This window comes from Candidatus Puniceispirillum marinum IMCC1322 (assembly GCF_000024465.1).
Classification (GTDB): domain Bacteria; phylum Pseudomonadota; class Alphaproteobacteria; order Puniceispirillales; family Puniceispirillaceae; genus Puniceispirillum; species Puniceispirillum marinum.
Window position 1 is genome coordinate 115,343 of record NC_014010.1, and the last position, 115,343, is coordinate 230,685.

115 protein-coding genes, 5 tRNA genes and 1 pseudogene (1 of these 121 cut by a window edge) are annotated in these 115,343 nt (G+C 47.4%); 90 read left to right on the forward strand and 31 right to left on the reverse strand.

Translation table 11 applies throughout. From position 1 onward, the window contains the following. Window positions 1–195: 195 nt before the first annotated feature. The 3 genes from glnA to SAR116_RS00530 form a co-directional block, all read right to left on the reverse strand. On the reverse strand, window positions 196–1,605 hold the full coding sequence (gene glnA / locus SAR116_RS00520; protein ID WP_013044979.1) for a type I glutamate--ammonia ligase: 1,410 nt from the start codon (window positions 1,603–1,605) through the stop codon (window positions 196–198). Window positions 1,606–1,702: 97 nt separating this feature from the next. Further along, window positions 1,703–2,041 (reverse strand): P-II family nitrogen regulator, encoded by a 339-nt coding sequence (locus SAR116_RS00525; protein ID WP_013044980.1) that lies wholly within the window; start codon window positions 2,039–2,041, stop codon window positions 1,703–1,705. Window positions 2,042–2,307: 266 nt separating this feature from the next. Beyond that, the gene (locus SAR116_RS00530; RefSeq protein WP_013044981.1) at window positions 2,308–3,180 is read right to left on the reverse strand and encodes a MurR/RpiR family transcriptional regulator; all 873 of its coding nucleotides are present in this window, start codon (window positions 3,178–3,180) and stop codon (window positions 2,308–2,310) included. Window positions 3,181–3,295: 115 nt separating this feature from the next. Here SAR116_RS00530 and SAR116_RS00535 point away from each other — a divergent pair, with 115 nt between their 5' ends. The 7 genes from SAR116_RS00535 (at window position 3,296) to SAR116_RS00565 (ending at window position 11,167) form a co-directional block, all read left to right on the forward strand. After that, window positions 3,296–4,081 carry an N-formylglutamate amidohydrolase gene (locus tag SAR116_RS00535; RefSeq protein WP_013044982.1) on the forward strand — a complete coding sequence of 262 codons (786 nt, stop codon included), beginning with the start codon at window positions 3,296–3,298 and terminating at the stop codon, window positions 4,079–4,081. A gap of 128 nt (window positions 4,082–4,209) precedes the next feature. After that, window positions 4,210–5,256 carry a twin-arginine translocation signal domain-containing protein gene (locus SAR116_RS00540; protein ID WP_013044983.1) on the forward strand — a complete coding sequence of 349 codons (1,047 nt, stop codon included), beginning with the start codon at window positions 4,210–4,212 and terminating at the stop codon, window positions 5,254–5,256. A gap of 72 nt (window positions 5,257–5,328) precedes the next feature. Further along, window positions 5,329–5,874: a TRAP transporter small permease subunit gene (locus SAR116_RS00545; protein ID WP_013044984.1), complete on the forward strand. Its 546-nt coding sequence runs from the start codon at window positions 5,329–5,331 to the stop codon at window positions 5,872–5,874. Further along, the gene (locus tag SAR116_RS00550) at window positions 5,874–7,196 is read left to right on the forward strand and encodes a TRAP transporter large permease (protein ID WP_041860992.1); all 1,323 of its coding nucleotides are present in this window, start codon (window positions 5,874–5,876) and stop codon (window positions 7,194–7,196) included. The genes SAR116_RS00545 and SAR116_RS00550 overlap by 1 nt, the downstream gene beginning before the upstream one ends. Before the next feature lie 74 nt (window positions 7,197–7,270). Next, window positions 7,271–8,638 (forward strand): glutamine synthetase family protein, encoded by a 1,368-nt coding sequence (locus SAR116_RS00555; protein ID WP_013044986.1) that lies wholly within the window; start codon window positions 7,271–7,273, stop codon window positions 8,636–8,638. Beyond that, window positions 8,607–10,022 (forward strand): aldehyde dehydrogenase family protein, encoded by a 1,416-nt coding sequence (locus SAR116_RS00560; RefSeq protein ID WP_013044987.1) that lies wholly within the window; start codon window positions 8,607–8,609, stop codon window positions 10,020–10,022. Before SAR116_RS00555 ends, SAR116_RS00560 begins: the two co-directional genes overlap by 32 nt. Continuing rightward, window positions 10,022–11,167: an iron-containing alcohol dehydrogenase gene (locus tag SAR116_RS00565; RefSeq protein ID WP_013044988.1), complete on the forward strand. Its 1,146-nt coding sequence runs from the start codon at window positions 10,022–10,024 to the stop codon at window positions 11,165–11,167. The genes SAR116_RS00560 and SAR116_RS00565 overlap by 1 nt, the downstream gene beginning before the upstream one ends. 18 nt (window positions 11,168–11,185) lie before the next feature. Here the strand turns inward: SAR116_RS00565 and SAR116_RS00570 are convergent, their stop codons facing one another. Next, on the reverse strand, window positions 11,186–12,112 hold the full coding sequence (locus tag SAR116_RS00570) for a DMT family transporter (protein WP_041860680.1): 927 nt from the start codon (window positions 12,110–12,112) through the stop codon (window positions 11,186–11,188). A 91-nt stretch (window positions 12,113–12,203) separates the two neighbouring features. Next, on the reverse strand, window positions 12,204–12,515 hold the full coding sequence (locus SAR116_RS00575; protein WP_049757462.1) for a hypothetical protein: 312 nt from the start codon (window positions 12,513–12,515) through the stop codon (window positions 12,204–12,206). 217 nt (window positions 12,516–12,732) lie between these two features. Between SAR116_RS00575 and SAR116_RS00580 the strand changes: the two genes are divergently transcribed. Then, window positions 12,733–14,925, forward strand: a complete 2,193-nt coding sequence (locus SAR116_RS00580; protein ID WP_013044991.1) for a DUF294 nucleotidyltransferase-like domain-containing protein — start codon at window positions 12,733–12,735, stop codon at window positions 14,923–14,925. A 70-nt stretch (window positions 14,926–14,995) separates the two neighbouring features. Here SAR116_RS00580 and SAR116_RS00585 read toward each other — a convergent pair whose 3' ends face one another. After that, window positions 14,996–15,769: a universal stress protein gene (locus tag SAR116_RS00585; protein WP_013044992.1), complete on the reverse strand. Its 774-nt coding sequence runs from the start codon at window positions 15,767–15,769 to the stop codon at window positions 14,996–14,998. Between the two features lie 132 nt (window positions 15,770–15,901). Here SAR116_RS00585 and SAR116_RS13655 point away from each other — a divergent pair, with 132 nt between their 5' ends. The 11 genes from SAR116_RS13655 (at window position 15,902) to SAR116_RS00635 (ending at window position 24,505) form a co-directional block, all read left to right on the forward strand. Continuing rightward, complete coding sequence (locus SAR116_RS13655; RefSeq protein ID WP_013044993.1) at window positions 15,902–16,063, forward strand: hypothetical protein; 162 nt, start codon at window positions 15,902–15,904, stop codon at window positions 16,061–16,063. A gap of 275 nt (window positions 16,064–16,338) precedes the next feature. Continuing rightward, window positions 16,339–16,415, forward strand: a tRNA-His gene (locus SAR116_RS00590). A gap of 118 nt (window positions 16,416–16,533) precedes the next feature. Beyond that, window positions 16,534–16,618, forward strand: a tRNA-Leu gene (locus tag SAR116_RS00595). 153 nt (window positions 16,619–16,771) lie between these two features. Beyond that, entirely contained in the window at window positions 16,772–18,268 is a 1,497-nt protein-coding gene (tig, locus tag SAR116_RS00600; RefSeq protein ID WP_013044994.1) for a trigger factor, read from the forward strand. 184 nt (window positions 18,269–18,452) lie between these two features. Then, a complete protein-coding gene (gene clpP / locus SAR116_RS00605) occupies window positions 18,453–19,103 on the forward strand; it encodes an ATP-dependent Clp endopeptidase proteolytic subunit ClpP (RefSeq protein ID WP_013044995.1) in 651 nt (216 codons plus the stop codon). A gap of 190 nt (window positions 19,104–19,293) precedes the next feature. Next, on the forward strand, window positions 19,294–20,556 hold the full coding sequence (gene clpX / locus SAR116_RS00610) for an ATP-dependent Clp protease ATP-binding subunit ClpX (RefSeq protein ID WP_013044996.1): 1,263 nt from the start codon (window positions 19,294–19,296) through the stop codon (window positions 20,554–20,556). A 107-nt stretch (window positions 20,557–20,663) separates the two neighbouring features. Continuing rightward, window positions 20,664–23,084, forward strand: a complete 2,421-nt coding sequence (gene lon, locus SAR116_RS00615; protein WP_013044997.1) for an endopeptidase La — start codon at window positions 20,664–20,666, stop codon at window positions 23,082–23,084. 146 nt (window positions 23,085–23,230) lie between these two features. Further along, a complete protein-coding gene (locus SAR116_RS00620; protein WP_013044998.1) occupies window positions 23,231–23,506 on the forward strand; it encodes an HU family DNA-binding protein in 276 nt (91 codons plus the stop codon). 134 nt (window positions 23,507–23,640) lie between these two features. Further along, window positions 23,641–23,716 (forward strand) — tRNA-Val (locus tag SAR116_RS00625). A 106-nt stretch (window positions 23,717–23,822) separates the two neighbouring features. Further along, window positions 23,823–24,104, forward strand: coding sequence for a hypothetical protein (locus SAR116_RS00630; RefSeq protein WP_013044999.1), 282 nt, complete (start codon window positions 23,823–23,825; stop codon window positions 24,102–24,104). Between the two features lie 86 nt (window positions 24,105–24,190). Further along, window positions 24,191–24,505, forward strand: a complete 315-nt coding sequence (locus tag SAR116_RS00635) for a transcriptional regulator (RefSeq protein WP_013045000.1) — start codon at window positions 24,191–24,193, stop codon at window positions 24,503–24,505. Between the two features lie 2 nt (window positions 24,506–24,507). On the opposite strand, the gene SAR116_RS00640 is transcribed toward SAR116_RS00635, so the two are convergent. Next, window positions 24,508–24,837 (reverse strand): hypothetical protein, encoded by a 330-nt coding sequence (locus tag SAR116_RS00640; RefSeq protein ID WP_148212222.1) that lies wholly within the window; start codon window positions 24,835–24,837, stop codon window positions 24,508–24,510. 191 nt (window positions 24,838–25,028) lie between these two features. Between SAR116_RS00640 and SAR116_RS00645 the strand changes: the two genes are divergently transcribed. The 5 genes from SAR116_RS00645 to yczE all read left to right on the forward strand — a co-directional run bounded on the left by SAR116_RS00645 (window position 25,029) and on the right by yczE (window position 28,443). Then, window positions 25,029–25,105, forward strand: a tRNA-Asp gene (locus SAR116_RS00645). 273 nt (window positions 25,106–25,378) lie between these two features. Continuing rightward, complete coding sequence (locus SAR116_RS00650) at window positions 25,379–25,831, forward strand: Hsp20/alpha crystallin family protein (RefSeq protein WP_013045002.1); 453 nt, start codon at window positions 25,379–25,381, stop codon at window positions 25,829–25,831. Between the two features lie 34 nt (window positions 25,832–25,865). Then, a complete protein-coding gene (locus SAR116_RS00655; protein WP_190275456.1) occupies window positions 25,866–26,684 on the forward strand; it encodes an NAD(P)H-hydrate dehydratase in 819 nt (272 codons plus the stop codon). 133 nt (window positions 26,685–26,817) lie between these two features. After that, complete coding sequence (locus SAR116_RS00660; RefSeq protein WP_083775240.1) at window positions 26,818–27,738, forward strand: DMT family transporter; 921 nt, start codon at window positions 26,818–26,820, stop codon at window positions 27,736–27,738. A gap of 21 nt (window positions 27,739–27,759) precedes the next feature. Then, entirely contained in the window at window positions 27,760–28,443 is a 684-nt protein-coding gene (gene yczE / locus SAR116_RS00665; protein ID WP_013045005.1) for a membrane protein YczE, read from the forward strand. Between the two features lie 71 nt (window positions 28,444–28,514). On the opposite strand, the gene SAR116_RS00670 is transcribed toward yczE, so the two are convergent. Together SAR116_RS00670 and SAR116_RS00675 are read right to left on the reverse strand one after the other, a co-directional pair. Then, window positions 28,515–29,354, reverse strand: coding sequence for a hypothetical protein (locus SAR116_RS00670; protein WP_013045006.1), 840 nt, complete (start codon window positions 29,352–29,354; stop codon window positions 28,515–28,517). Between the two features lies 1 nt (window position 29,355). Continuing rightward, window positions 29,356–30,345 carry an inverse autotransporter beta domain-containing protein gene (locus tag SAR116_RS00675; RefSeq protein ID WP_013045007.1) on the reverse strand — a complete coding sequence of 330 codons (990 nt, stop codon included), beginning with the start codon at window positions 30,343–30,345 and terminating at the stop codon, window positions 29,356–29,358. A 135-nt stretch (window positions 30,346–30,480) separates the two neighbouring features. Here SAR116_RS00675 and SAR116_RS00680 point away from each other — a divergent pair, with 135 nt between their 5' ends. From SAR116_RS00680 to SAR116_RS00695, 4 genes are all read left to right on the forward strand, one after another. Further along, entirely contained in the window at window positions 30,481–30,834 is a 354-nt protein-coding gene (locus SAR116_RS00680) for an arsenate reductase family protein (protein WP_238531160.1), read from the forward strand. Window positions 30,835–31,001: 167 nt separating this feature from the next. Beyond that, window positions 31,002–31,382, forward strand: a complete 381-nt coding sequence (locus tag SAR116_RS00685; protein ID WP_013045009.1) for a Lin0512 family protein — start codon at window positions 31,002–31,004, stop codon at window positions 31,380–31,382. Further along, window positions 31,379–31,753, forward strand: coding sequence for a Lin0512 family protein (locus tag SAR116_RS00690; protein ID WP_013045010.1), 375 nt, complete (start codon window positions 31,379–31,381; stop codon window positions 31,751–31,753). Before SAR116_RS00685 ends, SAR116_RS00690 begins: the two co-directional genes overlap by 4 nt. 6 nt (window positions 31,754–31,759) lie before the next feature. After that, window positions 31,760–32,629 (forward strand): DMT family transporter, encoded by an 870-nt coding sequence (locus tag SAR116_RS00695; RefSeq protein WP_013045011.1) that lies wholly within the window; start codon window positions 31,760–31,762, stop codon window positions 32,627–32,629. A 6-nt stretch (window positions 32,630–32,635) separates the two neighbouring features. Here SAR116_RS00695 and SAR116_RS00700 read toward each other — a convergent pair whose 3' ends face one another. Both SAR116_RS00700 and SAR116_RS00705 read right to left on the reverse strand, forming a co-directional pair. After that, the gene (locus SAR116_RS00700; RefSeq protein ID WP_013045012.1) at window positions 32,636–33,073 is read right to left on the reverse strand and encodes a DUF3429 domain-containing protein; all 438 of its coding nucleotides are present in this window, start codon (window positions 33,071–33,073) and stop codon (window positions 32,636–32,638) included. 31 nt (window positions 33,074–33,104) lie between these two features. Then, entirely contained in the window at window positions 33,105–33,986 is an 882-nt protein-coding gene (locus SAR116_RS00705; RefSeq protein WP_041860682.1) for a DMT family transporter, read from the reverse strand. Between the two features lie 281 nt (window positions 33,987–34,267). Here SAR116_RS00705 and SAR116_RS00710 point away from each other — a divergent pair, with 281 nt between their 5' ends. The 27 genes from SAR116_RS00710 to SAR116_RS00840 all read left to right on the forward strand — a co-directional run bounded on the left by SAR116_RS00710 (window position 34,268) and on the right by SAR116_RS00840 (window position 59,030). Further along, complete coding sequence (locus SAR116_RS00710) at window positions 34,268–34,633, forward strand: NADH-quinone oxidoreductase subunit A (protein ID WP_013045014.1); 366 nt, start codon at window positions 34,268–34,270, stop codon at window positions 34,631–34,633. Then, window positions 34,624–35,172, forward strand: coding sequence for a NuoB/complex I 20 kDa subunit family protein (locus SAR116_RS00715; RefSeq protein WP_013045015.1), 549 nt, complete (start codon window positions 34,624–34,626; stop codon window positions 35,170–35,172). The genes SAR116_RS00710 and SAR116_RS00715 overlap by 10 nt, the downstream gene beginning before the upstream one ends. Window positions 35,173–35,183: 11 nt before the next feature. Continuing rightward, window positions 35,184–35,843 carry an NADH-quinone oxidoreductase subunit C gene (locus SAR116_RS00720; protein ID WP_013045016.1) on the forward strand — a complete coding sequence of 220 codons (660 nt, stop codon included), beginning with the start codon at window positions 35,184–35,186 and terminating at the stop codon, window positions 35,841–35,843. A gap of 9 nt (window positions 35,844–35,852) precedes the next feature. Next, window positions 35,853–37,031: an NADH-quinone oxidoreductase subunit D gene (locus SAR116_RS00725; RefSeq protein WP_013045017.1), complete on the forward strand. Its 1,179-nt coding sequence runs from the start codon at window positions 35,853–35,855 to the stop codon at window positions 37,029–37,031. After that, window positions 37,028–37,675: an NADH-quinone oxidoreductase subunit NuoE gene (nuoE, locus tag SAR116_RS00730; protein WP_013045018.1), complete on the forward strand. Its 648-nt coding sequence runs from the start codon at window positions 37,028–37,030 to the stop codon at window positions 37,673–37,675. The genes SAR116_RS00725 and nuoE overlap by 4 nt, the downstream gene beginning before the upstream one ends. Continuing rightward, window positions 37,668–38,960 carry an NADH-quinone oxidoreductase subunit NuoF gene (gene nuoF / locus SAR116_RS00735; RefSeq protein WP_013045019.1) on the forward strand — a complete coding sequence of 431 codons (1,293 nt, stop codon included), beginning with the start codon at window positions 37,668–37,670 and terminating at the stop codon, window positions 38,958–38,960. Before nuoE ends, nuoF begins: the two co-directional genes overlap by 8 nt. 12 nt (window positions 38,961–38,972) lie before the next feature. Continuing rightward, window positions 38,973–41,051: an NADH-quinone oxidoreductase subunit NuoG gene (gene nuoG, locus SAR116_RS00740; protein ID WP_013045020.1), complete on the forward strand. Its 2,079-nt coding sequence runs from the start codon at window positions 38,973–38,975 to the stop codon at window positions 41,049–41,051. A 4-nt stretch (window positions 41,052–41,055) separates the two neighbouring features. Continuing rightward, window positions 41,056–42,084, forward strand: coding sequence for an NADH-quinone oxidoreductase subunit NuoH (gene nuoH / locus SAR116_RS00745; protein ID WP_013045021.1), 1,029 nt, complete (start codon window positions 41,056–41,058; stop codon window positions 42,082–42,084). A gap of 20 nt (window positions 42,085–42,104) precedes the next feature. After that, window positions 42,105–42,593, forward strand: coding sequence for an NADH-quinone oxidoreductase subunit NuoI (gene nuoI, locus SAR116_RS00750; RefSeq protein WP_013045022.1), 489 nt, complete (start codon window positions 42,105–42,107; stop codon window positions 42,591–42,593). 22 nt (window positions 42,594–42,615) lie between these two features. Beyond that, window positions 42,616–43,221: an NADH-quinone oxidoreductase subunit J gene (locus SAR116_RS00755; RefSeq protein WP_013045023.1), complete on the forward strand. Its 606-nt coding sequence runs from the start codon at window positions 42,616–42,618 to the stop codon at window positions 43,219–43,221. A 7-nt stretch (window positions 43,222–43,228) separates the two neighbouring features. Beyond that, entirely contained in the window at window positions 43,229–43,537 is a 309-nt protein-coding gene (nuoK, locus tag SAR116_RS00760) for an NADH-quinone oxidoreductase subunit NuoK (protein ID WP_041861003.1), read from the forward strand. Between the two features lie 6 nt (window positions 43,538–43,543). Next, window positions 43,544–45,478, forward strand: a complete 1,935-nt coding sequence (nuoL, locus tag SAR116_RS00765) for an NADH-quinone oxidoreductase subunit L (RefSeq protein WP_013045025.1) — start codon at window positions 43,544–43,546, stop codon at window positions 45,476–45,478. A 3-nt stretch (window positions 45,479–45,481) separates the two neighbouring features. Continuing rightward, entirely contained in the window at window positions 45,482–46,987 is a 1,506-nt protein-coding gene (locus SAR116_RS00770) for an NADH-quinone oxidoreductase subunit M (RefSeq protein ID WP_013045026.1), read from the forward strand. A 32-nt stretch (window positions 46,988–47,019) separates the two neighbouring features. Then, complete coding sequence (gene nuoN / locus SAR116_RS00775; RefSeq protein ID WP_013045027.1) at window positions 47,020–48,471, forward strand: NADH-quinone oxidoreductase subunit NuoN; 1,452 nt, start codon at window positions 47,020–47,022, stop codon at window positions 48,469–48,471. An 11-nt stretch (window positions 48,472–48,482) separates the two neighbouring features. Next, on the forward strand, window positions 48,483–49,223 hold the full coding sequence (locus SAR116_RS00780; RefSeq protein ID WP_013045028.1) for a biotin--[acetyl-CoA-carboxylase] ligase: 741 nt from the start codon (window positions 48,483–48,485) through the stop codon (window positions 49,221–49,223). Continuing rightward, window positions 49,223–50,056, forward strand: a complete 834-nt coding sequence (locus tag SAR116_RS00785) for a type III pantothenate kinase (RefSeq protein ID WP_013045029.1) — start codon at window positions 49,223–49,225, stop codon at window positions 50,054–50,056. The genes SAR116_RS00780 and SAR116_RS00785 overlap by 1 nt, the downstream gene beginning before the upstream one ends. 2 nt (window positions 50,057–50,058) lie before the next feature. Then, entirely contained in the window at window positions 50,059–51,738 is a 1,680-nt protein-coding gene (locus SAR116_RS00790; RefSeq protein WP_013045030.1) for a ribonuclease J, read from the forward strand. After that, complete coding sequence (gene mce, locus SAR116_RS00795) at window positions 51,735–52,142, forward strand: methylmalonyl-CoA epimerase (protein ID WP_013045031.1); 408 nt, start codon at window positions 51,735–51,737, stop codon at window positions 52,140–52,142. Before SAR116_RS00790 ends, mce begins: the two co-directional genes overlap by 4 nt. 8 nt (window positions 52,143–52,150) lie before the next feature. Continuing rightward, window positions 52,151–52,387 (forward strand): DUF1467 family protein, encoded by a 237-nt coding sequence (locus SAR116_RS00800; protein ID WP_013045032.1) that lies wholly within the window; start codon window positions 52,151–52,153, stop codon window positions 52,385–52,387. Between the two features lie 442 nt (window positions 52,388–52,829). Then, window positions 52,830–53,279 (forward strand): ribose 5-phosphate isomerase B, encoded by a 450-nt coding sequence (rpiB, locus tag SAR116_RS00805; protein ID WP_013045033.1) that lies wholly within the window; start codon window positions 52,830–52,832, stop codon window positions 53,277–53,279. 152 nt (window positions 53,280–53,431) lie between these two features. Continuing rightward, window positions 53,432–54,700, forward strand: a complete 1,269-nt coding sequence (gene glyA / locus SAR116_RS00810; RefSeq protein WP_041861007.1) for a serine hydroxymethyltransferase — start codon at window positions 53,432–53,434, stop codon at window positions 54,698–54,700. A 45-nt stretch (window positions 54,701–54,745) separates the two neighbouring features. Then, entirely contained in the window at window positions 54,746–55,198 is a 453-nt protein-coding gene (gene nrdR / locus SAR116_RS00815; protein ID WP_013045035.1) for a transcriptional regulator NrdR, read from the forward strand. Beyond that, a complete protein-coding gene (gene ribD, locus SAR116_RS00820) occupies window positions 55,191–56,330 on the forward strand; it encodes a bifunctional diaminohydroxyphosphoribosylaminopyrimidine deaminase/5-amino-6-(5-phosphoribosylamino)uracil reductase RibD (RefSeq protein WP_274378517.1) in 1,140 nt (379 codons plus the stop codon). The genes nrdR and ribD overlap by 8 nt, the downstream gene beginning before the upstream one ends. Before the next feature lie 31 nt (window positions 56,331–56,361). Then, window positions 56,362–56,958 (forward strand): riboflavin synthase, encoded by a 597-nt coding sequence (locus tag SAR116_RS00825; protein WP_013045037.1) that lies wholly within the window; start codon window positions 56,362–56,364, stop codon window positions 56,956–56,958. A 2-nt stretch (window positions 56,959–56,960) separates the two neighbouring features. After that, window positions 56,961–58,112: a 3,4-dihydroxy-2-butanone-4-phosphate synthase gene (gene ribB / locus SAR116_RS00830; RefSeq protein WP_013045038.1), complete on the forward strand. Its 1,152-nt coding sequence runs from the start codon at window positions 56,961–56,963 to the stop codon at window positions 58,110–58,112. Continuing rightward, the gene (locus SAR116_RS00835) at window positions 58,112–58,543 is read left to right on the forward strand and encodes a 6,7-dimethyl-8-ribityllumazine synthase (RefSeq protein ID WP_013045039.1); all 432 of its coding nucleotides are present in this window, start codon (window positions 58,112–58,114) and stop codon (window positions 58,541–58,543) included. Before ribB ends, SAR116_RS00835 begins: the two co-directional genes overlap by 1 nt. 4 nt (window positions 58,544–58,547) lie before the next feature. Next, entirely contained in the window at window positions 58,548–59,030 is a 483-nt protein-coding gene (locus SAR116_RS00840; RefSeq protein WP_013045040.1) for a transcription antitermination protein NusB, read from the forward strand. Between the two features lie 11 nt (window positions 59,031–59,041). Here SAR116_RS00840 and bamE read toward each other — a convergent pair whose 3' ends face one another. Continuing rightward, complete coding sequence (gene bamE / locus SAR116_RS13420) at window positions 59,042–59,515, reverse strand: outer membrane protein assembly factor BamE domain-containing protein (protein WP_190275457.1); 474 nt, start codon at window positions 59,513–59,515, stop codon at window positions 59,042–59,044. Between the two features lie 67 nt (window positions 59,516–59,582). On the opposite strand from bamE, the gene SAR116_RS00850 reads away from it, so the two are divergent. The 11 genes and pseudogenes from SAR116_RS00850 (at window position 59,583) to SAR116_RS00900 (ending at window position 67,875) form a co-directional block, all read left to right on the forward strand. Then, the gene (locus SAR116_RS00850) at window positions 59,583–60,137 is read left to right on the forward strand and encodes a ubiquinol-cytochrome C chaperone family protein (protein WP_013045042.1); all 555 of its coding nucleotides are present in this window, start codon (window positions 59,583–59,585) and stop codon (window positions 60,135–60,137) included. A gap of 107 nt (window positions 60,138–60,244) precedes the next feature. Further along, on the forward strand, window positions 60,245–60,757 hold the full coding sequence (locus tag SAR116_RS00855) for a DUF177 domain-containing protein (RefSeq protein ID WP_190275458.1): 513 nt from the start codon (window positions 60,245–60,247) through the stop codon (window positions 60,755–60,757). Between the two features lie 21 nt (window positions 60,758–60,778). Continuing rightward, window positions 60,779–61,825, forward strand: a complete 1,047-nt coding sequence (gene plsX / locus SAR116_RS00860; protein WP_083775242.1) for a phosphate acyltransferase PlsX — start codon at window positions 60,779–60,781, stop codon at window positions 61,823–61,825. Beyond that, window positions 61,815–62,798, forward strand: coding sequence for a beta-ketoacyl-ACP synthase III (locus SAR116_RS00865; protein ID WP_013045045.1), 984 nt, complete (start codon window positions 61,815–61,817; stop codon window positions 62,796–62,798). The genes plsX and SAR116_RS00865 overlap by 11 nt, the downstream gene beginning before the upstream one ends. A 129-nt stretch (window positions 62,799–62,927) precedes the next feature. Then, complete coding sequence (locus SAR116_RS00870; RefSeq protein ID WP_013045046.1) at window positions 62,928–63,221, forward strand: integration host factor subunit alpha; 294 nt, start codon at window positions 62,928–62,930, stop codon at window positions 63,219–63,221. Further along, window positions 63,218–63,440 (forward strand): annotated as a pseudogene (locus SAR116_RS13780) (MerR family transcriptional regulator); the annotation flags it as partial. The gene SAR116_RS00870 and the pseudogene SAR116_RS13780, both read left to right, overlap by 4 nt. A 251-nt stretch (window positions 63,441–63,691) precedes the next feature. Further along, a tRNA-Pro gene (locus SAR116_RS00880) sits at window positions 63,692–63,768 on the forward strand. Between the two features lie 169 nt (window positions 63,769–63,937). Next, window positions 63,938–65,095 (forward strand): tyrosine-type recombinase/integrase, encoded by a 1,158-nt coding sequence (locus SAR116_RS00885; protein ID WP_013045048.1) that lies wholly within the window; start codon window positions 63,938–63,940, stop codon window positions 65,093–65,095. Then, window positions 65,088–65,717, forward strand: a complete 630-nt coding sequence (locus SAR116_RS00890) for a hypothetical protein (RefSeq protein ID WP_148212223.1) — start codon at window positions 65,088–65,090, stop codon at window positions 65,715–65,717. Before SAR116_RS00885 ends, SAR116_RS00890 begins: the two co-directional genes overlap by 8 nt. A 74-nt stretch (window positions 65,718–65,791) precedes the next feature. Beyond that, window positions 65,792–66,028 carry a hypothetical protein gene (locus tag SAR116_RS00895; RefSeq protein WP_049757463.1) on the forward strand — a complete coding sequence of 79 codons (237 nt, stop codon included), beginning with the start codon at window positions 65,792–65,794 and terminating at the stop codon, window positions 66,026–66,028. Further along, the gene (locus SAR116_RS00900; protein WP_013045049.1) at window positions 66,028–67,875 is read left to right on the forward strand and encodes an AAA family ATPase; all 1,848 of its coding nucleotides are present in this window, start codon (window positions 66,028–66,030) and stop codon (window positions 67,873–67,875) included. Before SAR116_RS00895 ends, SAR116_RS00900 begins: the two co-directional genes overlap by 1 nt. Before the next feature lie 800 nt (window positions 67,876–68,675). On the opposite strand, the gene SAR116_RS00910 is transcribed toward SAR116_RS00900, so the two are convergent. Next, entirely contained in the window at window positions 68,676–69,278 is a 603-nt protein-coding gene (locus SAR116_RS00910; RefSeq protein WP_013045050.1) for an alternative oxidase, read from the reverse strand. A gap of 353 nt (window positions 69,279–69,631) precedes the next feature. After that, window positions 69,632–69,826, reverse strand: coding sequence for a 3'-5' exonuclease family protein (locus SAR116_RS00915; RefSeq protein WP_041860687.1), 195 nt, complete (start codon window positions 69,824–69,826; stop codon window positions 69,632–69,634). An 82-nt stretch (window positions 69,827–69,908) separates the two neighbouring features. Here SAR116_RS00915 and zorA point away from each other — a divergent pair, with 82 nt between their 5' ends. From zorA to SAR116_RS00935, 4 genes are read left to right on the forward strand one after another with little or no spacing between them, the layout of a single operon-like run. Beyond that, complete coding sequence (gene zorA / locus SAR116_RS00920; RefSeq protein ID WP_013045051.1) at window positions 69,909–71,879, forward strand: anti-phage ZorAB system protein ZorA; 1,971 nt, start codon at window positions 69,909–69,911, stop codon at window positions 71,877–71,879. A 6-nt stretch (window positions 71,880–71,885) separates the two neighbouring features. Further along, a complete protein-coding gene (locus tag SAR116_RS00925) occupies window positions 71,886–72,698 on the forward strand; it encodes an OmpA/MotB family protein (protein WP_013045052.1) in 813 nt (270 codons plus the stop codon). Continuing rightward, window positions 72,685–74,073, forward strand: coding sequence for an EH signature domain-containing protein (locus SAR116_RS00930; RefSeq protein ID WP_013045053.1), 1,389 nt, complete (start codon window positions 72,685–72,687; stop codon window positions 74,071–74,073). Before SAR116_RS00925 ends, SAR116_RS00930 begins: the two co-directional genes overlap by 14 nt. Then, window positions 74,070–77,462, forward strand: coding sequence for an SNF2-related protein (locus SAR116_RS00935; protein WP_013045054.1), 3,393 nt, complete (start codon window positions 74,070–74,072; stop codon window positions 77,460–77,462). The genes SAR116_RS00930 and SAR116_RS00935 overlap by 4 nt, the downstream gene beginning before the upstream one ends. Before the next feature lie 87 nt (window positions 77,463–77,549). On the opposite strand, the gene SAR116_RS00940 is transcribed toward SAR116_RS00935, so the two are convergent. The 8 genes from SAR116_RS00940 to SAR116_RS00975 all read right to left on the reverse strand — a co-directional run bounded on the left by SAR116_RS00940 (window position 77,550) and on the right by SAR116_RS00975 (window position 82,887). Continuing rightward, window positions 77,550–77,924 (reverse strand): hypothetical protein, encoded by a 375-nt coding sequence (locus SAR116_RS00940; protein WP_041860689.1) that lies wholly within the window; start codon window positions 77,922–77,924, stop codon window positions 77,550–77,552. After that, complete coding sequence (locus SAR116_RS00945; RefSeq protein WP_013045055.1) at window positions 77,924–78,427, reverse strand: hypothetical protein; 504 nt, start codon at window positions 78,425–78,427, stop codon at window positions 77,924–77,926. Before SAR116_RS00945 ends, SAR116_RS00940 begins: the two co-directional genes overlap by 1 nt. Window positions 78,428–78,463: 36 nt before the next feature. Next, on the reverse strand, window positions 78,464–79,345 hold the full coding sequence (locus SAR116_RS00950) for a hypothetical protein (protein ID WP_013045056.1): 882 nt from the start codon (window positions 79,343–79,345) through the stop codon (window positions 78,464–78,466). 508 nt (window positions 79,346–79,853) lie between these two features. Further along, window positions 79,854–81,125, reverse strand: a complete 1,272-nt coding sequence (locus SAR116_RS00955) for a S1C family serine protease (RefSeq protein WP_013045057.1) — start codon at window positions 81,123–81,125, stop codon at window positions 79,854–79,856. Between the two features lie 240 nt (window positions 81,126–81,365). After that, on the reverse strand, window positions 81,366–81,851 hold the full coding sequence (locus tag SAR116_RS00960; RefSeq protein WP_013045058.1) for a hypothetical protein: 486 nt from the start codon (window positions 81,849–81,851) through the stop codon (window positions 81,366–81,368). A gap of 7 nt (window positions 81,852–81,858) precedes the next feature. Beyond that, window positions 81,859–82,251, reverse strand: coding sequence for a hypothetical protein (locus SAR116_RS13660; protein ID WP_041860690.1), 393 nt, complete (start codon window positions 82,249–82,251; stop codon window positions 81,859–81,861). 16 nt (window positions 82,252–82,267) lie between these two features. After that, on the reverse strand, window positions 82,268–82,615 hold the full coding sequence (locus SAR116_RS00970; protein WP_041860691.1) for a hypothetical protein: 348 nt from the start codon (window positions 82,613–82,615) through the stop codon (window positions 82,268–82,270). Beyond that, window positions 82,615–82,887 carry a hypothetical protein gene (locus SAR116_RS00975; RefSeq protein WP_041860692.1) on the reverse strand — a complete coding sequence of 91 codons (273 nt, stop codon included), beginning with the start codon at window positions 82,885–82,887 and terminating at the stop codon, window positions 82,615–82,617. Before SAR116_RS00975 ends, SAR116_RS00970 begins: the two co-directional genes overlap by 1 nt. Before the next feature lie 406 nt (window positions 82,888–83,293). Here SAR116_RS00975 and SAR116_RS00985 point away from each other — a divergent pair, with 406 nt between their 5' ends. Further along, window positions 83,294–84,007: a hypothetical protein gene (locus SAR116_RS00985; RefSeq protein ID WP_013045059.1), complete on the forward strand. Its 714-nt coding sequence runs from the start codon at window positions 83,294–83,296 to the stop codon at window positions 84,005–84,007. Between the two features lie 376 nt (window positions 84,008–84,383). On the opposite strand, the gene SAR116_RS00990 is transcribed toward SAR116_RS00985, so the two are convergent. After that, window positions 84,384–84,875 carry a hypothetical protein gene (locus SAR116_RS00990; RefSeq protein WP_013045061.1) on the reverse strand — a complete coding sequence of 164 codons (492 nt, stop codon included), beginning with the start codon at window positions 84,873–84,875 and terminating at the stop codon, window positions 84,384–84,386. Window positions 84,876–84,929: 54 nt separating this feature from the next. Here SAR116_RS00990 and SAR116_RS00995 point away from each other — a divergent pair, with 54 nt between their 5' ends. From SAR116_RS00995 to SAR116_RS01005, 3 genes are all read left to right on the forward strand, one after another. Continuing rightward, a complete protein-coding gene (locus tag SAR116_RS00995; RefSeq protein ID WP_013045062.1) occupies window positions 84,930–85,247 on the forward strand; it encodes a DUF5681 domain-containing protein in 318 nt (105 codons plus the stop codon). A gap of 685 nt (window positions 85,248–85,932) precedes the next feature. Further along, window positions 85,933–86,940: a sulfite exporter TauE/SafE family protein gene (locus SAR116_RS01000; RefSeq protein ID WP_013045063.1), complete on the forward strand. Its 1,008-nt coding sequence runs from the start codon at window positions 85,933–85,935 to the stop codon at window positions 86,938–86,940. Window positions 86,941–86,955: 15 nt separating this feature from the next. Then, window positions 86,956–87,390, forward strand: a complete 435-nt coding sequence (locus SAR116_RS01005) for a hypothetical protein (protein ID WP_013045064.1) — start codon at window positions 86,956–86,958, stop codon at window positions 87,388–87,390. Window positions 87,391–87,420: 30 nt separating this feature from the next. Here SAR116_RS01005 and SAR116_RS01010 read toward each other — a convergent pair whose 3' ends face one another. The 5 genes from SAR116_RS01010 to SAR116_RS01030 all read right to left on the reverse strand — a co-directional run bounded on the left by SAR116_RS01010 (window position 87,421) and on the right by SAR116_RS01030 (window position 95,047). Next, window positions 87,421–88,386, reverse strand: coding sequence for a DMT family transporter (locus tag SAR116_RS01010; protein ID WP_013045065.1), 966 nt, complete (start codon window positions 88,384–88,386; stop codon window positions 87,421–87,423). Between the two features lie 49 nt (window positions 88,387–88,435). Then, entirely contained in the window at window positions 88,436–90,211 is a 1,776-nt protein-coding gene (locus tag SAR116_RS01015; protein ID WP_013045066.1) for an AMP-dependent synthetase/ligase, read from the reverse strand. Between the two features lie 136 nt (window positions 90,212–90,347). Next, the gene (locus SAR116_RS01020; protein WP_013045067.1) at window positions 90,348–91,523 is read right to left on the reverse strand and encodes a hypothetical protein; all 1,176 of its coding nucleotides are present in this window, start codon (window positions 91,521–91,523) and stop codon (window positions 90,348–90,350) included. Between the two features lie 165 nt (window positions 91,524–91,688). After that, on the reverse strand, window positions 91,689–93,185 hold the full coding sequence (trpE, locus tag SAR116_RS01025; protein WP_013045068.1) for an anthranilate synthase component I: 1,497 nt from the start codon (window positions 93,183–93,185) through the stop codon (window positions 91,689–91,691). Continuing rightward, the gene (locus tag SAR116_RS01030; protein WP_013045069.1) at window positions 93,185–95,047 is read right to left on the reverse strand and encodes a peptidylprolyl isomerase; all 1,863 of its coding nucleotides are present in this window, start codon (window positions 95,045–95,047) and stop codon (window positions 93,185–93,187) included. Before SAR116_RS01030 ends, trpE begins: the two co-directional genes overlap by 1 nt. A gap of 259 nt (window positions 95,048–95,306) precedes the next feature. Here SAR116_RS01030 and tpiA point away from each other — a divergent pair, with 259 nt between their 5' ends. The 12 genes from tpiA to SAR116_RS01090 all read left to right on the forward strand — a co-directional run bounded on the left by tpiA (window position 95,307) and on the right by SAR116_RS01090 (window position 107,735). Further along, the gene (tpiA, locus tag SAR116_RS01035; RefSeq protein ID WP_013045071.1) at window positions 95,307–96,050 is read left to right on the forward strand and encodes a triose-phosphate isomerase; all 744 of its coding nucleotides are present in this window, start codon (window positions 95,307–95,309) and stop codon (window positions 96,048–96,050) included. 79 nt (window positions 96,051–96,129) lie between these two features. Beyond that, a complete protein-coding gene (gene secG / locus SAR116_RS01040; RefSeq protein WP_013045073.1) occupies window positions 96,130–96,441 on the forward strand; it encodes a preprotein translocase subunit SecG in 312 nt (103 codons plus the stop codon). A gap of 137 nt (window positions 96,442–96,578) precedes the next feature. Then, window positions 96,579–98,207 (forward strand): CTP synthase, encoded by a 1,629-nt coding sequence (locus SAR116_RS01045; RefSeq protein ID WP_013045074.1) that lies wholly within the window; start codon window positions 96,579–96,581, stop codon window positions 98,205–98,207. Between the two features lie 9 nt (window positions 98,208–98,216). Beyond that, window positions 98,217–99,032 (forward strand): 3-deoxy-8-phosphooctulonate synthase, encoded by an 816-nt coding sequence (gene kdsA, locus SAR116_RS01050; RefSeq protein ID WP_013045075.1) that lies wholly within the window; start codon window positions 98,217–98,219, stop codon window positions 99,030–99,032. Between the two features lie 52 nt (window positions 99,033–99,084). Next, window positions 99,085–100,362, forward strand: a complete 1,278-nt coding sequence (gene eno / locus SAR116_RS01055; protein ID WP_013045076.1) for a phosphopyruvate hydratase — start codon at window positions 99,085–99,087, stop codon at window positions 100,360–100,362. 168 nt (window positions 100,363–100,530) lie between these two features. Then, window positions 100,531–100,851, forward strand: coding sequence for an FtsB family cell division protein (locus tag SAR116_RS01060; protein WP_013045077.1), 321 nt, complete (start codon window positions 100,531–100,533; stop codon window positions 100,849–100,851). A 191-nt stretch (window positions 100,852–101,042) separates the two neighbouring features. Beyond that, complete coding sequence (gene pdhA / locus SAR116_RS01065; protein WP_013045078.1) at window positions 101,043–102,113, forward strand: pyruvate dehydrogenase (acetyl-transferring) E1 component subunit alpha; 1,071 nt, start codon at window positions 101,043–101,045, stop codon at window positions 102,111–102,113. 2 nt (window positions 102,114–102,115) lie between these two features. After that, window positions 102,116–103,516, forward strand: coding sequence for a pyruvate dehydrogenase complex E1 component subunit beta (locus SAR116_RS01070; RefSeq protein ID WP_013045079.1), 1,401 nt, complete (start codon window positions 102,116–102,118; stop codon window positions 103,514–103,516). A gap of 2 nt (window positions 103,517–103,518) precedes the next feature. Beyond that, window positions 103,519–104,832 (forward strand): pyruvate dehydrogenase complex dihydrolipoamide acetyltransferase, encoded by a 1,314-nt coding sequence (locus tag SAR116_RS01075; RefSeq protein ID WP_013045080.1) that lies wholly within the window; start codon window positions 103,519–103,521, stop codon window positions 104,830–104,832. A 34-nt stretch (window positions 104,833–104,866) separates the two neighbouring features. Next, on the forward strand, window positions 104,867–106,279 hold the full coding sequence (gene lpdA / locus SAR116_RS01080) for a dihydrolipoyl dehydrogenase (RefSeq protein ID WP_013045081.1): 1,413 nt from the start codon (window positions 104,867–104,869) through the stop codon (window positions 106,277–106,279). Between the two features lie 53 nt (window positions 106,280–106,332). Next, window positions 106,333–107,286 (forward strand): lipoyl synthase, encoded by a 954-nt coding sequence (lipA, locus tag SAR116_RS01085; protein WP_013045082.1) that lies wholly within the window; start codon window positions 106,333–106,335, stop codon window positions 107,284–107,286. Continuing rightward, the gene (locus SAR116_RS01090) at window positions 107,286–107,735 is read left to right on the forward strand and encodes a type II toxin-antitoxin system RatA family toxin (RefSeq protein ID WP_013045083.1); all 450 of its coding nucleotides are present in this window, start codon (window positions 107,286–107,288) and stop codon (window positions 107,733–107,735) included. Before lipA ends, SAR116_RS01090 begins: the two co-directional genes overlap by 1 nt. A 16-nt stretch (window positions 107,736–107,751) precedes the next feature. On the opposite strand, the gene SAR116_RS01095 is transcribed toward SAR116_RS01090, so the two are convergent. From SAR116_RS01095 to ispF, 3 genes are read right to left on the reverse strand one after another with little or no spacing between them, the layout of a single operon-like run. After that, window positions 107,752–108,249 carry a CinA family protein gene (locus SAR116_RS01095; protein ID WP_013045084.1) on the reverse strand — a complete coding sequence of 166 codons (498 nt, stop codon included), beginning with the start codon at window positions 108,247–108,249 and terminating at the stop codon, window positions 107,752–107,754. Beyond that, window positions 108,246–108,731, reverse strand: a complete 486-nt coding sequence (locus SAR116_RS01100; protein WP_013045085.1) for a phosphatidylglycerophosphatase A family protein — start codon at window positions 108,729–108,731, stop codon at window positions 108,246–108,248. Before SAR116_RS01100 ends, SAR116_RS01095 begins: the two co-directional genes overlap by 4 nt. After that, window positions 108,728–110,002 carry a 2-C-methyl-D-erythritol 2,4-cyclodiphosphate synthase gene (gene ispF, locus SAR116_RS01105; protein WP_013045086.1) on the reverse strand — a complete coding sequence of 425 codons (1,275 nt, stop codon included), beginning with the start codon at window positions 110,000–110,002 and terminating at the stop codon, window positions 108,728–108,730. The genes SAR116_RS01100 and ispF overlap by 4 nt, the downstream gene beginning before the upstream one ends. A gap of 275 nt (window positions 110,003–110,277) precedes the next feature. On the opposite strand from ispF, the gene dusB reads away from it, so the two are divergent. From dusB to SAR116_RS01125, 4 genes are all read left to right on the forward strand, one after another. Then, the gene (gene dusB / locus SAR116_RS01110) at window positions 110,278–111,264 is read left to right on the forward strand and encodes a tRNA dihydrouridine synthase DusB (RefSeq protein WP_013045087.1); all 987 of its coding nucleotides are present in this window, start codon (window positions 110,278–110,280) and stop codon (window positions 111,262–111,264) included. Between the two features lie 5 nt (window positions 111,265–111,269). Further along, entirely contained in the window at window positions 111,270–112,442 is a 1,173-nt protein-coding gene (locus SAR116_RS01115; protein ID WP_013045088.1) for a two-component system sensor histidine kinase NtrB, read from the forward strand. Beyond that, window positions 112,442–113,881 carry a nitrogen regulation protein NR(I) gene (ntrC, locus tag SAR116_RS01120; RefSeq protein WP_013045089.1) on the forward strand — a complete coding sequence of 480 codons (1,440 nt, stop codon included), beginning with the start codon at window positions 112,442–112,444 and terminating at the stop codon, window positions 113,879–113,881. Before SAR116_RS01115 ends, ntrC begins: the two co-directional genes overlap by 1 nt. A 65-nt stretch (window positions 113,882–113,946) precedes the next feature. After that, on the forward strand, window positions 113,947–115,343 hold the 5' portion of the coding sequence (locus tag SAR116_RS01125) for a sensor histidine kinase NtrY-like (protein WP_013045090.1). It continues 793 nt past the right edge of the window; only the first 1,397 of its 2,190 coding nucleotides appear in the window; the start codon lies at window positions 113,947–113,949; its stop codon lies beyond the right edge, outside the window.

Consider the following 115,343-nt stretch of genomic DNA (forward strand, 5'->3'; position numbering starts at 1 on the left):
AAGGTCACATGATGTTTTCAGTCGGCTATGCAAAGCTTGTCGCTCATCATTGGTCAGATTTTTTAATCGTAGTGACATGAATAAGTTTTAAATTGTTTAACAGTTTATCCAAATAAAACCCCCGAACCGCAAAGGCGATCCGGGGGTTTCGTTCAGGCTGTTTATTCGGCGTAATGCAGAATTAAGTAATGCCTATTAGTATGAGTAATACATCTGGAATTCGACTGGATGCGGTGTGTGCTCGAGTGCGATGACTTCTTCCATCTTGAGCTCGATATAGGCATCGATCTGTTCGTCGGTAAATACGTTACCTGCGGTCAGATAGGCACGATCAGCGTCAAGTGACTCAAGCGCTTCACGCAAAGATGCACATACTGTCGGGATCTGCTTTAGCTCTTCGGCAGGCAGATCATACAAGTCTTTGTCCATGGCATCGCCCGGGTGGATCTTGTTCTGGATACCGTCAAGGCCAGCCATCAGCATGGCCGAGAAGGCCAGATATGGGTTCGCGGTTGCATCCGGGAAGCGGACTTCGACACGCTTGCCATTTGGCGAATTCACATGCGGAATACGACATGATGCAGACCGGTTCTTTGACGAATAGGCCAGCAACACAGGGGCTTCATAACCCGGGATCAGACGCTTGTAGCTGTTGGTTGATGCGTTGGTGAAAGCGTTCAATGACTTGGCATGCTTGATGATGCCGCCAATGTAGTAAAGCGCACTTTCAGACAGGTCAGCATAGCCATTGCCCGCAAACAGAGGCTTGCCATCTGTCCAGAGTGACTGGTGCACATGCATGCCTGAGCCGTTATCGCCAGCGATCGGCTTTGGCAGGAAGGTTGCCGTCACGCCATAGGCATGGGCAACCTGATGCACGGCATATTTATATAGCTGCATATTGTCAGCCGTTTCAAGCAAGGTGCCGAACTTCACACCCAACTCATGCTGTGACGGCGCCACTTCATGGTGATGCTTTTCAACGCTAACACCCATACCAGCCATGACAGTCAGCATTTCGCCACGGATATCCTGGCCGCTATCAAGCGGGGGAACCGGAAAATAGCCGCCTTTGACGCCCGGACGGTGACCCATATTGCCTTCGGGATAGTCGGTGGCGCCGTTATAAGGGCCTTCGACTGAATCGACCTGATACATGGCACGATTCATTGAGACGTCGATTTTGACATCTTCAAAGATAAAGAATTCGGCTTCTGGTCCAAAGAAAGCAGTATCGGCAATGCCGAGACCTTCCATATGGGTCAAAGCGGCCTTTGCTGTTCCGCGTGGGTCGCGCGAATAGGCGGCACCTGAACCTGGTTCCAGCACGTCACAGAACAATGCCAAAGTCGGCTGGGCAAAGAACGGGTCGATATAGGCGCGATACAGGTCAGGCATCAAGGTCATATCGGACTCATTGATGGCTTTCCAGCCTGCGATTGACGAACCGTCAAACATGAAGCCTTCGGCCAATGTTTCTTCATCGATTGTGTCGATATGCTGGGTTACATGCTGCATCTTGCCGCGCGGGTCGGTAAAGCGCAGATCAACATAGGTAATATCATTTTCACGGATCATTTCCATGATAGCTTTTGCGTCAGACATACTGGAATCCTTTCATGTCTTTGGTCATTTGCCTGTGGTTTGATATAGGCAAAATAAGGTCATATCCGGCAAGATATCCCGCCGGGGTTTACATAGATTAAACGGCGTCTCCGCCACGTTCGCCGGTGCGGATTCGGATCGCTTCGTCGATTGTTGAAATAAAGATTTTGCCGTCACCAATACGTCCGGTCTGGGCGGCCTGCTGGATGGCGTCAACAACACGCTCAAGCATGCTGTCTTCAATCACCACTTCGATTTTTACCTTGGGCAGAAAATCCACGACATATTCAGCGCCGCGGTATAATTCTGTATGTCCTTTTTGGCGGCCAAATCCTTTGGCTTCAAGCACTGTTATGCCCTGAATACCAACCTCATGTAGCGCTTCTTTAACCTCGTCCAGCTTGAACGGTTTAATAATCGCTTCGATTTTTTTCATAATGCTGCTTTCAGTTTCCCATCTGCCATTACGATTGGCAGAATGGTTTGTGTGTCACATATAAAGCGTCTGATTTGGATTGCATTTCCCATAATAGCGTCAGATCACTTATTTAACTGACACATAGTCTTGTGTTATGCGTGTCTAAACAAGACGGGCTTGGTTCTAGACTTATGGGTGATGACTGATTTTCAAGAAATTGACTATAGATTAAGCAGGTTGCTTAAATTTTGTGCAAAGTTGGCTCTGGCTGATTTCATTCAGCTTTAGGTGAATTTGCGGAAAAAACGGGTGCGATCAAACATATCTTCAAGGTTTTCCATGCGTGTGCGGGTGTTTGGCCAGATTCGCTCCTGAATTTCGGCAATCATAATCTCAAGCAAGAGCAGGTTGGTCACTGACGAATCCCATGCCGATGGCACAGCAATCTGGTTGGTAAAGCTATAGGTGGCAAATTTACTGACAGGTGAGCCCCATTGATCGGTAAATAAGATAATTTTTGCACCCTTTTCAGACGCAATTTCGGCAAGTTTCAAAGTGCTGGTCTCATAACGTCTGATGTCAAAAACAATCACAATATCGTTCTCTTTGACATCAAGCAGGTAATGCGGCCATGCGTTTGAAATAGACTGAATATGCGTCACATCAGGACGTATTACCTGCAAATGCAGGAACATATATTCAGCCAAAGCGCGAGTGATTCGTCCACCAACGACAAAAACACGCTGATCGATATTGGCGACCAGCGCGCATGTCCGATCAAATGTTTCGGTATCAAGCTGGCCAAGTGACTGGCTGATATTGCTGATGACGGCATCGGTAAAGCGGTTCAGAATATGTCCGGTTGGTGCCTTTTCGGACCATGTTTCACGCTTGGTGATCGGGTCGGATATTTTGGCTTCAATTTCCAAACGAAGCGCGGCCTGAAAATCAGGGAAACCCGAAAAATCAAGCTTTTGCACCATGCGGGCAACAGTGGGTGTCGATACGTCGGCGCGTTTGCCAAGCGTGGTGATGGTACCAAGTCCCGAAGCTGGATAATTTTCCAGAATACAGGCGGCAAGCTGGCGCTCAGCCCGCGTCAGATTGTCAAACTGGCTTTTCAGCCGTTCAGCTACAGTCAGGTTTTTATCGGTCACGTAACACCTCTCCATTGTAAATTACTACACATTAAAGCCAGAGATGAAGAATTTTTTTCAGTAAATTTCTTGACAGGGCGTTTAAAGATGAAGAATTATCTTCATAAGGAGTTGCATGATGACTGTTATCGATGATGATTATGCAGAAAATACCAAGCAGGTTGCCACATTGGTCAATCCGCAAGCGACTTCGCCTATTCTGCTTGTCTGTGAACATGCCTCAAATTTCATTCCGTCTGAATATAAGGCGCTGGGTCTATCCGATGATGATCAGGCCAGTCACATTGCCTGGGATCCGGGCGCGCTGGGGCTATCCCATCATTTGGCAGATATGCTTGATGCGCGTCTTGTCCATAGTAATGTGTCGCGGCTAATTTATGATTGTAACCGTCCTCCCGAAGCGCTTGACGCGATGCCTGCGTCAAGCGAAGGCAGGGCGATTCCTGGCAATCAGGTGATTGATGAAGATGAGCGTGCGCGACGGGTTGCGCGGTTTTATGATCCATTCAAAAGCCTGTTGTCAGATGTGCTGGCGTCAATGTCGGATAAACCGGTTCTGGTGACGATTCACAGCTTTACGCCCATTTATCGGGGCCAGGCACGAGATGTCGAATTTGGCATCCTACATGATAGTGATCAGCGTCTTGCCGACCTCATGCTTGAACATGCATCAAGGCATACGACGCTAAAGGTCATGCGGAATGAACCTTACGGTCCCCAGCATGGGGTTACCCACACGCTCAGGCAGCATGGTTTGGAAAATGGCTATCTGAATGTGATGTTAGAATTTAGCAATGCGCTTTTACATACTGATATTGCTCAAAAAGAGATAGCTGAGATGATTGCAGCATTATTACGTGATGTGCTTGGGAAGTTGCATAAAGGTGAGGTGGCGGCATGATGGTGGCGCAATGGCGTTGGCAAGATAAGCCGAGGCATTTGTTATTATTGATGAGTCGTTGGGCGGCTGAATAAAATCTGTTGATTAAGTGCGTTTGAGAATAATTAACAACCAAAGAGGAGACGAAAATGAAAAAACTTACTAAAAGACAATTCTTAGGTGGCTCGGCCGTTGTTGGCGCGGCGGCGACATTAGGTGCGCCGGCGATACATGCACAACAAGCCATTAAGTGGCGCTTCCAGACTTATGCAGGTGCGGCACTTGGTGAGCATGTAACAAAGCCGGTGATTGACAAGATCAATGAAGCCGCCAAAGGCGAGCTTGAAATCGAGCTTTATTATGCTGATCAGCTAGTGCCAACTGGCGAGTTGTTCCGGGCTTTGCAGACAGGTACCATCGATGCCGTTCATTCGGATGATGATTCAATGGCATCACCAGCTGAAGTACGTGTGTTCGGTGGCTATTTCCCAATGGCAACACGTCATGCGCTGGATGTGCCAGTTCTGTTTCACCAATATGGTTTGGCTGATATCTGGACCAAGGCCTATGAAAAGGTTGGCGGCGTAAAATGGCTGTCAGCAGCAGGTCAGGATCCGTGTAACTTTAACACCAAGAAAGAGATCACCAGCTTGGCCGATCTTGATGGTTTGAAGCTATACACATTCCCGACAGCTGGGCGTTTCCTGAGCCAATTTGGCGTTGTGCCGGTTTCGATCCCTTATGAAGATACCGAAGTGGCGGTTCAGACAGGTGAACTGGATGGCATGTCATGGTCGGGTATTACCGAGGATTATACTGTTGGGTGGGCGGATGTTACTGACTACTTCCTGACCAATAATATTTCTGGTGCCTGGATTGGTTCATTCTTTGTCAATGAAAAGCGCTGGGCTGATCTACCTGAGCATCTGCAAAGTGTGGTCATGTCGGCTATTGAAAGCGGGCATCATTACCGTAACCAGTGGTATTGGGGTGGTGAGGCCAAGCTACGGGCAACAGGAACCAAGCTTCAGCTTCGCTCAATTCCGCAGAATGAATGGCGTGAAGTCGAAGATGCTGCCGATAAATTCTGGCAGGAAATCTCAGAAACTGGGGAAACCGCCGAGAAGATTGTGAATATTTTCCGTGATTACCGGAAAGTTATTAATTCGGCCGGGATTCCATATTCGTTCTCGTAAAATATCTGCTACGCTCACTAGGCCTGTTTCGGCAGGCTTAGTGAGTTTTTCTTCATATTAAGGTCAGAACCCTTGCATTTACTTCATTCCTATGTTGCGACAATAGACAAGCTGAATTATCGGTTTGGCCGCTTTGCGATGTATTTGCTGCTGGTTATGCTGGCTATTTTATTTTGGTCATCTATTTCAAAAGTATTTTTCCGCCCGTCTTTATGGACGCTTGAATTAGCGCAGTTTGTCATGGTCGGTTATTATATGATTGGTGGTCCATATTCGATTCAGATGGGTAGCAATGTGCGCATGGACCTGCTTTATGGCCGCAAAAGTGATTATGAAAAGGCATGTATTGACGCGGTCACGGTGATTTGTCTTTTCGTGTTTTTATGTTTTCTTTTATATGGTGGCATTAACAGCCTGTCCTATTCATTACAATTTAGCGAACGAAGCTATTCAGCGTGGCAACCCTATATGTGGCCGGTCAAACTGGTCATGGTCGTAGGGATTGTTTTGATGTTACTTCAATCTGTTGCAGAGTTTTTCCGTGACATTATCAAAATCAAATCATTAAAAAATGACGCATCAAAGCATGATTCATCAGATCATGTGGGAGACGCATGATGTCTTACGAAGCGATTGCAATATTAATGTTCTCGTCGATGATGTTGTTGCTGATGACCGGGCAACGGGTGTTTGCCGCGATTGGCTTTGTGGCTGTAATTTCAGCTTTTTTTCTATATGGCACTGGCGGATCGGAGCTTGGCTTTACCGCGTCGATGAAGCTGATGAAATGGTACCCGTTGCTGACATTGCCGATGTTTGTTTTTATGGGTTATGTGATGTCGGAAAGCCGCATCGCTGATGATCTATATCGCATGTTTCATGTCTGGATGGGGCCGATAAATGGTGGTCTTGCGATTGGTACGATCGCGCTAATGGTGCTGATTTCGGCCATGAATGGTCTGTCGGTGGCGGGAATGGCTATTGGCGCGACGATTGCCTTGCCAGAATTGCTCAAGCGCAACTATGACAAGATCATGATTACCGGTGTCATTCAGGCTGGATCGTCTCTTGGCATTCTGGTGCCGCCATCTGTGGTGCTGGTGCTATATGCGATGATTGCACGCCAGCCTGTGGGGCAATTATGGCTTGCGGGTGTGTTTCCGGGATTGATGATGGCGTTTCTGTTTATCGTCTATGTAGCAGTTAGATGCCGGTTACAACCGCATCTAGGACCTGCACTTAAAGACGAAGAACTGAATATACCGATGCAGGAAAAAATGCGTCTTTTGCGGGCAGGTTTGTTGCCGGTATTCATCTTTGTCACGATGATGGTGCCGTTTGTGAATGGCTGGACCAGTCTGGTTGAAAGCTCGGCTTTGGGTGCGGTATCGGCCTTTGTTGTGGCGTGCCTAAGGGGGCGGATGTCGCGCGAGGTCTTTGAAAATTCAATGCGCAAGACATTGGGTATTTCATGTATGTTCATGTGGATCATTCTGGCGGCATTGGCCTTTGGCGCGGTCTTTGACGGGCTGGGTGCCGGACGTGCGTTGGAAAATCTATTTGTCGGGCAATTGGGTCTGAACCCCTGGGTGATCATTATTCTGATGCAATTGTCATTTTTGCTGATGGGTACATTTCTGGATGATACGGCGATGTTGGTGATCGTGGCACCGCTTTATGTACCGTTGGTCAAGGCATTGGGTTTTGATCTTGTCTGGTACGGGGTGCTTTATACAATCACCTGTCAGATTGCCTATATGACGCCGCCATTTGGCTATAATCTGTTTTTGATGAAAGCTATGGCACCACCTAATATCAGCATCATCGATATTTACCGGTCGGTCATTCCGTTCGTATTTGTGATGGTGTTGGCTTTGGTCATGGTCATGGTATTCCCGGAAATTGCGCTGTGGTTGCCAGACTATGTCTATAATAAATAATGTTGATCGCTTTACCTGTCTGATTGATGGGGCCCGTTAGATTGCAGGGCATTTGAAAATGAGGATAACAGCTTATGAAACCTAATCTTTCTTTTGATGAACTAAAGACGCAGGTTGCCGACGGACGCATTGATACGGTTATTGCCGCCTTTCCTGATATGCAGGGTCGTTTGATGGGTAAGCGCTTTCATGCTCAGTATTTTGTTGATAGCGCATGGGAAGAAACGCATTGCTGTAATTACCTGATTGCAACTGATCTGGAAATGGAAACGGTAGAGGGCTATGCCTCGACCAGCTGGGAATCCGGTTATGGTGATTACATCATGCGGCCTGATATGGACACGTTGCGGGTAACGCCCTGGCTGGAAGGAACGGCAATGGTGCTATGTGATCTGCTCGATCATCACACGCATGATCTGGTGCCACATGCCCCGCGTACAGTGTTGAAAAAGCAGTTGGCGCGACTAGCTGATTATGGTTTGAAAACGGCCAGCGCGACCGAACTAGAATTTTTTGTGTTTCGCGAGAGTTTTGACGCGATGCGTGATAAAGGCTATCGCGATATGACCCCGATCAGCGCCTATAACGAGGATTATCATATCTTCCAGACCACCAAGGAAGAAGGATTGATGCGCCAGATCCGTAACGGGTTGTTTGGTGCCGGTGTCGCGGTTGAAAACACCAAAGGCGAGGCCGATGCCGGTCAGGCGGAAATCAACATCCATTATGCAGATGCGCTATCAATGGCGGATACGCATGTGCTGGTCAAAAATGCGGTAAAGGAAATCGCCTTTTTAAATGACCGCGCTGTAACCTTTCTGGCAAAATGGCATCATGACGCGGCTGGCTCGTCTAGCCATATACATCAGTCATTATGGACAGAAGATGGCAAACCTGCCTTTTTTGATGACTCTGCCCCCCATGGCATGTCCGAATTGATGCAGCATTATCTGGCTGGACTGCTAGCACATGCCAGTGAAGTTACCTATTTTCTGGCGCCCTATATCAATTCATATAAGCGCTTTGCCAAAGGCACCTTTGCCCCGACAAAGGCAATCTGGTCAGTCGATAACCGCACCGCCGGTTACCGTGTGGTGGCCCCCGATACGAAAGGCGTGCGCGTTGAATGCCGCGTTGGTGGATCGGATCTGAATCCGTATCTGGCGTTGGCGGCGCAACTGGCTGCCGGGCTGGCAGGAATTGACGCCAAGCAAAAGCTGGAGCCGGAATTTAGCGGTGATGCCTATAATGCAGAAGCTGCACGGTCGATCCCCGAAACGCTACGTGAAGCCACGGTGGCACTGGATGAGTCACGTATGCTACGCGATGCAATGGGCGATGACGTGATTGATCATTATGTCCGTGCCGCACGCTGGGAGCAGGAAGATTTTGACCGCAAGGTGACAGATTATGAAGTCGCCCGCGGATTTGAGCGAGGCTAGCATGTCATCATATCTGAAATGTATTTCGCCGATTGATGGATCGATCTATGCCGAGCGTCCGTTGATGGACAAGGCGGCGGCTTTTGACGCGGTCAAACATGCTGGCGATGCGCAGGCCGCCTGGGCGATGCGTCCGCTTGACGAACGTGTGGCAATTGTCCGTGATGCGGTGGCGCGTATAGGTGACATGAATGACCAGATTGTCCCCGAACTAGCGTGGCAAATGGGACGGCCGGTGCGCTATGGTGGTGAATTTGGCGGCTTTACCGAGCGAGCCAGCTATATGGCTGATATTGCCGATGCGGCATTAGCCCCGATCATGATTGAAGATAGTGATAGCTTCACACGTTATATAAAGCGCGTGCCGCATGGCGTTGTTCTGGTCATTGCGCCGTGGAATTATCCTTATATGACAGCGATCAATACGGTTGCGCCCGCGTTAATAGCTGGCAATGCGGTAATGCTGAAACATGCCTCGCAAACGCCGCTGGTTGGTGAAAGGTTAGCACAGGCATTTCAGGCTGCTGGCATGCCCGAAGGCGTGTTTCAGAATGTGTTTATGGGGCATGATGTGACAGCTGATCTGATTGCGGCAAAGTCATTCGGTTTTGTCAATTTCACCGGGTCGGTTGATGGTGGCAGGCATATCGAGACAGCGGCGGCAGGCACCTTTACCAATCTCGGACTGGAGCTTGGCGGTAAAGACCCGGGTTATGTCATGGAAGATGCCGATCTGGATGCGGCGGTCGATACATTGATTGATGGCGCGATGTTCAATTCGGGGCAATGCTGTTGCGGGATCGAACGGATATATGTCACGGCAAGCCTGTATGATGATTTTGTTGCCAAGGCGGTCGCGATTGTCAGCGGCTATAAGCTGGGCAACCCGCTGGATAGCGATACCACATTGGGGCCAATGGCGCAGGCGCGCTTTGCCAATGAGGTGCGGGCGCAAACAGCCGAGGCCATTGAAGCTGGTGCCACCGCCTTGATCGATCCGGCCTTGTTTCCAGAAGATGATGGCGCCTATCTGATGCCGCAAATTCTGGTTGATGTGGATCATTCGATGCGGGTGATGCGCGAAGAATCCTTTGGTCCGGTTGTAGGAATCATGAAAGTGGCTGATGATAATGAGGCTGTGCGGCTGATGAATGATAGTGATTTTGGCCTGACCGCGTCACTATGGACAAAAGACATGGCACGGGCGACTGCGATTGCCGACCAGATCGAAACTGGCACCGTTTTTGTCAATCGCTGTGACTATCTTGACCCGGCTTTGTGCTGGACAGGGTGCAAGGATACCGGTCGTGGCGGCGGGCTTTCCGAAATCGGCTATCACAATGTGACACGGCCAAAATCTTTCCATTTTAAAAAGGCACTATAATGACATTAACTGCTAATTGGTCTTATCCCACCGCAATCCGTTTTGGCGCTGGCCGCATTGGTGAAATTGCCGATGCCTGCGCTGTAGCTGGCATGAAGAAGCCGCTTCTGGTGACGGATAAAATGCTGGCCAGCCTGCCGATTACAACGGCAACACTCGATTTGATGGAAGCGGCTGGTCTGGGCAGGGGGCTGTTTAGCGAGGTTGATCCAAACCCGACGGAAGGTAATGTCAATGATGGTATTGCCGCCTATCGTGCAGGCGGGCATGACGGGGTGATCGCCTTTGGCGGTGGCTCGGGACTGGATCTTGGCAAGGTGATCGCCTTTATGGTGGGGCAAACGCGCCCGCTATGGGATTTTGAGGATGTTGGCGACTGGTGGACGCGCGCCGATGCCGATGCGATTGCGCCGATTATTGCGGTGCCAACAACCGCCGGAACCGGGTCCGAAGTGGGGCGCGCCTCGGTCATCACCAATAGCCAAACGCATGAAAAGAAAATCATTTTTCACCCGAAAATTCTGCCAACCGTGGTTATTGCCGATCCCGAACTGACCGTTGGCATGCCCGGTTTTGTAACGGCTGGCACCGGCATGGACGCGCTATCGCATTGCCTTGAGGCATATTGTTCACCGCATTACCACCCGATGAGTCAGGGCATTGCGCTCGAAGGCATGCGACTGGTCAAGGACAATCTGCTCGTCGCCTTTCAGGATGGCAGCAATCTGGCCGCGCGCGGCGAGATGATGAGCGCCGCGATGATGGGCGCGACAGCCTTTCAAAAGGGGCTGGGGGCGATGCATGCGCTGGCGCACCCGCTAGGCGCGGTGCATAATACGCATCATGGCACAACCAATGCCGTGGTCATGCAGGCGGTACTGCGCTTTAACCGCCCAGCTATTGAAGACAAGATCGGGATGGCCGCCCGATATATGGGTATTGAAGGCGGCTTTGACGGGTTTCATGATTTTGTCGGCATGATGAACAGCACGCTGGGTATTCCCGAAAACCTGACCGCGCTGGGCGTGCAAGACCCCGATATTGACAGTCTGGTTGCCTCGGCGCTGGCTGACCCAAGCGTAGGTGGCAATCCGGTTGAGATGACAGCGGATAACACCCGCGCCTTGCTGGAGAGCTGTCTATAGGGGGTTAGGCGGTTAAGCTTAGGGTTTTTCGGTTTTCAGATGCTCCACATTAACAAGTGCGACGGCAATTATGGTCATGCCGGTGCCTATTAATTGCAACATTGTCAGTGTTTCATTCAGAAACAGAACAGCACCGGTAAGACCGAATACCGGAATCAAATTCAGGAAACTGCCCGAAATATTTGCCCCAATATGGCGAAGCGCCACCATGTACAGCGAAAACGCCAAGGCATATTGCACGACACCGGAAAAACCTGCATAGAGCCAAGCCTGCCAGTTGGCATTAACATCGTTCAAAGTCGAAAAATCATCAAGCCCCATAGGCAATAGCATAAGCGCAAAAATCAACGCGACAGTTTGCTGGCATGCTACGATAAAGGCAGGGTCGTATTTGGCCGCATATTTACCCGAAATAACGACATAGAGTGCGGCGGCGGCAGTGCCCAGAAAAATAAGAAGATAGCCAAAATTCACCGCCTGACTTGGCGTTACGCCAGATGGGCTTTTCAAGGCAAGATAAAGGCCGATAAACGAAATGACGAGCAGGAAAACAAACCTCATTCGGGGAATGATGCCGTATATTACGATGGATAAAAGCACGATCATCATTGATTCAGATGCCTGAATTATGACCGCGTCACTGGCATCAACATGAACCAGGCCAATAAGCCCCAGCAAATAGGCCATGCCTGGTTCAAGTATGCCCAGCGAAGCAAAGGCCGCGATTTCACGGATTGATAAGGGCATTAATCTAAGAGGGTGTGTTTGTAGCCTGATGATAACAAAAACCCATAATAGAACGACGCTACAGAAAATCTGCACGACAAGAAGCAATGTCGGCGGAAATATGTCCAAGATGTCTTTAGACATGAGCGTGCCTGACCCCCAGCAGAGCGTCGCCCCCAATGCGGATGCTATGCCTATGATTTTTGAATGATCAGTCATTGGCCTATCCTAGTGTGGGTGGTAATCCGGTTGAGATGACAGTGGAGAACACCCGCGCGCTATTGGAAAGCTGTCTGTAGGGGGTTTAAGATTATTTTGGATACTGTTTGGTTGTGGCCGAACCATCACTGTATACTTCAGTGATGGTTACATGGGTTTTACTCTCTGAAAAGGTAATCTTGGAATCCAGATTATGGGTTCGCCATCGACCATCAATTGCTCCCCATATCACTCTGTCACCTTCAACTTTACATTTGTTTACCCATACTGTGCCGTCATCAGGCCTTTTATAGGTAACTACATATATTTCTGGATTATCAGATTGTGGTTCTGTGGTCATAATTTCTATAGGCTGGCCAAATACTGTTGCGATTGTGGCACTACAGATCATAACGGTATTCATCAGATCACCTTTTCCAATTTTATTTGTAAAGGAAACCGTAACGCAATAAATAAACAAATAAAATCAATAGTTTATATTAAAAATATCTAATATTCAGGTTTCATGTGAAACATTGCGTTCTTCGTCAATAGATATCTGGCAGCACCCCTTAACCTGATTGCGTTCGGCGAGACACCTGCGTTAGGATGAATGGTCTGATCGTCATGTCTGGAGGGGGATGCAACCAGCCAAAATGCAACCAGCCACGATACCACTTTCGAAGATACCACTGGCCACAATGCCACTTGCTACGATGCCACTGTCCGAGGTGCCGCTTGTGTCGCTTGATCTGGAAACGACCGGACTTAAACCGCAGACTGACCGGATTGTGCAAATTGGTGCGATCGGTGTTGATGTAGCTGTTGCGGCTGATCGTGCTGAGGACGATCATATTGAAATGCTGGTTGATCCGGGGATAGCGGTGCCTGCCGCAAGTACCGCGGTGCATGGCATTAATGATGCGATGCTGGCCGATGCCAAGCCCATTGCTGTCGCCCTGCCAGCTTTGCGCAGCTTTATCAATAAGCGGATCATTTTGGGCTATAATATCGGCTTTGATCTGGCCTTCCTGACCAATGAAGCCAAGCGTCAGGGGCTTGAGTGGAAATGGAGTGGTGCGTTATGTCTGCGCCAGCTGGCAACGGTTCTGCTAGGGCCGGAAGCGATGCTTATGATTGCCGATCTTGATGCGCTGGCGGCGCATTATGGGGTGCCGGTTATTGGCCGCCATACGGCACTAGGCGATGCTACCATCACTGCACAGGTTTATCACAAAATGGTGCCGCATCTGGCCGATAAATCGATTGTTACGATGGCCGATGCGTGGCGCGTGGTTGCCGATCTGGACGATATCCGCCAAGCGACTGCAAGGGCAGGGTGGATAGATGTTGCCGGTGTTCATAGCCAGCCAGGCAGTGACAAGGCCGTATCATGGATTGATCCCTATCCATATCAGCACCGGATCAGCGAAATCATGCTGACCGATCCGGTTATTATAAGTGGTGACGCCTGTGTTGGTGACGCCGCCCGCCTGATGAAACAGGGCGGGCAGGAATGTGTTTTCATCGGCAGTGACAAGGCGCATATAACGGGCATCGTTACCGAGCGCGATATTGTTCATGCCATGGCGGTTCCGATTGATGAGGTCACGCGTGCGCGATCAATCCCGCTGGCTGAAATTATGTCGGCGCCATTATTGACCGTATCGGGATCGGATTACCTGCATGTCGGGCTAGGGCGGATGAGCCGCCATGACATAAGGTTTCTGGGTGTGATCGATGAATATGGTGATCTGGCAGGGTGGATTTCGGCACGTCAACTTCTGCGGCAGCGTGTGACCAAGGCCTTGACCATAGGTGATCAGCTGGAAACCGCCCAGAATGGTGATGATCTGGCGTCAGCCTTGCAAGGCTTGCCGGCATTGGCAACGTCTTTGATTGCCGAAACAGTGCCCGGATATCAGATAACAGCGGTGATTAGCGGTCAGTATCGGGCGGCACTTGCCCGTGCTAGCCACCTGGCCGCGCGCATGATGATGGAGACTGGCAAAGGCACCCCGCCAGTAGATTATGTGGTTCTGGTATTAGGATCGGCTGGGCGTGATGAAAGCTTGCTTGCCGCCGATCAGGATCATGCGATCATTTATGCCGATAGTGAATCGGCATCCAAGAAAGAGACGCAGGCATGGTTTGAACAGCTTGGTAGCCATATATCGGATTTGCTGGATAGGGGCGGGATTCCCTATTGCAAAGGCGGGGTGATGTCGCGCCATGCGCGATGGTGCCGATCATTGTCGGGATGGCGCAAGGCGGTGCGACGGTGGGTCAAACATGCCCGTCCGGAAGATATTCTGAATGTTGATATTTTCTTTGATTTTGTTGCCGTTCACGGTAATGCAACGTTGGCACGGGATCTTGATCAGGTGATTTCCAGCCGTCTGACGCGGGACAGTGAATTTTTGAAATCATTGGCGCGCAATACAGCCGGACAGGCCAGCGGGCGCACGATCTTTGGCGGGCTGAAAACAGAAAATGGACGCTTTAATGTCAAAGCCAATGTGCTGTTACCGATGGTTGAAACCATTCGTGTGCTGGCCATTTCCCGCGGTATTACAGCGCGCACCAGCACCGCCCGAGCAAAAGCGCTGGTTCAGCTTGATGATATTCCCAATGAAGTACAACAATTATCCGAAGATATTCATATCGGGCTTGGTCTGGTTTTGCGCCAGCAAAGCAAGGATATGGCTGAAGGTTTGCCGCCTGTAAATACGATAGACCTGCGGCTGTTGACGAAGGTGGAACTTAACATTCTAAAAGCCATAGTCGGGCGGGTGGGGCGTTTGCAAACGCTGATTCAGGACGTGTTGTTCTAAATTGTGTTAATACCCACCCTAGTGCCGTCTTTGGACATGCACCCCACCCATAGTACATAGAACTGACGCATCAATGCGCAAACAGAATAGGTGCCTTGCATTCGGTGCGCATGGTTTCGGTAACGCCCCCGAACAATTTTTCCAAAGTCATTGAAAAGCCATACGCACCCATAATCACAAGATCGCAATTCTGCGCTTCCTTGAGGATCATCTGGGCGGTGTTTCGATCACGGCTGGACTCGATATTGATATTGGCGCTGATGTCATGCGCGGCAAGATAATTGGCGATATCACGAGACAGATTGGGTGTATCAGGATCTGCCAGTAGCACATCAACCTCGGTAAACCGGCTCAACATAGGCATGGCCGCCCGAAGCGCCCGTCCCGCCTGTGCCGAACCATCCCAAGCAATCAGGCAACGTCCTGACAAATCGACGATCTTGGTCTTTTCAGATAGTTGTATCGTCGCGCTGATCCCTGCTGATGCCAATCGCGGTGCCGATAATGGTGGCGCAACGATGGCGATATCAATATAGGGCGAGAGTTTTGGCCATTCATTCAGGATAAAACCATGGACGCCAAACCATTCATGCGCAACATCATGTTCATTGCATATCGCCTTAAAAGCATCACCACAACGTTTGAGGTTTCTTTCGGCATTATCAATCGATACCGTGACCAAGCTTACGTAACTTGCACCACCTCCAGAGTAATATTCCATAGTGTCTTCGGTGGCCGCAATACCAACAAGAGGCACATCAAGTTTTTTGGCGATTTGACAGGCAAGACTGATTTGCTTTTTGGGCATATCAACCGCCGTCGTCATTACAAAAGCGAGTTTCATTTCATATCCTCCGTTGCTAGGCGTCTGTCTCAAAAGAACACAAAACAACAAGCCAGAAATTGATTTCGATCAATGTTTGAACCCATAACCCCGATTAATCTCGCATCGGTAACATTAATAAGGAGATGCGTTATGCGAGGGGATATTCTGTATCTGTTGTTGGTGATCAGCGCGTTTAGCGTGTTTTTTGCCGTTATATTGTGGTTGCAGGTGACCGATGCCCGCCATCGTAGCGATCAGGCCAGCGTTAATGTACAAGCCGATCCAATGGGAAATCGCACAGATAAAACATAAAAATCATAGCTTTATTATATGTCAACGTGACCTAGGTGATATGTTGCTTTGGTGGTGATATTTTGCTTTGGTCACAAAGCCACGACATTCCCCAGAGGGTGCGTGCCACAAAAACACCCCGAAATGATGCTGATGAGGGGATTTTGGATAGCAAGCTTTGTCTAATTCAACAAAATTTGTAAATTCTGGTTAAATTCTGCGCGGCAACGATTGACGCCAGCTTTGAAGGTGGTTAAACATCCGACCGGTGTTGCATTTATTGCAAACCGCCGATGGCGGGTGTAGCTCAGTCGGTTAGAGCGCCAGTTTGTGGCACTGGAGGTCGCCGGTTCAATCCCGGTCACTCGCCCCACTCCCACTTTGTTTGGGTTGGGGTGCCTCGGAAACTAACGTTCCGGCTTGCCGGGACATGACGATAATAGACTACCGTGCTATTTACCAGTAGCCGGACATTAATCAGCTTGTGTTATGCGGGCGTGGCGGAATTGGTAGACGCGCTGGTTTTAGGTACCAGTGGCGAAAGTCGTGGGGGTTCAAGTCCCTCCGCCCGTACCACAAGGCTGAAAAGACATAAATTGAGCATCATCCGCCTGCCGTTGAACATCCGTGAGACAGGGCCTATAGGATGATCAGGTAACAAATAAAGAGCAAACATCCGTATTCATTTAGGGCGGATTTTGATCTAATTGAGAGGGAAGCACCTGTTCGATGAATATTGCCGAAACCAAAAGTGAAGGTCTGGTGCGCGAATTCGCCATTACGATTACCGCCGCCGATATCGAAACCGAAACGCAGGCCAAACTTGCCGAAATTGCCAAAACCGCAAATATGCCGGGTTTTCGCCCAGGCAAGGTGCCGATGGCTGTTGTAAAAACGCGCTTTGGTGCGCAGGTACAAGGCGATGCAATCAAAGCTGCGCTTGACGAAGGTGCGCGCAAAGCTGTTGATGATAATGGCCTTAATCTGGCTAGCCAGCCATCAGTAGATATTAAATCTTATGAAGAAGGCAAGGATCTAGAAGCGGTCTTTACCTGCGAGATTATGCCTGAGATCAAAATTCCTGATCTGTCTAAATTGTCTATCGAAAAACCAGTTTTGCCTGTTGATGAAGCGCAGATCGATGAGGCGCTGACCACGATTGCTACAGAGAACCGCCCAAGTGTCGAGGTGGCCAAGCCACGCGCCGCAAAAAAGGGTGATATTGTCGTCATTGATTTTGTTGGCAAGATTGACGGTGAACCGTTTGATGGTGGCGCTGCCGAGGGTCATTCGCTGGAACTGGGTTCAAATAGCTTCATTCCAGGCTTTGAAGACGGTTTGATTGGCGTCAAGCCAGGTGAAAGCCGCGATGTGAATGTGTCCTTCCCTGATGATTATCAGGCCCCGCATCTGGCTGGTAAAGCCGCCGTATTTGAAACCAAAGTTACGGCAATGCGTGAGCTTGGTGACGCAAAGGTTGATGAAGATCTGGCAACACGCCTTGGCTTTGAAACGATCGATGCGCTTAAAGAAGCTGTGCGTGAGCAACTGGGTGCACAGCATGCAACCGCTTTGCGTCAGGCTGTGAAAAAGAACGTTCTTGATGGTCTTGCCGATGGTGAAGCCTTTGACGTGCCGCCATCATTGTTCAAGCAAGAATATGAATCAGTGGCCCGGGCGATGAATCCGGCTGCGTCTGAACATAATCACGATCACGATCACGATCACGATCATGATCACGACCACGCTCATCCAGCTGCGGATGAAGGCATGGATGATGATGCGAAAGCCGAAGCCACGTCAGTAGCTGAACGCCGTGTTCGTCTTGGTCTGCTACTGACCGAAATTGGCCGTGACAGTAAAATCGAAGTGACCGAAGCCGATACCCAGCGTGCGGTTATCGAAGAAGCGCGACGTTATCCGGGACAAGAGCAGATGGTCATGGAATATTTCCAGAAAAACCAACAAGCTCTGCAACAACTGGCTGGCCCCATCTTTGAAGATAAGGTTATCGATTATATTCTTGAACTGGCGAAAGTGACCGAAGTAACAACCGACGTCGATACGCTGTATAAAGCACCTGAAGAGGTTGCCCCAGCTAAGAAAGCGTCCAAAAAGTCTGCCAAGACATCAGCAGCCAAGAAACCAGCTACCAAAACGGCGGTAGCGAAGAAAACAGCCGCTAAAAAGGCACCTGCCAAAAAAGCCGCAAAGAAGAAGTCATAATTATATAAAGTATGCCGCCTATATAGCGGTTGATTTGGCCATATAAATGCAAGCGGGTTCAATATAATCTTGAACCCGCTTCTTTATTTCCCATATAGTCTTAGTCAATATCGGTGCCTACCAATCTGAATTATCTTATTAGCTTGACGAGCTGCAAGCGACTCATCCAATGCAGGAGACTATAATGCGTGATTATGAAGTAGCTAAATCGAACTTTGATCCGATGGCTAATCTGGTGCCAATGGTGGTCGAACAGACTAACCGTGGCGAGCGCTCTTATGATATTTTTTCGCGGCTTCTTAAAGAACGTATCATTTTCCTGAATGGTCCGGTTGATGATACCACTGCCTCGCTTGTATGTTCGCAGTTGTTGTTTTTGGAGTCCGAAAACCCGACCAAAGATATTTCGATGTATATCAATTCGCCAGGTGGCATTGTGACCTCTGGTCTGGCGATATATGACACGATGGAATATATCCGCCCCGACGTATCAACCGTATGTATGGGGCAGGCGGCGTCAATGGGCTCGCTATTATTGATGGCTGGTGCCGCTGGCAAGCGCTATTCATTGCCTAATGCACGGATTATGACACATCAGCCATCAGGTGGCTTCTCGGGTCAGGCAAGTGATATTGAAATTCACGCCAGGGAGATTCTTGATTTGCGAAAGCGTCTTAATGGCATGTATGTCAAGCATACAGGCAAGACCCTGAAAGATGTCGAGAAAATCATGGAGCGCGACACCTTCATGACTGCCGAGGATGCCCAGAAATTCGGCCTGATTGATGAAGTTGTCGAGAAGCGCCCAGCTGGAAAAGATGAAAAGGCATCATAGACTGAATATGCGTAAATGTGGCTTTTTGGCAACAAACTGCTTAATTTTGAATTATAGGCACGGTTTTTGCGGGTGATAGCCAGATTTAAATTGTAACTGTATATAAGGCAGTTTTAGACTAACGTTTGTAATAGCTGGAAAAGGGCGACATTGGCCGTTCCAGCACTGGAAAATCGTCAGGAGCCGTCAGATGGCAAAATCAGAAGATAGTGATAAAAGCACGCTTTTCTGTTCTTTTTGCGGGAAAAGCCAGCATGAAGTTCGTAAACTCATCGCTGGACCAACAGTATTTATTTGCGATGAATGCGTCGAATTATGCATGGATATCATCCGTGAAGAGCATAAAACCGCATTATCCAAAAGTCATGACGGTGTTCCAACACCAGCTGATATCCTGGCCGTGCTTGATGGCTATGTCATTGGTCAGTCGCGGGCTAAGCGCGTTTTGTCAGTCGCTGTGCATAATCATTATAAACGTCTGGCAAATGCTGGCCGCACAGGCGACGTGGAAATTTCAAAGTCAAACATTCTGCTGGTTGGCCCGACAGGCTGTGGCAAGACTCTATTAGCGCAAACTTTGGCGCGGATGCTTGACGTGCCATTTACCATGGCTGATGCCACAACATTAACCGAAGCTGGCTATGTTGGTGAAGACGTTGAAAATATCATTCTCAAACTTCTACAGGCCGCCGATTATAACGTTGAACGCGCCCAGCGTGGTATTGTCTATATCGATGAGGTCGATAAGATTTCACGTAAAGCAGATAACCCGTCAATCACCCGCGACGTATCAGGAGAAGGTGTGCAGCAGGCGTTATTGAAGATTATGGAAGGCACGGTTGCGTCGGTACCGCCACAAGGCGGCCGAAAGCATCCACAGCAGGAATTCCTGCAGGTTGATACAACCAACATCCTATTTATCTGCGGTGGTGCTTTTGCCGGACTAGATAAATTGATTGCAGGCCGTGATACAGGTGCCGGTATTGGCTTTGGTGCTGATGTACGTGATCCTGACGATCGCAAGATTGGCGAACTTTTAGGGTCGCTGGAACCAGAAGATCTGATCAAATTTGGCCTTATCCCTGAATTTGTCGGACGTTTGCCGGTGATTGCGACGCTTGAGGATCTCGATGAAGAAGCTCTTGTCCGTATTCTGACCGAACCAAAAAATGCGCTTGTAAAGCAATATGAAAAACTGTTCGAGATGGATGATGTCCGGCTTGAATTCCGTGATGATGCCTTGCGGGCTGTGGCACAAAAAGCGATTGCGCGTAAGACTGGCGCGCGTGGCTTGCGTTCGATCATGGAAAACATTCTTATGGAACCGATGTTTGATATCCCGACGAGTGGCGATATTGAAGAGGTGGTCATCAACGGTGACGTTGTTGAGGGTGGGGCGCAGCCGTTGGTTGTTCATGCTAAAAAGTCCAAAGAGGCTGATAGCAGCGCCTAAGGCCGCATTTCCGTCGTCAAAACCTTGAAATAAACGCTGTACTGCCCATATGGAATTGGCAGGCAATGCGTCTGTGTGAACAAATTGATCGCCGAGGAATTTAGCTAATGTCAGACAAAGCTTCAATTGCGCTACCTATATTGCCGTTACGTGATATTGTTGTGTTTCCGCACATGATTGTGCCGCTGTTTGTCGGTCGTGAAAAATCTATCAAGGCTCTTGAAGCCGTGATGGCCGAAGAAAAGCAAATCATTCTGGTAACGCAGACTGAAGCTGATATTGAAGATCCAGATGCCGATGGATTGCATCGTGTTGGTACCGTTGGATCAATTCTGCAACTTTTGAAATTACCAGATGGTGCTGTTAAGGTGCTGGTTGAAGGCGGTGAGCGCGTTGAACTGAACCTTGATAGTTTGCGCGCGCAGGATGGTTTTCTGACTGTCGAAGCCATGCCTATGGAGCAGACTGGCGATCTTGGTGCAGATACCGAAGCGCTGGCCGCTACAACGGTTCAACAGTTTGAACAGTATCTTAAGCTGAATAAGAAAATAGCGTCAGAAGTGTTGAATGCGATCGAACAGGTCGACGAAGCTGACAAGATCGCAGATATGATCGCGTCACATCTATCCGTCAAGATCGACGAAAAGCAGGAATTGCTGGAAATTCTGGACGTTCACGAACGGCTAGAAAAAGTGTTTGGTGCGATGGAAACCGAAATTGGCGCCTTGCAGGTCGAAAAACGCGTGCGCAACCGAGTTAAGCGCCAGATGGAAAAGACCCAGCGCGAATATTATCTCAATGAGCAGATGAAAGCCATCCAGAAGGAATTGGGTGATGGCGAAGATGGTGGCAATGAGCTAGATGAGCTTGAATCCCAGCTTTCCGATTTGAAAATGCCGAAAGCTGCGCGCGAAAAGGCAGATGCCGAGTTGAAAAAGCTGCGCAATATGGGCCCCATGAGCGCCGAAGCAACCGTTGTGCGCAATTATCTGGATTGGATGCTGGCATTGCCCTGGAAAAAGGCAACGCGTCTTAAAAAGGATATTATCAAGGCGCGCGAAATTCTTGATGCAGATCATTATGGTCTGGACAAGGTTAAGGATCGCATCGTCGAATTTCTGGCTGTTCAGCAACGTACGCGGAGCATGAAAGGCCCTATTCTGTGCCTTGTTGGCCCGCCGGGTGTTGGTAAAACGTCGCTAGGCAAATCGATTGCCCGTGCCACAGGACGTAAATATGTTCGTATGGCATTGGGTGGTGTTCGTGATGAAGCTGAAATCCGTGGTCATCGGCGCACCTATATCGGGTCAATGCCTGGCAAGATCGTTCAGGGCATGAAGAAGGCGGAATCAAATAACCCGCTGTTTCTGCTAGATGAAATTGATAAATTAGGCGCTGACTGGCGCGGTGATCCAACATCGGCATTGCTTGAAGTTCTGGATCCAGCACAAAATAACAGTTTCGCTGACCATTATATGGAAGTCGAATTCGATCTATCGAATGTGATGTTCGTTACAACAGCCAATACGCTGAATATGCCACAGCCGCTGATGGATCGGATGGAGATTATCCGTCTGTCTGGGTACACTGAAGATGAGAAGTTGGAAATTGCCAAGCGGCATTTGATCAACCGTCAGCTTGAAGATCATGGTTTAAAAGATGGTGAGTTGTCGATTTCTGACGATGCGATACGCATGATGGTTCAACGATATACACGGGAAGCTGGTGTTCGTAACCTTGAACGTGAAATCGCCAAAGTCGCGCGTAAAGCCGTGACCTCAATCGTAAGTGGTAAGTCTGTATCGGCGGCTGTGACAGCGGCGAATTTGGAAGATTATCTTGGAGTGCCTAAATTCCGCCATGGTGAAATTGAGGCCGAGAATCAGGTTGGTGTCACCACTGGTCTGGCCTGGACAGAAGTTGGTGGCGAATTGCTGCAAATTGAGGCGGTTCGTGTTCCCGGCAAGGGCAAGGTTAGTGCGACAGGTAAATTAGGCGATGTGATGAAGGAGTCGATTCAGGCGGCTGAATTTTTCATCAAGTCACGTGCAGAATCATATGGTATTGATCTTGCGGACCTAGCCAAGCATGACCTGCATGTGCATGTGCCCGAAGGGGCAACGCCCAAGGATGGCCCCTCGGCTGGTGTTGCTATGGCAACGTCAATTATTTCCGCGGTTACAGGCATAGCTGTGCGCCGGAATGTTGCGATGACAGGTGAGATCACATTGCGCGGGCGTGTACTTCCCATTGGCGGGCTTAAGGAAAAGTTACTGGCCGCCCTTCGCGGGGGTCTGACGACGGTTCTGATTCCCAAGGAAAATGAAAAAGACCTTGTTGAAATTCCTGATAATGTCAAAGAAGGTCTGACAATCATTCCTGTTGCCATGGTTGATGAGGCCTTGTCAGCGGCGCTTGTCGAAGAACCATTGCCCAAATCCATTGGTGCCGGATCCGATTCAGACGCCCAAGCGGCTGTGAAATTACCTGAAGCAGGCGATACGGGTGATGATTTTGTCGCCCATTAAGCCTGATTTTGGCCTGTAACAGGCCATTTAACTGAAATTTTTCTATATTTTGGCTGATATGCGCGTTTTTGTTTGGTGTTTAAGTGAATAAGTGTGTTAATTTCTGCATATATAAAAACAACTAACACCACCAAAGAGAGGTTCCCATGAACAAAAATGATCTTGTTTCTGAGGTTGCAGAGTCATCTGGTTTGACAAAAGCTGACGCGGGTCGCGCAGTTGATGCTGTTTTTGAAAGCATCCAAGGCGCATTGAAATCAGGTGGCGACGTAAGAATTGTTGGATTTGGTACTTTTTCTGTCGCGCATCGCGCTGCCACAACTGGCCGTAACCCAAGAACGGGTGAGACCATCCAAATTAAAGCATCAAAGCAACCCAAGTTTAAAGCGGGTGCTCCTTTGAAAGAAGCCGTTAACAGCTAATTTTGTGTATCTTTTTCAACGCCGACCTTGTATAAGGGTCGGCGTTGTCATTGGCGGTTTACCTGATTAAACCGTCATTCATGATTTCTTGAAATATTACTGATAGAAACCAGATTGATCTGGGGTCTTCAAATGGGTGCTTAGCTCAGCTGGGAGAGCAATTCGTTTACACCGAATAGGTCGGGGGTTCGAGCCCCTCAGCACCCACCATTATCCCATGAAACTTTTGCAGTTTCCGCTTTTATTCCCTTCAGCATTGACCATCCATTATGTTTCGTTAGTCTAATGATGTGAATTTTGCGTCAGGTCTGTGTTTATGCGTATTTTTATTCCGTTATTCATCTTTTTTGTTAGTCTGTTACCGTCATTAGCTTCTGCCCATCAATGCAAGCTGGAGAATGGATCAACCGAGGCTATCCTGGTTTACAATAGTTGCAAGGCTGACCTTGCGGCAGGAATGTCCCAGCACCAATCAGATGCCAGAAAACCACGAAGCGATCGCGAATTGGCACTTGAAGATGAGAATCTTCAGTTACGGCAAAAGCTGGGCGCAATAAGGAACGATTTGTTGGATATTCTTAGAGATCTGCCTAATTAGGCTGGGTATCAGCCATGAGATATAGTTAAAAACATATATGTAAATTACCGCTACACTGTGATCTGTATTATGTCAGGGAGCCCCCCATGTTTATGAAGGTTTTTATCCGCACATTTCCATCAGCTGAAGAATGCGAACTTTTCGAGTCCATTCTGCAAACAAAATGGCCTGATTTGTTAAAACAGGTTCCAGGTGTGAGGTTTCGGGCATTGAGTAATAAGCAGGCACCGCATGTCAGTATCGTGGTCTGGGAATTCCCTGATGAGAATAGTCAGCGTCTTATAGAAAAAATGATCGATAACAATATTAGTCGTTTTGCCAAAACACTGGCACCAAAGACGATGACAGTCAGTGGTCAGGTAATGATGGATTTTGGCGATCTATATGCAGGCAAAGCCTAGCTTTAATTGGCTATATTTTTCCGTCGGTTGCGGATTCTATTGCGGATCCAGATGACCAGAATAATTGTTGAAATAATACCTGCCGATACCCCAAGACCTAAAATCAGCTTTACTGATCCCATATCTGCCAGCGTTTCTTTAACGCATAATGCAACATCAGCCGCGTTCGCGCATTTGGCCTCGGCTTGTGGGCGATATTGTGCGTAATTTGTTGTTTCAGCTGTGTAGATCCCATGTGTGGCTAGCATACCAATGATAATAAAGCCAAGCAGAAGAACGGCCAGAAACGCCTGAAAGACACGCATGAAAAATGTAAAAACCGTCGTCAGCATTAGGCCACCATCCTCAAAAGCAATTGAATTTATGATATAGCGCGCAATCCCAATAAAAAGAATGGAAAAGTAATAAAAAACACAGGTTCCGTTGCGCTTCGTCTTGACAGTTGTCATGCACTGATTTAGACCAAGCACACCTTAAGCGAATGGTGCAGGTTTTGACAAAGCACCGCGTTTATATTGCGCTTGGGGGTGTAGCTCAGTTGGTTAGAGCGCTGGCCTGTCACGCCAGAGGCCGCGGGTTCGAGTCCCGTCACTCCCGCCATTTCCCACAATATAAGTAAAGATAAATGGTTCGTCGCACCGACCATGCTGTCTTGATATGTATATCTTCGAATAGTGATCTGATATAGCCCAATAGCCTATTTAGGGGGGGTTTGGACAATCTCGAAGCCATAAGCCTGCTATCGCTTCACATCATCAAATTTTAACAAAAATTTTACGATTCTTGATCCAGATCAAAGTGTCTAAATACGGATGTTTGTTAGTCTTTGTTTTGGCTAATCATGGTCAAGACAACCGAGGAAAGGAGGCCTTCATGCCTATAAAACATTTACCATCAATTTTTGGAATGCGTCCGCTGGATATTAATCGTGTCTTTCATGAATTAGATAGTCTTGCGCCGTTAATGTCACACCGGAATAGCGGTGGTAGCATCTATCCGAAGCTCGATATTCGTGCCACAGAAGATGATGTGGAAATTTCCGTTGAGTTGCCAGGCGTTAAAAGTGATGATGTTACTATTTCAGTGTCTGATAATACGCTGATTATTAGCGGTGAAAAAGCCACCGAAGACGAGCGTGACGAAAAGGATTTTTACCTTGTTGAGCGATCCTATGGGGCTTTTGAACGAAGCATTCCATTGAACTTCAAGCCTGATCCAGAAAAGGTGAAAGCTACGTTTGATAATGGTGTTCTAGTGATTAAAATTGAACAATCACAGGACGATATTACCAAAACCCACGACATAAAAATCACCTCATCCGCATGATGGATGTTGTGGCTGTTACATCTGGAATATGGTGATGGTGTGGCAGACCAATAAAGTTGAACTCTGGCTAGATGATTTGCCAGTGCCATCACCATTTGGTAATAAATATGATCGTGGTCATGCGGTCATTATTGGCGCGCCTGAGCTAACGGGTGCCACTAGGCTTGCCGCTTCATCATGTGCACGCGTTGGTGCCGGGCTTGTGACAGTGGTGGCGCAAGAGGCCAACACCATCTACCGATCGTCATTACCGCCTGAAATCATGGTGAGAGACAATAATTATACAGCGCTGACAACACCTGCAGTCATTCTGGCGGGGTGCGGTGGCGTTGCCCCACAAATATTTCAGACGCTTCGAACAAGATTTACAGATTGCTTGTGGGTGCTTGATGCAGACGCCATTATAAAGACCTTATCACAAGGCAAACGGCCAGAGAAAATGGTAATAACACCACATCAAGGCGAGTTTGATCGTTCATTCCCCAAAACATCTGGAAGCCGAGTGGAACAAGCCCATAAGGTAGCAAAATTTTACAATAGCATGGTTATTTTAAAGGGTCCCCGCACGGTTATTGCCAGTCCAGACGGTCGGATAGTGGTGAATGTTCATGCTAGCCCCTATCTGGCAAGCGCTGGAACAGGCGATGTTCTGGCTGGTGTGGTCGCTGGTTTGATTGCACAAGCGATGCCCCCCTTTGAAGCCTGTTGTGCGGCTGTCTGGATACATGGTGACGCGGCGCGACGATTTGGCCCTGGCATGGTCGCAGGTGATATCCCGAATTTAGTGCCAAGCATTCTTGGCGATATACTTAAATTGCGTCATGAGACCACCGCAGACACAGTACCAACATAGACATAATGATCCTGATACGCGCTGTTTTGTCATGGCGTAACTATTTTGCATTGTTAAAATATTAGGTGTTCCTCGGGTTTTGCATTACAGATGGACTGTGCGTTTGTGATCGTCGGTTCTACAGGTGCAATTTATGCTTGTCGTTAGGGGAAATTGGTTAGTTATGTTGCAAGCAACAGGCATCTGGTTCAGGACAAGATTTACCCCGCGTCAGATCAGCTTCATGCTGATGCTGGTATCGATGATATGCTTGCCGGGTATGGATGCCATCGTTAAATATATGTCGCAAAGTCTGCCTGTCATGGAAATTATCTGGGCGCGCTATACGGGGCATTTCGTGGTTATACTGCTAGTATTTGCACCCCAATTGTCAAAAGTGCTCAAAACATCCAATATTAAAATTCAACTGGCTCGCTCTGTTGCTTTGTTTTGTACGACGATGCTGTTTTTTCAGGCTTTGCAATTTATCGAGCAGGGTCAGGCAACGGCCATCTTTCAGATTGCCCCCATGATCATGACGGTGCTGGCTGTCATATTTCTCAAAGAACGTTTAGGACCACGCCGAATCATTAGTCTGATTGCCGGATTTGTCGGTGCGATGATCATCATCCAGCCACAGGCAGAACAATTTACCCTTGCCAGTTGTCTGCCGCTTGCCGCAGCTGCTAGCTATGCTGTCTATTCGATTCTGACACGCTATCTGGGGGCGGCGGAATCTGCCTATACGACATTGATCTACACGGCAGGGTTTGGCGCGATTGTCAGCTCGATCATACTTCCCTTTATATGGGTGCCACCTGAAACAGCTTTCGATATATTTTTGTTGCTGTTGATACCTATGATTGGTGGTATTGGGCATTTAACGCTGATTCAGGCACTGCAATTGACCGAAGCCAGCGATCTGGCGCCGATGAATTATCTGACGCTGGTCTTTGCCATGGTGTGGGGCGGCTTGATCTTTGCCGAGGTGCCAACGCCATCTACGCTGGCAGGTGGCTGTCTCATTGTTGTGTCTGGCTTATATCTCATTCGTCGATCACGTGGCCGTTCATGATGGATCTGAAAGTCAAAAATAATGGCGGGTAAGTTTGCATTTCTCTCGATCAAGACAATCCCAACGCTGTTCTGGAGCGCGCCTAAGCCGTTGACCATGCGTCCACCATTACGGTCCTTTGTGATTTTATGTTTTGGATTGGCTTTGTTTGGTCTTGGTGAGGCACTGTTGATTGCTTCAGCTGCAGGTGTCAGCCCATGGACTGTGTTTGCCGAGGGCGTGACCAATGTGACAGGCTGGAGCATTGGGCTGGCAACCTTCATCATCAGCGTTTGTGTTCTGCTGACATGGATTCCTTTGCGCCAGATTCCCGGCATTGGGACAATTGCAAATGCGATTATCATCGCGTTGATGCTGGATTTTTCATTGCCCTATCTGCCCAAACCGGACGGTTTTATGCTTCAATCGCTACAAGCGCTCATCGGGGTTCTGGTAACCGGTCTTGGTGGCGGCATCTATCTTATTGCCAATCTGGGGCCAGGGCCGCGTGATGGTCTGATGACGGGGCTTCAACAGCTTACCAATTTGCCTATCGCATGGGTGCGTAGCGGTATTGAAATATCGGTTGTGATTATTGGCTGGTATCTGGGCGGTACAGTTGGTCTGGGCACCATATTATTTGCGTTCCTGATTGGCCCATCGGTAGCCGCCAGCCTGTATGGTTTGCAGGCTTTGTTTGGAAAAAAGCCCGTATCCCAGAGATAAATTTCAGACATAAAAGCGCGCCCCTCAGCGCGCTTTGTTATATGTGTTTTGGATCGTTAGTAATGAAGTGGTTATCTATTTGTAACCACAAACGAGCCTGAAAAGGGGCCACTTCCTACATCATTAGGGACGGTATCGCCATCTTCATTGAAGAACTGCACACCATAATTCGTGATGTTGAAGTTAAACTGCATATTGATGGTATCCGCCGATATGGTGAAAGGGTTGGTCAAATTGATAAGCCCAACCAACCGATCAGCATTTGTACATAGCACCTTATTGCCGCGGCCTGTCACAACAGTTTCTTTGTCCAATGCACCAGGTTTATCGAGAGAAGCGCTGGTGATATAGGCGCTGATTGTTCCTACATCTACAGGCGCATCAAGATATTCTGGATCACATGCATTAGAGCCACTGCTTGGATCATCTTCGCCAAAATTTTTCAAAGACTCTGAAAAATTGACCGATGGGCCAGTAGTATTCAGGTCCTGATCAGCTTCGCTGTAATAGGTATTGGTGCCATCATTAAAAGACGCCCGTAACCCAAACGTAGTACCCATAACCATATATGGGTATTTATAGGTGCCATTGGCTGGTCTGGTAGATACACCGTCAAGCTCTGTATTGCCACCAATTACCGATACGAAATCATAGGTAAAACCAGCGGTATTTACAAAAGTCGTCGAACATACGTCACGGTTAAAGCTTGTTCCTGTCATCGGGTTTGCCGTGCAAACACCCATCTCATAGATCACGACTTCATAGCGCTCAGGCGTTGTCCGGCATACTGAACCAGTTTCAAATACACCTTCACATACGGGTGTGTAGCCACTATCGGTAACAGCATAGCTAAGATGTGCACATGACAGAGCCATAAAAAGGGCGGTTAAATATATAGTAATCTGTTTCATCTTAGACGCCTCCCGCGCTAGATGAGAAGCCGCTTTCGACGACGATTTGGTTTTTACGGCGCACTTTATCAAGCAAGTGGGCTTTCATTGATGTTGAAGCAAAAGCTTCGTCGGCAATGAAAGGGGCGTCATTGATGACCTTGTCAATTTCACCTAACTTGAATTTATAGGTCACATTGACGAAATCGATATCTTTGGCGTTATCCAAATCTTTGCGGCCGGCCTCAAGCATCATATTTGGCATAATAGGTGCGGCAAGTTGAAGGCTGTATGTCTTGCCTTTTGTGTCGGCCCCCTTCTTGCCATCCCAATTCCACGATTTTGCAAATATACGGGCTGTCGGAATGTAAGGCACCTGACCACCAATTTCGATTTCATAACCGCCTAATGCATGTTCCTGAGTGCCGTTTAACCCCTTTTCCCAGCCGGAAATAGCGACATATTTATTGGCGGTGATTTCAAATGCGGCATTTTTCATCTCGCCGCCAATGCTGGCACGTTGATGACCAAATTTAATTTCATGATCATAGAAAACATTGATGCCATACATCCAGCTTTCGTCATCACTCAAGAACCGGCGGCCAACGCCCAAATTCACCGTGTCGCGGTTTTTCTTGGCCAAGAATGATCCTTGGAAGAAATCGAGCTTTCCATTGGATAAACCGCCGCCGAGTGCACGCACCGTCGAGATTGTAAAGCTGGGTTTGCTGCTATCGGCACCTTCAATCGTCAACTCATTATTGGCATCAGCATTATCAAACATATTGCTGAAACCTGTTTCCAAAGAACGGAAGGTTTTTTGTAATACTTCGTTTTTCAGAAAACTGACAGTTGATGATTCTGGATTTGCAGAGTTTTCTGCAGCGTTTTTGGCAACTTCGGCTGACAGTTTTTTCAGATAATCCGTATCTTGCATAATGCCTGACGCGGATGTCGCACTTGCGCATGCAAGTGACCCTGCAAGCACTAGCGCTGTATAATGGTGTTTCATGGATTTCTCCTTAAATTAGCAATAAATAATTTATAGATAGTTGATTATAATGTCAAAGCTTGAACCTGTAGAGCAGGGCCTTGTTATCAGCGCTGGATTTGCATTAGGGTAAAGATCATAAAAAGAAATATGAGTATGGCCGCTACAATGAAAAACAACCTGACAATTTATGCCCTAAAGACCTGTGATAGTTCTAAAAAGGCAATTTCGTCATTACGCGTGGCTGGACATGAGGTTTTGGTTGTGGATGTGCGCGCCGATGGTGTTTCTGATGATCTGTTGGCCAGTTGGCTGGCGCTACATGGTGCCGATGTCATGATTAATCGAAAATCAACAACATGGCGCAATTTTGATGAGGCCACCAAGGCTGAATCCCCGCTTGCCTTATTACGCGCTCATCCGACACTGATGAAACGTCCGGTGATTGTTGATGGCGATCATGTTCATGTCGGCTGGGGCAAAGATGTGCAAACAGCATTTAGCATATAATGCCTGACAATCTTGATTTTCTAGTACTATCATACCCTGAAATGCGGACTGACTCAAAGTAATGCCCGAGCTGTTATTTGGGCTAGTATGTGCCGCCCTAATCGTGCATATCTGAAAACGTAACGGCGTTGAAGATTTATTCAATCCAGACATAGTGAGGAGTTTCTATGGCCAAAACACGTGTTGCTATGGAGCTTGGGATGGGAACATCGCTACGCGCCGAAGATTATACAAAAGCGGCTGTGCGTGCCTTGAAAGATGCGCTTTGGCATAATTCGCTTTCAGTGGCTGATGCTTTTGGGTTTCCGCGTGATGCCATGATTGTCGATATCGAAATAGCGGTGCAAAAACCGGATGCAGTTGATACCAATGCGGTTAAAGCCGTTCTGCCCTATGGTAAGGGGGCAGTTACGGTCGTGAAAGGTGGGTTAGATGTGCCCAAGCCCGATGGTGCCGGTAAAACGATTATAGCCAATGCCGCGGTGCTGGTTTCGTTCGACATGGAACGTCGCCATCATGCTGTTATTCAGCCGGAGGCAGGCCGATGAAACGTATCATTCTTGAAATGGGGATGGGCAACGATCTTTATGGTGAGGATTATACCAAGGCCGCATGTCGTGCTGTGCAGGATGCTTTGCATCATAGTTCTTTGATCTTGTTTCGCTCGCTAGGGTTCGATCATGCCGATATGAGTGTCAAGGTTACGATTGGTGTGCAAAAACCAGACAATGTTGATTGCGATGCCGTTGCGGCAACCTTGCCACGCGGACATGCACAGGTCATAGCGGTCAAGGGCGGTCAGAATGTGACTGATCCAGAGCATGATACGGTTTCGGTGATTGCGACGGCGGCTGTCGAGGCTTATCTTGACATTGATGCGAATGACTGGGCGTTATCGACGTCTTCCAATACACGATAATCGCTTATGAAGCTGTTTGATTATTTCCTTTATGCCGTTGTTGTTTTTGGTTGGTCCACAAGCTGGTTCCCGCTGAAAATGCAACTTGGCGTCGTGGCACCTGAAGTGTCGCTATTCTGGCGATTTCTGATTGCAAGCTTCTTGATGTTTGTCATCAGCTTTGCCTCCAAACAAACATTGCGTTTTGGATGGCGAACGCATCTGCGGATTGCCGCGCTTGGTCTATGTCTGTTTTCCGGTAATTTTACACTGTTCTATTATGCCGGACTTCAAACGACATCTGGCTTGCTGGCCGTGATGTTTTCAATAGCGTCACTGATTAATGTACTGATGGTGGCAGCCTTAACCCGTTCAGCGCCAAAGCCAGCGCATATCATTGCTGCGCTGGTTGGGATTGGCGGCGTGTGCCTGTTATTCTGGCCAGAGCTTCAGATTTCTGAAACGGCGGTTACAACGATCCTGTTATGCTTTATGGGCACTATGTTTTTCTGTACAGGCAATATGGTGTCGGCGTCGGCACAGAAAGCCGGTTTTCCCGTCATTGGCACGGCGAGCTGGGGTATGCTGTATGGGGCTTGCTATCTGGGTATTTTTTCGGCAATCCGCGGGCAGGCCTTTATCATTGAGGCAACGCCTGTCTATGTGGGTAGTCTGATCTGGCTGGCGCTGATTTCGTCGGTATTTACTTTTACGGCCTTTTTGATGTTGATTGGTCGTATCGGGGCAGGGCGCACCGGCTATGCAACGGTCATTTTTCCGGTTTTTGCTTTGTTGATATCGACGTTTCTTGAGTCTTACATATGGACGTGGTTTTCATTAAGCGGTCTGGCTTTAGTGGTGCTTGGCAATGTCATCATGGTGCGTGCACGCGATTAGGGATGTTTAGGCCAGAAGCATAGATGACAGGCAAATAACAGCACCAGCCGTTAATCCATGGCGCAGACGCATATACCAAGCCGGAATCAAGCCCTTTAAAAACGCCTGCCGGTCAACCGACCAGGCCAATCCATAAAGTGGAATCAGGCCAAGAAGCCTGAACTCAACATCAAAAACCAACAAGGTCGGCCATGCCAGCAAAGCCGGTGTAATCGACCAGACATACCATGCTGGATGACGGTCATCCTGCATCGCCAGTCCCCAGTGGACAGCACCCAGAAATGACAGAATGATTGCCGCATAGGTGGTGCCACCCAGCAAGCCATATAAGACTAGAACCGAAATGCCGCTATGCGCGCCAATTGCGGCTATGCCAAAAGGAATCACGCCAGCCCAGCCAAGCAATAAAGGCATTTGCGGCATAATTTCAGATTTATCATTCATCAGATGATGGCTCCGGTTAGAGATTGTTCTGTCATTGAGGTGATCTGCTGGATAGTGTCTTACGGGTAAAAATTGTCATCATGACAACGGCAAGCATGACTGTCACACCACCAATGATTTCCATTAAGCTTAGCGCTTCACCAAGAAAAAGCCATGGCCAGATTGGACCAAGAACGCTCTCAATAAGAACTAGTAAGCTGACCTCTGCGGCGGGAACATAGCTGGCGCCCCAAGTTACAAAGGCAATGCCGATTCCAATAGTGAAGGCGCCCATAAACAATATGATGCCAAGATCACGAGGGGTAACCTCCAGGCCAATGCCGGTTACACCATTTGCAACCAAGCCTATAAGAAAGGCAAATATCCCGCCAAGAAATGTCCCGCCAAGAACATCTTGCTTGCGACTGCGTCGAGCCAGAACCAGCATCACGGCAAAGCACAGGGCTGAAACAAGTGCCAGTAGATTGCCAAACGTGCGTCCCATCTCAATGCCATCACCAATCATCAAGCCGACGCCAAATATGGCCCCAATCATGGCAAACCATGTAACTGGATGCGGTTTTTCGCCAATCCAGACCCAGCCAATAATTGCCGCCATAAAGGGTGCAATGGTCAAAATGAACAAAGTTGAGGCAACCGAAGTGTACAGCATTGAAAAGACATAGGTTGAAAATGCGATTGATAGCATCGTTCCCATGGCAACATCATGTCGATCAAGTCCGCGCAGAAAACTAACCAAGCCGACACGACGACGCAGACAACAGACCAAAGCAACCATGGCGCACAGACTTATCGATCTATACATCAAAATCTGAAAGCCATCGGCAGTTTCGATCAGGCGCATACATAGACCGACAAAGCTCATGCAGGTGCCACCAAGAAGAACTAATAACATAGCGGACTGTTTTTGCATGGACGCTCTCTTAACTTTACTAACATCTGCTTATCATCGGACAGCCGCTTTTCCAATGGAAATACAAAAACAACTATACTTAATATATTAAGTTTTAGATGTAAGTATGTGGGCATATTGATGCGAACTTATCTGCATAACTGCGAATGCAAATCGTTATTATTTGCAGAATGCTTTAATGCACTGCCTATTTGTAAAAAAAGCCAGATGTTGCTTGCTTTTACGCGGGCGCTGACTTATTTCAAAGGCAACAGTTTCGTGGTTTTTTGCGGGAGAAAAAAGTGCCAGGATTTCTTTCCGAGTATCTGCCTATAGCCGTATTCTTTGCTATTGCTGTAGGTTTGTCTGCGGCCTTTGTTTTAACAGCATTCGTTTTCGGAACGCAGCGTCCCGATGAAGAAAAAATGACAGCCTATGAATGTGGGTTTGACGCATTCGATGACTCGCGCCGTCAGTTTGATGTGCGCTTCTATCTTGTGGCTATTCTATTCATCATTTTCGATCTTGAAGTCGCATTTCTGTTTCCGTGGGCGGTATCGCTTGGCGGCATCGGCATGTTCGGTTTCTGGTCAATGATGATTTTCCTTGGCGTTTTGACAATTGGATTTATCTACGAATGGAAAAAAGGAGCGTTAGAATGGGAGTAATCGATCCGTATAATGCGCCACCGATTCCACCCGGGGCTGATCAGGACGCCATTCTCAAAGCCGTTGGCGATGAAATTACCAATCGCGGCTTTGTGATTGCGAAAGCTGATAAACTATTCAATTGGGCGCGCTCAGGTTCGCTTTGGCCGATGACCTTTGGTCTGGCCTGCTGTGCTGTCGAAATGATGCATTCAGCGGCTAGCCGGTATGACATGGATCGCTATGGCATGTTGTTCCGTCCAAGCCCACGGCAATCAGATGTGATGATTGTTGCAGGTACGCTGACCAATAAAATGGCACCGGCCTTGCGCCGCGTTTATGATCAGATGCCGGAGCCTCGCTGGGTTCTTTCAATGGGCTCATGCGCCAATGGCGGCGGCTATTATCACTATTCGTATGCCGTTGTCCGTGGATGTGACCGCATTGTTCCGGTAGATGTATATGTCCCGGGATGTCCGCCAACTGCCGAAGCATTAATTTACGGGCTTTTGCAATTACAAAAGAAAATTCGCCGTACAGCTACAATTGCTAGAACTTAGGGCCATTCAGAATGAACGACATTGAACAGACTGACGATGCTACTGGCGACGTTTTTGCTGAAACGCCATTATCGACGATGGCAAATTATGTGCGTGAAATTCTGGCAGATATTTATGAAAGCGTGGTCGCAACCAATGATGAAGTGCTGGTGCGGGTCAACTCGCAGGATATCACGTCGGTTTTAACAAAATTACGTGACGATAATCATGCGGCTTTCACCCAGCTGTCCGATCTGACAGCGGTTGATTATCCCGAGCGTCCGGTGCGTTTTGAAATGGTTTATCAACTCCTTTCGATCAGCAACAATATGCGCTTGCGTATTCTGGCAGGCGTTGCCGAAGGCCAGTCCGTCCCCTCTGTATCAGGTGTTTTTTCGGCAGCTAACTGGGCCGAGCGCGAAGCGTGGGACATGTTCGGCATTTTCTTTGCGGGGCACCCTGATCTGCGGCGTCTGTTGACTGATTATGGTTTTGAAGGCCATCCATTGCGCAAGGATTTTCCGCTGACTGGTCATGTCGAGGTTCGTTATGACGATACCCAGCGCCGCGTGGTTAACGAGCCTGTTCATCTGGTGCAGGAATTCCGCGACTTTGATTTTCTGAGTCCGTGGGAAGGTATGCAGCATGCCATTGATGCTGCTGATTCTGACAAAAACAGCGATTCGAATTAGGGGTTCGTTATGGCAGAAATGCAAATTAAGCCAATCACAATGAATTTCGGGCCGCAGCATCCAGCGGCGCATGGCGTGTTACGGCTTGTGCTTGAAATGGATGGCGAGGTAATTGAACGCGCTGATCCGCATATCGGCTTGCTTCATCGTGGTACTGAAAAACTGATCGAGCATAAGACCTATTTACAGGCTCTGCCTTATTTTGACAGGCTTGATTATGTGTCGCCCATGAATCAGGAACATGCCTGGGCATTGTCGATTGAAAAAGCTTTGGCTATCGACGTGCCGCGCCGTGCCCAGTTTATCCGCGTTTTATATTGCGAAATTGGCCGTATTCTGAATCATCTTTTGAATCTGACGACCTTTGCCATTGATGTGGGGGCGATGACGCCGCTTTTATGGGGCTTTGAAGAACGCGAACAATTGATGGGCTTTTATGAGCGTGCCTGTGGTGCACGTTTGCATGCGGCCTATTTCCGCCCGGGTGGTGTGCATCAGGATCTGCCAACCGGTTTGCTGGACGAGATTGGTGACTGGGCACATAAATTCCCGTCATTTATTGATGATATGGAAACACTACTGACTGAAAACCGTATTTTCAAGCAGCGCACTGTTGATATCGGCGTGATGAGTGAAAAAGAGGCACTTGACCTTGGCATGACAGGCCCTTGTTTGCGCGCGTCTGGCCTGCCGTGGGATCTGCGCAAAAGTCAGCCTTATGATGTTTACGCTGAAATGGATTTCGACGTGCCAATGGGAAAAACGGGGGACTGTTACGCACGTTATCTGGTGCGTATTGAAGAAATGCGCCAGTCTTTGCGTATCATTCACCAATGTATTGCCGAGATGCCCGAAGGTCCCGTTCTGGCCGAAAATAATAAGGTCACACCTCCACATCGCAGCGATATGAAGAATTCGATGGAAGCCCTGATCCATCATTTCAAGCTTTATACTGAGGGGTTTCACGTACCCGAGGGTGAGAGCTATACGGCTGTTGAAGCACCGAAAGGTGAATTTGGTGTCTATCTTGTTGCGGATGGGTCGAACAGACCCTATCGGTGCAAAATTCGGGCACCAGGATTTTATTTCATGGCAGCGGTAGATTACCTGTCACGTGGCCACATGCTGGCAGATTCAGTGGCAATCATTGGATCTTTGGATGTTGTTTTTGGTGAGATTGACAGATGAGTATTGAAGCCCGTATTGCTGAAGACCAACCCAACTCGTTTGCTTTTACGGCTGAGAATGAGGCGGAAATCAAGCGTATTATCGCCAAATATCCAAAAGGCCGGCAAGCCAGCGCAGTGATGCCGTTGCTTGATATGGCGCAACGCCAGCATGAAAACTGGATTCCGATGAAAGCTATCGAGCTGATTGCCGATAAGCTAGATATGGCAAAAATCCGTGTGCTAGAGGTTGCCACCTTTTATACGATGTTCAATCTCAAACCGGTTGGTAAGTATTTTCTGCAAGCCTGCACAACGACACCATGCTGGCTTCGTGGCTCTGACGAGATGATGCGGTGCATCAAGGATCGATACGGTATCACGTCTGGCCAGACATCGGATTGTGGGCGTTTCTCTCTGCTTGAGGTCGAATGCCTGGGCGCGTGCGTGAATGCACCGATTTTACAGGTAAATGATGATTTTTATGAAGATCTGAATTACCAGTCCACCGGTGCCTTGCTTGACTCGCTTGAGAAAGACGCGCCGCTTGCCGTCGGGTCGGTTTTGGGCCGGTCTGGGTCTGAAGCCAGTGGTGGTGCCACAAGCCTGAATGCAATAAAACCAAAGAAAACAGCCAAAGCAAAGTCGGGAGCAGCCAATGCTTAAAGACGCTGATCGTATTTTTACCAATATCTATGGCTGGAATGATGCCATGCTTGCGGGTGCCAAAAAACGCGGTGATTGGGACAATACTGCGGCTATTTTAAAACTTGGTCATGGTGAGATTGTTGAACGTATGAAGGCGTCTGGCTTGCGCGGTCGTGGTGGCGCTGGTTTCCCGACTGGTCTTAAATGGTCATTTATGCCGCAAGAGGTTAGAGATCGCCCTCATTATTTAGTGGTCAATGCCGATGAGTCTGAGCCCGGCACATGTAAAGACCGTGATATTATCCGCCATGAGCCGCATAAATTGCTGGAAGGCTGTGTTGTTGCTGGTTTTGCCATGCGTGCTCATGTTGCCTATATCTATATTCGTGGTGAATTCGTCAATGAAGCCCGCCGTTTGCAGGCGGCCATTGATGAAGCCTATGATGCCGGGTTGCTGGGTAAAAATGCTGCCAAATCAGGCTGGGATTTTGACATTTATCTGCATCGCGGGGCGGGGGCTTATATTTGTGGTGAAGAAACCGCCTTGCTTGAGTCACTGGAAGGCAAAAAAGGCCAGCCACGCTTGAAGCCGCCATTTCCTGCAGGTGTCGGGCTATATGGTTGTCCGACAACCGTCAATAATGTTGAATCCATTGCCGTTGCGCCGACCATTTTGCGCCGAGGCAGTGACTGGTTCGCGGGTCTTGGTAAAGAAAACAACACTGGCACAAAACTATTTTGTATTTCCGGCCATGTAAATAAGCCATGTAATGTCGAAGAAGAAATGGGCATTCCACTGAAAGAGTTGCTTGAAAAGCATGCAGGTGGTGTACGTGGTGGCTGGGATAATTTGCTAGCTGTTATTCCAGGTGGGTCGTCAACGCCGATGATGCCCAAAGATACTTGTGAAACCATGACAATGGATTTTGACGCGCTCCGCGAGGCTGGAACAGGCCTTGGAACTGCTGGCGTCATTGTCATGGACAAAAGTACCGATGTGGTGAAGGCCATTTCACGTTTATCTTATTTCTATAAGCATGAATCATGTGGCCAATGTACGCCATGCCGTGAAGGCACTGGCTGGATGTGGCGGATGATGGAACGACTTGTACGCGGTGAAGCTGAACCGCATGAGATCGACACATTGTACGAAGTCACCAAGCAGGTTGAAGGCCATACTATTTGCGCATTAGGCGATGCGGCGGCATGGCCTATCCAAGGTCTGATAAAGCACTTCAGACCAGAGATTGAGCGCCGTATTGCGGCGCGTCATGCTGGGGACGCCGTAGCGGCAGCTGAATAGAGGATTATCACGATGCCAAAACTGACCGTTAATGATGTTGAAGTCGAAGTAGAAGACGGATCAACAGTGTTACATGCCTGTGAAGCTGCTGGTGTTGAAGTGCCACGTTTTTGCTATCATGACCGTTTATCGATTGCCGGTAACTGCCGCATGTGTCTGGTCGATATGGAACGCGCACCAAAACCGGTTGCGTCCTGTGCGATGCCCGCTGGCGATGGAATGGTCATTCGTACCGATACTGACCGTGTTAAAAAGGCGCGCGAAGGCGTCATGGAATTCCTGTTGATCAATCATCCGCTTGATTGCCCAATTTGTGATCAGGGCGGTGAATGTGATTTGCAGGATCAGGCAATGGGCTATGGCCATGATGGATCACGCTTTGAAGAAAACAAACGTGCGGTTGAAAACAAGCATATGGGTCCGCTGATTAGTACGGTTATGACGCGCTGTATTCATTGTACGCGCTGTGTCCGTTTCGCAACCGAAGTGGCGGGTGTGCCAGAGCTGGGTGCCATTGGTCGCGGTGAAAATGTTGAAATCACCACCTATCTTGAAAAAAACCTAGCATCAGAGCTTTCGGCTAATGTGATTGATCTGTGCCCCGTTGGCGCGTTAACGTCGCGCCCTTATGCTTTTACCGCCCGTCCATGGGAACTTAACAAAACTGAATCCATCGATGTGATGGATGCGGTAGGTAGCAACATTCGCGTTGATGCACGCGGATCACAGGTCATGCGTGTCTTGCCGCGTTTGCATGAAGATGTGAATGAAGAATGGATTTCCGATAAGACCCGCTATGCGATTGACGGTTTGCGCCGCCAACGCCTTGATCAGCCATATTTGCGCGGTGCCAATGGCAGCCTGCATCCGGCAAGCTGGGATGAGGCGTTCAAAGCCATGGCCACTAAGATCAAGAAAGCCAAATCATCGACAATTGCCGCGATTGCGGGTGATCAGGCTGATGCTGAAAGCATGTTTGCTTTGAAAGCGATGATGCAACGGCTTGGCGTGGCAAATATTGATTGTCGTCAAGATGGTGCCAAAATTGGTGGATCACGTGCTGGTTACCTGTTCAACTCGACAATTGCCGGTATTGATGACGCTGATGCACTGTTGATTATTGGAAGTAACCCCCGTGAAGAAGCGGCTGTTCTGAATGCCCGTATCCGCCGTAACTGGCTGGCCTCAGGTATGCCGGTTGGTGTCGTAGGGGTGGATAGCGATCTGACTTATGACACAAAGCATCTTGGTGATGATACGGCGGTATTGGCAGCTATCCTTAATGGTTCCAACAAATTTTCTAACGTTCTGAAACGTGCTAAACGGCCAATGATCATCATTGGCATGGGGGCGCTTAGCCGTGACGATGGTGCCGCGGTGCTGGCCACAGCGCGCCAGATCGCCGAAACTTATGGCGTTGTTGCAAAGGGGTGGAACGGCTTTAATGTTCTGCATAACGCGGCGGCACGTGTGGGTGGCCTTGATATGGACTTTATCCCGGGCAAGGGTGGTCTTGATATTGAAGCTATGTATAAGGCCGCTGAAAGTAAAAAGCTTGATTTTGTCTGGTTGCTAGGTGCTGACGAAGTTGATATGGATCGTCTTGGTAATGCGTTTATAGTCTATCAGGGGCATCATGGTGATAAGGGCGCGCATGGCGCTGATGTGGTGTTGCCAGGTGCCGCCTATACTGAAAAAGACGGAATTTATGTCAATACCGAAGGGCGTGTGCAATATGCTAATCGCGCCGCGTTCCCTCCAGGTGAAGCCAAGGAAGACTGGACGATCATTCGTGCCTTTTCCGGACATATAAATAAATCAATCGGTATGGATAATCTGACAGAGGTGCGCAACGCCTTGTATGAAGCCTATCCCCATTTTGCTGACAGCGACGCTATCGAAAGCGCTAAATGGTCAAAATTTGGTGGTCGTGGCAAGATGGATGCGTCACCGATTACCAATAGCATCGATAATTTTCATATGACGTGTGCGATTAGTCGTGCATCTGAAACCATGGCCGAATGTCGCAAGGCATTGCTGGATGACAATGTTGATGATGTGGCCATGTCATCTACAGTAGCGGCGGAGTAGTCAAATGATTATGGATTTGATCAATAACGCCGACATTCGCGCTGTTGCGTGGATTGTTGCCCAGATCATGATCGTGGTCGGGCCTTTGCTGATCGCTGTGGCCTATCTGACCCTTGCCGAGCGCCGTGTTATCGGTTTCATGCAGTTGCGAAAAGGCCCTAATGTTGTTGGCCCGTTTGGCCTGTTCCAGCCGTTTGCCGATGCGCTGAAATTGATGGCTAAGGAAACAATCCTGCCAGCTGGTGCCAATAAGGTTGTTTTCATTATTGCCCCGATGCTGACTTTTGTTTTGTCGTTGGTGGCATGGGCGGTGATACCTTTTGGTGAAGGGCTTGTGATCGCCGATATCAATGTCGGTATCCTCTATCTGTTTGCGGTTTCCTCGCTGGGCGTCTATGGCGTGATCATGGCGGGATGGGCCAGTAATTCAAAATATGCCTTTCTTGGTGCCTTGCGGTCTGCCGCGCAGATGGTGTCGTATGAAGTGTCGATGGGATTGGTTATCATCAATGTGTTGCTTTGTGCAGGTTCACTGAATTTGAGTGCGATTATCGAAGCACAACAGGGCATGTGGTTTGCCTTGCCTTTATTCCCGATGTTTATTGTCTTTTTCATTTCGACGCTGGCCGAGACCAATCGTGCGCCGTTTGATCTGCCTGAAGGCGAGTCCGAGCTGGTCGCTGGCTATTTTGTTGAATATTCTTCCATGAGTTTTGCGCTCTTTTTCCTTGGTGAATATGCCAATATGATCCTGATGAGCAGCATGACAGTTATTTTGTTCCTTGGGGGATGGTTGCCACCATTTGATATCTGGCCATTAAACATCATTCCGGGCCCTTTATGGTTCATTTTGAAAATCATGATGGTATTGTTTGTGTTCCTGTGGGTGCGCGCGACAACGCCGCGCTATCGCTATGATCAGCTGATGCGCCTTGGTTGGAAAATATTTTTGCCATTTTCATTGTTGTATGTGGTGGCAACAGCCGGCTTTTTGCTGGCAACTGATCGCCTGCCAGCGGTTATCGTCGGTTAGGTATAGGAGAAGATAAAGTCATGCGAATGTTGATGGATTCAATCAAATCATTCCTGCTTCTTGAGCTTGCCAAAGGCATGTTCCTGACGTTGAAGTATTTCTTCAAACCGAAAGTTACGATCAACTATCCTTATGAAAAGGGTAGCCTTTCTCCCCGTTTTCGTGGCGAGCACGCTTTGCGCCGTTATCCTAACGGCGAGGAACGCTGTATCGCGTGTAAATTGTGTGAGGCGGTCTGTCCTGCACAGGCTATCACTATCGAAGCTGAACCGCGGGATGATGGAAGCCGCCGAACAACGCGCTATGATATTGATATGACAAAATGTATCTATTGTGGATTTTGTCAGGAAGCCTGTCCGGTTGATGCGATTGTCGAAGGGCCCAATTTCGAATTCGCGACCGAGACACGTGAAGAACTGTATTATGATAAAAACAAATTGCTTGCGAATGGGGATCGTTGGGAAACCGAGATCGCCAGAAATCTTGCAGCTGACGCCGAATGGCGCTGATCTAGATTGGAAATGACAGACAATGTTTGAAGCGCTTTTCTTTTATCTGTTTGCAGGCATCATGCTGGCTAGCGCCTTTATGGTTGTGATATCGAAAAACCCTGTATATTCAGTGCTTTTCCTTATTCTTTCTTTCTTTAATGCGGCTGGATTATTTGTCCTGATCGGTGCGGAATTTCTCGCCATGCTTCTGGTCGTTGTCTATGTTGGTGCCGTTGCCGTGCTATTCCTGTTTGTCGTGATGATGCTGGATATTAATTTTGCCGAAATGCGCGCTGGCTTTCAGAAATATTTGCCACTAGGTCTGATTGTCGGTGGTATTCTGGTATTTGAACTTGTGGCAGCGATGTATGGCGATGCCTTCAAAGGGGCGACATTGCCAGAAGCCTCCGAGATCCCCAATACCACTCGACTTGGAGGTGTTCTCTACACCAAATATATCTACCTGTTTCAGGTTGCAGGTTTGATCCTGCTTGTTGCCATGATTGGTGCCATTTCACTCACCATGCGGCATCGTCCAGGTGTACGTCGTCAGGTTGTTGCCAACCAGAATATGCGGCGCCGTGATGAAACGGTCGAGGTGGTTAGTGTGCCTGTTGGCAAAGCGCCACCACGGCAGGAAAGTTAGAGCTATGATGGAATTAACATTGAATCATTACCTTGCCTGTTCGGCGATCCTTTTTGCGATGGGTATATTTGGTATCTTTTTGAACCGGAAAAACGTGATCACGATCCTGATGTCGATTGAACTGATGTTGCTGGCTGTGAATATAAATATGGTGGCGTTCTCAGCTTATAACGGTGATCTGGAAGGACAGATATTTTCGCTGTTTATTCTGACCGTAGCGGCAGCCGAGGCGGCCATTGGACTTGCTATTCTGGTGGTGTTTTTCCGAAATCGCGGTTCGATCGCGGTTGAAGACGTAAATATGATGAAGGGCTAGGGCGACATGTACGCATCTATAGTATTTTTGCCGCTTGTTGGTTCCATAATTGCAGGCATTCTTAGCCTCGGACATCATGATAGAGCCGCCGAACGGATAACAATCATCGGTTTGTTACTGTCACTTTTATTTTCGATTTTTGCCTTTGCCGAAGTTGCTATTGGTGGACAGCCTATCACAGTCGATCTATCACGCTGGATTGTGTCAGGTGATTTTGAAGCGCATTGGCGGCTCCGTTTTGATACACTCACCGCTGTTATGCTGATTGTCGTGACCGGCGTATCATCGATGGTGCATATCTATTCGGTTGGCTATATGTCGCATGACAAAGGGCGCGCGCGCTTTATGTCTTATCTTAGCTTATTTACCTTTGCCATGTTGATGTTGGTCACTGCCGATAATCTTGTCCAGTTGTTCTTTGGCTGGGAAGGTGTTGGTGTCGCGTCTTATTTGCTGATTGGCTTCTGGTATCATAAAGAGTCAGCCCATGCGGCAGCGATGAAAGCCTTTGTGGTCAACCGAGTTGGTGATTTTGGTTTCGCACTTGGTATCTTGGCTGTCTATGCCTTGTTTGGGTCTGTTCAGTTTGACGATATATTTTCCAAGGCCGCGCTCTATGTCGATGTGAACATCAACTTCCTAGGCATGAGCTTGCCAGCATTGGAAGTGGCAGGCATCTTGCTGTTTATCGGTGCGATGGGCAAATCTGCCCAACTGGGTCTGCATACATGGTTGCCAGATGCGATGGAGGGCCCAACGCCCGTTTCAGCACTTATTCACGCTGCAACAATGGTGACGGCGGGTGTGTTTATGGTATGCCGACTTTCACCGGTGCTTGAATATGCGCCATTTACGCTTGATGTTATCACTGTCATTGGCGGCATGACGGCCATTTTTGCGGCCACGGTTGGCATGACACAGTTTGATATCAAGCGCGTGATTGCCTATTCAACCTGTTCGCAGCTTGGCTATATGTTTTTTGCGGCAGGTGTTTCGGCCTATCCAGCCGCGATGTTCCATCTGACAACACATGCCTTTTTCAAGGCTTTGCTATTTCTTGGAGCAGGTTCGGTCATCCATGCGATGTCTGATGAGCAGGATCTGCGAAATATGGGTGGTATCTGGAAAAAAATTCCAGTCACCTATGTGATGATGTGGGTCGGGTCGCTTGCCTTGGCTGGCTTCCCGTTTTTTGCCGGTTTCTATTCAAAGGATATGATCCTGGAAGCTGCATTTGGGGCGCATACATCGGTTGGCAATTTTGCATTTTGGATGGGGTGTGCTGCGGCGTTCCTGACAGCGTTCTATAGCTGGCGTCTATTGATCATGGCGTTCCATGGCAAGCCGCGGGCATCAGCCGAGGTGATGGCGCATGTGCATGAGTCACCGTCGGTTATGACCTTACCGCTTTTTGTTCTGGCTCTGGGTGCAATTTTCTCTGGCTGGCTGGGTTATGAGCTATTTGTTGGCCATGATATGGCAGCATTCTGGGGTGACTCGATTTTCATTCTGCCAACACATATGGCCATGGAAAATGCGCATCATGTGCCAAGTTGGGTTAAGCTATTGCCGATTGTACTTGCCTCCAGCGGGGTTCTGCTAGCGGTATTGTTCTATGCGGTGTTTACCGATATGCCAGCGCGTATGGCAAAAGCCTTTTCGCCTCTTTATGCCTTATTCTTCAATAAATGGTATTTTGACGAAATCTATGATGCGCTGTTGGTCAAGCCTGCTGTGCGGATAGGGGCAATCCTGTGGCAACGCGGTGATCGCGATACGATTGATGGTTTCGGTCCGGATGGTATGTCGGGGCTGGTGCTTCGGATTTCGGGTTTTTGCTCACGGATACAGTCTGGATTTGTTTTCCACTATGCTTTTGCCATGCTGATCGGCGTTGTTGTGCTGGTGAGCTGGTATTATTTTCGCCTTAAGGGAATATAAGTGATGATCGATAATTGGCCTTTACTGACAATCATCACCTTCCTGCCATTGGCTGGTGTGATTTTCCTGCTGATGATAAGGGGTGACGATGAAATTGTTGCCAATAATGCACGGAGCGTAACCCTGTGGATTACCGGTTTTAACTTTATCGTGTCCTTGTCGCTTTTGCTTGGTTTTGATAGCAATGTAGCTGGTTACCAGTTTGAAGAATTTGCCGAATGGCTGCCAAATACAGGTATTAATTATCACATGGGTGTTGATGGTATTTCGATGCCATTTGTCCTGCTTTCAACATTTTTGACACCACTTGCCGTACTGGCTAGTTGGCGCGCCATCTCGCATCGAGTGCGTGAATATATGATCGCCTTTCTGGTGCTGGAAACAATGATGATCGGCATGTTTGTTTCGCTCGATATGCTGATGTTCTATCTGTTTTTCGAAGCGGTGTTGATACCGATGTTTCTGATCATCGGTATCTGGGGTGGTGCAAGACGGGTTTATGCGGCGTTTAAATTCTTCCTGTTTACCTTGCTGGGTTCAGTGCTGATGCTGGTCTGTATGCTGGCCATGTATGTGCAAACCGGCACAACCGACATCCCCATGCTGACCGCGCATAGTTTCGGCACAGGCATGCAATTCTGGCTGTTCCTTGGCTTTTTTGCCTCATTTGCGGTAAAGGTACCGATGTGGCCTGTACACACATGGTTGCCTGACGCGCATGTTGAAGCCCCAACAGCAGGGTCGATGATATTAGCTGGTGTTCTTTTGAAGATGGGTGGTTATGGTTTTCTGCGGTTCTCGCTACCAATGTTTCCACATGCGTCTGAATTGTTTGCACCCGTCATCTTTGCCTTGTCTGTAATTGCGGTAATCTACACGTCACTTGTGGCATTGGCGCAATCAGATATGAAAAAGATGATCGCCTATTCATCTGTTGCCCATATGGGATTCGTTACGATTGGCATCTTTACCTTCACCGAGCAGGGCATTGCCGGTGCTATGTTCCAGATGATCAGTCATGGTCTGGTATCAGCGGCCTTATTCTTTTGTGTGGGTGTTGTTTATGACCGGCTTCACACGCGCGAAATCGATGCTTATGGTGGCGTTGCCAAGGTTATGCCGCGTTATGCCGTATTTTTCATGTTTATGATGCTGGCATCGGTTGGTCTGCCAGGAACAAGCGGTTTTGTTGGTGAAATGCTGGTTCTTGTAGGGGCGTGGAAAGCCAGCACATGGGTGGCCTTTTTCACCGCTACAGGTCTTGTGCTTGGGGCGACTTATATGTTGTGGCTATATCGCCGGGTTATGTTTGGCAAGGTCACCAAAGCCGAAGTCCAATCAATGGAGCCAATGCAACTACGCGAATTAGGCATTTTTGTTCCGATCAGCATTCTGGTTTTGGTGTTTGGCATCTATCCGGCGTTTTTGCTGGATGTGATGGCTGTTTCGATTCAAATAATTATTGATGAATTGTCGGTAAGTGGCGTTGCGCTCGTCGCATCTAATTAGACTCATATTTGTTCTCAAGGGGAACGGCACTCATGTTTGAAATAAATGATATCCTGCCTGCTCTTCCGGAAATGTTTCTGGCATGTGTTGCGCTATTGCTTGTGCTGGTAGCTGCCTATGGTGGTGATGGTGCTGTAAATGCAAAACGTGTCTGTTCAATAGCTCTGGGTGCCATTGTGATTGCGGCGGTGATGTTGTGGCAGGGTGGTGATATCGCAACAACAGCCTTTTCAGGCATGTTCAGCGCCGACTCATTCAGTGCCTATATGAAACTGTTGGTTCTAATGGGTTCATTTGCGGCTTTATATATGTCTATCAGTCCATTGGAACAGGATGATATCAACAAACCTGAATTCAGTTTGCTTGTTCTGCTGGCTGTTGTTGGCATGATGCTTATGATTTCGGCAAATGACCTGATGTCGCTTTATATGGCGGTTGAATTACAATCCTTGCCACTCTATGTGGTTGCCGCTATGCGGACAAATTCACTTCGTTCATCCGAAGCCGGATTGAAATATTTTCTGCTTGGCGCGCTGTCATCAGGCATGTTGCTCTATGGCGCGTCACTGGTTTACGGATTTGCCGGAACGACCAGCTTTGACGGTATTTCTGCGGCTGTTGCAACAGGTGCGTTACCAGTCGTCTTTGTTATAGGCATGGTATTCATGATTTGTGGCATCGCGTTTAAAATATCCGCAGCTCCATTCCATATGTGGACACCAGATGTCTATGAAGGCTCGCCGACACCGGTAACTGCCCTTTTTGCGATTGCGCCAAAGGTAGCGGCAATGGCGTTGATGATGCGCCTGACCTATGGTGCTTTTGGTCCGATAGCCGTGGAATGGTCACAGGTGCTTGTTGCTTTGTCGATCGCATCAATGGTTATTGGTGCTTTTGGTGCCATTATGCAGACTGATATTAAGCGGATGATGGCTTATTCGTCTATCGCACATATGGGCTATGCGCTTGCAGGTCTGGCGGCGGGATCGCATGCTGGTGTGCTGGGCGTCATTATTTATATGACAGGTTATATTTTTATGGGGGCAGGTACGTTTGCGATCATTTTGATGATGCGTCGTGAAGGAAAATCCGCCACGAAAATTGATGATCTGCGTGGCCTATCAAAGACTCATCCCTTATTTGCCATTGGCTTGCTGGTCATGATGTTTTCGATGGCAGGAATTCCGCCGCTGGCTGGCTTTTTTGGTAAATGGTATGTGTTTCTGGCAGCTGTTAATGCAGGTCTGATTCCGCTGGCAGTTATCGGTGTGGTCATGTCGGTTGTTGGTGCCTTTTATTATCTACGTATCATCCGCATGATGTATTTCGAAGACAGTGATGATCCGCTGGATGCTGATCTGCCGATGTCGAACCGTTTGGTGCTGACCGTGTCTCTGGCTGTGGTTCTGCTGTTCTTTGCCGGACTTGGTAGCTTGCTTGGGACGGCTGATATTGCGGCCACAACCTTGATGACGAGCAACTAGGATCAGATCATATGGTGACAAGCGCAGCTTGGACGTTTTCCACCGCCGACGTCGCCAAATCATCTTCTGATCTTGCCCGCAAGGCTGCGCTTGACGGCGCACCAACAGGAACCGGCTTTCTGGTAGGCACACAAACCGCAGGACGTGGTCGGCGTGGACGCACATGGATTTCACCACAGGGTGGGATGTATCTGTCGTTCGTTCTACGGCCTGATTATGACAAACATCTTTGGCCACTTTTGTCTTTTGTAGCGGCATTAGCCGCGCGCGAAACAATTGCGCATGTTTTGGCATCACATCGGCCTAAAGTGAAATGGCCTAATGATATTCTGGTCAATGACAGGAAAATCTGCGGTATTCTGCTTGAAGGGGTGGAGGATGCCCTGATTGTTGGAACGGGTATTAACGTGGCACCTATCAAAGCTGATACAGCCATGCCGGGGCATATACAACCGACGTCACTTGTCGATCTGGGTGATAATGTCACAACACCAGCATTGCTGGCGGCTGACTATATGGATAATCTGGCACGGCGTTATAATATGTTTAATCAAACAGCTTTTGCCCCAATTCGTGATGAATGGATGCGTCATGCCGCTTTTTTGAACCAGAATGTTACCGTTATGGACACGGGGCTAACGGGACGTTTTATTGGTATTGACGATGATGGTTCCATGATGCTGGTTGATGCATCAGGCAAGACACACCATATCACTACTGGTGATGTCGTTTTAATGGGTGATGGTAACTGATGCTTCTGGCCGTAGATTGTGGCAACACCAATATTGTGTTTGCTGTTTATGACAATACAGCTGATGTTAGCAGGCAGCTTGGATGCTGGCGCATTGCAACTGACGTCTCGCGTTCTGGTGATGACTATACCGTCTGGCTGGGGCAGATGATGAGTGCAGCCAATTTAGCCAACGATATGGTTTCGGGCATTGTCGTGGCTAGCGTTGTGCCGGAAATTACCCCGCATCTGGTGATGATGGCGCGCACCGGATTCAGTCTTGATCCAATGTTGATTGGAGATGCAGGCGTTGATCTGGGTATTACGGTTGATATTGACAATCCGTCACAGGCAGGTGCCGACAGGCTAGTTAATGCCGTGGCAGCAAAACATTATCATCAGGTTCCAGCCATTATCCTTGATTTTGGCACCGCCACAACACTTGATCTTGTGCGTGCCGATGGGGCGTATGCAGGTGGTATAATTGCACCAGGTGTGCATGTATCGGTTGATGCCTTATATAAAGCAGCAGCGCGTTTGCCACGTCTTGATGTTAAGCCATGGGATCACACTTTACCGGTTCTGGGGCGCGATACGACAAGTGCTATGGAGTCGGGTATTTTTTGGGGCTATGTTGGCATGATTGAAGGGTTGATCACGCGTCTTCGAACAGAGCAGGGCGTCGAGTTGCCAGCCATAGCCACTGGTGGATTAGCATCGCTTTTTGCGCCACATTTGCCGATGATTTCTGCAGTTGATGCCGACCTTACGCTACGCGGCCTTGTTGCCATATATAACCTTAATAATGAATCTAATTCCGCCATAACGGCGCACTCAAACAAAGTTGATTGCTAAATATGACCTATTTTTCAAAGTCTGATTTTCTATTTGTTCCGCTAGGTGGTTCTGGCGAAATCGGCATGAATGTAAATCTATACCATTATCAGGATAGCTGGTTGATGGTTGATCTGGGCATTTCATTTCCCGACGAAAGCACCCCCGGCATTGATGTCGTGCTTCCTGATTTGCAATTTATTCAGAAGCATCGTGACAAATTAGCCGGACTTGTTCTGACCCATGGTCATGAAGATCATCTGGGGGCTATCCCTTATCTGTGGAGTAGTCTTGGGTGCCCGATATGGGGGAGTGCCTTTACCCTAGCATTGCTTCGTCGCAAGCTTGCCGAGTCGCGGAATGACTATGATATTCCACTACATGAAATGGGCATGAATGCGGTTGAAAAAATCGGGGCTTTTGAGATTGAAATGATTGGTCTTAATCATTCAATTCCTGATCCAGCTGCCTTAGCCATCCGAACTGACGCTGGATTGGTTCTGCATACAGGCGACTGGAAATTTGACAAGACGCCGGTTCTTGGCACCGATACGGATAAGGATCGTCTTGCCAAGCTTGGCGATGAAGGTGTGCTTGTCATGGTTGGTGATTCAACCAATGCGATGGTTGCCGGACATACCGGTTCTGAAGCTGAGGCACGAGATGGTTTGACTGACGCTATTGGCGCGGCTACAGGCCGTGTAGCGGTAACATGTTTTGCCAGTAATATTGCGCGAATTGACTCTATTGTGAAAGCGGCGCAGGCAAATGATCGCTCGGTAGCTATTGTGGGCCGCGCATTGAATAGGGCGATATCTGCCGCGCGTGAAGTCGGATATTTACTCGATCTACCTGAATTTGTACCCGAGGGTGACATAAATCTGCTACCACGCGAAAATGTTGTCATCATTTGTACGGGTACGCAGGGGGAACCTCGAGCCGCAATGGCAAAGATTGCCGCCGGTGCGCATGAAACCGTGTCTCTTGATCCAGGTGATACGGTGATTTATTCGTCGCGAAAGATCCCAGGTAATGAAAATGCGATCAGCCGTGTGCAGGACATGCTAGTCCGTCGGAAAATCAATCTGATTACCGATGAAGATGCGCCTGTGCATGTGTCTGGTCATCCTTCGCGGGATGAAATGGTCGAAATGTATGGTCTTGTCAGACCCAAAATCGCTATTCCCGTGCATGGTACAGCGCGGCATCTTGTAGCGCATGCTGAACTGGCCGAAAGTTGTCAGGTGCCGCAAACAATCCTGCCAGACAATGGCGCGGTCATTAAGCTGAATGATGAGACGGTCAAGATTATCGATAATGTGCATACAGGCGCGATGACGCATGAACGCGGATCGATTATTGATATGCAGGCGGATATGCTTCGCGCGCGCCGCCGGATGTTGTGGAATGGTAGTGTGACAGTTAGTCTGGTACTGAACCGAACAGGGAATATTTGTATGGTGCCAGCGGTAAGCCAGACCGGTCTAGGCGAAGGTGACAAAGCTGATGATTATATCGCGGCGGCGTCTTTAGCCGTTGAGGATGCGGTTGAGCAACTTGGTAAATCAGCCCGCAAGAATGATGATTCGGTTGAGGAAGTTTCTGGGCAGGCTGTGCGCCGTGTTGCAAGAAGTATGTTTGGATTGCGCCCAATTACGCATGTTCATATCATGCGGGTGAACCAAGAGGATTTGATGGCATGATTGGCCGTATAAATCATATCGCGATTGCCGTGCCTGATGTTGAAAAGGCAGCGTTGCACTGGCGAGATGTACTGGGTGCAGATGTCAGTACAGTCGAAAGCTTGCCCGAACATGGGGTGCGTATCGTTTTTGTCAACGCTCCAAATGGTAAAGTTGAGCTTATGGAACCATTAGGCGAGACTTCACCAATCGCAATGTTTCTGCAACGCAATCCTGATGGTGGCATGCATCATATATGTTACGAAGTGTCGGATATCACCGCAGCATGTGATCATTTGACAGCCAAGGGCGCGCGCGTGCTTGGTAACGGGACACCAAAAAAAGGCGCGCATGGGAATCCGGTTTTGTTTTTACATCCAAAGGATTTCAATGGCACTTTGATTGAACTTGAAGAAGTGCGCTAGGACAGGTCATGGATATTGTATCAGGAGTCGTCGTTTATATACTTTTATGGTGGTGGGTGTTTTTGATGACATTGCCCTTTGGTGTAAAGTCACCAAAAACCGTCGAAACGGGGCATGCGACATCGGCACCCGAACGGCCTTTGATTTGGCGCAAGGCAGGGGTGGCGACAATTATCGCTGCTATTTTATTCATTATCGTTTACATGGTTATTGATTCGGGAATGATATCGCTGGATAAACTGTAATTGGCACCCCCGCGACGACCTGTCGCAGATGGCGTTAATGCGTCATGATTAATGATTTCTTGGCCAGTGTGAGGCTTCTACAATCTAGGCTGGGCGTAGAAAAACCAAACCAAAAAGAAAAAGCAAGGCTCACGCCTTGCCTTTCAAACAATCGCCAATCTGTGTTGGCTTTTTCACTCCCTAAACCCGGTCTTTGCAACCTGTTATTATTACGCTAAGCAATAAAACATCGTTTGTCGATACAAAATTATTCCTTTTTTAATAAAATAGTCATTCATATGTATTATTTGTAACAAGGCATAGTGAATTAGCTATTTAGAGGTAATCTGGCAACGTAAGACATGTCATTGTTTAATGCTGTTTTGATATGCTACGCGTTTGGGTAAATGTTTTACTTGTGAAAACGGGTGTTGATTTTAAGTGATCGGATAAAGGAGGATATATGGCCGCGCATGCAAAAATTTATCTGGCATCTGATCATGCCGGTGTTGAACTGCGCAAAGCGGTCGCTGCGCATATTGTGGCGCAAGGTTTACAGGTGGTTGATCTTGGCCCAGATGATGGCAGTTCAGTTGACTATCCAGATTATGGAGAAAAGCTAGCTATGGCATTATCTGACGATGCTGATGCACGTGGCGTTGCTATTTGTGGAAGTGGTATAGGTATTTCAATCGCTGTAAATCGTTTTCCATGGGCGCGTGCCGCATTGGTCACGTCTGCCGAAGCGGCACGTCTGTCACGTGAGCATAATAATGCAAATGTGATTGCGCTTGGTGAACGGCTGATAAGCCAGGAAACGGCGCTGGCGTGCATTGATGCGTTTCTCGCTACCGACTTTGAGGGTGGTCGTCATGCGAGGCGGGTGGATAAGTTGACGAAACTTTCGCCCTAGTTTGAGCGAAATAGTGTCGCAAATGGAATGCGCACTATGTCGGTAACATGTGTAATTATTCGGCTCCCCCTGTCGAGGAATGGTCATCGAGACCGAATTAACCAAAGGAGATTATTATGGACGATTTAAAAAGAACGATACCATCATTCGTAATGGACGGATTTTTCTCAGCACCATTAAAGGATACCGATCCTGAGGTAGCGGCAGCATTAGGGCATGAACTTGTGCGCCAGCAGGATCAGATCGAAATGATCGCATCCGAAAACATTGTCAGCACGGCAGTCATGGAAGCACAGGGATCGATTTTTACCAATAAATATGCCGAAGGCTATTCAGGTCGTCGTTATTATGGTGGCTGTGAGTATATGGACGTTGTCGAGACGTTAGCGATTGAACGCGCCAAGACGCTGTTTAAATGTAACTTTGTAAATGTGCAGCCGCATTCTGGCGCGCAGGCTAACCAGGCTGTGTTCCTGAGCTTGTTGAAGCCGGGCGATACGATTCTGGGTATGTCATTGGCTGCAGGTGGCCACCTTACGCATGGTGCGGCACCAAACCTGTCTGGTAAATGGTTTAATGCCGTGCAATATGGCGTTGATCCAGAAACCTCATTAATTGACTTTGATGAGTTGCAGAAAATTGCCGAAGAGTGCAAGCCGCAGATGATTCTGGCTGGTGGTTCGGCTTATCCTAGAACGCTCGATTTTGCCAAATTCCGTGAAATTGCTGATTCGGTTGGTGCCTATCTGATGGTCGATATGGCGCATATTTCCGGTCTGGTAGCCACCGGTGCGCATCCTAGTCCAGTTCCCCATGCGCATGTCGTGACCTCAACAACGCATAAGACATTACGTGCATCGCGTGGAGGTATCATCCTGTCGAATGACGAAGCGCTGGGCAAGAAGATCAATTCAGCTGTTTTTCCGGGGCTTCAGGGTGGTCCGTTGATGCATGCGATTGCTGGTAAAGCGGTTGCTTTTGGCGAAGCGATGCGGCCAGAGTTCAAGCAATATATCGACTCTGTTGTTGAAAATGCTCGTGTGCTTTCCGAAACACTGATCGAACGTGGCGCGGCGATTGTCTCTGGTGGTACTGACACACATCTGACGCTGGTCGATTTACGTCCAAAAGGTCTGACAGGCGATATCACTGAAGTGTCGCTTGAACATGCTGGCATCACATGCAACAAAAATGGTATTCCGTTTGATCCGCAACCACCTATGGTGACTTCGGGTGTCCGTCTGGGCACGCCAGCAGGCACAACACGCGGCTTTGCGCGTGATGAGTTTGTCGAAATCGGTCATCTGATCGGTGATGTGTTTGATGGCTTGGCAGAAAATCCGGAAGATAATAGTGCTGTTGAGGCTGTCGTACGTGAAAAAGTGCGCAGACTATGTCGGGCTTTCCCAATCTATCAATAGTGTGTACAATCATCCTCACGTCAATATATAGCGTGGGTTTGGGAAATGATTTGTCCGTTTTGTGCTAGTGAAGACACGCAGGTAAAGGACTCTAGACCTTGTGAAGACGGCGCCGCGATCCGGCGTCGCCGTTACTGTGGTCAATGTGAGTCACGCTTTACAACATTCGAGCGTGTGCAGTTGCGTGAAATTATGATCGTAAAGCGTAATGGGCGCCGGTCTCTTTTTGATCGCGACAAACTTGAACGGTCTTTCGAAATTGCCTTGCGCAAGCGCGATGTTGACCCTGACGATAAAGCTCGGTCGATCAATCAGATTGTGCGCCAGCTTGAAAGCTATTCTGACGGGGATGTGCCAAGCGAACTGGTTGGTGAATTGGTCATGACGGCGCTTAACCAACTCGATCACGTAGCCTATATACGTTACGCATCGGTATATCGAAACTTTGGAGAAGCCAAAGATTTTGAAGCCTTTGTTGAAAAAGAACTTGGTGACTAATATCCCAACTAAAAACATTGATCAAAAATGGATGCGGTATGCCATTTCCGAAGCCCGAAAGGCCGTCGGGCGCGCCGCTGAGAATCCGCCGGTTGGCTGTGTGATTATAGCTGCCTCGGGTCAACTTATCGGGGCAGGGCATACAGCGCGGACGGGCCGGCCGCATGCCGAAACAGTGGCACTGGCGATGGCAGGTCAGCGCGCGCATGGTGGCACTGCCTATGTCACGCTGGAACCTTGTGCTCATCATGGGCAAACACCCCCATGTGCTACAGCATTGATCGAGGCAGGAATCCGGCGCGTTGTCATAGCGTGTCAAGATCCTGATAGACGTGTGAATGGCAAGGGCGTGACCATGCTTCGTGCGGCTGGTATTGACGTTATTACCGATATCGGCAGTGACATGGCCTATTCTGTCATGCAGGGGTTTTTGCATCGTATGGTGCATAAGCGCCCTCTTGTCACCATCAAGACAGCGACATCATTGGATGGTGGTATTGCACTTGGGGATGGTCGGAAAGTTTGGCTGACATCACCACCAATGCGCCGATATGTCCATGTGCTTCGTAGTAAATCAGACGCGATTTTGACAGGTATTGGTACGATTCTGGCAGATGATCCAGAAATGACATGCCGGTTGCCTGGGCTGGAACATGATAGCCCGTCTCGATTTATTCTGGATAGTCAGCTTCGTTGCCCTCCAGGTGCCAAGATTCTGCAAAATAACAACGCTGTGCCAACAGTGATCTTTTGTGCTGAAACCGCGTCACCTGATGCACGGATTGCGCTTGAAAAGTCTGGCGCCGTTATTGTGCCAATGGCTGTAGATAAAGCTCAGGATGATGGTTTGCAAAAGCGGCTCGATCTGCAAAAGATTTTACGTTATCTGGGTGATGCGGGGGTGAATAATCTGCTGGTTGAGGCGGGCAGTTCTATTGTGACCAGCATAATTGCCGATGACCTGGTGGACGTTATACATTGGACGCAAAGCCAACATTTACTGGGCAGTGACGCTATTCCTGCTATATCACCCTTAAAGCTAGTGGCTTTGCCTGAGCAAACACGATATACCGAGACACATCATCAGCAAATCGGACGGGATCGCCTGACCATTCTGGCTAAATCTCTTTAGACTGGCGTAATCATAAGTAACGGATGTTTTGATGTTTACAGGAATCATTACCGGACAAGGCCATATTCTTGATATCCACGATGCAGGGGACCGGCATCTGACTATCGGATGTGACTGGGATTGCGCTTCGATTGATATAGGGGCGTCTATTGCCTGTTCGGGTATATGTTTGACTGTGGTTGCTCGTGATGCACATAGCTTTAAGGTTGAGGCATCATCCGAAACAATATCGGTGTCAACGCTTGGTGACTGGCAAAAGGGTGACAAGATTAATCTTGAACGTGCGCTTCGTATGGGAGATGAGCTAGGCGGTCATATCGTGTCAGGTCATGTCGATGGATTGGCCGAAGTGTTATCGATCACGCCTGATGGCGACAGTCATATTGTCAGTCTCAGTGTGCCTGCTGATTTAGCGATGTTTGTTGCGCCTAAGGGATCGGTTACATTAGATGGCGTGTCTCTGACAGTGAATAATGTCACTGACGATAGTTTTACTATAAATGTTATTGCCCATACGTGGGATGTGACCCAGTTTGGTGTGCTGACGGTTGGTCAGAAAATGAATATGGAAATAGATATGCTGGCACGCTATGTTGCACGCCTGAATAGCCTTAATAAGGAAGCGTAATAATGAGTCAGTCCGGTAAATCAGATATGCCCGCATTGTCCCCCATTGAAGATGTTATTGCCGATGCCAAACAAGGCAAGCTTTTCATCCTGATTGACGATGAAGATCGTGAGAATGAGGGCGATCTGTGTGTTGTGGGTGAATGGGTGACCCCGGAAAATATTAATTTTATGGCAAAGTATGGGCGCGGACTCATCTGTTTGGCTTTGCCACGCGAAAGAACGGATGCGCTGGGTCTTGGCATGATGGAGCGACGCAATGAATCGCGGCATCAGACAGCGTTTACAGTTTCGATTGAAGCGCGGGAAGGCGTTACAACAGGTATTTCAGCTGCGGATCGTGCCCATACGATTCGTACAGCTATCGACCCGCAACGAAGTGAAAAAGACATCACCACGCCAGGACATATTTTTCCGCTTATTGGCCGCGATGGTGGAACGCTTGTTCGGGCAGGGCATACCGAAGCTGTTATCGATATCGCACGGGCAGCTGGATCGGAAAATCCATCAGGTGTTATTTGTGAAATTATGAAAGATGATGGCGAAATGGCACGTCTTAATGATCTGCTACCTTTTGCCAAAAAACATGATTTAAAAATTGGCACTATTGCCGATTTAATTGCGTGGCGTCGCATGAATGAAACGTTGATTCAAAGGTCAGTGGAAACGGACTTCGCCTCACAGACAAGCGGCTCATGGCGGATGATTATCTATGTAAATACGATCTCGGATGTTGAGCATATAGCTCTTGTGAAAGGTGATATTTCCGGAGATGACCCTATTCTGGTGAGAATGCATGCCCTTGACTTGATGTCTGATGTGCTTGACGAGGCGTCTCCTTTCCGGAATGGCCGTGAGTTGCAAACAGCTATGCGTGTGATTGAGAATAATGGGCGCGGCATTATTGTTGTGCTTCGTGAATCGTCAAATGCTAGCCTGTCATCAATGGTAAGCCAGCGGGTGATGCAAGATGCCAATAGCGGTGATAATCCGGGACATGATTTGCGTGAATATGGAGTAGGTGCGCAAATTCTTGGTGATCTTGGCGTTTCAAAAATGGTGCTGTTATCAAATTCCAAGCCAAATGTTATCAGCCTGGATGGATACGATCTGGAGATTGTTGACTGGAAGCCGTTGAATGGAGAAGGGCAGTAATGTCAGGACATTTTCTAATTGTTGAAGCGCGCTTTTATGGAGCGCTCGCTGATGCTCAGAAGGCAGGTGCCATAGCCGCCCTTGATGACCAAGGCGCAACGCACGAAACCATTTCTGTGCCGGGTGCGCTTGAAATTCCGGCAGCGATTGCCTTTTACGCATCCAGCGACAAGCGCTTTGACGGTTATGTTGCACTAGGCTGTGTTATTCGAGGAGAAACAAGCCATTATGACACTGTTTGCAATGAGTCGGCGCGCGGACTTATGGATTTGGCGCTGGCAGAAAATCTAGCCATTGGTAACGGTATCATCACGGTTGAAGATGAAGATCAAGCATGGGCACGTGCTGATAAAAGTCGTAAAGACAAGGGTGGTGATGCTGCACGCGCGGCTCTGGCTATGGCAAAACTGAAACAAGATGTAGGTATCTGATCATATGGCAAAAGAAAATGCTGAACTGAAACCTGTTCCTGTTCGCCGGCGATCTGCATCGCGTGTGTCTTCGATACAGATATTATATCAATCACAGATTACTGATCGCGCCTCGGTTGATTTTGCACCGGATTATCTGACGCATTATGCGCCGGATGTGTCAAAATCCTTTCGGGTTAAAGATCTTGATCACGAGCATCTGAATGCCCTTTATACAGGCGTTGAAAAAGAGATGGTGCTATTAGATGAGGATATTGCCGATTCTTTGGCAAGTGGATGGAGTATTAAACGTCTGCCATTGATTGAGCTGACTTTGTTACGATGCGGGGCTTATGAGTTACGTTTCATGCCGCATATACCAGCGCGTGCTGTGGTTAGTGAATATGCGGCTATCAGCGATGCCTGTGGCTGCGAAGTTGCGTTTGTGAACGCAGTTCTAGACCGTTTATCGCGTATCGTGCGGACGGTTGAGATGGGTACAGCTTAACGTTTGGGAGTCTATTCTTCGGTTGCGCGACGTCGCTTAAGATTCTTGAACACCTGATCAATCACACCATATGTGTTGCCAGGTGTTGGCGTCTTTTCATCAATATGGGCGATCGATATGCCTGAATCTTCGTCAAGTACGTCAACAGCGCGGACAATATCATTTTTATCTACCGTAAACATAACCACAGTGCGGGATGTTGTTTGATTCAAACCAGCAACAGGTTCTTCCATTATCTGAGAAACATAGTAGGTTTTGCCAGACCCGAAAGCACCATCAAAGCTAGGTTTTCCGAGAATGAAAATCAAATCGGATTTCGTGCTTTTGCCAAGTTCAATCTTTGCCAGTTCGGCTTCATCAATGTTATGTCCATGAGAACTGATGCGCGACTCACATCCAATAGTGCTCAGCATTACGATGCTCAATAGGCTTAAAGAAGAAAGTGCGCGCAAAACTGTCATGGGTGCAAATGTTCGTCTGGTCATAGCCACGTTCCTAGGATATAGACATGCATAGTCATATAGATAGCCAACATAACGAGATGTTTGTAAAATGAACAGTAAAGAAAATGGATGGCTGAAACAAATGCTTGGGTTTGGCAGGAAAAAACAGGAAACGATTGCTGAAATCCTGTATGCGCAAGCCATTACCATAGCCAGAGCACCCAAGCTATACATTGATTATGGTGTGACGGATGATGTTGACGGTCGTTTTGACGCCTTGTGTCTGGTTGTGATGCTGGTTATGCGCCGACTTAAAGACATAGAGGGCGGTAAGGACATCAGTCAGGATCTTTTCGATTCGATGTTTGCTGATATGGATTTATCGTTGCGCGAAATGGGCGCAGGTGACATTGGCGTGTCAAAACGTGTACGTGTCATGGCCGAAGGTTTTATGGGGCGGTTGGAAAATTACGCATTAGCCCTTGATACAGGGGATGATGACATGCTTGCTTCGGCATTGGCGCGAAACCTTCTGCGTACCCCAGAAGCGGTGGATCAGGTGGCACAAAGCGGTCTGGTTGATTTCGTGCGAACCCTAGCGCAAAAAATTGATACTGTGTCTGCACAAGATATGCTTGCAGGTCAGATGCATATTGAGCTCTAGATCAGACAGTTTCTATTGGATAACAGCTTAGGTGCTATATAATAGCTGGATATGGCGTTTGTCGTCATAATGTGATTGCCTGATAGCCTTAACGAATGGTTTTTGAAATGCCGGTTTTTTCTCTATCTGCTGAGCTTGCCGCTGAAACTATCAAGCCGGACGCTACCTATCGATGCAAAATCATTCCTTCAGAAGATGAAATTGATATGTTGTTGGCGCGCTTTGATTATATTGCTGTCAATGATCTTGTAGCCGAGTTGCAAATCCGCAAAGTGGCGCGTGATTGCTGGGATATTCAGGGCAGGTTAACCGCCGATGTGGTGCAAAGCTGTGTCGTAACTGGTGAGCCATTAGCGGAAAGTGTAGATTTTACGTTAGAAGAACGTTATGTTCGCTTAATTGACGATACAACGTCAGTCGAAGTTGATTTAGACGGAGTGGAACCGCTAAAAAACGGCTTTATTGATTTAGGCGAAATGGTGATGCAGTCGCTAGCGTTAGCTGTCACAGCATGGCCGCGCGCAACCGGTGCGGCTGAATATACCGAGCCTGAGCCGGTAAAGAGTGATCACCCATTTGCTGGATTGGCAGCTATGAAACAGCCAACCAACAAAAATTGACCAAGTAACCTGGAGAGCAGTCTGTCCAAGAACATTAAAATAGCACTGGACGCCATGGGCGGCGATAACGCGCCCGAGATTGTCATCAATGGTGCTGAACTCATCAAACAACGATTGCCGCATATTGACCTCGTTTTTGTGGGCGATGAAACCCAGATCCGTGGATTTTTGGCACAGACAAAACATCTGGCTAATGCAGAGGTTCTGCATGCTGTTGATGCGGTATCACCAGATGATACCGCCTCGCAAGCTGTACGCAGGGGTAAAACGACATCAATGTGGCAGGCTATTGCCGAAGTTGCAGATGGCCGCGCTGACGCTGTTGTCTCGGCAGGTAATACAGGCGCTCTAATGGCGATGTCGAAATTACAATTTCGGACAATGCCCGGCGTTACTAGGCCAGCTATTGCCGGGTTGTTGCCGTCGGAAAAAGATATTGTCTGCATGCTTGATTTGGGCGCAAACCTTGAAGTTGATGAAGAAAACATGGTGCAATTTGCCCTTATGGGACAGGCTTTCTATCATAGCTTGACCGAAAAAGAGCGTCCGGTTGTTGGCTTGCTGAATGTGGGTGAGGAAGAACAAAAGGGGCATGAATATTTGCGTCTGGCATCACAGCAACTATCCGACCCCGATCTTGGCGTGAATTATTATGGTTTCATCGAAGGATCCGATCTTGTTAAAGGGGAAGTCGATGTTGTCGTTGCCGACGGGTTTTCGGGTAATATTGCCTTGAAAACAGCTGAAGGCGTGGCGCGGTTGTTATCATCATTTTTGCGTCGCAGTTTTACCTCAAGCATATTGTCAAGGCTGGGCTATCTACTTGCACGCTCTTCGATGAAAGAATTACGCAGAAAAATGGATCCGCGGCGTTATAATGGTGCGGTGTTTCTTGGTTTGAACGGCATTGCTGTAAAATCACATGGCGGAACCGATGCGCTAGGCTTTTCAAATGCTATCGATGTAGCGGCAAATTTGGTCGATCACGGGTTTATACCGGATGTAAGCAACGCCATTGAAAAAGCTGCACTTATACGAGAAAAAAGGAAACTATCTGATGTCGAATAAGTCTGTTTTAATGACATCTGTTGGCTCGTATTTGCCCGAAAAGGTAGTTTCAAACAAAGAACTTTCAACTTATGTCGATACAAGTGACGAATGGATTCGCCGTCGAACAGGCATCACACAGCGTCATGTCGTTGGCGAGAATGAGAAGACATCCGATCTTGCCCGCAAAGCCAGCCAAGAAGCGTTGGAACATGCTGGTTTAACAGGTGCTGATATTGATTTGATCATTGTTGCCACATCTACGCCGGATGATACCTTTCCGTCAAACGCCACCAAGCTACAATATCAAATTGGTGCCACCACTGCGATCGCGTTCGATATTCAGGCGGTTTGTGCAGGCTTTATCTATGCCTTGGATGTTGCCGATGCGATGTTACAATCTGGTCGTGGTAAACGTGCCCTTGTTGTTGGTGCCGAAAGCTTTTCAAAAATTCTCGATTGGAAAGACCGATCAACCTGTGTGCTGTTTGGCGATGGCGCCGGTGCTGTTGTTCTTGAGATAGAGTCCGACGTTGGGGATTTTGGTATCAAATCGTCGATACTTCATGCAGATGGAAACTATCGCGATATCCTTTATGTTGATGGTGGGCCGTCCAGTACAAATGATGTGGGCCATGTGCGCATGGAGGGCAAGGAAGTTTTCCGTCATGCGGTTGAAAAGCTGTCAGCAGTTATGGATGAAGTGCTGGAAGCCGCCAATATGACCGCAGCTGATGTTGACTGGCTGGTGCCGCATCAGGCAAATATTCGTATTATTGACAGTATGCAGCGTAAGATGAAACTGCCTCAAGATCGCGTTGTCCGTACCGTTGACCGGCATGCAAATACATCGGCTGCCTCAATACCTTTGGCTTTGGCAGACGCTGTTCGGGATGGACGAATCAAGAACGGACATGTGCTGGCACTTGAAGCCATAGGTGGCGGCCTCGTGTGGGGTGCCGCTCTGGTGAAGTATGGTCGGCCGCAACAATAAATAAATTTTTGCTATCTTTTTAGTGCAATGGTAAGATTTCTTTGATTAAATATTCCATAGTTTTAGAAACTAGTTGTAAAATTCATTTGTTGAATTGACCCTCATGTGGAAAGAAAGTAGCTTTTTGTAATGTCAAAGACCCTAACACGCGCTGATCTTACCGAAGCTGTTTACCGTAGCGTCGGACTCTCAAGAAACGAATCCTCCGATCTGGTGGAAGCTGTGATTGAAGAAATATGTTCTTGCCTAGAATCAAATGAAGAAGTCAAACTTTCTTCCTTTGGGACATTCTCGGTTCAATCAAAGACTGAGCGTGTTGGCCGCAATCCAAAAACAGGTGTTGAGGCCGTGATCACACCGCGGCGGGTTTTGTCGTTCAAGCCGTCACATATTCTGAAGAATCGTGTTGATGCATCGCAATGACGGGTAAGGCTGACGACGCATTCCGGACAATTTCCGAAGTTTCCAAAATGCTGGACATCCCAGCTCATGTGTTGCGTTTCTGGGAAACAAAATTCAGCAGTCTTCGCCCGCTCAAAAGAAGCGGGGGGCGCCGCTATTACCGCCCAACCGATGTGGCCTTGTTAGAGCGCATCCGTGATTTACTGTATAAAGACGGGTTTACAATCAAGGGCGCGCAAAAATTTATGCGTAGCAAAACTGAATTGCCACATGATCTTGATAGTGTGATTAGTCAGGCTAGTGATGCTGACAATGATCTGGCCGCTGCGCTGGCACTTTTGCAAGAAGCCAGAAGCGATATTGCCAGACTGAAATTGGCGTTCGCCTCTTAAATTTTTTCACTGTGAATTTTGGTTTATGTGCGGCGCCTTGGTGTCGATGAAAACAGCGTTGCGCTGACACCTTGCCATGGTTATAAGAAGATCATGGTCCGGAGCGTAGCGCAGCCTGGTAGCGCACTATACTGGGGGTGTAGGGGTCGTGGGTTCGAATCCCGCCGCTCCGACCATTTCAAACCTCATTAAATACCAATAAAACAAAGACATACAGGCGTTTTTTTGTTTTATCTTGTTTATATTAATATCATCTAATATGGTTATAATATCGATAAAGTGTAGACATAGTGTAGACACGGGAGGGCTGTACCCCCCCCCATTTTGATATTTGACCGGAGCCTGATGAAACAAAAGTTAACAGCATCTGTAATAAGTAAGCTCAGTTGCCCTAACAATAAGGCGCAGATCAAGTTCTTTGACACCGAGGTTACCGGTTTGGCGGTTCGTATTACGCGAAATGGTGCCAAGACCTTTATTTTTGAACGGCGTCCAAAAGGTACCAGCGTCGCACGGCAGGAAAAAATTGGTCGCTGTAGTGATTTCAGCATTGAGCAAGCGCGAAGTATTGCTAGACAAAAAGCGGTCGATTTTGAAGATCCTGATTATTTGCAAAAGGTCTTTGAGACGAAAACGCGGCTAACCTTCAAAGATGCCTATGAACAATATGTCTCGGTTCGCATGTCAGCGTTGGCGCAAACTACGCGCGAGAAGCAAATTGGATTGTTTCAGCGTGAAGTTCTGCCCACTATGGCGGATATACCTTTGGAGTCATTTGTAAGGAAGCATTTGTCGAGCATTACACTGCCGATCCAGCAAAGTGGCCGTCAAGGTACAGCATCTGATGTTTGGAAATCCGTCTCTGCGTTTCTGACGTGGTGTGTGAAGCAGGGATATCTCAGCATAAATCCAGTACTTGGTGCCACGCCTGAATTTCAGGTGGCAAAACGCGAACGAAAACTGACCTTGGACGAATTGGCTTCAGTATGGCGTGCGGCTGAAGCACTAACACCTGTAAGATGTTCCGCGGTCAGGCTGCTATTACTCCTTCCCTTTCGAAAAACCGAATTTACGCGTTCTGTTTGGGATGAGTTTGATGGGGAAATGATGAATATTCCGAGTGAAAGAACAAAGTCAAAACGCGCTATTTCTCTTTATTTGACTGATTTTGCCAAGAAACAACTGCCATTACGCCGTAATGACAGTAACCTAATCTTCACTACCAATGGGCAAGTTCCTACTAGGCTTGATGACAAGCTCCTGAAACGCTTGATCAAGCTTGCAGATGTTGAGCCATTCGGTTGGCATGACAATCGGCGCACTTTTTCTACAAACTTGAATGATCTTGCTGGAGCAGACTATTTGGCCATTGAAGCATGTCTGAACCATCAGGTTGAGGCGCAGAGGGGAGTCAGTGGTGTTTATAATCGAGCTACTTATGCGGAGAGGATGCAAGCTGTTCTGCAACAATGGTCTGATAAGGTAGAGGCAGCAGTTGACTAGTAAACCGTATTTGGATGAAAGCAATAATATGTCTGAAAATAAAACTATTGAATTGATTGATAAATGGGAACGATTTTTGGAACGTCAGAACATTGCTGATGCATACTATAGTTTTTTAGATACAGGAAAATTATCACCACTGGCAAAGTTATGCATAGCTTCGCCTGAAAATTCTGCTTGGTTAATGAAAGCCATAGAAATGCTTGAAGATAATCGCGGATATCCTTGGGTAATAAAACAGCAAATTACTAAATTGGGTCACAAAGAGTCAGATAGTTCAAATCCAAATGGACGGCCTCCAGACTTAGATGAAATAGTAGACTCTCGTTTAATTTTTATAAAAGTAGCTATAGAAAAATATGAAAACTTGTTCCTTTGGGGTGGTCATAAAAAAGTTACTAAGAAGATGTTGATTGATAAAATCTGGGGAGAAGAAGAACTCCCTAAAATTGTGCCTCTTAATCCTAGCCTTTCGGCTAAATATGATCTTTTGGCGAGGGCTAGATGCCATCAACCAAAAGATTGTGATGAGCTCGAAAAAGCTCATATAATTTTAATGGATAATGATAGGGACTATATGGAAGCTTTAGCAGCATCTGAGTTTTTGAAACTTTCCAATTAACTCCTACTTTAACTAATTTTATTGGAAATCCAGATGTATCAATTTGGTGTCTCAAAACGCAATTGGAGATACTAATGATACAGTTACTTACCAGAAAGAACGCCGCCGCATATCTTAAAACTAAAGGTATACGGTCATCTCAAGCCACTCTAGCCCGCCTCGCAATGGGAGGTAATGGCCCCCAATACGCCCTGATTGGCCGTACAGCCTATTACAAGCCTGAATGGCTTGATGTGTGGCTAGAGGGAGAACTTGTGCCCCACAGCCATTCTATGGCGCATATGACGGCACAGAACGGGGAGGGCGCGTAATGTCTGACCTCACAAAACATATAGGAATTGTTGCTCGTCATTACTGGGGTGAGCCAAACATCAAATCAAGCAACGGGTCTGACCTGAGGTTTGGCACAAACGGCTCCAAATCTGTGGACTTGGATAAAGGCTGTTGGTTTGATCATGAAAATGAAGTCGGCGGCGGCGTTGTTGACCTTGTGCGCCGTCAGGAGGGTATTCCAGATGGTGCGCCGGTAGCGCATATCTTGCATGAAAAGTTTGATATTCAACCGCTATCAGTGCCAGTTTTGAGTCAAGCTTCAAAGCTGAATGAGACATATGACTATATCGACGCGCAAGGCGAATTGCTTTATCAGGTTCAGCGTTTACATCCTAAATCGTTTAGGCAACGACGCCCCGATAATAATGGTGGTTGGATTTACAACCTCAAAGGCGTTCCTTTGCTACCTTATCGGCTACCAGCTCTGCTCGGTAATCAGCAAGGCTCAATATTCATCGTTGAAGGTGAGAAGTGCGCTGACGAACTATCACGCCTAGGCCTGCTAGCTACAACCAATAGCGGTGGTGCAGGAAGCTGGAAGCCAATCCTGAACCACCATTTTCAGGGGCGGAATGTTGTGATTATTCCAGATAATGATGATGCAGGCCGTAAGCATGCTCAGCGGGTCGCTCAAAATCTTTTTGGGTTAGCAAATAGCCTAAAAATATTGGAATTGCCCGGATTACCTGAAAAGGGCGATGTTATCGATTGGCTGACGAATGGCAATAAGCCTCAGGATCTGGTCAGATTAGCCGATCAAGCCTCGATTGTTGATCAGCCACCAATTGAAAGTGTTGATGAGGACAAAGATTACTACAAGTTCTTGACTGTTGAAGACCTGTATCGTTTGCCCGAGCCAAGACCTCTTGTTGAGGGTTTGATCTCAGAAAATAGCTTCTGCGTTATGTATGGTGCCCCCGGAAGCGGTAAATCGTTTTGCGCCCTTGATATTGGGTTATCTATCGCTTGTGGAATGCCGTGGCATGATAAACAGACTCAACAGGGCTCAGTGCTGTTCATAGCGGGGGAGGGTGTTGGCGGTCTTAAGCGTCGCGTCAAAGCGTTTCAGCGCCATCACGGGCTGGATGCGGTGGGATCCTTCCTAATACTCCATCAGGCCGTAAACTTTCGGGATGAATCAAGTGTACAGCGTCTACTCCGGTCAATTGACCGTACCGGTGGAAATTTTAACGCTGTATTTGTTGATACTGTGGCCAGAGCCTTGCCCGGCAGCGATGAGAATAGTGCAACAGATATGGGCGCGTTTGTTGATACATGTGACCGTATTAGGCATCACACGGGCGCTGCGGTGATAGGTGTCCATCACTCAGGAAAGGACATGAGCCGCGGTATGCGCGGCTCCAGCGCCTTGCTTGGGGCTGTTGATACGTCAATTGAGGTAAAAAACACCGACGGTGTGATCCGCCTCAAAAACGAAAAGCAAAAGGATCACGCTGAGCATCAGCCCATTTATCTTAAGATGAGCGAGGTGGGACTTCTAGATGGCTCCAGCGTGGTGCTAGAGCTAATCAGCAGTGATGGTGGCCAAAACCCCCTAAAACGTCCGAAATTTCGCACTGCTCATCAATATGCAGCGTTTCAGGCGCTACGAAACCTTTTGATAGATAAAAAGGTCAAGAAAGTCCCTGTGAGTGATTGGCATAAGGCGCATGCGGGTAAATCTCCAGACTTGAGCTCAGACAAGCGCAGAGGCGCAAGGCAGCAGTTGCAAGACAAAGGTTTAGTTGTAATCAACGATAGTATGGTTTGGATAAACCGAGAGGTAGAGGAAACTATGGAGCCTTATCACGACACAAAAGACTAAAATCCGGCACATAATGTGGGTGGGGTGGGGTACCCCCTATGGGGTACCCACCAACCCATATGTGCTTGAGGTGGGTGGTTAATCCACCCCAAGCAGAACAAGCCGCCACAAGCAGGATAAGGGCGATCTCAAAAGCACATAAGAGGAATAGGGTGAGTTTGCGGGTCACTTGATAAATCCCTAATATCAATCAAACCTTATGATTGTGCCGTCTTCAAACATAATCTGATCTAAATCAGCTTCCATAAGCACTAAATTAGGTACGATAGACGCTAAACGCGATGGAACATCTGAAACAGCCATACCGGTGTTATACTTGCCTCTTTGAACAATTGTCTCACTTGGTTGAATTCTGAGGTCACCAGTTCCTGCTTGAAGACGCCATTAGGCGCTGCGGACGTGCAAATGGTCGTGCATTCGGCTTTCTGCGCGAGTCAGTAGGCCGCTACTTAGGTTATTAGGGGGTAGAAATGTTAAATAGGCTATTTGTCCGAACTCTGACCTTCTAGGATACGCCTTATACGTTTTAATTCGATAGAGTGTGTGTCTAAACCAAGATTGCGTCTGATAAAGCCTATTAGCCAAACAACGCAAATGCCCATTACCAAATAAACAGTAACTTTGAGCCAGAGTATTATCTGGTCTATCTGAGCAAAGATATCATTGATGATTTCAGTCATAGCGTTGATACAGCCCAATACCTCTAGTTGAATAGGTTTAGAAAGATGGGTATCAAAATGAAGAGGGTCATTAGAATTTCTCAAATGGTTCTAAATGAGACTTTTCCATAATTCTATAGCTTATCCTTTTGCCAAAGCGTCCGCCATTTCGTGATTGGTGTCGCTGTGCCCTTGTTCGTCTTGCCTAACAGCAATTATGACATCCCTGAGTTTAGCCGTCTTAGGCAGCCCATAATAGTCTTTTGCGATATCCGGCGCGTCAATATTTGTAGCTTTGTCCGAGTCTATTTGATCTAAATATTCTGTGTAACTAATTACAGCCTGCTCCTCAAAATAACCGACCATACGGTGTGCCGTTTTTGGAAAAAATACGTACAGAATGAAGTAAAAATGCCAAAAAAAGAATTGGGCTAATAGAATAATAGCCCTCTCTAAAGCATTGGGTTTGGCGATTTCAATAAAAATCATCAAATGCATTCGCTCATTTTCTGCCTCATCAAGTAAAGTCTTTATCCAGCCCTTTTCATCTTGTTTCATTTTCCTCAGAGAACTTAGATGATTCCACATGCCCGCAACCATACCGGGAACTCCAGCAACTGTCTCAAGAACAACCGCCCTATGGCCGTATCGTTTTGCAAAAAAGGTGTCAGCGAACCACCTAAAAAACATTGTTACAGCTAATGCGAACCTGTCAGAAAAATCACTTGGAGCGCGGTGTTGCATTTTTATTACCTCGAATATAAGTCGTTTGTTATAAGAGCCAAGGGCTGTAACCTAATGTATATAAGTTGGAAAATAGTTCCGAGAAACACAACTATGTAATATAAGTAAACCGATCCTAATTTTTAAAAAAGTGAGGCTAACTGAGTGCTTGGTATGACCTCTGGCTCCTTACATATTATTTATTTAGTCTGAATTTGCGATAAAACAAGGCCAGCGCATAGACTGGCAAATAATCACCAATTTAACCTTCCGTATTGGCTTACTGCGGGGGGAGATATGACCTTTTTTATCTTTTGACCCTTTTCTCTAATTTTAGATAAGAAGCTGCAGTAAGTGTCAGACGCATTTTCCGATTATTCGGGATTTACGCCAGTTTCACGTAACGCGCCGGGATCTGGAACGATATGGGGCATGCGCCTTGATCTCATTTCAAATTGATCAAGAATTTGAGAATTTTCGTCTGTTAAGATAGCTGCGAATTGGAAAATCTGGCCAAACATTTGGTTTAAGTCAGAGGTTTCCGTATCGTAGAAAATATAGTTTTTCATTTAGCTAATCAGCTTGATTTGTATTTTGATTAAGTATCTTATAAGGCTTGAACCGTTAAGGTTATTTGGCTGGGAGTGCAATGTGAATCAAATAGGTAAGTGGTTTGAAGCGGTTTTAGGACCATTAATTGGTTATCTTAAGATTGAAGGATTTGGTCCCTTTTTGGCGTTTGCAATTTTAGTTGTTGGAGCAATAGTTATTGCACTTATTTTATATCATTTTAGTGTTTTTTATAGAAGGCTCAATAACGCAATTTCGGCGCTTCAAAATTGTGAAAATGAAGAAGAGTTTTATAAAAATTTTGAATCAATAAATGGATATTTCAATAATAATTCTGGGCTGGGAGTTTGTTGGAGGGAGTTTACAGAGACTATAATTCACCCTCACGTTGCTAGGCCCGGTGGGACAGATCCTATAATACGAAACACCTCTCGCCCGGGTGATTTTTTTGATGCAGAGGCTGCTGGATTCGTTACGCCAACACTGAGGATAATGCCAAACATATTTGTTGGTGTTGGCTTGTTCCTTACTTTTGCTGGGTTGATAGCAGCTTTATCAACGGCCACGACAGCGATGTCGGGCGGTGCTGATCAAATGCAGGTCGCACTCAGAGATCTGCTTTATACCATATCTGCAAAATTCTATACTTCATTGATCGCTTTGGGAGTTTCAATCTTTCTAACTATTATTTTCAGGATTTTGGAAACAAAAAGATCTGTTCTGTTTAAAAAATTAAACGATAAAATTGAAAGGGGAATGCACTTCGTTTCAGTTGAAGAGATCGCATACAGCCAACTAGAAGAGATGAAAGAACAAAAGATCCAGCTCCAGCAATTTAATACAGATCTGGCGATGAAACTTGGAGATCACATTGAAACAGCTGTAACATCGGCAATGAGCCCTGTTGTAGATAAGTTGAGTTCAATGGGAGAGAATATGGGGCAAAGTAACATTAAGGCAATGCAGGAAATTGGCGACGCTATTGCCAAAAATGTTCAAGGAGCTGCAGGCGAAAGTTTAGGCCACTTGTCTGATAGGCTTGATAACCTAACAACTGTACTTGGCGATATGTCATCAAACCTTTCCAAGAGCACAAGTGAGTTTGAGAATGATATAGCCAATGCACTGACGAGTATGAAATCAGGTTTAGAGGCTATGGCGTCAGATCTGCAAAGTAATGCCGCGCAAACATCCGATATACTTTCTGAAAAGCTTGAGGGTCTTGCTGATAGCCTATCAAATGCAGCTGAGAACATTAAGGTTAGCCTTGAAGCAGGGGCAGGAGAGGTGTCTGGTGAGCTTGAAAGAGCAATCGAAAGGCTAACTGAGGCCACTGATAGAAGTGCAGACAAGATGGGCTCTGCTGTTGACGGTATTAACGATGCAGTGAAGGGCATTGCCAGCTCTCTCGAAGATGCTTCGGGGCAAGCTGGTGAATTAGCAAAGGCCCGAATGGAGGAAGCTGGAGCCTCCGCAGCAAATACGTTTTCAGAAGCGGGGCAAAAAATGTCTGACGCGCTCGAGGTGGGTATGGAAGAGCTCAGTACTGCAATGGCAGGCTTTGAGCAGAGTCTCGGTCAAGCCTCAGAAAATATGCTTAAAATGAATGATGAACTGGGCAACACATCTAAAGTGGTTTCAAAGACTAGTTCAGATTTAGATAGTAGCGTAAAGGCTCTTAAAGAGGCATCAGGTAGCGTAAGCGGCGCAATTAGTCCAGCGTTAAATGCTGTTGAAAGTATTCAGTCTGCGGTGAGGCAGATGGATGAAAAGGTGAGTTCAGCAGCTAGTCGTGTCAGCGAAGCTGTTGAGAGGCTTGAGACGGAAATGCGCCTCAGCGGGGAGTCTTGGGAAGAGCATTCGAAAAAGTTTGACGGGGTTAATGAGAACCTTGGGGCAGTGTTCAGTAAAGTTAACTCTCAGATAGAAGAGAGCCAGAGCAGGATGAGAGATTTCGTGATTGGTGTTGACGGCGCATTCAGAAACGCCTTGGCTGGTCTCCAAGAGGCTGTAGAAGAACTAGCTGATGAACGAAAAGCTGGAAGAGATTAGTGTTAGATGGGTGGGGCAAGAAGAAATAGAAAATCACGCAACGAGGCAGACGAGTCTTATTTTGTGTCTATGACTGATATTATGATTGGTATGCTGTTCGTTTTCATTCTGATCATTATGTACTTTTCTTACCAATTGAAGATTCAATCAGAGGCTCAAGATGATTATGCGCAGTCGGCAACAGATCATCGCACGCAGATTCTTGACGAGTTGAAAGATTATTTAGAGGGTAACGGTCAGATTAAAATTGAGATAGATGCAGAGCAGGGTATCCTAAGAGTTCCAGAGGGGGTGTTGTTTGACTCTGGTGTTGCCGATATTCTGGAAGGAAGCAATGCAGACTTCTTCTCGGCCAAGCTGGCAGCAGCTTTTGCGGCTGTCATTAGGTGCTCCGTTCTAAATGAAGGGCTAAAAGTTTTTGATGGTTCAGAAAAATGCAGGTCTAAAAATGTTAACCGAGCATTTATTGAGTCAATATTTATTGAAGGGCATACTGACAACAGCCCCATAAGGGGCGGTCTTAGAGGCAACGTCAAGATCAATTCAAATCTCCGATTATCAGCGCGGAGAGCTACAAATACCTACGAAAATATGATTGCGAAAAAGCCAGTCCTTGAAGCGTTTAAGTCGCCTAAAAACGAACCCGTGTTTGCGGTGTCAGCATATGGTAAGACACGCCCAATTGACACTAATTCCACATCCTCAGGTAAAGCAAACAACCGCAGGATTGATATTAGGTTACTGATGTATATTCCAGAAAACAGTGCGGCGTTATTTGATTACAGGAAAAGGTTGGAGACTTTCTATGAGCTCAACTGATATCTCTGAAATTGACGTAAGCTTTAAGCTACATTTGCCGACGTTTTCTGCAAGATCAGAATCTACAGCGAAGGCAGAGAAAATTATCAAAAAATATGGCTCTATTGTGCCAAATGTACCTGAAAACATAGAACATATTATTCAGAAGGCAAAAGAATATTTCAGTTCAAGTAACGCGGAAAAATTGACTGAAAAAGAGTTGAGAGCAGTTGCATTTGAAAGTTTGTCTAGAGACGAGGGTGATAGGTTTTTCTTTAACCTTTTAAAAGCTGTTGATGAAGCCAAGTCACGCCGGGTTTTTTCTGCTTTGTTTTCCTCTTATATCATGAATTTTAATAAACATGATGAGCGTATTGCTCAAGCTGCCAAACTCCTAAAAAAGCACCAAAAGACTTTGTCAAAAAGCTGGGTGAGACGGCTTGAAAACTTTGATTTGCTGGCATTCAAAACTATTGAAACATCGCTTGCCAAAAAAATTATGGAAGAGGGCAATGACCACTCAGTGTTTGATCGTGCTGGCCTTACTGGAGCATTTTCAGCGAGTCGACTGGTTCAGAGCAGCCTTATCGAATTGGCTAACCAAGTTGCCAAGCGGATAAAAGGTGGCAATACAGACGCCTTATATGATTTTTTAAAGATAGTATGTGTTGGGGACAAAATTAAACAGCATGCTGGTGCGGCAGCTATGATTGCATCACTTAAGCCTTTTATCGACTCTTCGCCGCCAGTGCATTTAAAAGGTCTACTGCAGAAAGTGTTTATCGGTTCTTTCTCTGACCCAAGGATCACTCTAAACCAGTGGCCTGAAATTCCGGCCCATTTGGGCGGCACTAATTTGCGAACCTCATGTATTGGACTTATTAAGAAATGGTTAAATTTTGAGGCGATTGAATTATTCTTCAAGGTTATTGCTGAACACGCTCCTGACGAGCAGTTCGAGCCTAGAAGAAACCTTTGGAAGTCATACTTTGATCAAGAGTTTGTGGTGGATGCTCATATTATTTTAGGACAGAGCGCCGCCTTGACGGCTAAGCGATTAAAAAGAACGGATGATGCTGCTCACGGATTAATATGGGGTAACCTGTCAGGGGCAAACCCTGATCAATCTGTTTTATTGATGCAAATTGGAGATTTAACTGTTGCCGAGTGGAGTCATAATGGAAAATTTAGAGCTTGGGATCCTGACTCACCTAAAAAGCCGAGGTTTTACCGCAACTCTTACAGCGCTTCAGAACTTAGGCTGGGTTCAAACAAAATTAGAAACAAGAATGGTTCTTATGGAGACGGTATAGTTCATCTGGGTGATTGGGTGCCAAGAGCTAAGGCCTACGTTAACCAAGCAACTGGAATTCGCTTGTCGAGGAAAATACGATGAAACAATTTCACTCTTCAATCCAAAGTGACTGTGTCGAGCTGAGGCTCAAGACTGTTTCAAAAAAAATTTTACGAAAAGATAGCGAGTCAATCGAAAACGTTTCAGAGTGGATCGGTTTGTCTCGCTTTGATCAGGTAGAGGCACTTGGCACACTCTTCGCTGCAATGGAAGAAAACTCGGGTAGTTTTGAAAGGTTGGATAGTGACGAAGGGTATCGCGTTTCATTTGATTTTGTCTCAACTCTTAACGAAGCGCAGGCATTGGCTTTAGGTCTTCCAAAATCTTTTCCCTATTCAATAAGAATAAAAAGTATCAGTAATATAGGGTCAAAGAACTATTCGCTCGACTGGATTGCCTATGGTAATGGGCGCCAGTTAAACGTGAGTAGAGTTGGCTGTTTCTTGTATCAGGGTAATGAGGTTTTCAAGTTAAACGCTGATATATGGAAGATCATTGAATGTATAGATGAATTTAACTCAAGTGGTTTAGATGACTTTGACTCAAAGACTTCCTTTGTGTCTGAACTGAGGTCACTTTTGCCCGAGACCCCAGACGGGCGCGTGTACTTCGATGGTGAACTTGCTGAGGTCTCCCTTCAACACGCTGTTGCGTTTTCACTTCAAATTACAGGTGATAAAAATTCGATTAACTTTAATCCAGTCCTTTTTAATAAAATAACAAAAGATAGAGCATCAGAGACTGACACGCTGATAGAAGAAGATGAGCAAGTACTTACTCCCAATGACGCTAGGACCTTTTCTGCTGCTTTTAAAAAGTCAGGGAAGGTCAGCGCATCATATCTTTTAGGTAAGGGGAAGTATGTCTTTATCGATAAGTCGCTAAGGCCTGCACTTGGCGCAGTTAAGACTGCGATCGCGTCCCCAAAAGATGCTCGAGTTGAGTTCGCCAAGGCTCCACAAAAGTTTATCAAAAATATTCTAGAGAGAGATTTTGAAGGCCTTCCTGATGTCGATATAGAAATAGCCTCAGCGAATATTGATAGGATATTTATTGAAACGAGGCAGTTTTCTGACAGGGTGACAGGAATTGGGCTTTGGGAGGCTCCTGACCTGCCTTGGCTGGAGATTGAGCCGCAAGATTGGCGAGCTGATAGCTATTCTTTTTATGTGCAGGGAAAAACGATTTCTATACCAACGCCGGATCTGGAAAAGGAGGTTGAGAAATTAAGATTAGCCGTTCAAACGGGTACCACTCAGGTTGAGATTGGTGGCCAAATCGTCAGACCAGATCAGTCTTTTTTGAATTTTTTGATGGGGCTATTACCCGTTAAGCCAGAAGATCCACCGGAGCCAGAAGATCCACCGGGGCCAGAAGAGCCGCCGGAACCCGTGAAAGAAAAGGGAACATTTGTTCTTCTAACCAAAGAAAATTTTGAGTCGGTGCGGTACAACAGCCGCCTTGCGTCTCGTTCAGGCGCCCTGAGTGCAGAGCCACCTTCTTGCAAAAGCCCAAAAATAGTTTTGAAGGCCCATCAAACATCAGGGCTTAACTGGCTAGTTGAGTCATATAACCGCGGGTATCCCGGTGTGCTTATGGCCGATGATATGGGTCTGGGTAAAACTCTTCAGGCGCTTATGTTTTTGGCAATAATGGTTGAAACAGGGAAAACTGAGACAGGAGAGCCAATTTTAATTGTCGCTCCCGTGGGATTGCTAAAGAATTGGGAAGAGGAGCACTCCAAACACCTCTCCGGTGAGGGGCTTGGTTCCTTTGCAAGGCTCTACGGCAACAGCCTAAAGGGCTTTAAAGTTGCAAAGGGTAGAGATATAGAAAGCGGAAACGCTAGTCTTAATACTGATAAAATAAGGGGTCATGATTGGTTGCTTACCACTTATGAGACCCTTCGTGATTATCAGGCTTCATTCGGGCAAATTAGATTTTCTTGCGTAGTTTTTGATGAGATACAAAAGGCAAAAAACCCGCGTGGTTTGATTTATAACGGCGCTAAAGGTCTTAATCGGGACTTTGTTTTGGGCTTGACTGGCACCCCAGTGGAGAACTCGTTATCAGATTTGTGGACAATTATGGATGTTATTAGCCCCGGGAGATTAGGTGATCTAAAAACATTCATGAGTAGCTATCCTGAGCCAAGGTCTGAGAATGCTCAAGAGGCGCTTGAAAACCTAAAACAATTGTCAGTCCAACTTTTGGAGCCCTCAGCGAATGGCCCGGCTCCAGTGATCCGAAGAATGAAATCTGACCTGTCAGATGCGGGGCTCCCAGAAAAAATTCTTGTGCCATCTCTAGAAACAACAGTTTTGATGCCAAGGATCCAAGATGATGAATATATTGCCCGTTCTAATAAGTTAAACAGCGGGCAGACTTCAATGATTGAGGCTCTTCATGCTTTCAAATCTATATCACTGCATCCCATATCCCCCGTTCAGTTTGAGCAGTTTTCGATTGATGAATACATCAAGGCATCAGCTCGACTTTCTAAAACATTTGAAATTCTTGAACGCATCCATAAACAAAATGAAAAAGTGTTAATTTTTTTGGAGAGTAGAAAATTTCAAGTAGTTCTGGCGTCCCTAGTTAGAGAAAAATTCAAAATGGACCACAGTCCATTAATCATTAATGGTCTGATTAGTGGTGAGGCGCGACAGGAAAGGGTGAATACTTTTCAGTCCAACCCAATTGGATTTGACGTGATGATTATATCTCCAAAGGCTGGTGGTGTCGGTTTGACTTTAACTGCGGCTAATAATGTCATTCATCTAGAACGCTGGTGGAACCCCGCCGTAGAGGATCAATGCACCGACAGGGCTTACCGGATAGGCCAGACAAAAACAGTTAATGTTTACACTCCAATTGCAAAGAATGGATCCTTTGGGGAAAAATCATTTGATTGTATCTTAGACAGGTTGCTCAACGAGAAGAGGTCTATTGCAAAGGGCCTTTTTGTTCCAACTTCTGTTACTGGCGATGAGTTTGGAGGGGCGTTTAAAGAGGGGGTGCGCGGGCGCGAACTAAGCCTTGAAGAAATTGATTGTTTTGAACGTGGTGAAGAGTTTGAGAATTATATAATTAGCCAGCTAAACTCAGTGGGACTGAAGGCGTCTAAAACTCAATCGAGTTATGATTATGGAGCCGACGTGATAGTAAAAAATGAGAAGACTGGTCGCTCTGCCATAGTTCAGTGCAAACATAGGTCCAGTGGTTCAAAATCTGTTTCACAGGATGCGGTCGATGAGGTGCTAAAAGCTGTCTCATATTATGATTTAGGCGCTCCCAAACTATTTGTTGTTACAAATGCAGGGTCAGCTACTTCAGGGTGCAGGAGCGTAGCGAATGAAAATGGTGTAACACTTGTATTGCGAGATGACTTATTGACAGTTCAAGGTGTTTTAGGTTCTAAACTTAATTAGCGGAATGCCAAGGCGAACAAGTTGGTATTAAATGCCTAGATTTTTTGATAGTGATTTTTTTTAATCTGAAAAGAAAAAATATATAGCTTATGGCAAAACCTTGTCACACGCCTCACAATTGCACTTCAGCTTATTTCTATCTGACATAAACTCGCTAATAGTCGCTGGTTTTTTGCATTTCAAGCAGAGCATTTTATCTTTGTATGGGCGTCCCCATTTTTTGTAGACCGGGTCAGCATCGATTTTCAGTAACCAATGTAGAGGTAATGCAACATATCCGGGGGAATAATTGACCCAAAATACCCTTTTGTTACTGAGCCGTTTATTGCTAGTGCAATTTTTACATTCCTCACCCTCCAGCGGCTCTAAATAGGGAACAGGGTGTTTATGAGGCCAACCCTTCCATTTAGAGAGCTTCTGCTCAGCACATTCGTAACAGTAGAAAATTTCTGGGTCTTCCATTACGTCTCCTCGAAGGTGACGTAATCAGCTTGTTCGATGGCTTTTTGGGCGTCGGCATCGTTGGCAAAGAACCCAATGAAGTTGATGACGTGGATGCCGAGTTGTCCCCAGATTTGCTGAACAGTGACTGCTATGATTTCATCAGTGCCATTAGAAAATGTGCTAATCACCATAAAGGTATGATCGTGGTCAAAAATATTCTCGTTCAGAGACCGTTCTTCTTTTTGGGTAAGGACGGCACCTGCTTTTATCTCTTCAGAGCGCTCTTCAGTTTCGCAAATTCCATAATCTGCAGGGTTTTCTAATCGCTCTTTGCGCTCACTCTCATAGCGCTCTCGTTCCATTACAACAGAGTCGTATCCCCAAACTACATCAGAGTCGCATCCTCCCTCATACTCATATGGGTCAAAATCAAGGGCATTGAATATGGCTTCCTGAGCCTCGTGGCCATTTCCAACGACAGCTTTGATTTGTACCATTTGTTCTGGTGATATTTTATACATTGTTTTCCCTCAATGGGTTTTTATCTCAGAGCAGGTTCAACTGAACAAAACCAAGAAACGGTCAATAAATCGAGCCTCTTTCATCCAAGAGGCGCCAAGGTATATGAGGAATAAAAAAATCACCCACGAGAGAAGGCTATAAATTAGCTGAGAAAAGGTTTTGAAATAACTTCTCGAGTGCGGGTCCGACGCTATTGCTGCCAGTCTATCTTCTTCATCAATAATTTCGTCGGCAGTCTGTGGAATTACAAAATCTCGTGTTCTATCTATCTGAAGTTTTACATTTTTTTGACGTTTCGGAGAGATAGCACCAAAGTGCTCCGGCATTTCTGAAGCGTTTTCAACAAGATTTACTGATGGTAACAGATAATAATCAAATCTGTTGAAGTAACCATAAACACCGGGGTGCCATTCTTGATAAATGTACGGCACGTCTTTGGTGTCGATGGAAATTTTGCCACTTAATGGGAAGCCAGCATCAACAAAGCGCTCAATTTCTTCATACTGAGTTTTGGAAACAAATAAGGATAAGTATAACCGCTCATCACTGTATTCGTCTGCTTCAAACCAGTCGAACTCAAAGCCAGCAGGTTCATTACCTGTTTCGTAGACACACAAGTTAATAGAGGTTACCGTACCCTCTTGGCCAAGAATGTGGATGGTATCGTTGCTTTGCCGATCATTTATTGGCCTGACGACCCCGCGCAAAAACCGTTTCAGCCTATCAGTCTTTTTTATCCCATTAGAACTTGAAAAATACTCGCCAAGTTCACGCCCAATGGTAAGTTTATCAATAGTAAATTCTACATAAGAATTCGCTGGAATTATTGATAGCGTTCGGCCTTCAAGGACTTCAATATCAAGGCTCTCATTGTACAAACTTTTGTATTCAGGATTTGAGTTGTATGTGATTTTCATTGGTAAATTCTCCAAAGAAAATATTCGGAGAAATATAGTCCAATGTCACGTCAGTTTTTAGTGTTTTTGTGTATATTGTGACGATAATATAGAAAGTATTTATTAAGCTATTGTTTTTGCCTGTAAGTTGTTCGAATGCATCATTGGGGCAAATATACCAATTTTACTATTTTTCAACCTTTTCTAAGCACTCTGTATAATGTTTCCTCTCGTAGGAAGCCCGCTTCGAAACAAGGCCAGCGCAAAGGCTGGCTAACACTCACTGGTTTAACCTTCCGTATTGGCTAGTGCTGGTGGGTACGGCACAAAATGTGGGTTAGTGGGTACCCCCTATTGAGTACCCAGTAACCCACATGTGCTAAACTTAGAGTATAAGAATTCATCAAAGCTTGACACACTCATAAGATTGCTAAACATCAGCTCTGCGCCTTCGTCTATCTATGGACATTTCAAATATTTTGGGGAGGCTGGCAAATTCGCCGAAGAGTTTTGATTAAATGGGTTGGGTTCACATTGCATTTTTTAACTCGATTTCATCAGGCTTATAAACAACCTCGTAAAAGTCATACAGATACTGATCACGAGAAGACCAAGTGCGAAGCATTAGTTTCACTTCTTTATCCACATTCAATGATTTGTAAATTTCACTTATGGTCTCGGGCTTTTTTCCATTTATTGCCATTATATAAGCGTATGCAAATAATCCCGCTCTAGAGCCATATGATCCATTCTCAAGTGAATGTATCTGGAATAAGCTATCGTTATATCTAAACTCGTTGAAGCGGGCTTCCGCGATTAGCGCGCCATCAACTAATACATACGGCTCTGAGAGATACTCTTCCTCGAATGGGAATTCGATTTCGATATCACTCTCGGTATTATCATGCTCAATGGTGAATATTGCCTTGCCTTCGCCACCTCTTAGCATTGTATGGACTTCTGTTGGAGATTTGACCTCGATACCATTGACCTTGGTAACTAAATCACCAATCTGGATGCCTTTGGGCAATTCACCATAGCGGTTACCAGCGACGATCATATATTCTTCAGTCTCTTCATTTTCAGCAAACGAGATGGGCAAGCGCGGTGGCAACGGCGAACCACCTGATCTTATGATCTCAAGTATTCTACAGATTGGTTTTGCAGGAACTGCGAAGTTGAGACCTTCTGTATCCTCAAGCGCCATAGAATTAACACCCAACACTTTACCTGTTTCAAGGTCAATCAAGGGGCCGCCAGAATTACCACTATTTATGGCTGCATCAGTTTGGATCCAGTCTACACGGTCGTAAACACGGACCTGAGATATAATACCCCGGCTGGCTGAATAACTAAGCCCTTCTGGATGGCCAAATGCGGCAACCTCACGGCCATTTAATATCATGTTTGAGCATTCAAGCTTAGCCTCAATCGCATTATTCGGTATCTTTCGTTTTGATACCATAACTAAAGCTAGATCAAGTTCGTTGTCAGCATATAAAACTTGGGCGGTGCTGTATCGTTCATCTTTGAAAGATACTTCCAGCTCGGCTGTCCCATATCCAGAAACATGTGCATTAGTTATCACCCAGCCGCGTTCTTTATCGACCAAAAACCCAGCACCATTTGAGGTGCCAGCTCCACCATCATAGTAAATCGAGTTGTTGATAGATGATTTAATACGAACAGCATAACTATTGGCGTCTTCAATTGGATCCGCGTTAGAAAAACTTAAACCGCATAAGATAAATATGACTGCACAGGTAAAAGTATTTCTGAAGAATAACGAAAAATTGTTCATGCTGGATTACAGACTTTCATAGTAGTTTATGAGAACGGTGATTTCTGTTTGGATGTCTTCTCTGGACTCAAGCATCCTCTTGCATTGTTCGACAGCCTCTTGCCTGAGCCGCAGGCCTCGCAGTTGTCATCTCCAAGAGGGCGCAAAAATGTAATTGGAGGTGACCGATGAGGCCACACCTCCATTTAGAGAGCTTCTGCTCAGCACATTCGTAACAGTAGAAAATTTCTGGGTCTTCCATTACGTCTCCTCGAAGGTGACGTAATCAGCTTGTTCGATGGCTTTTTGGGCGTCGGCGTCATCGGTGAAGAAGCCAAGAAAGCTGATGATTTGAATACCAGCTTGTCCCCATATCTGTTGGACAGTGAGGGCTAAAATTATTTCGTTATCATCGGTAAGCTCTTCGATAACCATAAATGCATCATCACCATCAAAAATACTCTCGTCTATGGCTCTCTCTTCGCCGTCAGTGAGAGCGGCACCTGCTTTTATCTCTTCAGAGCGCTCTTCAGTTTCGCAAATTCCATAATCTGCCGGATATTCTAATCTCTCTTTTCGTTCGCCATCATATTTTTCCCGATCCATAACAACTGAGTGATATGGCTTAAAAACATCTGAGCCATAGGGATTAAAGTCAAGTTTGTTAAAAATAATTTCCTGCTCAGCAACACTGTTGTTGAGTGTGGATTTTATTTGAGTCATTTGTTCAGTTGTTATCTCGAACATTCAAATCTCACTGCACCCAACATTTGCCAAATGATATTGTTCCGCGCCCGTTATTTTCTATGAACATATTGTTGTTGAAAACTTGAACATCAAATTGGCCGCGGTAGTAATAGAATTTTCGGTGACCCGTGTAGTTATCAATCTCAATTTTATCCACCGTATATTTGTCGCAACTCCACTTACCCGAAGACCCATATGAACATCGGGACAGGGTGGCCCCAGAAGTTCCCGTTCTTACAAATACACCGGGCTGGTATTTGTCTAAATTTTCACGGCTGTACTCACGCTCACTGTCAAGTTTTCTGGTTACTTTACACCATAGTTCTTCAGCGTTGACGCTAGCCGCCCCGAAGCAAGCAATCAGTAAAAAACTTAATGTGCAGTTTTTTAATATGAACATTTTTTTTCATAATCTCCTACCTCAATGGTTGAACGCACTGCCACACACCCACGTCAGCTTTAGAGGGGTTAACCTCGCTTGATAAGACCACCAACTGCAAACTCAGGGTATCTTTGGCAAGAACAAACGATGCCACATCTAACGAGTCACTATCAAGTCTCGAAACTGACCAGCCAATGGCACTTTTGTTCTCGGTGTATTTTACAATTGGCCACATAGCAAACTGCACCTGTTTTGCTTCTGTATTTATTTCAAGAACTCCAGAGATTGATGACGTTCCTGATGAGCAATTGAGGTTTACTGTGCTAGCAACTGTTATTTGACTGAACAGAACCAAGCTTAAAATGAAAATTAGAGCGCGCATCACCTACTAGTCTCCTTACAAATCATCGGCATTGTTGAGCGATTACAATTTAGCCCACACTCAAAATCACCTTTTGTTGACCAACCATTATTCTTCATCGTTAAGATTGCAACGTTTCTGCACTCCTCAAGTTTTTTGAAGGTGCCAATCTCGATATGCTGGGCAAGGTTAATTTGGTCGGGATAAACAAAGCCTGTCCACTCATCAAACCACCACGAATGAGCAGGGGCGCAAAAGAGCAGCAAAAATATGGATACAATGGCAACGCGCATCTAACTCTCCGATTGATAGTAAAAACTTGCCACAAAAACAGACCAGCGCAAAGGCTGGTCTGTTCCGTTTACATTAGGCTTATTGGCTCGCTCTCAAAGCTGCTATTGACCGCGTCCCCAGAGAAACGTCGCTTGAGACGGGTTATTCGGATGCCGTCGGGTGTTTGCTCTAAGGTTACCAGTTCCTGTTTGAGGACGCCATTAGGCGCTGGGTTTGTCTTGTCATCATATAGGGAAGTGTGGTGCGTAGTCATAACGCTATCCTCCGCTTTAGTGCTTTAGGCGGAATGCCAAGGCGCACAAGTTGGTAGTTAAATGCCTTCAGTTAAACTTTACCACACCTCTTAGCAGCGTGTATAGTAGAGGCGCACTTAATAAATTGCGTTAGTTAATCTGGGTTCAAAACATGCAAACACATTTGGATAAGGAATTTGGCTACACAGAAAACACAGCCCCTTTTAAGAGCTCTGGCCACGCTCTGTATGAGTCTGTTCCGGATGGAGGAGGCCCATCTCAGCTTCTATTCCCGTTTCGACACTCTTGTCATTTTATCGGCCAAGAAATTGAGCTGAACACCGGAGTTTTCTACCACGGTGCAAAATCTTCAGAACCTGATCTTTCTCAAGATGGCTATAAAGAGTTCTTCAGAATCAAATTACGGGACAATGGGCGCGCCGCCTATGGACTAGCAGTTGAATACCAGATGCTTGGGTCGAGCAAACCAATCGAAAAAATCGAACTTGTGGTCCGAAAAGGTAAGAGCGAGCATTTTGACTGCTATGCACGTATTCAGCATGAATCAGAAGGTCCCGAGTATCAGAAAGTTATCGAACCGGACTTTATAATATTCGAGATAACGCTTGGGCCAGCCGAGTTTGCTCAGGTCAAAGACCATTTTCTTTCCTCTAACGCTCCAGTAGCAATTTTTGATATCGCCGGTGTTGATGGTTTTTTGGCGCCTTGGACCCCAACAATTGTGCCCGACGGTATAAAAATCTTGACCGATGGTGAAAACCATCAAATTGAGATGCCTGACGATGCCAAGGAAATATTCAAGCATTTTGGAGAAGAAAATTCAGTTCGGCACTGGTTCTTTTCAATTCAAACACAGAAGAGCTAATGTTCCACGCATTGACCAAAGGCAATGGTTCCACGCCCGTTATTCTCTACGAACGAGTTGTCTGCAAAAACTTGGACATCGAACTGACCTCGAAGGTAGTAGTATTTCGTGATGTTTGAGTTTGTGTTACGCTCAACAAAATTGACTTCATAATGGTCGCAGGTATATTCGCCACTTCTGCTCTCAACCGAACATCTTGACAGCTAAACCGTTGTCCCAGCATCCCGAATAAACACACCCGGCTTGTATTTCTTAAAATGCGCCGCGTCATATGTGTAATCCTGCGACAGCTTTTTGGTCACTTCACAATACAACTGTGCGCCAAACGCTGAGGCATTGTTTGTAATGCATATTACTGCTGCCATCAAAGTCCACTTCATACAAACTCTCCATTATCCAAGAACTGCTTGTGATGTGGCTCATAAAACTTGCGGTATTTTTCTGGTAATTTGGCCATCAGCTCGGCAGACGTCATCTCGTAGGTGGCTAGGCAATCGTACCAGTCAACTTCGTCAAACACAGCCTGCAAGGCACTATCTTTATCCTTAATCTCACTTAGTCTAGTGGATTGATCATTAGGATCAGAGTGCCAATGCCATTTCCACTGGTCGACTTCAGGGTGCAACCGCATCTCGAGTATGAAGGTCCATATAGATCCTGTGAGGTCTTGTCCGGCGAATAATTCCTCAACATCGTCGAGGTTCAGGATCGTTTGTTCAATGATGGCGACTATTTTGTTCTCGGTGATTTCCTTTGAAATAACTTCCACAAAACAGTCGACCATAGGATGTTCAACGTACCATAAGCCTCCAAAGCTATGGATTAGCTCTGCGATCAGCTCGTCATCAGTCGGTATGGGCTTCGCCACAGCAGTACTCCAATCACACTGCAAAATTTTAGTCTAATATGGTATAATGCCTGCATGCAAAAACTTCAATTGAACCGCATGAAATCTGGCCAATTCGCACCCGGTCAATCGGGCAACCCCGGCGGTCGTCCTAAAGACGAACACCGTGTTGCTGAGTTAGCTCGCTCATACACAGTTGAGGCTATAGACACGCTTGTTGAGTTGATGCGTGACGGCAAGGATGAACGTGTGCGCGGTACAGCTGCTCAAGCACTTCTAGATCGAGGCTGGGGCAAGGCTAAGGTTGAGGTGGTTACAGATACTGAGGGCAGCTATTTGGACGTATTGAGGGTGGTTAATGAGCAACTGCTACTGAGGAGGGCTGACGATTAACCTGAAAACAGAGTGATTTCAGGGATTTTTAGCTGATTTTGACGCTAATCAAGTTTGTTTAGATATCATCTAACTGTAGACATAGTGTAGACATAACTACCTATCGTTTTTATTACACTTACATAAGTTATTGTTTTATAATTACTAATTGCGTTACTTTATTGCTTGCCCACTATACTGGGGGTGTAGGGGTCGTGAGTTCGAATCTCGCCGCTCCGACCATTTCAAATCTCATTAAATATCAATAAAACAAAGACATACAGGTGTGTTTTTGTTTTGTCTTCAGATGCTGAAAAGGTCATGAGTCACAATTTCACCGTGACAGGGAGTTTTTCAGTGATGGTGAGATGCGTTTTATTTCTTTTAACACCATAGACCAGGATATTTACAATTCACTTGATTGATTTCATCCTCAGTCCGTGAGGTGATCCTAAAACACATTGATTTTTGTAGTTTGCATCAGTCTTGCACCTAGTGGTTAGTTTGTCATATATTTGTCACGCACATCCCCCGAAGCATATGAGTTCAGCTCAGTGTTGTTCCCTTAATAGGGCATAGCTGTATAAGGATAGATAAGTCCTATTATGCGAACGCAAATAAAGGGCTATTAATTAATTACGTCATTTCCGGATTTAAGATTGCAAAAGCAACCATCTGGTCATGGTCGCCGCTAAGGAGGTAAGTGGTGCCCCGCATATTAACAAAAATACCTGAGCTTTCATTGCTTTTGTTGCTGACAATCATTGCTTACGCTTATGTTGAATATGCAGCAGTGGTTGGAAACACGCCAATCGGGTCATCATTAACCAGTATTGATATGATTGTGCTGTCTTTCGTCATCAGTATGGCGATAGCGATTATTGCCGTGATTGCGGGTGTTGGAGGGGGCGTTATATTCACCCCCATCATGCTTGCTTTCACTTCAATCGATACGTTGGTAATCCGATCGACGGGGCTTGTTGTGGCGATGTTCAGCGGTTTGGTATCCACTGGGCCATTCATGCGCAAGGGACTCGCTGACGTTAAAATTGTTTTCTTTGGCGCACTACCAATTATCATTGGCGGTTTAGGTGGGGCCTTTGCTGCGATTATTCTGGCGCGATATCTTGGTGAGACAGGCGATGCGATTGTGCGCCTTTTACTGGGGGTTACTCTGGTCATGATTGCGTTGCTTTTTATTTTCAGCGGTTCCAATAACGAATATCCACAAACCGATAAGTTTGACTCCTTTGGCAATGATCTGAAACTCCGCAATACCTACTGGGAAGAGTCCCTAAACACCTATGTTCGCTATCGTGCCGTCAATGTAAAACTTGGCGGCATTTTGTTTTTTGTTGTTGGCTTTACCGGAGGTTTCTTTGGTCTTGGTGGCGGCTGGGCTGTTGTGCCTGTTTTGAATCTTGTTATGGCGGTACCGTTGAAAGTGTCTGCGGCATCAAGCGGTGTGTTGCTGGCCATGGGTAATGCGGCAGCAATCTGGCCCTATATTAATGCGGGTGCATTGATTGGTCTGGTGGCGGCACCTTGGATGCTTGGACAGGTCATCGGGGGCATTATTGGTGCGCATATTCTGGTATCGATCAAAGCCGGTTTTGTGCGCAACCTTCTCATTATTCTCTTGTTGCTAACCAGTGTGAAACTAATGGTTCGTGGACTAGAGACGTTATTAAGTATAGATATACCTATATTCTGATAGGAAAAGAATAGAATGGCTAAATTCAAAAGAACGCTGATTCCACTCTCTGGTATTGTATATGGTGAAATCATTTACTGGACGACCATCAGTTCAGCCATTGTGGTTCTGTTTGGAACCATCAAAACCTTTATCGAACCGCATAGTGCCTTGCCACCGGCTTATATGTTGAATGCGGTGTTAAGCGGCGAGTCAGTGACCAATATTTGGATGGGGTCACCAATGGGTGCCGTGCCAAATGGTCATTGGTATCTGTCTATTCTATCAAGCGGTGAGGGGATGACAACTGCCGGGCTGGCCCTGGGTGTGTTTAGCATTATCCCAGGCACCTTTATTTCGTCGTTCTTTTTATGGCGTTCCAATAACCGTTTTTTTGCTAGATTGGCGCTTGCGGCTGCCTTTATCACCATCACCTCGATGGTTGGGGTTATCCCTCTACCTATCGGCTAGGCGTTTAGCGAACCTTTAAATCAAGCACATCTAAGCTGGTTTTCGCTTTCGCGATTTTGCATTTACATGCTCTCGCCACGCCGTCAAAATACCGGCAGATGCGATCATACACATGCCCGCAACTGTAAAAGCGCTTGGCCAACTCCCAAAAAGAACTTTGCCCCAGATAATGGCAAAAAGCAGGTAAGAAAAATCAAGCGGAGCCAGTCGGCTGCTTTCGGCGGTCTGATAGGCTCTGTTCAGAAAGATATTACCAGATAGGTTCAAGACTGAAGAGATAATTGCGAAAACCAGCACGGTGAGCGTTAGCACCGGCCAGCCAATAGCCACAAAGGGCATGGCGTCTTGAAGGGCTTGTTCTGGTGCAAATACGGTCAGCAATAGACTGCCCATGGCGCCCGAAACAATGAACATCACCGCCACCGCAAAAGTCAGCGTAACCGGGCTTTCGCCTCGGCAATAACGCCGCAATATCAGAATATTTATGGCATATAGCAAACCAGCGCAGATCGGCAAAAGCTGGACTAAAGTGAAGTCACTAGTCCATGGTCGTAAAATCGTCATGGCGCCACAGACCCCAAGAAGCAAAGCAATAATACGCCATATGCCAACCCGTTCACCAAGAACTGGTGCCGCCAGTAAAGTGACGAATAATGGATAGGTATAAAGTCCTGCTGCCATCTGTGCGACAGACAGAAAAGGTGCGCCGGCAAAAAAGCAGAACATGCACATTGTCATGACTGCTGCGCGTAAGAAAACCATACGCGGGTTCAGCGGAATGAGCAGGGTAAAGCCGCTACCAATAGCGCATAGACAAAGCAGCAAAAACCCGTTGCCCATTGATCGTAACGTCTGAAATTGCCAGAATGACGTTTCTGACGCCATATATTTGACCAGTGAATCCTGCAAGGCCAGGATCAGAACACCACTTAAAACGAGGATCATGGCGGTGACAGGACGATCCTCAGTTGGTCGTTCAAGAAGCTTTATTTTCATTGCCTAAACATTCCTGCGACAGGTGCAGTGTTGATATCGTGCGCGATAGCTATCTTTTGCCATATAGCGCATCGATCTGATCACCATAAATATCACGCACCATATGCCGGCGAACTTTCAAAGTAGCAGTCATTAAGCCATTTTCTGTGGTGAATTTTTCATCAGCAATGACAAACCGCCTTACGCGCTCAATTTGTGATAGACGGCTATTGGCACGTTCAACAGCATCGGCAATAAGTGCTTTTAAATGCGTAGGGTCTTTTGCCATGTCATAGGTGTCTTGCGAAGGGACAATGACCGCAGAAAGCCATGGGCGACGATCCCCATCGACCATGGTTTGTTCGATTTCAGGTTCTATCGTCAGCAAGGCCTCGACGCGCCCAGGGGCGATGTTTTCACCACCAGAATTGACAATAATATCTTTCTTGCGTCCGGTGATCGTGATCATGCCGTCTTTGTCAATTGAGCCAAGGTCGCCTGTATAAAGCCAGCCATCACGAATGGCGGCGGCTGTGCTAGCTTCATCCCGCCAATAACCCTTCATCAGCAAATCACCAGCCACCAGAATTTCGCCATCACTTGCAAGTTTCACTGTGACCCCGCTGACAGCAGGGCCAACAGTTTCTATTTTGATATTCTGGGGGCGGTTGGCAGAAATAAGCGGCGAGGCTTCTGTTTGACCATATCCCTGAAGCAATTTAACCCCCAGTGCCATGAAAAAAGATCCGATTTCAGGATTCAATGCCGCCCCGCCGGACACAAAGTATTTTAGGTTTCCACCAAGCCGTGCATGCACTTTCTGCCTTACCAGCCTGTCCAATATCCGGTTAAGCAAAAATTCATGCGGCATCAATAGCCGCCCTTCAAGCTCTTTACGGCCTAGTTTAACAGCCATATCGAACAGCTTTGCCGAAATACCGCCTTTGATCCTTACCCCTCGTGTTATGCGCTCATAAAGTACTTCATAAAGCCTAGGCACCGCCGTCATCAAGGTTGGCGACACTTCAACAAGATTCGCCGCGATTTGATCGGTACTTTCGCAATACCAGACTTCAGAATTGCTCTGGAATGGCAAATGCATGCCTGCTGTATGCTCATAGGAATGTGAAAGTGGAAGAAGTGACAGGAAACGCTGGTTTTCAGATACATTACCCTCGGCAAGCAGTTCAATTGCCGCGTCAATATTAGCTTGTATTGATCGATGTGTAAGCATCACCCCCTTGGGGCGACCACCGGTTCCTGAGGTATATATGAAACAGCATACGTCATCACTATCAATGGCACTAATGCGGCTGTCGATATCAGCCAGCGGTACCGACTCTTTCATAATGTCTGGCCAGAACAGAACATCGGCGTCACCCATATCTGGCAGGGTGGTGGTCTTATCCATAACGATCAAGGTATGAAAATTAGACGTACGCGCCGCCGCCATGCCCACACGCAAGGCAAGGTTGCCAGATGAGGTGATCGCAATATGTGCCGATGAATGATCTATAATGTAATGATGATCTTGTTCGGTGTTCGTTGTATAGGCAGGCACAACAATCCCACCGATTGCCATAATGGCAATATCGGCAATAGCCCATTCGGGACGGTTTTCTGCCGATACCACAACACGGTCACCTGATTTGACACCCTGTTTGACTAGCGTGCTGGCAAGCTTGCAAACCTGTTCCGAAATTTCGGCCCAGCTTTGTCCGTGCCATGTTCCACCAGCTTTATGAAACAAAAGTGGTTTGTCTGGCGATTGTTGTGCGGCTTTAAAAAAGGCGGCTGGCAAATTTGCCGAGGTTACATAATGATCCGAGGTCGGCACGGCTGGCATAGGCTGATTTTTCCTCAAAACTGAGCGCTGTAATTTACAATATCTAAATTCCTATTCATTGCAAATTAAATGAAACGAGATGATTAATCCTATCATCTGTAATCATATAAGCGACCAAGACATGCAATCATGTCATTCAGTTTGCAGCTGTCACGAAGCAGCCAAAACGCTGTTCCCACAAAGAGTTACAGATATCTTCTATATCTGCACGATCGCTTTTTTCGGTAACAAGATCATATACTCGTTGACCAGTGCGCGAGGTCTTGGAAACGATGGATAGTTCCAGCACCTTGAAGGTATCTTTAAAAGTGGTTTTCAGATAATGGATGCCATCATTGGCTTGCTGGGAGGATGCGTAGGAACCAAGTTGCGCTATAAACAGATTAGTTATATTCCGATTGCGCATCACCTCAACCCTAACCGGCGGGCTGGTTGCTTGATCTATAGTCGCTGTTTCTTCTTGCTGTTGGCCCTCATCAGGTATCACGATATCAAAAGCAGGAGTTGTATGCTTACTTCTGCCTGCCAATGCGGTGCGGGCGTCATGGTCGATTTCAATGCTGATATTCCTGCCTAACTTTGTGTCTGCAATCGGTTCAGAAGCGGCAATATTTGTATAGTCTGGGTTTGTATAATCGGGCGATGTCTTATCATGTTCGATATTGGTGGGCATGTTGTTGCTTGATGCGGGTGTCGCCATTTCAAATTCTAATGTGGATGCTCGCAATGTTCTTAATTTTGCTCGTAATGATTTGTTCTGCGCTGCCAACATGGCGACTTCGTCACGGGCACGTTTGAGTTCATGTGCATCATGGGTCATATCTGTAGCGTTAACATTTTTAGGCTCTGTTACTGTTGCGGTTGTGCAGACCAGTGGATCGGGCGTTTTTACAATAGAGCAGGTGGCGAGCTCAGGATGCGCCTGCATAATGCTTTTGTCTGCACGTGCATAAAGACCAGAACAGACATCATTGATCATCTCGCTTGCCGCGGAATGGGCTTCGTTATCCAGACTCTGTGTGGTGTCTTGATTGCTGAGATTTGCAATCAACCAGCTTGCATAGCTATCTACCAAATCATTGATCGCGTCCTGTCCAGCAGCAGGTATGCCTTCGAGAATGCTAGCCTGTCGAATGAGCGATCCTGCAAATTTGCGACGCTCAAACCATAATGCGCCATGTTTTGCATCAATTGTGGATTGTAATTCCATCAGGCGGGCAAAAGCCGCGCATACACTGCCTTGTTCAGCCATGGCACCATATGTTTTCCATGTATCAAGACGTAATTCGGCAAATGCCGTGCGTAACGGCATTATGATCACTATAAGGACATGAAAAATCAAAATAAGACGGCGCACAGATAACTTTCCATTGCATAGCAGGCACCCTCGGCGCCAAACATACTATTGTGCCGTCATTAACCTTTAGGCTGAACATAATATTAGATTAATTTAATGGAAGTGCAGACTCGCTTTTACTTATTTTTTGAAGCGCAAAGCCTCACCAGCTGCCCTAATCAAAGCAAGGGCTTTATTCTGCGTTTCTTCATATTCAGCTTCAGGATCACTGTCATACACAATACCCGCACCAGCCTGCACATGCATTTTCTGGTCTTTGATCACGGCGGTGCGAAGCGCGATACATGTATCAAGCTCGCCAGCGACAGAAATATAGCCAATCGCGCCAGCATAGATGCCTCGCCGATCAGGCTCCATATCATCGATGATTTCCATCGCTCGAATTTTGGGTGCACCCGATACAGTGCCAGCGGGAAATCCAGCAATCATGGCATCAAGAGCATCAAGATCGTCACGTATTGTGCCTTCGACTTGAGAGGCTATGTGCATAACATGCGAGTAATATTCGACATCGTAGTTTGATTTAACCCGGACTGAACCTGGCTTGGACACGCGCCCGACATCATTGCGGCCAAGGTCAAGGAGCATCAAATGTTCTGCCCGTTCTTTTATGTCAGCCATAAGGCTGGCGGCGTTGGCTTCGTCTTCTTCTTTTGTCAGGCCACGTTTGCGGGTGCCTGCTATTGGGCGGATTGTGACCTCTTTATTGCGAAGACGTACCAGAATTTCGGGACTAGAGCCTACAATCGAAAGATTGCCAAAATCAAAAAAGAACAGAAATGGTGATGGATTTAGACGACGTAAAGATCTGTAAAGATTGATCGCTGGCAAATGAAACGGAATTGTAAAGCGTTGCGATAAAACAACCTGAAAGATATCTCCTGCCCTTATATGTTCCTTGGCTTTGCGCACCATATCGAGAAAGGCCGGCTTCACCATATTTGTTTCAGGCGCAGGCAAATTGGCATTGGCATCGCCGTCCTCGGTCTGCGGTATAGGTGCATCAAGTGCGTTTACCGCGTCTTGTAAGCGGTTTTGTGCGGCGTCCCATGCTGTTTGCGCGTCTGTCCATTCGGATGGGCGCACTTGTGTGACCAATGTGATTGTGTCTTTCAAGCGGTCAAAAATAGCGACAATTGAGGGGCGTATAAGGACGGAGTCATAGACATCAAACGCTGCATCATTCTGGTCTGGGATATTTTCGATATGCCGGATCATATCATAGCCAAAATAGCCGAATAGGCCTGCTGACATAGGTGGTAAATCGCCCATATCATCCATGGCGGATTCAGCAAGAAGCATGCGCAACGAACTCAGAGGTGCTGCGCTGTCAGCGACAAAATGATCACTGTTGGCCGGGTCGCGGTTGCATTCGGCCACATTGCCACGACACCGCCAGATCAGATCCGGGTTCATGCCGATGACAGAAAACCGTCCACGCACTTCGCCGCCTTCAACTGACTCGAGCAGAAAACAGTTGCTCTTGTCATTGCCCAGCTTCAAAAAGGCAGATACAGGTGTTTGGGTGTCGGCAATAAAGACGCGGTGAAGCAAGGACGGTTTGTTGGCTTCAAAGCGGCCAACAAAACTGTCAAAGCTATCGGATATAGCCGACATTACTGCTGACTTCCGACCAACAATTGCCTTACTGGCTCAATGTTGATTTGCAGATCATGCTCTTGTGACAATTTGATGGCCATAAAGCTGATGACATCTTCTGTGATTGCATTTTTCATTATATCAGCAACCATCTTGTTGGTGTCGTCGATCTCGCTTTGCTCGGCCTCAATGATTTCACTCGTCATCACAGCGATAGCTTCGGTGCCTGTTTCCACAACATCAAAATCACCATTTGCTTGCGCAAAAGCCGTGTTAGCGATCAGCCGTGCCGCTTCGTGATCAAGGCCAAGACCATTGCGACGGAATTTTGAACTTGCCGCAATATTGTCAAAGCTGGCAGGATTGGCAATGGCGGCATCAGCTGCTGCACGTGCGGATTTTATAGCCTGTACAAGCTTCCAATCTTTGATTGCGCGTTGTTTAACTTCATCCAGCGTACGAGGCCGTGCCTCGGTTTCTGTGGTCACATCCACCATGAAGAAGATATCTGCGCTGGCTTCCTGCAAGACACTTAACGTGCCAATATCATTCGTCCATATAGCTTCGATGATGGCACTTTCTTGGGCGATTTCGGAATCGTCCACCATCGGCTGTCCATCAATATCAAGCCCATTACGGTCAATATCGTTAATCGTCACGATCTTGCCACCAGCCTTGCCAAGCGCTTCGTCAAGGCTGGCACCCGAAGCAATCTCGTCTTCAAGGAGATTGGCGCGTTCATAGAGCAGGTCAATAGCTTCTTCGCTACGTAATGTACGGGTGATTTCATCACGAACATCTTCAAGTGTTGCGTTTCCACCCTCGGTAATGTCATCAACGATCAATATATGCTGACCAAACAATGTCTCTACCGGTCCGGTCACAACGTTGACGCTAGCATCAAATACCGCATCGGCGATTGCACCATCAAGCCCATCACGCGTCACGGTTCCCAACATAACGTCAGTATCCGTCCAATTCAGCATATCAGCAGCAACTGCGTTAAAGTCTTCACCCTGATCAACGCGCGCGCGCGCTTCGTTAGCCTTTTTGGCATCTTCAAACACCATTTGACGCACAACACGTGTTTCAGGTGTGGAAAATTCATCAATACGCGTGCCAAAAGCGTCTTTGATCATATCTTCTGAAATATCGACATCAGCTTCGATGAGCGTGGCTGAGATAAAACCAACCCGCGCCGAACGAACTGTAGGGGCGTCGTAGCTGGATTTGTTCTCGGAAAAATATGTATCCAGATCAGCGTCGGATGGTGTTCCAATATTATCAGCGTCAACAGCAAAGCTTTGCATCTTTACCACCCGTTGCTGAAGCTCATATTTGGTCAACAAAGTATCAGCGGCTTTGTTGGAGACAACACCTGCAACAAGGGCGCGGGTCAATTGGTCACGCTTTAATGCACTATCAACGCGGCCTAGATATTCAGCTTCGCTAATGCCTGCGCTGGCTAGCGTCTGCATGAAGCGCCCTTCAGAAAAGCTTCCCATTTCATCCTGAAAATTGGTTTCATTGGCAACGGCGTCACGTTGCATCGCGCGCGTGACTGTCAGGCCAAGGGTATTATTTTCAGCGTTGAAGATGACCGCACGAGAGAGCGAACCAACAATTTCAGACAAAAGTCCGGTTTGCAACGCCTCACCAGTAGATGAATTCGGCATATAATTGCGACGGGCGCGCTCAAACTCAAGCGCCACTTCGCGAGGTGACAGGCTTTCTTCACTAGCTGAAACAGCTTTATCACTACCGCCGATCAAGCCGGTTGTTATGTCGCCGACGCCCCAGAGCGCGAAACCGCCTGCAAGAAACACAAGGAAGGCTTTCATTATGGGGGATTTAGCGCCGCTACGCATGGCCTGAAGCATATTAATCTCTATCTTTTAGTTGGTTAGGGATGCACCATGCCATACAGCAAGCCGCGCCCCGCATGAACGCATTATTGTTGAACTTGTCCCATTAATACTTGCTGACGTGCCTATCGGCAACTTGATTTGAACAATACTGCATAAAAACAGCTTGATTTTGGTAATGTTAGTGGGCTTTTCAACATTTCCCAAGCCTTTTACAGTAAAATACTGTTACGCTAACATCGTTTAGTGATGATTAAAAAATGGAATTGAACCAATGATTATAGCAGCAAATTGGAAAATGAATCCTGACCTTGAAACGGCTGGTATGTTAGCTAGCCGCCTTGCGGGTATTTCCTTTGGCAATGTAAAGCGTGTTTTGTTTGCACCGCATCCCTATATCATCCCCATGTCAATAAGGCTGGCGCAAAGTGACATAACGCTGGGTGGACAGGATTGCCACACCGCCGAGTCTGGTGCCCATACGGGTGATGTTTCGGCACTCATGCTGCGCGACAGTGGTGCTACAATGGTTCTTGTCGGGCATTCTGAACGGCGTAGCGATCATGGTGAAGATGATGCACTTATCATGGCCAAGGCCAATGCAGCGCTTGCGCATAATCTGGATGTCATGATCTGTGTTGGCGAAACCCGCAATGATCGGGAAGCTGGTAATGCCGAATCCGTTGTGCTTGCGCAATTACAAGGCTCGATTCCCAAGGCTATGGATCCGGCTAGGTTGATTGTCGCTTATGAACCCGTATGGGCGATTGGCACCGGCCTGGTGCCATCATCAGAAGATATTGCGGCAATGCATGAAAACATTAGCAGTTGGCTTTCCTCGGCATTTCCGAACAGGGGTGATACTCATATTCCGGTACTTTATGGCGGTTCGGTAAAGCCCGGCAACGCTGCTGAAATTCTATCATTGCCAGCGGTTGACGGGGCATTGGTTGGCGGTGCTAGCCTAGATGCTGATGGATTTGAGGCCATTTGCGCGGCCGCATCTAATGTTGCATAGCGATTATGAGTATTTTGTTGAAATAATCGCGATTTCGCCCTATAACCGCGCCATTAAGTGTTGATGCAGGAAAATAACGATGCAAACCTTGGTTTTAACCATACATATTTTGATTGCCCTTGGCCTTGTTGGTGCTGTTCTATTGCAACGAAGTGAAGGTGGTGGTCTTGGCATCGGTGGCGGCGGTTCAGGCGGTGGTTTTATGACCGCACGCGGCACGGCAAATCTTATGACACGTGTGACTACCGTTCTGGCTGCAGGATTTTTCACGACTTCGATCATTCTTGCGATCATGGCGGGTGCTGGCAAAGAGTCAGTGTCGATTGTTGATGATGTTATCAACAACACACCTGCACCTGTAAGTGGCCCAGCTGTTCCAACTGACAAATAGACATGCGTGAATGTTGGTGATTTCATCGTCAAAATAGTCACGAAGTTAGTTGTCAATCCTAACAATTAAATTTTATTGACCCAAATGGTGATTTTGGCACTTACCAAGTGCCGTTCTATAGGGTATTTAATTTGTCCATGCCTCGTTTTATTTTCATTACTGGTGGTGTGGTTTCGTCCCTTGGAAAGGGACTTGGCGCGGCCGCTCTTGCTGCTTTGTTGCAGGCACGCGGATACAAAGTTCGCCTTCGTAAACTTGACCCTTATTTGAATGTCGATCCTGGCACGATGTCGCCAACGCAGCATGGTGAAGTGTTTGTCACCGATGATGGTGCCGAGACAGATCTTGACCTGGGACATTATGAACGGTTTACAGGCGTTCATGCCAAGCAAAGCGACAATGTCACGGCTGGCCGCATCTATTCGGATGTTTTGGCGAAGGAACGTCGGGGTGATTATCTGGGCGCGACAATTCAGGTTATTCCGCATGTGACGGATGCCATTAAAAACTTTGTCCTATCTAATATCGATGATGAAGATTTTATCCTTTGTGAAATTGGCGGTACCGTTGGTGATATCGAATCACTTCCGTTTCTTGAGGCCATCAGGCAATTAGGTAACCAGCTAGGCCGCGAACAAACCTGTTTTCTGCATGTGACCTTACTGCCTTATATTGCGGCAGCTGGCGAGTTGAAGACCAAGCCAACCCAGCATTCGGTCAAAGAGCTACAATCGGTGGGCATCCAGCCTGATATCCTTTTGTGCCGGACGGAACATGATCTGCCAGCAGAACAAAGGGGCAAAATTGGCCTATTCTGTAACATCCGCGAATCGGCGGTTATCCTGGCGCGTGATGTAAGCAATATATATCAGGTACCACTTGCCTATCACGACGAAGGTCTTGATCGTGAAGTTATGCGGCATTTCGGACTTGAAGACATTGCACCGCCACTGGAACGCTGGAAGACCATATGCGACACCGTTGCTAATCCTGAAGGCGAGGTGACAATCGCCATTGTTGGCAAATACACCTCGTTACAGGATTCATACAAATCGCTTGGTGAGGCGTTAACCCATGGTGGTATTGCCAATGGCGTCAAGGTCAATGTCGAGTGGATTGACTCGGAACTATTTGAGCAAGAGGGCGCGGCAGTTGAGTCGCTTCATCATGTTAGCGGCATCCTCGTGCCAGGTGGCTTTGGCGAGCGCGGATCAACCGGAAAGATAAACGCCATTCAATTTGCTCGAGAAAACGATATTCCCTATTTTGGTATTTGTTTTGGCATGCAGATGGCCGTACTTGAGACAGCGCGGAATCTGTGCGGCATGACAGGTGCGGGATCAAGCGAATTTGGTGAAACTGAAATTCCACTTGTTGGTCTCATGACCGAATGGACTTCAGGTAACGCAAAGGAACAGCGTAGTGCCGAGGATGATCTAGGCGGTACAATGCGGCTTGGTGCTTATGAATGTCTGCTCACCGAAGGTTCGCTCGCCAGCCAGCTCTATGGCGAGCATCTTATCAATGAGCGGCACCGGCATCGTTATGAAGTTAACATCGCCTATAAGGATGCATTAGCCGCGTCAGGCATGGTCATGTCTGGTCTTTCACCGGATGGGGGCTTGCCGGAAATTGTTGAACGGCCTGATCATCCTTTCTTTGTTGCGGTTCAATTTCATCCAGAATTAAAATCAAAACCATTTGATCCGCATCCGCTCTTTACCGGATTTGTGGCGGCTTCAATGGAAAAATCCCGCCTCGTATAGGAGGTATGTATGAACATATCTATCGGCAATGTGTCTTGTGGTGATAACCATCCTCTTTTGCTTATAGCTGGGCCTTGTCAGATTGAGAGCCTTGATCACGCCCTTTATTGCGCTGAAAAGCTGTCAAAAGCGGCGGCGGATGCCGGAATGGGCTTTGTGTACAAGTCATCATATGACAAGGCGAACCGCACGTCTGCTGGCGCGGCACGAGGTATTGGCATGGATGAGGGTCTGGCCATTATGGCTAAGGTCAAAGATACTTTTGGCTGTCCGGTGCTGAGCGATGTACATCTGCCAGATCAATGCGCAACAGCTGCCGAGGTGCTGGATGTTTTGCAAATTCCAGCCTTTTTATGTCGGCAGACCGATTTATTGTTGGCGGCTGCCCAGACCGGCGCCGTAGTGAATATTAAAAAGGGACAGTTCCTGGCGCCGTGGGATATGAAACATGTAGCCGCAAAAGTAACAGGTGCGGGCAATGATCGGGTCATGCTGACTGAGCGCGGCACGTCATTTGGTTATAATACATTAGTATCTGATATGCGTGGCTTGCCGGAAATGGCATCGCTGGGTCATCCGGTGATTTTTGATGCAACCCATTCCGTTCAACAGCCTGGTGGTAAGGGTGGTAGTTCGGGAGGGCAGCGCGAATTTGTTCCCGTATTGGCGCGCGCGGCGGTTGCTGTTGGTGTCAATGGCCTGTTTATGGAAAGTCATCAGGACCCGGACAATGCGCCGTCAGATGGTCCAAATATGTTACCACTTGACGCCATGTCAGACATTCTTGCCGCCTTGATGCGGATTGATGCGGCGCGGCGCGGGTGATGATAAAGTGTAGCCCAAATTCAAACCACTAGATTGATCAGAAAGCAAAAACATGTCCAGCATAGTCGATATTCAAGCCCGTGAAATTCTTGACTCACGAGGAAACCCAACCGTCGAGGTTGATGTATTTCTTGAAGATGGAAGCGCGGGTCGCGCTGCTGTACCTTCAGGCGCTTCAACCGGTGCTTATGAAGCTGTCGAGATGCGCGATGGTGATGCTGACCGCTATAACGGCAAGGGTGTTCTAAAGGCCGTCGATGCGGTTAATTTTGAAATTTTTGATGCACTTGCCGGGGCTGATGCGTTTGATCAGGCTGGTAACGATCAGGATATGATCGAACTTGATGGAACCGCTAACAAGGGTCGTCTTGGTGCTAATGCCATTCTGGGCGTGTCATTGGCTATTTCCCGCGCGGCTGCTGACTCGGCTGAGATGCCGTTATGGCGTTATCTTGGGGGTGTGAATGCGCATCTGCTTCCTGTGCCAATGATGAATATCATCAATGGTGGTGCGCATGCCGACAATGCGCTTGATGCGCAGGAATTCATGGTCATGCCTGTAGGCGCCACACATTTCAATGATGGTTTGCGTATGGGTGCCGAAATCTTTCACGCTCTTAAAAAGCTTCTGTCTGACAATAGCTTGTCAACGGCAGTTGGTGATGAAGGAGGGTTTGCCCCAGCAATAAATTCAACGGATGAAGCTCTTGGCTATATCACCAAATCAATTGAAGCGGCAGGTTATAAGCCAGGTGATGATGTGATGATTGCCGTTGATGCCGCTGCAAGTGAATTTTACAAAGACGGTGCCTATCATCTGCAAGGTGAGGGGCGCTCGCTTAGCAGTGATGAGATGAACAGCATGTGGGCAGAATTGACAGGCAAATATCCGATCACATCAATCGAAGACCCGCTTGATGAAGATGACTGGGATGGGTTTGCGGCCTTGACGGACAAGATTGGCAGTACTGTGCAAATTGTCGGTGATGATTTGTTTGTTACGAACCCCGAGCGTCTGTCTCGCGGCATTAATGATAGTTCAGCCAACGCCATTCTGATCAAGGTCAATCAAATTGGAACGCTATCGGAAACAATGCAGGCCATTGAAATGGCACAAAAAGCAGGTTTTGGCGTTGTTATTTCACACCGTTCGGGTGAAACCGAAGATAGCTTCATTGCTGATTTGGCGGTCGCAACCAATGCGGGTCAGATAAAGACCGGTTCATTGTCCCGTTCAGACCGGCTGGCAAAGTATAACCAGCTTTTGCGTATCGAAGAAGAGCTTGATCGCACAGCCCTTTATGCGGGTACGTCAATCTTACGTAGCTAGGTTGACTTTATCAGCTTTGACGCGCGCTCACCTATTAATGCTTATTGCTGGAAATATCATATTTTCCGGCGATTCGCATTTAACTTGACGCGGTGAATCAGCTCTGATTCAATGAAATACAATCAAGGGCATGCCGTCTTGATGGACGTAACTATATAGGTGTTGATCATGTATGTTATGAAAAAGTCACTTGCTTTCATTGGTAGCCTTCTTCTGCTTGCCACTATGGCTTCTTTTTTTATGTTTCATACCATCGCAGGTGAACGTGGCATACTGGCTCAGCCCGAACTTGAACGCAAAATTCTGATTGCTGAAGAACAGCTGGCTTTGCTTGAAAAGCATCAATCTCACCTTCATCAACGCATTTCGCTGATGCAAAATGATGCTATAGATGCTGATATGTTGGCAGAAACAGCGCGCGCCGAACTTGGGCTCTACACGCCGAATGATGTGATTGTTTCAATTGATATGTCTGAATTGAAATTTTAAGTCGCATAGAAGCGCTTGTTAATTAACCGAAATACGGTTTATTCAAATAAAATATAATAAAATCAAGATAATAAAATAGTTGCAAAAAACTCATTTTGGCTAAATCTTAGTGTTTATACTGTGAGGCGCAACCGACTTGTTGCATGCTTATCGGTAGCGGGGGAACGCGACCAATTAAGATGGAGCTTAAGATGGCCACTAAAACTGAAAGCAAACGGAAAAAAGGCCCAGGAAGGCCGCCCAAGTCAGTTGGAACCGGTGTGAATGATATGCCGGCAACGGATGATCTGGTTAAAATGTTTCGCGATATGTTGCTGATCCGACGTTTTGAAGAAAAAGCAGGTCAAATGTACGGCATGGGTCAGATTGGTGGTTTTTGTCATCTTTATATCGGTCAGGAAGCTGTTGTTGTTGGTTTGCAATCGGCCTCGGTGGAAGGCGATACGGTAGTGACATCTTATCGCGATCATGGACATATGCTGGCTTGTGGCATGGAGGCAGATGGTGTCATGGCTGAGTTGACTGGTCGTGAGGGTGGCTATTCGCGTGGAAAAGGCGGATCGATGCATATGTTCAGCCGTGAAAAGAACTTCTTTGGTGGCCACGGCATTGTTGGCGCGCAGGTGCCTATCGGTGTTGGGCTGGCTTTTTCGCATAAATATAAAGGCCAGAAAAACGTCTGCATGACCTATCTAGGTGACGGTGCAGTCAATCAGGGTCAGGTTTATGAAAGCTTTAACATGGCGGCCTTATGGGACTTGCCGTGCCTGTTCATCATTGAAAACAATCAATACGGAATGGGTACCGCGGTTACCCGTGCGGCGGCTGGCCGGGCGCTAGCTGATCGCGGCATGGCCTATGGTATTCCTGGCAAACAGGTTGACGGTATGGATGTGCTGGCTGTCCGCGCTGCAGCGCTTGAGGCTCTAGATCATTGCCGTTCAGGCAAAGGCCCCTATATCCTTGAAATGAAGACCTATCGTTATCGTGGTCATTCGATGTCCGATCCGGCAAAATACCGTACCCGCGAAGAAGTGGATACTATGCGTAAGCAACATGATCCAATCGATCAGCTTCGCGAAATATTACAAAATCAGAATGTGAAGGATGAAGAGCTGAAAGCTATTGATTCTGAGGTAAAGGCCATTGTGACTGACGCGACTGAATTCGCCCAGACAAGCCCGGAACCGGATGCTTCGGAATTATTCACCGACATATTACTGCCTTTACCATCCGAAACAACAGACGCGGTGGAGGCATAATCATGGCAATAGAAATTAAAATGCCTGCTTTGTCGCCAACGATGGAATCTGGAACCTTGGCCAAATGGCTTGTTGAAGAAGGGGCGGATGTTCGCTCTGGTGATGTGATTGCCGAGATTGAAACCGATAAGGCGACAATGGAAGTTGAAGCAGTAGATGATGGCACGCTGGGTAAGATCCTTGTTGCGGCAGGCACCGAAAATGTTGCCGTGAATGCGCCGATCGCTGTTTTACTTGAAGAGGGTGATGCGGCAGACGCTGCGCCGTCTAACAGCTCGACACCTTCTGAGGCGCCATCAGCTGAAACATCATCTACCAGTGCAGAAGCACCAACAGCAGATATGCCGTCTGAAACGCCATATGCACCTGCCGCCCCTGTGATTATTGCAGAAGCCGAATGGACAGGCGCATCAACATCAATCACGGTTCGTGAATCCTTGCGTGATGCCATGGCCGAAGAAATGCGTCGTGATGAAAATGTATTTGTCATGGGTGAAGAGGTTGCTGAATATCAGGGTGCCTATAAAGTTACGCAAGGTCTTCTTGATGAATTTGGTGCCCGTCGTGTCATCGATACGCCTATTACCGAACAGGGCTTTGCCGGTCTTGGGGTTGGTGCGGCCTTTGGTGAATTGCGTCCGGTCATTGAATTCATGACCTTTAACTTTGCCATGCAGGCCATTGACCAGATCATCAATTCAGCCGCCAAGACATTATATATGTCAGGTGGGCAGATGGGATGTCCGATTGTGTTTCGGGGGCCAAATGGTGCCGCCAGCCGCGTTGCTGCCCAGCATTCGCAATGTTATGCAAGCTGGTACGCACATTGTCCGGGATTAAAGGTGGTTTCACCATGGTCAGCGGCGGATGCCAAAGGCCTACTTAAATCAGCCATCCGCGATCCCAATCCAGTGATTTTTCTGGAAAATGAGGTTATGTACGGCCAGTCCTTTGATGTGCCAGATGATGATGATTGGACTGTGCCGATCGGCAAGGCCAAAATCGTTCGTGAAGGCAGTGATGTAACATTGGTTGCCTTTTCAATCATGGTTGGACGCTCTTTGCAGGCGGCGGATACGCTAGCCGAAATGGGCATCAGCGCCGAAGTGATTGATCTGCGCACCATTCGCCCACTTGATATCGATACGATTGTGACCTCGGTCAAGAAAACATCGCGTCTTGTGACCTGCGAAGAGGGCTTTCCTTTTGCGGGTATCGGTTCGGAACTGGCCATGCAGGTTATGGAACAGGCCTTTGATTGGCTTGATGCACCAATTGCCCGTGTGACTGGCAAGGATGTGCCGATGCCCTATGCCGCCAACCTTGAAAAACTAGCACTGCCGCAGGTGGATGATATCGTCGCGACGGCGTTTGCCACATGCGAAGGCTTTAAGGGAGCATAATCATGGCTATTGAAATCAAAATGCCAGCTTTATCCCCCACGATGGAAGTTGGCACATTATCAAAATGGATGGTGGCTGTTGGCGATGATGTGCGTTCAGGGGACGTGATCGCCGAAATTGAAACCGATAAAGCGACTATGGAAGTTGAAGCTGTTGATGATGGTAAAATGGCGCAAATAGCAGTGGCTGACGGAACCGAAAATATACCTGTGGGCACGGTGATTGCCTTACTTGCTGAAGATGGTGAAGATGTTGCCACTGTGTCATCGGCATCGCCAAAGCCAGCCGCATCAAAACTCGCTCCGCCCAAAGAAGATGCCGCGGGTGAAGAAAGCGGATCTGCCGCAAAAGAAGCGGTCGCAGATGACGCTACCAAACAAGAGCCTGCTATGGACACATCCAAGCCAGCACCTGTTTCTCCGCGCACTAGCGCGGATACGAAACGTATTTTTGCAAGCCCATTAGCGCGGCGCATAGCGGCGGATAAGGGCGTTGATCTGGCTAGCCTGACCGGCAGTGGCCCGCATGGTCGTATTTTGCGGCGTGATGTTGAGGGCGCGCCAGCATCGATGCAGGCATCGCTTGCGACCACCGCGCCGTCACGGGCTGTTACGTCGTCTGCCGAAAAAGGGGCGAGCACGTTGGTGCCGAACAATCAGATGCGCAAGATCATCGCATCGCGTTTGCAGGAATCCAAACAGACAGCCCCACATTTCTATCTGACGATTGATTGCAATATTGACACGCTACTCGAATCACGCAAGGCGCTGAACGCACTAGCAGACGAGGGGATCAAGATTTCGGTCAATGATATGGTGATCCGGGCGGCGGCAATGGCTCTAATGAAGGTACCAGCGGCGAATGCCTCATGGGAAGGTGACAACACACGCCTGTTCCATAATGCCGATATCTGCATGGCGGTGGCGGTTGATGGCGGTCTGGTTACGCCGGTGATCTGGGCCGCTGAAAGCAAAGGCCTGTCTGAATTGTCAACCATTAGCAGCGATCTGGCTACGCGTGCGCGTGATGGCAAGCTTGCGGCGGAAGAATTTACCGGTGGTAGCTTTACCATTTCTAACCTGGGCATGTTCGGGGTGCGCGAATTTGCGGCAGTGATTAATCCGCCACAGGGCGCAATACTGGCAGTCGGCGCGGGCGAACAGCGTCCGGTAGTCATTGACGGTGCATTAAGTGTGGCGACGATGATGACGGTAACCTTGTCCTGCGATCACCGTGCAGTTGATGGTGCAGTAGGTGCAGAATGGTTGCAGGCCTTTAAGGGCTTTGTCGAAAATCCGGTAACGATGTTGCTGTAAATTCTGTCACGAATACCGGCTTTGAGGGATTAAAATGGCTGAAACAAAATCTGACACTAAGTCTTTTGATATTATCGTGATTGGTGGTGGCCCTGGTGGCTATGTCGCAGCGATCCGTGCATCACAGCTGGGCATGAAAGCCGCTGTTATTGAGCGTGAACATCTTGGTGGTGTCTGTCTGAACTGGGGCTGTATTCCGACCAAGGCGTTATTGCGTGCGGCTGAATTACGCCATTCGATCGATGAGATGAAGGAATTTGGCATCACCATTTCGGGCGAAGTCGGTATCGATTTACCAACAGTGGTCAAACGCTCGCGTAAGGTGGCTGGACGATTGTCGATGGGGGTGTCGCACCTGCTCAAGAAGAACAAAGTTACGGTGTTCGAAGCTGAAGCCAAGATTGGTGCCAAAAAGGGCGATATACGCACGGTTACGCTGGCAGATGGCACAATACTGCAGGCCAAGCATGTGATTATCGCCACCGGCGCCCGGGCGCGGTCATTGCCCGACATCACGCCGGATGGCAAAACCATCCTGACCTATAAAGAGGCGATGGTTCCGGAGTCCATGCCAGAATCCTTGATCATTATCGGGTCAGGGGCAATCGGTTCCGAATTTGCGTCCTTCTATCATGATATGGGCGTTAAGGTGACATTGGTTGAGGCGGTAGATCGTATTCTGCCGGTCGAGGATCCCGAAATTTCGGCAATCGTGCAAAAGGCCTTTGTCAAACGCGGCATGCAGGTGATAACCGGTGTCATGATGGCATCGCTGAAAAGCAACGGGAAAAGCGTTACCGCGACCTTTGACGGGACGCAGGAACCCGTAACGGCTGATCGCGCCATTCTGGCGGTTGGCATTATTGGCAATACCGAAAATCTGGGTCTGGATGGCACCAAGGTCAAAGTCGATCGCGGCCATATCACAACTAATCAATGGGCAGAAACTGGCGAGGCCGGTATCTATGCGATTGGCGATGTGACAGGGCCGCCATGGCTGGCACATAAGGCCAGTCACGAAGGGATCATCTGCGTTGAAAAAATCGCTGGTCAAAAGGATGTCCATGCGATTGGGGCAGGGGCGGTACCTGGATGTACCTATTGTCGCCCGCAAGTTGCATCAGTCGGCATGACCGAAGCGGCGGCCAAAGAAGCGGGGCATAAGATCAAGGTTGGACGTTTTCCGTTTATCGGCAATGGCAAGGCGATTGCGATGGGTGACGATCAGGGGCTTATCAAAACAATCTTTGACGAAAAGACCGGAGAATTGCTGGGCGCGCATATGGTCGGACCCGAAGTAACCGAACTGATTCAGGGCTATGCAATCGCCCGAACATTGGAAGCCACCGAGGCGGAATTGATGCAAACCATCTTCCCGCATCCAACACTTTCTGAAGCGATGCATGAGTCAGTCCTTGACGCCTATGGCCGCGCTATCCACATGTAGGGTAGAGATTATAATATCGACCTCTAATAAAAGTCATATGCAAGGTAGGTTCCATGCCCCAGGTCAATCACACGAAAGGTGCTACACGGCATCCAGAAAAGCGACGTAACGAGGATCGCCCACAGCCACGTCGACCTGAATGGTTGCGTGTAAAGGCTCCAGTTTCAGCTGAATATCAGGAAACACGTGCCTTGATGCGTGATTTGAATCTGGTAACCGTATGTGAAGAAGCGGCCTGTCCTAATATTGGTGAATGCTGGGCGCAAAAGCACGCAACGATGATGATTCTGGGTTCGGTATGTACGCGAGCATGTGCCTTTTGCAACGTTGCTACAGGTCGCCCTGATCTGCTTGATCCGCATGAGCCTGAAAATGTTGCATCAGCCGTTGCCAAGCTGGGGTTGCAGCATGTGGTGATCACATCGGTTGACCGCGATGACCTTGACGATGGCGGGGCTACGCATTTTGCCCAGACCATTTCGGCGATCCGCGCGGCATCGCCCAACACCACAATCGAAGTTCTGACCCCTGATTTTCTGCGCAAGGACGGGGCATTGGAAATTGTCGCCGAAGCGCGTCCAGATGTGTTCAACCATAATATGGAAACGGTGCCGCGGCTTTATCCGACCATTCGTCCTGGCGCTCGTTATTTTCATTCGCTGTCTATCCTGCAAAAAATAAAGGAATTAGACGGGTCGATCTTTACCAAATCAGGCATCATGGTTGGTCTTGGTGAAACCGATGAAGAAGTTGGGCAGATAATGGATGATCTGCGCACTGCCGATGTTGACTTTATGACCATCGGCCAATATCTACAGCCAACACCAAAACACGCCCCACTTGATCGGTTTGTTGAGCCGGAAACATTCGCGCGTTATGCAAAACAGGGCAAGGCCAAAGGGTTTCTTTTAATGTCATCGACACCACTTACCCGTTCATCCTATCACGCTGATGCCGATTTTGCGGCCCTGCAAAACGCACGAAACGCCTCGCTTGCCACAGCCTAATGACGGTTCATGCTGAAAAACGCGTGGTGTCACACACGCCTGAACAGCTTTATGCTCTGGTTCTTGATGTACAGAAGTACCCTCAGTTTTTGCCGTGGTGTTTGGCCGCACGGGTAAAATCACAAACTGAACATGAATTAGCTGCTGATCTTATCATCGGCTTCAACATGTTCCGTGAGACCTTCACATCCTATGTAGAGTTTGATGCTGACACGCTCGAAATTAACGTGCGGTATGCCGAAGGGCCATTCAAGCACCTTACAAATAACTGGCGATTTTTGCCGCATGAAGACGGATGTGAGATCGATTTCTATGTTGATTTCGAATTTAACTCGCGTCTTTTGCAATCAGTTATAGAAACATTATTTACCGAGGCTGTACGCCGGATGGTGCGCGCGTTCGAGTCGCGCGCTGATGAATTATATAGTAAATCTGATAAATTAAATTAAATTAAATTAAATTAAATTATTTCAATTTCTTAATAATTAAATCTAATGCAAAAAATGAAGCTTTATTGCGGATGTTTGCGCGGTCACCTTCAAAAATCTGTTTTACAGATTGCGCTGGCTTGTCGCGTGTTTGAATGCCGAAATAGACAAGCCCGACTGGTTTGTCGGTACTGCCACCACCAGGGCCAGCGATGCCTGTAATCGATATAGCGATCATTGATTTTGGTGCCTGTTTGAGAACACCCGTCACCATTTCGATGGCGGTTTCAGATGATACGGCGCCATGCGCTTTAAGCGTCTCGCCTGTAACACCAAGCATATCCATTTTGGCATCATTGCTATAGGTTACAAAGCCGCGGTCGAAAACGGCTGATGATCCGGCAATATCGGTTAAGCTGGCCGCAACCATACCGCCAGTACAGGACTCAGCCAACGCAATCATCACATTCTGATCTTGCGCTGTTTTAATAACAGCTTGCGCATGTGCATTGATATCTTTTGTTATGGCACTCATACAGCTATTCCCTGCCAGAGGTGATAGAATGTCAAAACACCAATCCCTGCAAAAACGCCAGCGACAAGATCATCTGCCATGACACCAGTGCCGCCTGCAATCTTTTCGGCCATCGCTATGGGGCCAAGTTTGGTGATATCAAAGAACCGGAACAGAGCAAAGGCAAGCGCAACCCATGCGCAATATGCGGGCCAGCCTAGATCGTTCGGAATAACAAGAAGCGGTAACCATTGCCCGGCAACTTCGTCGATGATCACTTCAGGTGCGTCTTTCTTACCTGTATCGCGACAATAGATATCAGCAGCCTTGATTCCAATGAAAATGACAATCAGAATTGCAAATTCAAGCAGGTAGGGTGATAGCTTTATGAAAGCAACCCCGCTGATCACGCCCGCAAGTGATCCCCATGTCCCGGGCGCAGGGCGCATATGCCCTATAGGGCCTAATGTGGCAATCTGATGCCAGATATTATTCGATGTCATGATGGTTCAGCACTGTTGTAACAGATGGTTGCGGTTGCCTGTGCGGCGATGCCTTCGCGGCGTCCGGTAAAACCGAGACCTTCGGATGTTGTTGCTTTTACCGCAATCCGGCTTATGTCCAACCCGGTGATTTCGGCTATCCGCTTTCGCATAGCGTCACGGTGTGGGGTGATTTTTGGATATTCACATATCAATGTCAGATCAAGATGCATGATGGTCGCCTTTGCATTGTGGCATTTTTCAACCGCATAATGCAAAAATCTGGCGCTATCGGCATCTTTCCATTTGTCGTCGCTGGGCGGGAAATGTGATCCGATATCGCCATCGGCTAATGCCCCAAAAAGCGCATCGCATAAGGCGTGCAGGCCAACATCACCATCCGAATGCGCCGTTAACCCAAATTCACTGTCTATCTTTATGCCGCAAAGGGTAATAGGGCCGGGTGTGTCGCCAAACTTATGTACATCAAAGCCGTTTCCAAGTCGTATATCCATAAGCGATCCAGTATTTTGTCCCTTGCCAGCGGCGCGGGAAAGATGTTCCAGAAATGTGAAATCGTCTTCATAGGTCAACTTCATAAGTGACCTTGAACCCGCAATAGTTGCCACATTCAACCCTGCCGACATGGCAATACTTGCATCGTCGGTAACATTTTCATGTGCTAGATTGTCGTATAATGGGGCAATCTGTTGAAAGTGAAATAGCTGTGGCGTTTGCGCCGCGCTGGCTTTGTCCCGGTCAATGACATCTGTGATCAGATTATCTTTGACCTGTTTCAGGCTATCAGAGACAGACAAGACAGGAATAACGCCAGCCACGTCTTTTGCTGATGAGATGGCGAGTTTGCCTATCAACGCGTCAAGAGTGCCTTGTTGTAAAAGCGGGCGCGCGGCGTCGTGAATGGCGACAAGACCGTCAAAACCAGCGTCTGAGAGTGTAGCCATGCCATTGCGGACAGACTGCATGCGGCTGGCGCCACCTTTGACGATCGTAACCATTTCAGAATGCTTACTGTGATGCTGGTTAATGATCGCCAGTGCGTGCGCTTCCTGTCCTTGGCCGACAACCAGAATGATGCGGGTTATATTTTCATGTTGGGCAAAGGCATCAAGTGACCAGCAGATCACCGGCTTGCCACCTAATTGACGGAATTGTTTGGGAATATTTTCACTCTGCGGCTTATCTGGCGCGGTCATGCGCTGTCCATAACCAGCCGCAACAATAATGGCAGCAACAGTCGGAGAGGCGGATGTGGGCGCAAAATCAGACATGATTAAGCTTTATCACCAAAGCGGACCTGCTTGTCTATGTCTTTTTCTGATGTTGCGCAGGACATGCCGATATGTGGTGCTTAACAAGGGTTTTCATCGTGATCATTCAGGCGTTTATACAGGCCTTTCTGAGGCGTTTCTGAGGCTTTTCTTGCTTTACGCAGAGGATCACGATAAACATAATCTAACAATGCTTATTTTTTAGGCGATATTTCAAATCTGCTTAATTTTCAGGCAGATTACACTATGTGACTTTGCTGGTGATGGAGACATAAGTGGCTGTTCAGCTATGTGATATTGATTTGCCGCATGCTGTCATTCTGGCACCAATGTCAGGCGTGACGGATTGGCCTTTTCGCCGTGCTGTCCGCCGTGCGGGTGGTGGTCTTGTAGTCACTGAAATGATCGCCAGTGCGGCTATGCTTGCCGAAGTCAAAACTGAAATGCGGAAGCTGAAAACCGAAGTCGCTACCGAAGCCCCGCTTTCTATTCAACTGGCTGGCTGGGAGCCATCAGTGATGGCTGATGCGGCAAAAGTCAGTGCAGATCTTGGCGCCAGCATCATAGATATAAATATGGGGTGCCCAGCTAAAAAGGTGACGGGAAAACAGTCGGGTTCGGCTTTAATGCGGGATGAGCATCATGCGGCAGCAATTCTTGACGCGGTGGTCAAAGCTGTCGATATACCTGTAACGCTTAAAATGCGGCTCGGCTGGGACGATGCGTCTCTTAACGCTCCACAATTGGCAAAGATAGCCCAAGATGTTGGTATCCGCATGGTTGCCGTGCATGGGCGCACACGCTGTCAGATGTACACAGGCAGTGCTGACTGGCAGAAAATAGGTGAAGTTGTTGCTGCGGTTTCTATTCCGGTCATAGCGAATGGTGATATCCGCACGCTAGATGATGTGCGTATGGCGCTACACCATAGCCATGCAGCAGGCGTCATGATCGGGCGGGGTGCGCAGGGCAGGCCGTGGTTTGTCGCACAAGCAGGCGATCTTTTGAATGGGCAACAAGTGCGCCCGGAGCCTAGTATAGCCATACGGCATCAATTCATGTTGGCGCATCTTGAGGATATGCTTACGCATTACGGGTCAGCGGCGATGCGCCTTGCCCGTAAACATATCGCTTGGTACGCTCACGGCTTACCAGGATCAGCAGAATTACGTGACGTGGCCAATAACACGACCGATAGCACAGAGGTCTTTGCCGCGGTTGATGCCTTTTTTGCAGCACTTATCGAGCAAGAGGCAGCATAAGCATCATGTCAGGTAACGCCAGTAATTTTGAAAGTGATGATGATTTCGGGATCAACCATGATGCGCGGCATGTGCAAGGTAACCCCGTTGCAAGTCAAATCCTGGCCAGTTTGCCCAATCCGGTGTTTGTTCTGGATCGTGATAATCAATTCCAATTTTTGAACCATGCGGCTGAGATGTTTTTCCAATCGAGCCAGTCAATAATCTTTGCACAGGCCTTGCAGAGCTTTATAGCATCAGATTCCCCGCTATTTTCAATGTTAAGCCGGGCTCGAGACCAGAACCGTTCAGTTGCCGATCAGGGGCTTGAGCTAGCTGGGCCACGGGTGGGCTATAAGCTGGTCAATGTTCAAATCACACCTTTTGAAAATAATGGGTCTTTGCTGGTGACTATGCAGGAACGCGCTCTAGCTGAACGGTTGCGTGGACAGTCCTTGTTTCGCGGCGCTGCCCGTTCGGTAACATCAATGGCGGCGATGCTGGCACATGAAGTTAAAAATCCATTGGCCGGTATCAAAGGGGCGGCACAATTGCTGGAGGCTGATCTTGAAGCCAGTGAGACCAACCTAACACGCATGATTGTCGAGGAAACAGATCGGGTTACAGCCCTGCTGGATCGTATGGAAGGCTTTGCCGGTGGTGCCAGTGTGGTCATGACAAGTGTCAATATTCATGAAGTGCTTGATCACTGTTTAGAACTGGCGGCCGCCTCATATGGCGTTCATCTTGACATGAAACGTGCTTATGACCCGTCTCTGCCTTTTGTTGAAGGGCATCGTGATCTTCTTATTCAGGCATTCATTAATATTATTAAGAATGCATCAGAAGCTACTGATAAAAATGGTGAATTAATTATAAGAACATCATATGCGCCTGGACGACGATTATCATCAGCATCGATTGCTGGACAATTACATGTGCCGATCCAGGTCGAGGTTATTGATAATGGCAGAGGTATCCCCGAAGATATTCGTGATCATTTATTTGACCCATTTGTTTCAGGGCGCATAGGGGGTAGCGGCCTTGGTCTGGCGATGGTGGCAAGCGTTATCGCTGATCATGGGGGGTTGATGGAGGTTGAAACTGTTCCCGGAGAAACTGTTTTCCGTCTCAATTTTCCTGCTACAACATCTGCGCAGGCTTTGCATATAACCAAGAATGAAGAAACGACTATATAATGGCTGAGAAGCAAAAACATATTCTGGTGGCTGAAGATGACAAGTCGGTTCGGCTTGTGGTCCAGCAAGCGTTGGCGCGTCAGGGATATACGGTGCATTCCAGTGGCAATGCGTCTGGACTATGGAAGCTGATTGAAGCTGGTAAAGGAGATGTTCTGATCACTGATGTCGCCTTACCGGATGGCGATGCGCTGGATTTATTGCCGCGTATCAAAGAAAAACGGCCAGATTTGCCGGTCATTGTCATGAGTGCGCGATCAACCTTACTAACAGCGGTAAAAGCCCAGCAGATTGGCGTCTTTGAATATTTGCCAAAACCATTTGAATTGCGCAACCTTGTGGATGTCGTCGCACGGGCTTTTTCCGTTATTTCAGGCTCTTCTGGCGCACCACGAAGCGTGATGCCACCGCAGTTTGAGGACGGGGGGCCGCTTGTTGGGCGGTCTCGTTCGATGCAGGATATTTTCAAGGCGGTGGCGCGCGTTGTTAGTACAGACCTGACTGTCCTCATAACAGGTGAAAGTGGCACAGGTAAGGAACTTGTTGCGAAAGCTGTGCATGACCTTGGTGACCGACGACAAAATCCTTTTATAGCTGTGAATTTGGCAACAATTCCTCATGATAATGTTGATGCCGAGCTATTCGGTGTTGAAAACAAATCGGCGATTGTAAGCATGATCAACCCCGGACGTTTTGAGCAGGCGGTTGGTGGCACTTTGTTTCTTGACGAAGTGGGTGATATGCCTCTGGAAACGCAAACACGCCTACTTCGGGTTTTACAGGACGGGACCTATGTGCCATCGGGATCGACGATGCCAGTGACATCGAATGTGCGGATTATTGCAGCGACTAATAAGAATCTTCAACATCTGATGGATCAAGGTCTGTTCCGTGAGGATCTTTTCTATAGATTGAATGTTGTGCCGTTGCGTTTGCCACCCTTGCGTGACCGTTTGGAAGATATCACGCCGCTTGTTAATCATTTTTTGACTAAATCTTCAGGAAATGGTTTGCCTCACAAGGTGTTTTCGGCGGATGCAAAAAGATTGTTGAAAACATGGCACTGGCCAGGAAATGTACGCGAATTAGAAAATATGGTGCACCGACTTTTGGTGTTACATAACGAAGATGTCATTGATGTTGATGCCGTAGCCACAGAATTGTCCCAGCATGATAAAGGTGAAGAAGAACATCAGGAAAGCGATAATTTATCGCAGTCGGTTGATGCGCATATAAGGCGCTATTTTGATGCTTTGAAAGGTGGGTTGCCTGCCCCAGGACTATATGGACGTATTTTGCGCGAAGTTGAATTACCACTGATTACGGCAACGTTGGAAATTACACGGGGTAATCAGGTCAAGGCAGCTGATATTCTAGGCATGAACCGAAATACGCTTCGTAAGAAAATCAAAGAACTTGGTATTACGGCAGGACGATGACGTGTTAGGTTATGTTAGATATTTTGATGGACGTTCATCCAAGAACTTGGTTGCAGGATCACGTGATGAGTGCAGATAAACAATCACAGATAAGGCGGCGTCTGTTCAGCGAAAATCGTCTTGCCTATATGTCAATCTTGTTCACCGTTTGCATGGGGGCAGCAACCGCCTTTACACTTTCGCGGGTTGATTACCTTTCTCAAGGTCCTCGTGCGCTGAAATTGTTGCTTTCAATCGATGTTGTTGCCTTGGTGGTTCTCAGCTTCTTTGTTGTTCGTCATATTATGCAATTATGGGCCGACCGTCGCCAGCAAGTGGCTGGACATCAACTACATTGGCGGCTTGCGGTATTATTTGGCGGGATCACGACCTTACCGGTTCTCATCATTGCGCTGTTTTCGCTATTTGTTGTCGATTATTCATTGCGTGGATGGTTTGCTGACAGAATTTCCGTTGCCATCAACGAGTCAGTTAAGGTTGCCGATTCCTATTTTCAGGAACATGCCCAATCGGTGACGGGCGATGTGTTGACGATCGCAAATGATGTTAACCGAGAAGCGCTCAAGCTTGGTGGCAATAACGAAATCATGGGTCAATATCTGAGCAATCAGACAGCTTTGCGTAATTTGTCGGAGGCCATCATTCTCGATGGAACGGGTGAGGTGATTGCAAAGTCACGTTTCGCCTTTGCTGTGACCTTTACAAATCTTGATGAAGATTGGGTTGAGAAAGCCCGTGCTGGTGAAGTCGTTGTCCTGCGTGCCGATGATACGAACAAGATACGCGCCGTTGTTAAATTGAATAGCTATATTGATGCTTATTTGCTGGTGGGACGATTCATTGACCAGAATGTCCTGGCGGCAGTTGACCGCACACGCCTGGCCGCGTCTGATTACCAGCAATTAGGCATTCAGCAATTTGATTTACAACTAAGCTTTGCGGTTTTGTTTGGTGTCGTGGTTCTGTTGCTATTGATTTCGGCTTTATGGGTTGGCCTGAATCTGGCAACAGCGATTATCGGGCCATTATCGGCGGTTATAAATGTAGCTGATAAAGTACGTGGAGGAGATTTGCGCGAACGTGTGCCAGGTGGTGCCGGTATTGACGAGATATCACGCCTTGGCCTGTCTTTTAATAATATGCTGGATGAACTGGCGCGAAGCCGTCAGCAACTTGTTCAGGCCAATATGCAAATTGACCGGCGGCGTGAATTTACCGAAGCGGTTCTTGGTGGTGTATCGTCAGGTGTGATTGGTCTTGATAAAGATGGGCGCATTAACTTGCCCAATGCGGCGGCTCGTAATCTTCTTGGATTGACCGATGTCGACATGATAGGCAAAAAACTGGAAAATCTGGTGCCAGAATTTAACCACCTGTTATCGATTGTTGGGCAGAAAAGACGCCGTTTTATGGAAGATCAAGTGGTTTTAGAGCGTCCCACAAGTCGTTTGACCTTGCGTTC

Bases quoted from the DNA above. Each gene is read 5' to 3' on its own strand.
- rpiB (WP_013045033.1), top strand. From the start codon at position 52,830: ATGGCCGCGCATGCAAAAATTTATCTGGCATCTGATCATGCCGGTGTT.
- mce (WP_013045031.1), top strand. From the start codon at position 51,735: ATGATTGGCCGTATAAATCATATCGCGATTGCCGTGCCTGATGTTGAA.
- ispF (WP_013045086.1), bottom strand. From the start codon at position 110,002: ATGTCTGATTTTGCGCCCACATCCGCCTCTCCGACTGTTGCTGCCATT.
- SAR116_RS00940 (WP_041860689.1), bottom strand. From the start codon at position 77,924: ATGGAAGACCCAGAAATTTTCTACTGTTACGAATGTGCTGAGCAGAAG.
- SAR116_RS00915 (WP_041860687.1), bottom strand. From the start codon at position 69,826: ATGAAAAACTATATTTTCTACGATACGGAAACCTCTGACTTAAACCAA.
- SAR116_RS00555 (WP_013044986.1), top strand. From the start codon at position 7,271: ATGAAACCTAATCTTTCTTTTGATGAACTAAAGACGCAGGTTGCCGAC.
- SAR116_RS00910 (WP_013045050.1), bottom strand. From the start codon at position 69,278: ATGCAACACCGCGCTCCAAGTGATTTTTCTGACAGGTTCGCATTAGCT.
- SAR116_RS01005 (WP_013045064.1), top strand. From the start codon at position 86,956: ATGGCTAAATTCAAAAGAACGCTGATTCCACTCTCTGGTATTGTATAT.
- trpE (WP_013045068.1), bottom strand. From the start codon at position 93,185: ATGTCGGCTATATCCGATAGCTTTGACAGTTTTGTTGGCCGCTTTGAA.
- SAR116_RS00995 (WP_013045062.1), top strand. From the start codon at position 84,930: ATGCAAAAACTTCAATTGAACCGCATGAAATCTGGCCAATTCGCACCC.
- kdsA (WP_013045075.1), top strand. From the start codon at position 98,217: ATGAACATATCTATCGGCAATGTGTCTTGTGGTGATAACCATCCTCTT.
- SAR116_RS00675 (WP_013045007.1), bottom strand. From the start codon at position 30,345: ATGAAACACCATTATACAGCGCTAGTGCTTGCAGGGTCACTTGCATGC.
- SAR116_RS00855 (WP_190275458.1), top strand. From the start codon at position 60,245: ATGCCGGTTTTTTCTCTATCTGCTGAGCTTGCCGCTGAAACTATCAAG.
- SAR116_RS00670 (WP_013045006.1), bottom strand. From the start codon at position 29,354: ATGAAACAGATTACTATATATTTAACCGCCCTTTTTATGGCTCTGTCA.
- glyA (WP_041861007.1), top strand. From the start codon at position 53,432: ATGGACGGATTTTTCTCAGCACCATTAAAGGATACCGATCCTGAGGTA.
- SAR116_RS00800 (WP_013045032.1), top strand. From the start codon at position 52,151: ATGGATATTGTATCAGGAGTCGTCGTTTATATACTTTTATGGTGGTGG.
- SAR116_RS01030 (WP_013045069.1), bottom strand. From the start codon at position 95,047: ATGCTTCAGGCCATGCGTAGCGGCGCTAAATCCCCCATAATGAAAGCC.
- SAR116_RS00565 (WP_013044988.1), top strand. From the start codon at position 10,022: ATGACATTAACTGCTAATTGGTCTTATCCCACCGCAATCCGTTTTGGC.
- SAR116_RS00790 (WP_013045030.1), top strand. From the start codon at position 50,059: ATGACCTATTTTTCAAAGTCTGATTTTCTATTTGTTCCGCTAGGTGGT.
- SAR116_RS00650 (WP_013045002.1), top strand. From the start codon at position 25,379: ATGCCTATAAAACATTTACCATCAATTTTTGGAATGCGTCCGCTGGAT.
- SAR116_RS01115 (WP_013045088.1), top strand. From the start codon at position 111,270: ATGTCAGGTAACGCCAGTAATTTTGAAAGTGATGATGATTTCGGGATC.
- SAR116_RS00970 (WP_041860691.1), bottom strand. From the start codon at position 82,615: ATGCGCGCTCTAATTTTCATTTTAAGCTTGGTTCTGTTCAGTCAAATA.
- SAR116_RS00640 (WP_148212222.1), bottom strand. From the start codon at position 24,837: ATGCTGACGACGGTTTTTACATTTTTCATGCGTGTCTTTCAGGCGTTT.
- SAR116_RS01045 (WP_013045074.1), top strand. From the start codon at position 96,579: ATGCCTCGTTTTATTTTCATTACTGGTGGTGTGGTTTCGTCCCTTGGA.
- clpX (WP_013044996.1), top strand. From the start codon at position 19,294: ATGGCAAAATCAGAAGATAGTGATAAAAGCACGCTTTTCTGTTCTTTT.
- lipA (WP_013045082.1), top strand. From the start codon at position 106,333: ATGCCCCAGGTCAATCACACGAAAGGTGCTACACGGCATCCAGAAAAG.
- SAR116_RS00635 (WP_013045000.1), top strand. From the start codon at position 24,191: ATGTTTATGAAGGTTTTTATCCGCACATTTCCATCAGCTGAAGAATGC.
- SAR116_RS00660 (WP_083775240.1), top strand. From the start codon at position 26,818: ATGCTTGTCGTTAGGGGAAATTGGTTAGTTATGTTGCAAGCAACAGGC.
- SAR116_RS01020 (WP_013045067.1), bottom strand. From the start codon at position 91,523: ATGCCGTTACGCACGGCATTTGCCGAATTACGTCTTGATACATGGAAA.
- nuoF (WP_013045019.1), top strand. From the start codon at position 37,668: ATGCTTAAAGACGCTGATCGTATTTTTACCAATATCTATGGCTGGAAT.
- SAR116_RS00930 (WP_013045053.1), top strand. From the start codon at position 72,685: ATGAGCTCAACTGATATCTCTGAAATTGACGTAAGCTTTAAGCTACAT.
- SAR116_RS00725 (WP_013045017.1), top strand. From the start codon at position 35,853: ATGGCAGAAATGCAAATTAAGCCAATCACAATGAATTTCGGGCCGCAG.
- SAR116_RS13655 (WP_013044993.1), top strand. From the start codon at position 15,902: ATGCGAGGGGATATTCTGTATCTGTTGTTGGTGATCAGCGCGTTTAGC.
- SAR116_RS01075 (WP_013045080.1), top strand. From the start codon at position 103,519: ATGGCTATTGAAATCAAAATGCCAGCTTTATCCCCCACGATGGAAGTT.
- nuoI (WP_013045022.1), top strand. From the start codon at position 42,105: ATGCGAATGTTGATGGATTCAATCAAATCATTCCTGCTTCTTGAGCTT.
- SAR116_RS00705 (WP_041860682.1), bottom strand. From the start codon at position 33,986: ATGCAAAAACAGTCCGCTATGTTATTAGTTCTTCTTGGTGGCACCTGC.
- SAR116_RS00835 (WP_013045039.1), top strand. From the start codon at position 58,112: ATGTCAGGACATTTTCTAATTGTTGAAGCGCGCTTTTATGGAGCGCTC.
- SAR116_RS01015 (WP_013045066.1), bottom strand. From the start codon at position 90,211: ATGCCAGCCGTGCCGACCTCGGATCATTATGTAACCTCGGCAAATTTG.
- SAR116_RS00620 (WP_013044998.1), top strand. From the start codon at position 23,231: ATGAACAAAAATGATCTTGTTTCTGAGGTTGCAGAGTCATCTGGTTTG.
- nuoK (WP_041861003.1), top strand. From the start codon at position 43,229: ATGGAATTAACATTGAATCATTACCTTGCCTGTTCGGCGATCCTTTTT.
- SAR116_RS13660 (WP_041860690.1), bottom strand. From the start codon at position 82,251: ATGTTCATATTAAAAAACTGCACATTAAGTTTTTTACTGATTGCTTGC.
- SAR116_RS00925 (WP_013045052.1), top strand. From the start codon at position 71,886: ATGGGTGGGGCAAGAAGAAATAGAAAATCACGCAACGAGGCAGACGAG.
- ribB (WP_013045038.1), top strand. From the start codon at position 56,961: ATGAGTCAGTCCGGTAAATCAGATATGCCCGCATTGTCCCCCATTGAA.
- SAR116_RS00685 (WP_013045009.1), top strand. From the start codon at position 31,002: ATGGCCAAAACACGTGTTGCTATGGAGCTTGGGATGGGAACATCGCTA.
- SAR116_RS00585 (WP_013044992.1), bottom strand. From the start codon at position 15,769: ATGAAACTCGCTTTTGTAATGACGACGGCGGTTGATATGCCCAAAAAG.
- SAR116_RS00575 (WP_049757462.1), bottom strand. From the start codon at position 12,515: ATGAATACCGTTATGATCTGTAGTGCCACAATCGCAACAGTATTTGGC.
- SAR116_RS00870 (WP_013045046.1), top strand. From the start codon at position 62,928: ATGTCAAAGACCCTAACACGCGCTGATCTTACCGAAGCTGTTTACCGT.
- SAR116_RS01090 (WP_013045083.1), top strand. From the start codon at position 107,286: ATGACGGTTCATGCTGAAAAACGCGTGGTGTCACACACGCCTGAACAG.
- SAR116_RS00885 (WP_013045048.1), top strand. From the start codon at position 63,938: ATGAAACAAAAGTTAACAGCATCTGTAATAAGTAAGCTCAGTTGCCCT.
- SAR116_RS00700 (WP_013045012.1), bottom strand. From the start codon at position 33,073: ATGAATGATAAATCTGAAATTATGCCGCAAATGCCTTTATTGCTTGGC.
- pdhA (WP_013045078.1), top strand. From the start codon at position 101,043: ATGGCCACTAAAACTGAAAGCAAACGGAAAAAAGGCCCAGGAAGGCCG.
- lpdA (WP_013045081.1), top strand. From the start codon at position 104,867: ATGGCTGAAACAAAATCTGACACTAAGTCTTTTGATATTATCGTGATT.
- SAR116_RS01095 (WP_013045084.1), bottom strand. From the start codon at position 108,249: ATGAGTGCCATAACAAAAGATATCAATGCACATGCGCAAGCTGTTATT.
- SAR116_RS00525 (WP_013044980.1), bottom strand. From the start codon at position 2,041: ATGAAAAAAATCGAAGCGATTATTAAACCGTTCAAGCTGGACGAGGTT.
- nuoE (WP_013045018.1), top strand. From the start codon at position 37,028: ATGAGTATTGAAGCCCGTATTGCTGAAGACCAACCCAACTCGTTTGCT.
- SAR116_RS00895 (WP_049757463.1), top strand. From the start codon at position 65,792: ATGATACAGTTACTTACCAGAAAGAACGCCGCCGCATATCTTAAAACT.
- nuoL (WP_013045025.1), top strand. From the start codon at position 43,544: ATGTACGCATCTATAGTATTTTTGCCGCTTGTTGGTTCCATAATTGCA.
- SAR116_RS00655 (WP_190275456.1), top strand. From the start codon at position 25,866: ATGGTGTGGCAGACCAATAAAGTTGAACTCTGGCTAGATGATTTGCCA.
- SAR116_RS00960 (WP_013045058.1), bottom strand. From the start codon at position 81,851: ATGTTCGAGATAACAACTGAACAAATGACTCAAATAAAATCCACACTC.
- SAR116_RS01010 (WP_013045065.1), bottom strand. From the start codon at position 88,386: ATGAAAATAAAGCTTCTTGAACGACCAACTGAGGATCGTCCTGTCACC.
- bamE (WP_190275457.1), bottom strand. From the start codon at position 59,515: ATGACCAGACGAACATTTGCACCCATGACAGTTTTGCGCGCACTTTCT.
- nuoH (WP_013045021.1), top strand. From the start codon at position 41,056: ATGATTATGGATTTGATCAATAACGCCGACATTCGCGCTGTTGCGTGG.
- SAR116_RS00975 (WP_041860692.1), bottom strand. From the start codon at position 82,887: ATGCGCGTTGCCATTGTATCCATATTTTTGCTGCTCTTTTGCGCCCCT.
- SAR116_RS00785 (WP_013045029.1), top strand. From the start codon at position 49,223: ATGCTTCTGGCCGTAGATTGTGGCAACACCAATATTGTGTTTGCTGTT.
- SAR116_RS00680 (WP_238531160.1), top strand. From the start codon at position 30,481: ATGGCCGCTACAATGAAAAACAACCTGACAATTTATGCCCTAAAGACC.
- SAR116_RS00695 (WP_013045011.1), top strand. From the start codon at position 31,760: ATGAAGCTGTTTGATTATTTCCTTTATGCCGTTGTTGTTTTTGGTTGG.
- SAR116_RS00780 (WP_013045028.1), top strand. From the start codon at position 48,483: ATGGTGACAAGCGCAGCTTGGACGTTTTCCACCGCCGACGTCGCCAAA.
- tig (WP_013044994.1), top strand. From the start codon at position 16,772: ATGAATATTGCCGAAACCAAAAGTGAAGGTCTGGTGCGCGAATTCGCC.
- nuoN (WP_013045027.1), top strand. From the start codon at position 47,020: ATGTTTGAAATAAATGATATCCTGCCTGCTCTTCCGGAAATGTTTCTG.
- nrdR (WP_013045035.1), top strand. From the start codon at position 54,746: ATGATTTGTCCGTTTTGTGCTAGTGAAGACACGCAGGTAAAGGACTCT.
- SAR116_RS01100 (WP_013045085.1), bottom strand. From the start codon at position 108,731: ATGACATCGAATAATATCTGGCATCAGATTGCCACATTAGGCCCTATA.
- SAR116_RS00840 (WP_013045040.1), top strand. From the start codon at position 58,548: ATGGCAAAAGAAAATGCTGAACTGAAACCTGTTCCTGTTCGCCGGCGA.
- SAR116_RS00580 (WP_013044991.1), top strand. From the start codon at position 12,733: ATGCAACCAGCCAAAATGCAACCAGCCACGATACCACTTTCGAAGATA.
- SAR116_RS00720 (WP_013045016.1), top strand. From the start codon at position 35,184: ATGAACGACATTGAACAGACTGACGATGCTACTGGCGACGTTTTTGCT.
- SAR116_RS00900 (WP_013045049.1), top strand. From the start codon at position 66,028: ATGTCTGACCTCACAAAACATATAGGAATTGTTGCTCGTCATTACTGG.
- nuoG (WP_013045020.1), top strand. From the start codon at position 38,973: ATGCCAAAACTGACCGTTAATGATGTTGAAGTCGAAGTAGAAGACGGA.
- SAR116_RS00540 (WP_013044983.1), top strand. From the start codon at position 4,210: ATGAAAAAACTTACTAAAAGACAATTCTTAGGTGGCTCGGCCGTTGTT.
- SAR116_RS00715 (WP_013045015.1), top strand. From the start codon at position 34,624: ATGGGAGTAATCGATCCGTATAATGCGCCACCGATTCCACCCGGGGCT.
- SAR116_RS00560 (WP_013044987.1), top strand. From the start codon at position 8,607: ATGAAGTCGCCCGCGGATTTGAGCGAGGCTAGCATGTCATCATATCTG.
- ntrC (WP_013045089.1), top strand. From the start codon at position 112,442: ATGGCTGAGAAGCAAAAACATATTCTGGTGGCTGAAGATGACAAGTCG.
- SAR116_RS00755 (WP_013045023.1), top strand. From the start codon at position 42,616: ATGTTTGAAGCGCTTTTCTTTTATCTGTTTGCAGGCATCATGCTGGCT.
- SAR116_RS00825 (WP_013045037.1), top strand. From the start codon at position 56,362: ATGTTTACAGGAATCATTACCGGACAAGGCCATATTCTTGATATCCAC.
- SAR116_RS00570 (WP_041860680.1), bottom strand. From the start codon at position 12,112: ATGACTGATCATTCAAAAATCATAGGCATAGCATCCGCATTGGGGGCG.
- SAR116_RS00985 (WP_013045059.1), top strand. From the start codon at position 83,294: ATGCAAACACATTTGGATAAGGAATTTGGCTACACAGAAAACACAGCC.
- SAR116_RS00950 (WP_013045056.1), bottom strand. From the start codon at position 79,345: ATGAAAATCACATACAACTCAAATCCTGAATACAAAAGTTTGTACAAT.
- SAR116_RS00770 (WP_013045026.1), top strand. From the start codon at position 45,482: ATGATCGATAATTGGCCTTTACTGACAATCATCACCTTCCTGCCATTG.
- SAR116_RS01060 (WP_013045077.1), top strand. From the start codon at position 100,531: ATGTATGTTATGAAAAAGTCACTTGCTTTCATTGGTAGCCTTCTTCTG.
- clpP (WP_013044995.1), top strand. From the start codon at position 18,453: ATGCGTGATTATGAAGTAGCTAAATCGAACTTTGATCCGATGGCTAAT.
- glnA (WP_013044979.1), bottom strand. From the start codon at position 1,605: ATGTCTGACGCAAAAGCTATCATGGAAATGATCCGTGAAAATGATATT.
- yczE (WP_013045005.1), top strand. From the start codon at position 27,760: ATGGCGGGTAAGTTTGCATTTCTCTCGATCAAGACAATCCCAACGCTG.
- SAR116_RS00955 (WP_013045057.1), bottom strand. From the start codon at position 81,125: ATGAACAATTTTTCGTTATTCTTCAGAAATACTTTTACCTGTGCAGTC.
- SAR116_RS00850 (WP_013045042.1), top strand. From the start codon at position 59,583: ATGAACAGTAAAGAAAATGGATGGCTGAAACAAATGCTTGGGTTTGGC.
- SAR116_RS00550 (WP_041860992.1), top strand. From the start codon at position 5,874: ATGTCTTACGAAGCGATTGCAATATTAATGTTCTCGTCGATGATGTTG.
- SAR116_RS00630 (WP_013044999.1), top strand. From the start codon at position 23,823: ATGCGTATTTTTATTCCGTTATTCATCTTTTTTGTTAGTCTGTTACCG.
- SAR116_RS01070 (WP_013045079.1), top strand. From the start codon at position 102,116: ATGGCAATAGAAATTAAAATGCCTGCTTTGTCGCCAACGATGGAATCT.
- secG (WP_013045073.1), top strand. From the start codon at position 96,130: ATGCAAACCTTGGTTTTAACCATACATATTTTGATTGCCCTTGGCCTT.
- SAR116_RS00690 (WP_013045010.1), top strand. From the start codon at position 31,379: ATGAAACGTATCATTCTTGAAATGGGGATGGGCAACGATCTTTATGGT.
- SAR116_RS00945 (WP_013045055.1), bottom strand. From the start codon at position 78,427: ATGTATAAAATATCACCAGAACAAATGGTACAAATCAAAGCTGTCGTT.
- SAR116_RS00865 (WP_013045045.1), top strand. From the start codon at position 61,815: ATGTCGAATAAGTCTGTTTTAATGACATCTGTTGGCTCGTATTTGCCC.
- SAR116_RS00935 (WP_013045054.1), top strand. From the start codon at position 74,070: ATGAAACAATTTCACTCTTCAATCCAAAGTGACTGTGTCGAGCTGAGG.
- SAR116_RS00535 (WP_013044982.1), top strand. From the start codon at position 3,296: ATGATGACTGTTATCGATGATGATTATGCAGAAAATACCAAGCAGGTT.
- tpiA (WP_013045071.1), top strand. From the start codon at position 95,307: ATGATTATAGCAGCAAATTGGAAAATGAATCCTGACCTTGAAACGGCT.
- eno (WP_013045076.1), top strand. From the start codon at position 99,085: ATGTCCAGCATAGTCGATATTCAAGCCCGTGAAATTCTTGACTCACGA.
- lon (WP_013044997.1), top strand. From the start codon at position 20,664: ATGTCAGACAAAGCTTCAATTGCGCTACCTATATTGCCGTTACGTGAT.